The following is a 111,494-nucleotide window of genomic DNA, read 5'->3' as shown; positions in this document are numbered from 1 at the left end:
CAGGCGGCGGCGAACGCCCTCGCCGACGCTCCCGACGGGCAGCCCTACGTGTACGCGGACTTCGCGGCCGACTCGCCCTGGGTGGCGTACTCCGCCGAGCGCGGGCCCGGCGCGGAGCGGTTCCTGCGCTCGCTCGGCGTGGATTACCAGCGGGTGCCGACGGACCTGAAATCCTCGACACCGGTGTCCGGCGCCGCGGCCCCCGTCTCCGGGTCGCCGGCACCGGTGTCCGGGTCGCCGGCACCGGTGTCTGGGTCGCCGGCACCGGTGTCGGGTCTGCCGCACGTGCCGTGGGGGATGGCGGCCGGTTCAGCTCCAGAGCAGCGGACCTCGCCCGCATCGGACGGGCCCGCGTTCGACTCGCGGTCGAACGATGGGCAGACCGCCGGGCCGTCGTCGACGACACCGTACGACTCGTTTAGCTCGCCGGCCCGCCGGATCAAGCCCTCGGCGCGACCGAAGCGGCACCGGCGTCAGTGGATCGCTGTCGCGTTGGTGCTGCTCCTGGTTGTCACCGGCGGTGCCGTCGGCTTGGCGTACTGGTCGCGCGACGATGCCGGGAGCGGCGCCGCTGGCCCGCCGACCGCCTTCCCGGCCGGCGAACCGGTGGACCCGGGGATGCGGCCGTGGGAGGCGTTCCCGCCGTACAGCGTCCAGGCGCGTTCCCTCGCGGTGGCCGCGCCGTCGCTGGTCTTTCTCGAGGTGGTGGTGACCGGTTACCTCCGGGACGGCACGACCGGTACGCCGCTGCGTAGCGGCGCGGTCACCTTCAAGCGCCGGTGCAGCGGCTTCCTGGTGTCTCCGGACGGTCATGTGGTGACCAGCGGCGGTTGCGTCAGCCCGACGGAGGAGAGTGCCCGACAGGTGGCCCTCGAGTCGGTCGCCCAGTCCCTGGTTCGGGAGAAGAAGCTGCCCGCGAACCAGGCGGAGAGTTACGTCCGCAGCAACCTGCCCAAGACCCGCTTCACCGGGGCCGACCCGGCGACGGAGCCGACGACCCAGGTGACCGGTCAACTGCATGACGCTCGAACTGATGCCGGCGAGGGCCAGCTGATCCCGGGCCAGGTCGTCCGGTCGCAGCCGGTCGGGGCGGGTAATGCGGCATTGGTGAAACTCGCTCGGGACAACCTGCCGTCGGTCGAGCTCGACGGCTCGGCCGCGCTCCAGCCGGCCAGCCCGGTCCTCATCGTCGGTTACGACACCGGGGACACCGACACGCGTACCGCGACCTATGCCGCGCGCGCTCGGCTGGTGACCGTCGCCGACACCGCCAGCCGCGGCACGTCACCCATCCACCGGCTGAACAGCGACATCGGCCGGGCGTCGTACGGCGGCCTGGTGCTCGATCCGAGCGGACGGGCGGTCGGAATGCTGGACTACGACGAGTCCCGGCCGGATCGGGCCATCCGAGTGGTGCTGCCGGCGTCGGTGTTGCTCGGCCTGCTGAGTGAGGCCGGAGTCGGCAACCGGCTCGGCGACACCGACCGGCTCTACCGCGACGGACTGGACGCTTACTTCGCCGGCGACGAGGCAGCCGCAATCGAGCAACTCGACCGGGTCGCCGCGGCGGCACCGGCCAACCTGCTCGCCCGGGCCTATCAGCAGAACGCGCTGGAGCGTCAGCAACTGGAGGGGACCTCCCCGAGCGCTTCCACCGGGTTGAGCCCGCTTCTGCTCGGACTGGTGGGCGCGCTGGTCGTCGCGCTCATCCTCGTGGTCGTGGCCCTCCGGCGCCGGCGAATCGGGGGCTGAGCCGGGGCGCCGACGACGGCCGTGGTGGGTATCCCGGCGGGGTGGTGGCGTGCGTGGCGGAAGACCGGCTGGCTCCGGTCGTGATCGCTCTCCCCTACCCGTAGGGCACCGAGGAAACAGCCCGACAGCCAACTGTTGAAAATGGCAATCCGCTGTTCGTACACATCCAACTGGCCGTCGGTGAGCGCCTGATGGATGGTGGTGCTCGGGATCTCCGGTGTCCTATACTCCTGTCTGGCCTGCTTGGACGTCGATTTATGGCAATTCTCGTGTGTGGATCAGCACGCTTCGTGGCTGACTTTGTATGAGCTGTGGGATCAACGGGGGTAGGGATAATGACCAGCTTGGGCGCCTGCCCGGAGACGTCCGGAGCGGGGCGGCATTCCGTCCGGCGACGTGCGAGGCCCCGGGGGCAAGTAAGTCCGGAATCGCCCTTTCGTATGCTGGCAATTAGTCCGACCAGCCACGATTGCGGGCTGAATGGCGTTTTGGCTCGATGAACGGTCAGCCATTGTGGACGCCCTATTCGGTTCCGGGTGAGCAGCCCCGAAGCGCATATCGGGAGTCGACGTTCAACGTCGATGGACCGACGGTCCCGGCCATGCCGACGGTCCCCGCCACGCCGACGAGCCGGACCGACGCACCGACGATGCCGTCGGTGCCGGCCGTGGCACGGGTCAATCCGGCGATCTCGGTGTGCATAGCGGTCCGAGACCGCCCCGAACTGCTGGTGAAGTCGATCCGCAGCGTGGTGGCGGGCGCCTTCCACAACTTCGAGGTCGTCGTCGTGGACGACGGTTCGCACACGCCGGCCCGCGAGGCGCTGGCCGAGTCGGGCCTGCTCGCCGACGCCCGGATCCGGGTGGTCCGCCAGGAGCCGGCCGGAATCAGCGTGGCACGCAACACGGCGTTGCGGACCGCGCGCGGCAAGTACATCACCGTCCTCGACTCCGACGACGAGTTGGCCCGCGACGGACTGGAACGGATCAACGAGTTCCTCGTCCGCACCGGTGCCAGCTGGGTCTACACCGACTACGAGGAGTCGACCGGGGACACCAGCCGCGTCATCTCGCTGCCGGCGTACCCGGATCCCCGGCGGATGCTCTGGTCGGTGCTGATGCGACCGCGACTCCCGTTCAAGCACTCCGGCATGTCGATCGACCGGGACCTGCTGCTGGAACTCGGCGGGTACGACGAGCAGATGCCCATCAAGGTGGACGTGGAGTTGGTCCTGCGGGCCCTGAGCAGGGGCGTCCACCTGCAACGGCTTCCGCACCCGGTCGTGCGTTTCCACCGGCACGAAGGCAACATCAGCCGGCGGCGGCTGGCCGGTCTGTCCGCGTGGGCGAAGATGATCCGCACCTACACCCCGCCGCGCCGGCCCGGTCTGGCCCTCGGGCTGTTGACGGTCCGGGCCGCGAGCGAGATCGGCAAGTGGCTCGTCACGGCCGCCGGCCGCTGACCGTTCGTCCGGCTCCGCCGGACCGTCGGTGACCACCGGCGGCACCTGCGGCATCTACCGGACGGCCGAACTTTCGTACTCGACCCGGCCGCGACTGGGCAGGGCGCCACGTTGATGCTTATCGTGCTCGTCGCGATCTCCGCCGGGGGCACGTGAGAAAGGAAGGTCGTGTCCGCGCACACGCAGTTTCTCTCCGCGGTGGTGCCGCAGCAGTCACCGCGGTTCGACCCCGATCTCGGGGTCATCACCCCACCGTCCAACGGCATGGCCCGGACGGTGTTCGCCCGGCCGGTCACGCCCCGCGCCCGGTGGCGGCGACGCTACCTGGCCTGCCTGCTGGTCATCGACTTCATCACCGCCCTGGTCGCCTCGATCACCGTGGCCACCGTGGTGGACAAGGCCGACGCGGGCTTCTGGGACCAGCGGGTCCTCGGCGGCGCGGTCAGCGCCTTCGCCCTGGTGGTCAACGTCGTCGTGCCGCTGTTGTGGATGACGATGCTCGCCGCCGCGGGTGCGTACGACCGACGGGCCCTCGGCCGCGGCACCGAGGAACTCAAGCGGGTGGCGCGGGCGAACGTCGCGATGGCCGCGTCGGTGTCCTTCCTCGCCCTCGGGCTCAAGAAGGACCTGTCCCGTACGACGGTCGCCGCCATCATCATCACCCTGTTGGTCTACACGCTGGTCGTCCGGGCCGCGGCCCGGGTGGTGCTGCGGCGGATCCGGCGGGTCACGCACAAGGCGTCGCAGAAGGTGATGCTCGTCGGCCGGCTCTCCGACGCACTGGCCCTGCACGACGTGATGACCCGTAACCCGGGCGCCGGTCTGCACCCGATCGCGATCCACCTGCCCCAGAGTCCCCGGCCGGGCGAGCGGGTCGTCGCGCCGGTGCCGGTCTACGTCGGATGGGACCTGGTGCCCCTGGTGCGGCAGCTGGGGGCCGACACCATCGCGGTCTGCGGGCCGGCCAGCCTGGAGTCGTACGAGTTGCGCCGGCTGGCCTGGCAGATGGAGGGAACCGGCCTCGACCTGGTGGTCGTACCGCAGGTCACCGACGTCACCGGGCCCCGTATCCACGTCCGTCCGATCGAGGGGCTGCCGCTGCTCAACGTCGAGGAGCCGACCATCTCCGGCTTCTCGCTGCTGGCCAAGATGATCCTCGACAAGGCGGCCGCACTGTTCGGTCTGGTGCTGCTGAGCCCGCTGCTGGTGGGTATCGCGTTGGCGATCAAGCTGACCGACCGGGGGCCGGTGATGTTCCGGCAGGTCCGCGTCGGTCACCAGGGCCAGGCCTTCAAGGTCTGGAAGTTCCGCACCATGTACACCGACGCCGAGCAGCGTCTGGAGGCCCTGCGGGAGCGGAACGAAAGCGACGGTCTGCTCTTCAAGATCAAGGACGATCCCCGGGTGACGCCCATCGGCCGGCACCTGCGCGCGCTCTCCCTGGACGAGCTTCCGCAGCTGGTCAACGTGCTCATGGGCCAGATGTCGCTGGTCGGTCCGCGTCCACTGCCCACCGAGGACGACGACTACCGCGGTGACGTCCGGCGTCGGCTGCTGGTGCGACCCGGCATCACCGGCCTGTGGCAGATCTCCGGCCGTTCCGACCTGACCTGGGAGGACGCCGTCCGGCTGGACCTGCACTACGTGGACAACTGGTCCCTGGTCTACGACTTCGCCATCCTCTGGCGGACGGTCAGCGTGGTGCTCGCCCGGCGCGGCGCCTACTGACCGGCCGTGCCCCGGGCGCCCGACTCACGCCGGGTGCCCGGGGCACGGAGAGCGACGGGGTTCACGAGCCGGAGCGGGCCTCACGTGCCACCCGGACGATCTCGTCCACCGCGTCGCGGCGCACCGCGTCGTAGAAGGTCCGAGCCTTCTCGGTGTTCGCGAACACCACGCTCTCGTTGCCCACCCGCCCGGTGCCCTTCGTCGGGCTGGTCAGGAACGTCAGGTTGCTGCCCCGCAGGTTGCGCAGGTCCGACGCCAGGCCCAACAGCGACATCTTCTCGTCCACCGACACCGCGTTGGACGTGGCCTTGACGAAGGAGTTCAGGCGCGTCGGGCTCGTGACGATGCCACCCGAGACCGCCCTGTCGAGGATCGCCTTGATGACCTGCTGCTGGTGCCGGATGCGGGCGAAGTCGCCGTCGGCGAACTGCTTGCGCTGACGGGAGTAGTCCAGAGCCGCCTCACCGTCCATCCGCTGCGTCCCCTGCTGGAACGTGCGGAACGGCGGATGGATCGAGGTGAACGTCTTCTCTGACTTGATGTCGACCCCACCCAGGGCGTCGATGATCTCCTTGAAACCGGCGAAGTCGACGATCATCACGTGGTCGATCCGGACCTTGGTGAACGACTCGACCGTCTGCACCATCAGGGGAACGCCGCCCCAGGAGTACGCCGCGTTGATCTTCGCGTCCCGGCCGCCGTTCCGGCCGTCCTTCGACTTCGGCACGTTGACCCAGGTGTCGCGGGGGATCGAGACGAGCTGCGCGCTCGACCGGTCCTTCGGAATGTGCGCCAGGATGATCGTGTCCGTACGCGAACCGCCGGTGCCCTCCGGGTCACGGGAGTCGCTGCCCAGGATCAGCATGTTCATCGCGCCACCCGGCACCGCCTGCGGACGTCCCTCCTCCGGGACGTCGGCGAAGGCGTCCACCCGGTCGATGTCCGACTCCACGGACCGCAGGTAGAGGGCGCCGCCGATCATCGCACTGCCGCCGAGGATGGCCGCGGCCACCAGGCAGATGACGAGGATCCGACGCCACCGCGGACCACGTCGCCGCTTCCCGGCCGGGGGCGCGGTCGTGGCGTCGTCGTGTGGATCCACGACGACGGTGTCGGCATCGATGTACCGTTGAGCACCAGACATGCCGGGCATGCTACTGATCGCGCGTTACCGCTGTGTACCCTCGTCCTTTCGGCCACCGACGCCCCGACCGACCGGCGTGGCGGAACGTACCGGTGGGCCGGCCGGTCTACCGGTAGCGCCGGCCCGGCGCTCATCCCCAACCCCTATCCTGTCGCCTCCCCGCCGACGGACGGCCCGGACGACGCCGTGGTTTGTCGGTGACCTCTCGCTGTCCCCGGAAGCCTGGTACAACGCTTCCGTGGATCGAATCAAGCTCCGGCGGGCGATCGCGCGCACCCCGCTCGCTCCGGTCGCCGCCTTCCCCAAGAGGCTCCGCACGATCGCCCGGTACGACGCCAAGGTGCTGCGCAGCTCCGTGCGGTGGCTGGTGAAGTCCCGCGAGCATCACAACTACACGTACGACCTCACCCCGCTGAGCCGCAACCACCTCGCCTGGTTCGTCAGCGTCATCTGCGACATCCCGGTCAAGCAGGTGCGGGCCTACCTCGACGAGATCGAGTCCGACGACACCCTGCGCCAGCACCTGCTGGCGGCGATCGCCGAGTCCGACCGGCGACGCCTCGCCGACAAGGAGATCCGCTACGCCCGGCGGATCGGCTGGTACGCGATCGTCCGCGCGGCCCGCCCGAAGCACGTGGTCGAGACCGGCGTCGACAAGGGACTCGGCAGCGTCGTCCTGGCCGCCGCCCTGCTGCGCAACGCCGCCGAGGGACACCCCGGGCGGGTGACCTCGCTGGACATCAATCCGGAGGCCGGCTACCTGGCCCGGGTCGCGCCCTGGTCGGAGGTGGTCGACCTGGTGATCGGCGACTCGCTCGCCTCGATCGCCGCGCTGGACCGCCCGGTCGACCTCTTCCTGCACGACAGCGACCACCGCACCGCCCACGAACGGCGCGAGTTCGACGCCGTCGAGCCGAAGCTCGCGCCGGGCGCCATCCTGCTCACCGACAACGTCACCATCACCAACGTGCTCGCCCAGCACGCCGAGAGCACCGGCCGGCGGTTCCTCGCCTTCCGGGAGACCCCGGCCAACCACTGGTACCCCGGCGACGGCATCGGCGTGGCCTGGTAGACCGGCCCCGCCGAGCGGGGCGGCGGGAACGGCCCCCGGCATGGCATGGTGGGTCGGTGCGGCTGAGCGCGATCCACACGTACCCGGTCAAGGGTTGTCACCGGCTCGACCACGACGACGCGAGCGTCGAACCGTGGGGCCTGGCCGGCGACCGGCGCTGGATGGTGGTCGACGCCGACGGCGTCGGCGTCACCCAGCGGGAGGTCACCGACCTGGTCCGGCTGCGGGCGGTCCCGCGCGACGGCGGCCTGACCCTGCGCGCTGCCGGCCACACCGACCTGGACGTGGCCGCGCCGACCGGCGGTGAATCCCTGCCCGTGCGGACGTTCAGCAACCGCAAGCTGCCGGTGCCCGCGCTGCCGGCCGGGCCGGCCGCCGACGACTGGCTCGGTCGGCTCCTCGGACGCCCGGTGCGGCTGGTCCACCTCGCCCGCCCGACCCGACACATCCCCGCCGACGACCGCGAGCACGACACCGGCGACCAGGTCAGCTTCGCCGACGCCTACCCGCTGCTCCTGGCCAACACGGCCTCCCTCGACGCGCTGAACGGCTGGCTCGCCGACGCCGGGGAGCCGCCGGTGCCGATGACCCGGTTCCGCCCCAACCTGGTCGTGCGGGGCGCGCCGGCATGGGCCGAGGACGACTGGGTGGGCCGCACGCTGCGCGTCGGCGGCGTCCGCTTCCGCGCCGCCGGGCCGTGCGACCGCTGCGTGGTCACCACCACCGACCAGGAGACCGGCGTACGCGGGAAGGAACCACTGCGGACGCTCGCCCGCCACCGCAACGTGGCGCAGAAGCTCCTCTTCGGACTCCACCTGGTGCCCGTTGACACCGGTCAGGTGGCCGTCGGCGACGAGGTGAGCGTCCCGTCCTGAGGCCCGGTGAGCCCCTTGTGCCCACCGGCGGACGCGACCGATGATGGCCGCGGCGGCAGGGCCGGACGAAGGAGCCTGACATGCAGGTGATCCACCAACCCCGGGTGGCCTGGGACGCGGCCCGCACCCTGGTCGCGGCGATGCCCGACGACGACCTCTTCGGCTGGCTCGCCGGCGAGGTCGGCGATCTGCTCGGGCCCGACCACGAACGGGACCTGCGGGACAGCCGAGACCGGCTATGCGCCGTCGGGGACGCGCTGGTCCCGGTCGAGGTCGGGCGGTGGCGGGTACGCCTGGAGGACACGCTGCGCAGCCGGCCGGCCGCCGCCGAGCCGCTGCACGCACTGGTCGGGGTCGCCACCCGGCTCCTGCGCGCCCGGCAGGTCTCGCCTTAGCTTTCGCTTAGCGGGCTTGCCGGTCCACCGGTGGCTCAGGCAGCATCGGCGGACGTGACCGACGGCACCGCTCCCACGAACGGCTCCGGCCGCCGTACCGGCCGCTGGCTCGCCGCCGGGGGCCTGACCGCCCTCGCCGCCGTCGTCGGCCTGACCCTCGCCCTGCGCTCCGGTGCCGCCCCCGCCTGCGCCGCGCCGCCGCTCGCCGGCCCGCCCGCCGCCGTACCGGCCGCCGGGTTGGCCGCTCCGCCCCCCGCCGGGGTCACCAGGCAGGGGAAGGCCACCTTCTACGACTCGAAGGGCGCCGGCGGCAACTGTTCGCTACCGGCCGCGCCCGCCGACCGGCTCTACGTCGCGCTCGGCCCCAGCGAGTACGCGGCCGCCGCCGCCTGTGGCGGCCACCTGGACGTGACCGGCCCGAGGGGCACCGTCCGGGTACTGGTCATGGACCAGTGTCCCGAGTGCCCGCCCGGCCACCTCGACCTGTCCCGAGAGGCCTTCGCCCGGATCGCCGACCCGGTCAAGGGCGTCGTCCCGGTCAGCTACCGCGCGGTGCCGGACCCGAAACTGTCCGGCCCGCTCACCTTCCGGGTCAAGGAGGGCTCCTCCCGCTGGTGGCTCGCCGTCCAGGTGGCCCGGCACGGCAACCCGCTGCGCTCGGTCGAGGTGCGGCAGAGCGGATCCTCGACCTGGCGGTCCGCTGCCCGGCAGGACTACAACTACTGGCTGGTCGCCGACGGCGTCGGCACCGGCCCGTACGCCGTCCGGGTCACCGACACCCGCGGCCACCGGGTCACCGCCGGCGGGGTGCGACTGGCCCCGGGCGAGGTGCAGCGCAGCGACGTCCGGATGTACGGCGGTGGCACCAACGCCACTCGCCCACGGCCCACCGCCACCCGCCCGACGCCCGCCGCCTCGTCGGCGCGGCCGAGTCCCCGGCCGAGTGGGTCGCCGCGCGGGAGCGTCGCGGCGACACCGGCCGCTCCGTCCGCCGGTGACGTCCCGGTGGCGTTGGACGCGGCGCCGGAGCGACCGAGCTGCTGACCACGGCCCGTTCCGGTGCCCGTGACCGTCGTCGTCGTGTCCGTGCCGTCGTCGGTCTTGGTCGCCATGATCGTGCTCGATCCCCGAAGTAGTGGCGTCGCCCGCCGGTCGAGGCCACTACTTCCACGATGTCGCGCGGGTCTTCGGCCGGCCGCCGCGGGTCTTCGGCCGATCGCGGCCGGTCAGTTGGCCGGGGTCAGGTCCCGCCACATCAGGATCTCGTCGCGGTCGTCGCCGGGTGCCACCCGCAGCGCCCCGGGCAGCCGCCCGACCTCCCGGTAACCGAGGCGGCGATAGAAGCCGTCCAGGCCCAGGCCGTCCCGCACGGTCACGTGCAGCGCCCGGTGCCCCAGCGCGCGGCCGAGGTGTTCGGCCTCCCGCATGAGCGCCAGCCCGTACCCGTGTCCCTGCGTCTCCGGGTGGATCATCACCCGCTTCAGCACGCACCAGTGCGCCTTCAGGTCGAACCGGTTGTCGCAGAAGATCAGCGCGGCGACGAGGCGATCGCCCGCGTACCCGAGCAGGAGCCGGTCCGGCCCGTCGGTGACGCCGGCGAAGGTGGGATCGGCGAGCCGGCGGACGTCGTCGGTGCTCACCGGGGCGACGAAGCCGACCGCGCCGCCGGCGTTGGTGACGTCGACCCACAGCGCGACGACGCGTTCACGCAGGTCCGGGGTCAGCTCGGGGTCGAGGACGAAGCGCAGGCTCACACCGGCCATCCTGGCCGGCCGGAGGCCTTCGCGGCTTCCGATCGTGATCCGCATGACAGTTCCCCGATGCGCAACCGGTGCGGGAGGGGGGATTCGAACCCCCACGTCTTTTCAGACAATAGGACCTAAACCTACCGCGGCTGCCGTTACGCCACTCCCGCCGACCCGCTGAGTCTAGAGCGTCGATCGGCGATTGTGGCGAGCCCGGCTTCCCGAAGGATCAACTGGACGGTCCGGTGGCTGATCGGGGGCTCACCGTCAGGCGGTTCCGTCAGCATCTCGGCGATCCTGCGTGCTCCGAGATCGGGCTGCGCGAGCGCCAGCCGCAGAACGGCATCCCGGTAGCGCCGGCGAACCGGACGGTCGTGTCGCCGGGGCGCGGCGGCGATGGTGCCGGTGGCCTTCAGGCGACGGCTCAAGGTGCGGATGTGGTCCCGTGTGCACCCGAGCCGACGTGCCGCGGCGACCGCCGTCAACTCTCCCGCGTCGACCCGGCGGAGCAGGGCCACTGTCTCCTCCGGGGACGCCGGGAGGGTCGATCGCTGGTCCGCGGGGTCGGCCCCCGCCGGGCGGAGTGCGACGCCCCGATTCCGGCCGGCGAAGGTGCTCGTCTGGCTGTGGCAGTTGGGGCAGAGCAGCCGGAGGTTGGGCGGGCGGTTGTCCAGGAAGTCGCCGTTGACGTGATCGACGTGCAGTACGAGTGGCCTGCCCAGCCAGAGGGGACCGACGCCACAGCGCTCGCACGCCTCGGGAATGCCGATGAAGGCAAGCGCGCGTTGGAGCCGGGCTCCCGGAACCCGGCGTGCCTCTGGTGGCAGTTTGACCAGGACCTGGGACGAACTGCGGCGCCGTCCCGGGCGCCCCCGGTTGTGGGCTTGGCCGGTGAAGTGGGAGGTGTCGACGCCGAAGCGTTTGAGCTGTCGGCTGATGTGCGCGTGCGAACCCCCGCTGATGCGTACGCCCAGCAGGCGCATCACCTCGGTGACGCTGTGCGCGACCGAGGCGGCGTCGGCGAGCGCCTGCGGGGTGTACCGGTACCGGGCCACGCACGGAACGTAGCGGCCCGGTACGACGAGCTCAGTCCAGGCCGAGGTCGCGGCGGAGCTTGGCGACGTGCCCGGTGGCCTTGACGTTGTAGAGGGCCCGTTCGATCTTCCCGTCGGCGTCGATCACGAAGGTCGAGCGGATCACGCCGGTGACGGTCTTGCCGTACATCTGCTTCGCGCCGTACGCGCCGTACGCGGTGAGCACCGCCTTGTCGGTGTCGGACACCAGCGGGAAGGTGATCGCGTCGCGCTCGCGGAACCTGGCGAGCTTCTCCGGCTTGTCCGGCGAGATGCCGACGACCTCGTAGCCGGCGGCCTGGAGGGAGGCGAGCGAGTCGCGGAAGTCGCAGGCCTGCTTGGTGCAGCCGGGGGTCATCGCGGCCGGGTAGGCGTACAGCACGACCCGGCGGCCGCGCAGGTCGGCGAGGGAGAGCGGGTCGCCGGTGTCGGTGGGGAGGGTGAACTCCGGCGCGGGGTCACCGGGGGCGAGGCGGTCGGGCGCGGTCATGGCACGACCCTACCGTCGTCCCGACCGGCGTCGGCGTGGGCGACGCGCCGCCTCAGTGATCAACCACTCGCCTTGTTGCCAAATCTTGGCAACAGTGAACGATGCGAAATAGGCTGACCCGGCCGGCGTGGACGAGCCCCGCCGGCGCGTGGGAGGTCGTGTGGAAACCCTGGCGTTGCACATCTCGAACGGGATCCTCGACGGTCCCGTCGCCGCCCTCTTCGGGGCGATATCGCTCGCCGCGCTGACGTTCTGCGTGCTGCGTGGGCGCCGCGACCTCGACGACCGGCTGGCGCCGATGGCCGGCCTGGTGGCCGCGTTCATCTTCGCCGTCCAGATGATCAACTTTCCGATCTTCACGGCGGCGGTCAGCGGTCACCTGCTCGGCGGCGCGCTCGCCGCGATGCTGGTCGGCCCGTGGGTCGGCGCGCTCTGCGTGGCGGTCGTACTCATCGTGCAGGCGCTGGTCTTCGGTGACGGCGGTGTGGCGATGCTCGGGCCCAACATCTTCAACCTCGCCGTCCTCGGCACCGCCGCCGCGTACCTGCTGATCGCCCTGCTGCTGCGGGTGCTGCCGCGCACCCCGGCCGGGCTGACCGTGACCGCCTTCGTGTCGGCCCTGGTCAGCGTGCTGGTCGCCGCGATGGGCTTCGTCGCGCAGTACCAGCTCGGCGGCACCGCCGACCTGGGCGGCAACCTCGCCGGGCTGGCCGGCACCATGGCCGGCTCCCACCTGCTGATCGGCATCGGCGAAGGGCTGATCACCGCGACCACGGTGGCCGCCGTGGCCAAGGTCCGACCCGATCTCGTGTACGCGCTGCGCGCCCTCAAGCCGGCCGCTCCCGCGCCCGTCCCCGCCGTCGGAGGTGTCCGGTGAAGAAGCGTTCCTGGGGGTTCATCGTCGGCGGGCTGCTGGTCGCCCTGCTGCTCGCCGGGGTGGTGAGCAACTTCGCCTCCGCGCACCCGGACGGGCTGGACTCCTCCCTGCGGGAGGGCTGCACCTTCGACGCCGAGGACAACATCACCGGCGGTAGTTGCCCGGCCCAGCAGGAGAAGGAGCACGAGGTGGGCGGGCCGCTGGCCGACTACGGCATCGCCGGCGTCGACAACGAGTTCCTCTCCACCGGCCTGTCCGGCGTGCTCGGCGTACTCCTGACCTTCGCCGTGGCCGGCGGCGCGTTCTGGCTGGTGCGCCGCCGCCCGGCCGCCGCCGAGGACGCCGAGCCGGCCACCGCGGACCGCGCGGACGCGCCGGCCGGCCAGGCCGGCTGACGGGGTACGACGATGGGTGCCGGGCACGCGCACGTGCTGTACCGGGAGGCCGGCTCGCCCGTGCACCGGCTGCCGCCGGAGGTGAAGATCGCCGCGATGGTGGTCTTCACCCTGGCGGTGGTGGCCACCCCCCGGGAGGCGTTCTGGGCCTTCGGCGGCTACGCGCTGCTGGTCGCGGCGGTCGCCGCGCTGGCCCGGGTGGGGCCGGGCTGGCTGCTCGGCCGGTCGCTGATCGAGCTGCCGTTCGTGCTGTTCGCGTTCGCCCTGCCGTTCCTCGGCGCCGGCGAGCGGGTCGGGTTCCTCGGGCTGCACCTGTCCGTCGAGGGGCTGTACGGCGCGTGGAACATCATCGCCAAGGGCACCCTCGGCGTCCTGGCGTCGTTGCTGCTCGCCGCGACCACCACCACCCGGGACCTGATCGTCGGCCTGGACCGGCTGCACTGCCCGCAGATCCTCACCCAGATCGCCACGTTCATGCTGCGCTACCTGGACGTGCTGATCGGCGAGGCCCGCCGGATGCGGGTGGCCCGGATGTCCCGGGGCGACGATCCCCGCTTCCTGTGGCAGCTGCGTGGCCTGGCCGCCGGCATCGGCGCGCTGTTCCTGCGCGCCTTCGAACGCGGTGAGCGGGTCTACCTGGCGATGCTGTCGCGCGGCTACACCGGGCGGATGCCGGTGGTGTGGCAGGGCGAGGGCGCCGCCACCACCGGGCAGTGGCTCGTCGCGGCCACCGTGCCGGTCCTGGCGGCCACCATCGCCGCCGCCGCCGTCGTGCTGACATGATTCCAGGCGTGCAGCCTCCCTCGCTCGACGTACGTGGCGTCCGGTACGCGTACCCGGACGGGCACGTCGCCCTGCACGGGGTCGACCTGACCGTGCCGCGCGGCGACCGGGTGGCCCTGCTCGGGCCGAACGGCGCCGGGAAGACCACGCTGGTGCTGCACCTCAACGGCATCCTCACCCCCACCGAGGGCACGGTCACCGTCGGCGGTCTGGCGGTGGGCACCGACCGGGCCACCCTCGCCGAGGTACGCCGCCGGGTGGGCATCGTCTTCCAGGACCCGGACGACCAGCTCTTCCTGCCCACCGTCGCGGAGGACGTGGCGTTCGGCCCGGCCAACCTGGGGCTGCGCGGGGCGGAACTGACCGCCCGGGTCGACGAGGCCCTGGCCGCGGTCGGGATGTCCGAGCACCGGGACCGGGCGCCGCACCACCTGTCGTTCGGCCAGCGCCGCCGGGTGGCGGTGGCGACGGTCCTGGCCATGCACCCGGAGATCCTGGTCCTCGACGAACCCTCGTCGAACCTCGACCCGGCGGCCCGCCGGGAGCTGGCCGAGATCCTGCGCGGCCTGCCGGTGACCCTGCTGATGGTCACCCACGACCTGCCGTACGCCCTGGAGCTGTGTGACCGCTCGGTGATCCTCGACGGCGGCCGGATCGTCGCCGACGCCCCGACCAGCGACATCCTGACCGACGAGACTCTCCTGAAGACCCACCGCCTGGAACTCCCGTACGGCTTCACCCCCCGCTGACACCCGTCCCCTGCCGGGCGGCGGGGGCGCGGGAGGCGGTGTGCAGGCGGAGGAAGCCGGCGGACAGCGCGCCGGCGCCGGCGACCAGCACCAGCACCAGCAGGAGGCGGGCGGTGGTGGCCGGCCAGGGGGCGGGGGCCACCGCGCGGGCGAGGACGGCGGCGTTGGCCACCCCGGCGAACAACGCCAGGCAGGCGCCGGCGAGGGCGAGCGCGAAGTCGGCGGCGGGCCGGCGAGCCAGCGCGTAGGCGCCGGCGGCGATCGCGCCGAGCCCGGTCAGCAGCGCCCAGACCTGGCCACCGAGCAGTCCCACGAGCACCCCGCCGACGCCCTGCGCCCCGGCGTCGAGTTCCCGACCCAGGGTGGCCACCACGGCGGCGATACCGCCGGCCACCAGCAGCGCGGCGACGACCCGCAGGGCCCGCGCGCCGGGTACCGACCCGGCGGGCAGCAGCCCGAGCGCGCCGACGGCGAGCAGCCCGAGGGTGGCGGCCACCCACCAGGTGTACGCGTCCGGCGGCGGCACCCAGTCGAGGGTGCCGCGGATCTCCCGCGCCTCGGTGCCGTCGCGCAGCGGCACCACCCAGTCGCGGATCCGGTGCTCCCGGTCCGGTGCGGCCCGCACCCGCGGTGGTGGGGCCGCCTCCCGCCACAGTGCCCGCTGGTCGTGCCAGCGGACGGTCGACGAGCCGTCGACGCGGCGCCAGTCCGGCTCGGCGGCGGGGTTGGCCTCGGCGGGTATCCGGGTGTCCCCGGCGATGGTGCGGTTGAGGTACGTCGCGGGGGAGCGCAGGTTCTCGTACACCCCGTCCGGGCCGACCCGCAGGTACGGCTCGCCGGAGTAGCCGAGCACCTGGACCGTACGGTCGCCGGTGTTGGTCAGCTCCAGCCGGGCGCCCGCCTCCACGGCCCGTACGCTCAGGCCGGGCCGCGCCGGGGTGACCGCGGTGACCTCGGTCCGGTAGTCGGTGCCGTCGGGGGCGTCCGCGCCGTGCGCGGCGGCCGGCGTGGCGGTCCCGAGGGTGGCGGTGAGCACGCCGGCCAGCAGCAGCCCGGCGCGGGTGAGCGGGGAACGCATCAGCCGGCGGCCTCGACGGCCCGGCGGATGCCGTCCGGGGAGCGGTCGGCGACCGGCTCGCCGTTCACCTGGATGGTCGGGGTGCCGGAGATACCGGCCCGGCTGGCCTCGTCGGTGACGTGCGCGGTCCACGACTCGTATGTCCCGTCGCGCACGCAGGAGCCGAAGTCGTCGCGGTCCAGCCCGACGCCCGCCCCGATGTCGATCAGCTGGTCGTCACTGAGGCCGGCGCCGCCCTCGGGTGGCTGCCGCTCGAACAGCGCGTCGGAGAACTCGGCGAACTTCCCGCCCTCGGCGGCGCAGCCGGAGGCGGCCGACGAGCGGGTGGAGTACTCGGTGGTGGAGTAGCGGTTGAGGTAGGCGACCGGGTGGAAGACGACCCGGGCCTTGCCCTGGTCCACCAGCTGGTCGATCGTCTCGCCGCTGACCTGCTGGAACTGCTTGCAGGCCGGGCAGAGGTAGTCCTCGTACAGGTCGATGGTGACCGGCCCGGAGCCGCGCACGATGCCGGTGCCGGCGTCGTTCGCGCCGGGCGGGGCGGTGAACTCGTCGGAGCGCTGGCTGGAGAAGACGCTCCAGCCGATCAGTCCGGCGATCACCAGCACCGCGACGGCGGCCACCGAAACCCAGAGCGTGCGCTTGCGCCGCTGTTCCCGGGCCAGTTGTTCCCGGACCACCCGGGCCGCCTCGTTGCGTCCCTTGCGACTACTCATCCTCGTCCTCCACGGCGGGTTCACCCGTCAGCCAGCCGTCCACCGAGAACGGGGTGCGGGGCCAGATCAGCAGGAATCCGGCCAGCGCCAGGAATCCCAGGTCCCGGAGGATCTCCGGGAGGTAGCTCGGCGCCTGCCCCTCGGCGAGCTGCCCGCCGGTGCCGAAGCAGCCGCAGTCGATGGCCAGGCCGCGCGACCACGCCGAGGCGATGCCCGCGACGAACACCACCAGCAACGCCGCGGAGACCCCGGCGGTCAGTCGGGTGGCCAGCCCGAGGAGCAGGAGTACGCCCAGGGCCAGCTCGACGAAGGGCAGCGCCGCGCCGATCACGGTGGCCAGGTCGTACGGCATCACCTGGTACGCGTTGACGGCGCGACCGGAGGCGGCCAGGTCACCGACCTTGGTCGCGCCGGCGTACAGCCAGACGGCGGCCAGGCCGAGCCGGGCGGCGATGCCGAGCCAGGGGCGCAGGGCGGACCATCGGCTGGCCCGGGCGCTCGGTGTGGTCACGGTCATTTGTCGTCTCGGCCCCGGGGGAAGTTCCCGCTCAGCCGGCGAGCGCGTCGCCGACGGCGTCGACCAGGTCGTTGCGGGCCCGGGCCACCCGGGAGCGGATGGTGCCCACCGGCACCCCCTCCACGGTGGCGGCCTCGGCGTACGACAGGCCGAGCAGTTGGGTGAGCACGAACGCGCCGCGCCGTTCGGCGGGGAGCCGGCGGACCAGGTCGGCGGCGCCGAGCTGTCCGGCCGGGTCGGGGTGCGGCCGGTCGGTCCACGCGTCGGCGGCGAGCCGGGCGTCCAGGCGCCGCCGCCGGACCACCACCCGCAGATGGTCGGCGCAGGCCCGGCGGGCGATGCCGAGCAGCCAGGTGCGGGCCGAGGAGCGGCCCTCGAAGGCGGGCAGTGCCCGGAACGCCCGCAGGTACGTCTCCTGGGTGAGGTCGTCCGCGCTGTCCGGGTCGACCAGGGCGGCGGCGAAGCGCCACACCTCGGCCTGGGTGAGCCGGACGAACGTCGCCTGGGCGACCGGGTCGCCGTCGCGGGCGGCGAGAGCCCACCGGGTCGCCGACTCGCGCGCGCGGTCGGCCGCGACGTCGGCGGGGCCGGCGGCGGCGGTCTCGCGCGGGGCGGGGATCACGAGAGTCCAGGTTACGCGCGGCGCGGTGCGGCGGGAGGGTCCTTCGGCCCTTGGATGGCCTGCGCCACGTCGGGAACTTTTTCCGCACCGGCATCGACTATCCGCTCATGGACCGCCACCACCTCGGCCGCGACCGCGGGAGCCGGCCGCCCCGGGTGGGCGGCCACGGCTGTTCTGGGCGAGCATGGCCGGTATGACTGCCGTCTATCGCCGTTGGATCGCCCGGTGCGCCGCCACCGCCGGTCTGCTGGTCACCGTCGTCGCCCTGCTGCTCGCCCCGGCGGGCCCGGCCAGCGCCCACGCGGTGCTGGTGAGCAGCAGCCCGAACTCCTCCGCCGTGGTGCCGGCGGCGCCGTCCGAGGTGGTGCTGACGTTCAGCGAACCGGTCCGGCAGGTCACCGGCAAGATCCGGGTCATCGCCCCGGACTCCTCCCGCGCCGACCGGGGCGAACCCGTCTTCGACGGTGCGGTGGTGACGATCCCGGTCGACCCGGCCGGCGCGCGTGGCACCTACCTGGTGAGCTACCGGGTGATCTCGGCGGACAGCCATCCGGTGTCCGGGGCGTTCACCTACTCCGTCGGCGCGCCCTCCACGCCACCGGTCGACTCCGGCGACGACAGCCGGGCCGACCCGGTGGTCGGCAACGGCATCAAGGTCGCCAAGTACGTGGGCTACGCCGGCCTGGCGCTGCTGGTCGGGCCGGCACTGGTGCTCGCCGTGCTCTGGCCACGCCGGCTGTCCCGCGCCGGTCCCGCCCGGCTGGCGTGGGTGGGCCTGGGCCTGGTGGCGCTCTCCACCGTGGCGACCGTCTGGTTGCAGGTGCCGTACACCAACGGCGGTGGTCCGTTCGACGTCACCGGCACGGGCCTGTCCGGCACGCTGGGCAGCACCTTCGGTGCCGCGCACCTGGTCCGGCTCGGTCTGCTCGCCGCGGCGGTGTTCCTGCTCCGTCCGCTGTTCGCCGGGCCGGTGGGCCGTACCGACCTGGTGATCCTCGGTGTCCTCGGCACGGCGGCGCTGCTGACCTGGCCGCTGTCCGGGCATCCGGCGGCATCGCCCGCCCCGGCCGTCTCGGTGGTCGTCGACGCCGTGCACCTGGGCAGCATGGCCGTATGGCTGGGTGGCCTGGTGATGCTGGCCGGCTTCCTGCTGCGTCGCGCCGACGAGCGGGAGCTGGGCGCGATCCTGCCGATCTGGTCCCGTTGGGCGGCACTGGCCGTCTCGGCGCTGCTGCTCGCCGGCACCGTGCAGGCGTTGATCGAGGTGGCCACCCCGAGTGCCCTGGTCGACACCACGTACGGGCGGCTGCTGCTCGGCAAGATCGGCCTCTTCGTGCTGGTCCTCGGGGTGGCCGCGTACTCCCGGGCGCTGGTCCGGAGGCGCACCGCCGCCGGGCGGCCGGCACCGGTGCGCCGGGCGATCTGGGCGGAGCTGGCGATCACCGCGATCGTGCTCGGCCTGTCCGCGTCGCTGGTGCAGACCACCCCGGCCCGGACCGCGGTCAGTGACACCACCGGCGGTGGGGAGAGCGGCTACTTCTCCGCCACCCTCACCAGCTCGCTGTACTCGCTCCAGGTCGAGATGGACCCGGCCGAGCGGGGCAACAACACCGTGCACCTCTACGCGTACGACCCCGACAACCGGCCGCAGCCGGTGGTCGAGTGGCGGGCCACCGCGGCCCTGCCGTCGGCCGGCATCGAGCCGATCGAGGTCCCGCTGCTGCCGCTGACCGACAACCACGCCACCGGGGAGATCAGCCTCCCGGCGGCGGGGGAGTGGCAGCTTCGCGTCACCGTCCGTACGTCCGACATCGACCAGGCCACGGTGACCGCCACCGTGCCCGTCCGGTAACCAGAGAGGCTCCATCCGATGATCCGTTCCCGGCGCTCCGCAACCGCCGCCGCGCTCGCCCTCGGTGCCGTCGCCACCGCCGTCCTCGGCTTCGCGGCGCCCGCCTCGGCGCACGTCACGGTCAACCCGAAGGAGGCGACGCAGGGCAGCTACGGCCGGTTCGCGTTCCGGGTGCCCAACGAGAGCGACACCGCGTCCACCACCAAGGTGGAGGTGGTGCTGCCGGAGAACGCGCCGGTCGGGTCCGTGTCGACGATGCCGGTGCCGGGTTGGACGGTGGCGGTGGAGAGGCGCAAGCTCGACCAGCCGGTCGAGGTGCACGGCAGCCAGCTCACCGAGGTCGTGTCGAAGCTGACCTGGACGGCCGCCACGGACGCCGGGGTGAAGCCCGGCCAGTTCCAGGAGTTCCCGGTGTCACTCGGCCCGCTGCCCACGGTCGACACGATGGTCTTCAAGACCCTCCAGACCTATTCCGACGGCAACGTGCAGCGCTGGATCGAGGAGCCGGTGGCCGGCGCCGAGGAGCCGGAGAGCCCCGCGCCGGTGCTCACCCTGGCCGCCGCCGCCCCGTCCGGCGCGCCCACCCCCGCCGCCGCGAACGCCGGCAACGCCGCCTCCGCCGATGAGGACGATGACGACGCCGAGGGCTCTGGCCTGGCGGTCGGCCTGGGCGTCGCCGGTCTCGCCGCCGGCCTCGGCGGACTGGCGCTGGGTGGGCTGGCGTTCGCCCGTACCCGCCGGGAGCCGACGCGGAAGTCCTGAACCGAGGTCGACGAGCGGCCCGCCGGGGAGGTCCCCGGCGGGCCGCTCGTCGTCGTGCCCGTTGCCGTGGATATCCGCTGATCGGCGGCCTCGCGTCGGTAAGGTCGGCCGGGTATCCGCTACGGAGGGGGACGAGGCGAATGCGGTTCGTGCGGACGGTCGCGGGAATGGTGCTGTTGGTCATCGGCATCCCGGCGCTACTGGTGGGCACGGTGCTCTGGCAGCTCACCCGGCACGCCGACCCCGGCGGAGCCTTCACCGCACGGACCGAGACCGTACACACCGCCGGCCACGCGGTCGTGGTGACCGATGTGGACGCGTTGCTGCGTACCGAGGCGCCGTTCGCCCGTGCCGGTTCGTCCCGGCTGCGCCTCACCGCGCGCACCCCCGACGGCCCGGCGTTCGTCGGTCTGGCACCCGCCGAGGAGGTCCGCCGCTGGCTGGACCCGGTGCCGCACGCCGAGGTCCGCCGGGTGGCGCTGTCCCGGGGACCGCTGCCGGTCCGCGTCGCGCCGGCCGGCACGGCGGCCGGGCCGGTCGCGCCGGTGCCGCCGGTCGGGCAACCCTTCTGGGTACGCGACGGCACCGGCACCCTCGAGTGGTCCCCGGCCGACCTGGCCGACCGCCGGCTGAGCCTGGTCGTGATGCGTCCAAACGGGCGGGCCGACCTGCGCCTGGACCTGCGGGCGGAGTGGCGGCCCGGCTGGACCGGTCCGGCCACGGCGGGTCTGCTGACCGGCGGCGTGCTGCTCGTCGTGCTGGGCGTCCTGCTCCTGCTACGTCCGGTCCGGCCCCGGGAGGTGGTGTTCGTGGTCGAGCCGGACCAGGTGCCGGTGCTGGCCGGCCGGTTGGGCGTGACCTCCCTCAGCGGCCTCGGCGCGCAGCCCACCCGCGACGACGACCGGCCACGGGTGACCGCCCGGCAGTTGGTGTCGGTCGGCGCGGCCGAGCGGTCACGGCCCGCCCTGGACCCGGTGCCGGACGAGCGCCCGGCGACCCTCGCCGATCTCGGCACCCACCCGCCGCTCACCTGGCCCCCGAGCGCCCCCGCTCCCACCGCGCCGCCCACCACCGCCACGTCGCCGGGTGTCGCGCCGCCGGCCGCCGTGCCGCCCGTTGTCGGCCCGCCCGCCCCCTCGGCGGCCGCCGACACGCCGCCTGTCGTCGGGCCGTCTGTCGCGGCGCCCGCTGCCGTCACGCCGTCCGATGCCACGCCGTCTGCCCCTTCGCCGGCCGCCGTCATGCCGGCCGCCGTCATGCCGCCCGGCGGGGCCCGCCTGCGCCCCGCCGCCCCGGTGGCCGAACCTGACGTGCCGAGCTAGCTGTGGTGCCGGGGACGGCGGTCACCCCTGGTGACGGGTGGCCGGCGTGGGGAGTGTGGAGACGGCGGCGGCCCTCCGCGCTGCCGACGCGGAGGGCCGCCCTCACCGGGGGATCGGTGACGCTTGAACCTGCCGAGTCCAGATTAACCCCTTAGGGGGTTAGGCGGGAATAGTGTCCTTTTGCAGAGACTTCTTCACCCGCATCCGGGTGGGCAGGAGGACCAACAGCGCGAGGGTCAGCAGCACGTACGCGTTACGCAGCACGAACTCCACCGGAGTGTCGGTGGGCACCGGGGCGATGCCCCAGTCCTGGAACGACACCAAGCCGTACACGATGATCGCGGAGACGACGGCGGCGGCCACGGTGAGCCGGCGACGCCGCCGCGCGCCGGACGGCGTCGCCGGGTCGGCGTCGAGCGCGGCGTCGACCAGCAGCACCACCGCCGGGATCAACCAGTAGATGTGGTGGATCCAGGTGATCGGACTGACCAGCGCGCCCACCAGGCCGGTCAGGGTGAGCCCGGCGAGGGTGTCACCGGCCCGGGCCGCCCGGGCGGCCCGCCACAGCCCGTACCCGACGACGGCCGCGACCAGCACCAGCCACACCACCCGGTCCGCCCGCTCCGGCACGGTCAACCGGCTCAGCAGCCCGAACAGCGACTGGTTCCCGGTGTAGTCGGGGCGACCCACCCGCTGGGTGTTCCACAACTCGTGGGTCCAGAACCGCCACGAGTCGCCCGGCGCGACCGCCGCGGCGAGCAGCGTCGCGACGGCGGCCGTCGCGCTGGCCACCGCCGCCGCCCACCAGCGCCGGCAGGCCAGCAGGTAGACGATGAAGATGCCCGGAAAGAGCTTGAGCGCCGTCGCCAGCCCGATGCCCACCCCGGCCCACCGGCGGGCCTGGGGTACGGCGAAGAGCAGGTCGGCCAGGATCAGGACGACCAGCAGCATGTTGATCTGACCCAGGGTGATCGTCTCGCGGGTGCTCTCCACGGCGAGCACCAGCAGCACCGCCACGGTGAGTGTGAACAACCGGGGCAGGTGGTGCCGCGCGATCACCGGGTCGACCAGCCAGCGGGTGGTGACCACCACCCCCAGCACGGTGAGCGCGGTGAAGACGGTCACCGTGGTTCCCAGCTTGAGCAGCCCGAACGGCCACAGCAGCAGGGCGCTGAACGGGGGGTAGGTGAAGTACAGCTCACCCTGCACCCGGTCCGGCTGGACGTAGTCGTAGAGCGGGTTGTCCGCCCGCCACCAGTCCATCGCCGACATGTAGATCTTCAGGTCGAAGAACTCGTGGCTGAGATTGCGCAGGTACAGCGCCGGCAGCACGGCCGCGAGCGCCAGCACGGTGACGAGACGACGGACCGTACGGCTGCCGTGGTCGTCCTCGTCGACGGCGGGCGGTGTGACGGGTTCGGCTGACACGGGGAAACCCTAGCGGGCGCTCTCCATGTCGGTGCGCGGCGCGCGGTCGAAGGGCGGCGCGTAGGCTGTGCCGGTGGCTGATCTTCTCGTGTGGATCGACTGTGAGATGACCGGACTCGACCTCGGCCGGGACAAGCTGATCGAGGTGGCGGCGCTGGTCACCGACCCCGATCTCAACGTGCTGGGCGAGGGCGTGGACGTGGTGGTGCACGCCGACGAGGCCGCGCTGGACGCGATGCCGGAGATCGTCCGGACGATGCACGCCAAGTCCGGGCTGACCGACGAGGTCCGCCGGTCCACGGTCACCCTCGCCGAGGCGGAGGACCTGGTCCTGGACTATGTGAGCAGTCACGTCAAGGACCCGCGTTCGGCCCCGCTGTGCGGCAACTCGATCGCCACCGACCGGGGCTTCATCGCCCGGGACATGCCCCGCCTCGACAACCACCTGCACTACCGCATGATCGACGTGTCGTCGATCAAGGAGCTGTGCCGGCGCTGGTACCCGCGGGTGTACTTCGGGCAGCCGCAGAAGGGCCTCGCGCACCGGGCGCTGGCCGACATCCGGGAGAGCATCCGGGAACTGGAGTACTACCGGCGCACGATCTTCGTGCCGCTGCCCGGCCCGGACGTGGAGACGGCCAAGGGGATCGCCGCGGAGCTCTGAGGTCCACCGATCCCGCCGGTCCGCCGACGGCGGCAACCCGCTGGACGGCGGCCTCCGTGGTGGGGGTATGATTTCTCCGCACCCGCCCGGGGCGATCGACCGGCGCGGCGGGCATGGTGGCTGTAGCTCAGTTGGCAGAGCACCGGGTTGTGGTCCCGGTTGTCGTGGGTTCAATTCCCATCAGTCACCCTTTGCACCACGAAGGCCCCCTCCACTCGGAGGGGGCCTTCGTCGTCGCCGCCCATGTCACGGCGTCGGCGTGATCTCCGGGGAGACCGTGGGACCGGCGGTCGGCTCCGCCGCCGCCGGCTCGTACGGCAGGGCGCTGCCCTTGACGTACTCGTCCCAGCTCATGTTCCATTCGGTCCAGCCGTTGTCGTTCTCCAGCTTGCGTTCGGTGCCCTTGACGGTGATCGGGTCGCCGATGCGGGTGTTCGAGAAGAGCCACGCGCCGTTGGCCATCGACACGTTCACACAGCCGTGCGACACGTTGACGCGGCCCTGCTGCCCCTCCGACCACGGCGCGGCGTGGATGAACTCGCCACCCCAGGTCAACCGCTGCGCGTAGTCGATCTTCGTGCGATAACCGTCCTCCGGGCCCAGCTCATCGAACGTGTCGAAGACCGTCTTGCGCAGCTTCTCGATCACCACCATCGTGCCGCTGGACGACGGGGTGCTCTTCTTGCCGAGGCTGACCGGGATGGTCTTGATCACGGAACCGTCCTTCGTGACGGTCATCCGCTTGGTCTTGTTGTCCACCGTCATCACCACCGCCGGCCCGATCTTGATGTCCACGGTCAGGTCGGCGCGGCCGTACCAGCCGTCACCGATGGGCAGGCCCCCGGCCTGGACCCTGTACGACACGGTGCTGCCCGCCTTCCAGAACTCCTTCGGGCGGTAGCGGATCTCGGTGGGGCTGACCCAGCGCCAGATGCCCTCCTGGGCCGGCGTGGAGGTGACCGTCATCCGGCGCTGCACGTCGTCCCGGTAGTCCTCCGGCACGTTCCGGCTGAACTTCACGATCAGCGGCATGCCCACGCCCACCACCTGGCCGTCGCCGAGGAAGCTGCTCACCCGTACCTGGTTGGCCGGCTTCTTCATGGTGGTGAAGGTGCTGGTCGCCGTCGCGGACCTGCCGTCGTCGCCGGTCGCCGTCACCGTGGCGGTGTACGTCTGGCCGTACTCCAGCGCGCCGGCCGGCAGCCAGCTCGCGCCGTCGGGGGCCAGCGTGCCCTCGACGGACTTGCCGGCGGCGTCCTTCAGCTCGACGGTCGTCTCCTGGGCCTCCTTCGCGGTGAAGGTGATGCCGGTGGAGGCGGGTACGTCCTTCGCGTCGGCGGCCGGCTCGGCGATGGTGACGGCCGCCTTCGGGGCGTCCGGAGGGGCGTCGCCGCCCTGCCAGCCGGGCTCCTTCCCGCCGTCGGAGGTGCAGGCGGAGGTGAGCGCCAGGACCACGGCGAGCAGGCCCGCCGCTAGCACCCGGCGTCGGCCGCCGTGCCGGTTCCGCTGGTCGGAGACAGCTCGCATGATTCCCTCACAGTCGTGGTGCCAGGTTGCCCATCGTGCCTCACGGACGTGTCAGGACCAGTACCCGTTCCAGAAGGTGAACCGAAACACTCCGAGTGCAATGTCCGAATTCTGACATGGGCGGTCTCCGTCAGAACGGTGACCCGGCGCCCTCGGCGGGCACCGGCAGCGCGCTGCCCTTGCGGAACGCCGACCAGCTCAGGCTCCAGGCCGTCCAGCCGTTGCCGGCGTCGAGCTGGCGCTCGGTGCCCTTGATGGTGATCGGGTCACCGATCAGCGTCTTGCCGAACAGCCAGCGGGCGTGCGCGGTGGAGACGTTCACGCAGCCGTGCGAGACGTTCTGCCGACCCTGCACGTGCTCCGACCAGGGCGCGGCGTGGATGAACTCGCCACCCCAGGTCAACCGCTGGGCGAAGTCGATCTCGGTGACGTAGCGGTTCTCCGGGTCCGGGTCGTCCCTGGTGTCGAAGACGGTGGACTCCATCTTCTCCATCACGACCATGGTGCCGCTGGAGGAGGGGGTCTTCTTCTTGCCCAGGCTGACCGGCAGGGTGCGGACGACCTCGCCGTTCTCCCGTACCGTCATCTGCTTGGTGGCGTTGTCCACCGTCATCTCGAAGGCGCGGCCGATCTTCGCGGTCGCCGTCCGGTCGACGTTGCCGAAGCGACCGTTGCTCAGCGGGATGCCGGCCAGCGCGATCCGCACGTCGATCGTGGTGCCCGGCTTCCAGTACTCCTTGGCCCGGTAGTAGGCCTGAGAGCCGTTGTCGATCCAGTGCCAGGCTCCCGGCTGCGGCGGGTCGGTCTGGACGAACATCCGCCGCTGCACCGCTGCCCGGTCCTTCTGCGGAATGCCCGGGTGGAACTCGGCGACCACCGGCATGGCCACGCCGTAGGTCTTGTCGTCGAAGAGGTAGAGGCCCGAGCTGATCACCTGGCTGGGCTTCTTCATGGTGGTGAAGGTGCTGGTGCCCTCGCTGCTCGTGCCGTCGGCGCGCGTGGCGGTCACCGTGGCGGTGTAGCGGGTAGCCCACTTGAGCGGTGCCGACGGCACCCAGGAGGAGCCGTCCGCGCGCAGCCGGCCCTTCACCGTCCTGCCGTCGGCGGCGGTCAGGGTGACCTCGGACACCTTCGCGCCGTCCGGCAGCTCGGCGCCGATCTCCACGCTCGCCGGGCGGCTCTTCGCGCCGTTCGCCGGTGTCACCACCAGGGGCGGTCCGCCGGGCGACGCGGGCACGGGGGAGCCCGTCGCGCCGGCCGGGGCGCTCGCCGACGGCGCGGCGCCACCGACGAACTCCGCTTCCTGCTTCTCGGTGCCGCACCCGCTCAGTGCCACCGCCGCCACCAGCGCCAGGGCACCCACCATCGCCCCGGACCGCGTGAACGTGCCCATCCCCACCTCTGTTCTCGCGTCCTCTGGCGGACATCGTGCCGTATCGACGCCCGGAGTCGACGCCCCCGCCCGGGGTCGGTGGGCGTTTTGCTCCCTTCGACCGGTAAGCGGGGCCGAAGGGGGGAGGTGCAGAACGGATTGGAACCCGCCTCGGAGGGCGTGCTAGTGTTCTCCCCGTTGCCGACGAGCGCCGCTAGCTCAACTGGCAGAGCAGCGGACTCTTAATCCGCGGGTTCGGGGTTCGAGTCCCTGGCGGCGCACCACCTCTGATCAGGCCGTATAGCCATTGGGCTATACGGCCTTGATCATGAGTGGGGCTCGGATGGGACCTCCTCCAGGCCCACGTTTTGGAGGTCGCATCGCTGGGCTGACCTGGGCGAACAATGATCGAATCCTGCGGATTCGTGCTTGACCCTGGTCCGCGTGCCTGGGAATGCTTGTCCTCGTGTCGGTCTACGCATTCGATGACGTCCGTCGTGAGTTGTTGGTCGTGTGGCCTGCGGTGGTGGGCTGGGGTGCCCGGGTCGTGGGGCAGCTGCGTCCTGCTGTCTCGGCCGAGACGGCAGGACGACTCACGGGTGAGTTGACCCGGCTGTCCCAGGCGTTGTGGGGCAGCTATGTCCGACCGGCGTCCGGCGGTGATGACGAGCAGGAGCGGTGGAGTGTCGTGCACGACGCTGTGCAGGAGCCGAACCTGCCGGATGCCTCCGGCCAGTTGCTGGTCTCCTATGAGCCGGTTGAGGAGGCGGCGCATCGGCTTGGTCGGGTGCTGCACGGGGCTGGTGATGCGGCGCTGACGGGCGCGGTGGTGTCCGAGGTGCGGTGTGAGGTCGACGCGGTGCGTCGGGCCGGCTTGGGAGATCTGTCGGGTCGGGCGGTTCAGGCGGCCTTGGTGGATCGTGTGGATGCGTCTCCGCTCCAGGTCAGTGCGGCCGACGAGGTGCTGCGTGCGGATCCGCTCGGTGGTGGACTGCTGTCGGTGGCGGTGGACCCTGCTGCCGCGTGTGTGGCTGCGGCGCACTGGCTGGCCGCCGCGGCGGTGGTCGCCGGCGAGGAGTCCGGCAACAGTGCAGCTGGTGTGTTCGCGGATGCCGATGACATTCAGGCAGTGTCGGTGGAGGTGCCGACTCTGGTGGTGGGGCGGATCGTGGATGGCGGGGTGTCTCCGCGTCGGGTGGTGATGGATCTGCTTCGGGCTGCTGTGGCGGCCGGTGAGGGTGTGATCGTCGATCCGGATGGGGTGGCCGCCGACAACGCCCGGATCCAGTCGTTGGTCGCTGGACTGTCCGCTGCCGAGCGGGCAGAGGTGTTGGCATCGGAGCCGGTACGGGCGACGCTGTTGGATCCGCGGCGCCCGGCGCGGGATCTGCTGGAGCATCTGCTCGACGGGATCGCGTCGTGTCGTCTGCTGTTTGCCGAGTACGCCGACGACGAGTTCGACGACGAGCCCATACGGCCCTCCGATGAGGGCGGGGCCGCATGGGATGCAGCGGAGCCCGGAAAGTTGGAGTTCGTGGTGTTGGTTCGCCAGGAGGCCGAGCAGTCAGGTGGCCGGCTGAGCTGACCCTGACCCGTGCGCCGCTGCCGCAAACCACCGACTCTCATTGCCGTTGACCGCCACGCCGTCCGTGCACGCCCCTCGCTGGCGTTACTCGGAACTCAACGGACGAACCTCGCCGGAGCCCTGACGCGTGTCTCGACACCGTCTGGGGTGCTCGTTGCTGGGATTTCGTTGCGCCCCACGAAGTTGTGCCTCCTTGGGTATCAGCGGTCGATCGCGGCCATGTTGGCCTTGTTATGGCGGTCGCCGGTTGCGGGCTCCTGTCATGGAACGTGACGGTCCCGAGTTGGGCGTTTGTGCACGGACGGCGGCAGTAGAGTGACTTCATGAATGGTGAGGGTCACGCAGAATCCACGTCGACGTAAGCCTTGAGTTCAAAAAACTTCCTCGACTGGCGACGGCATTCATCGAGCGCATAGGGGTCATTGGGTTTCCAGCTAAGCCACTGCTTCATCCAATGCAGGATCTCTTCATTCCTGTGCATCGATTGCCCATTAACGACGAGCGCTTTATAGATGCGGGATTTATCGGCATCTGAAGCCCCTTGATTTTCGGCCGATTTTAGCTGCAGAGAACACGAAAGTCCGTGAATCTCGCCCACGACGCACAGGTTAAAGATCAAGTTGGGCGGATGGGGACGTGCGGAGTTGCTCAGCCGACGGCTCGGCGGATGCAACGTGGATGACGGTGGCCAGGTACAGCCAGCTCTCCCAGTTGGGTCAGTCGAGGACGATCGGTCACGGCTGCTGCTCTGTACGTGGCTGATCGATGTTCGTGACCGTGACTGCCGGGTCGGTTGTAGCCGAAGCAGTCTGTGCACGGCGCATCCTCCGGACGTCGACGATGATGATGACGACCAGTGCGATCAGTGGGATGGTGCAGCCGACGTTGGCAATCACGGCGGACGGTGTTTGGTTGGCCGTGGGCTTGCCGTCAGCGCCGGTCCAGCCGCCGTCGGCGGTGATCGCAATTGCGGCGATCTCCATGATGAGGAGAAGCGTGGCGCTGGCCCACATCAGGCCGCGTAGCGTCCAGCGGATCCTGGCGGCGCGTCGTGCACGACGGCGAGCATTCTCGAGATCGTGGAGCGTTGCCTCGTGGATCGGCATGGGTAGGTCGAGTTTGGCGGGTGGTTGAGCGAGCCAGGCGGCCATGGAAACGCGGTCGGCGGGTACGAGCTGTGCACTGACGGCGTCGACCCAGGTGCCGCGTAGGCCGGCGCAGAATCCGGCGAGGTAGGCCGGGGTGGGAATGAACGTCGAGTTGGTGGATCCTGCTGGTGCCGCGTGTCCGCCGAGGTGCTGGGCGAGATCCACCAGCCACGAAGGCACTGGGGTGCCGACTGGTCCTGGCGTTTCCGAGGCGCGGCCCCACTGGTGACGCCAGGGGACAAGCCACCGTACGACATCGAACTGATTGCTCACGAGCGTGTCGAGAGCATGCAGTGGTAGTCGGATGACCCAGCGTGAGGCGTCCCGCTTCCCGCGGTGGTACTCAATATCGGTGGTGGCCGCCTGCTCATGGTGCGATCCGCCTTGGCGGGTAAGCCGTCCTACAAAGCTGATTACCCCACCGTGGCTGTCGGGGAGGGGTTGGAACCCACGAGCAGCGACGGCCGGGGACACCGTTGGTGTCGTGCTGGTGTTGGTGCGGGCGTCCGTGGTGCGGGGCCCAGGCGCGGGAGGTGGGTGTGGTGCTGAAGCAGCTTCGGTGCACGCCGGAATCGTCGTGCCGCTGTGAACGTTGCTGACCGCGAGCTGTACTGCGTGACGGAGGCTTCGCATGGCGTCGTTGACGCGCCAGCTGAAGGAGACTGAGTTGTCGTCGGTCATGGGCGGTCGCCCGGCGTGCGGGCCGAAGCGGCTGACCGGGGCCGGCGTCACTCCGAGTGGAACAACCTGAAAGTAGCCGTGGTGAAAGCGGGTGGCGTCCTTGGCGGCTATTCCGGCGAGCTGGCTGACGTGGTAGCGGCGTTCGCCCTTGTAGATATTGCCGACGCCGTCCTTACCGATGACGATCCAGTCACCGTCGAACGATACCCACCCCAGAACGCCTCGGACGAGCACTGGATCCGCGATGCGCGGATGGGTACGCGCTGGCTTCGGGAGGGCCGCGATCACAGGTGTGGACGGTGATGCCGGCGTTTGGACGGCGTTCGAGACGACCAGGGTTCCTTCGCCCATGCCGAGCCGACGCGGACGCTGCGGTGACGGCCCGCTGACGACCTGTTCGTAGACGTATTCGTACAGTTCATCGACCGTGACCTGACCGTCGCGGTTCAGGTCGGCAGCGCCGGTTGCTAGTCCCGCGATGACGGCGTCGGTGAAGTACGACGGGCGGATTTCGGCCGACTCGGCGTCCTCGAAGCTGACTTCCGTCTCGCCTGAGGCAGTGAGGACGGCTACGCCGCTACCTCTGGGTAAGTCCTGCACCAGAGACTCCACGCTGACGGCGCCAGCCGATCGGGCCTGCATGCCCTTGATGAAGGCTCCGCTGAAGCAGCAGTCGACCAGGACGAGAGTGGCCTTGGACCGGCTGGCGTTGATGCGCTCCCGGACCCAGTCGGCTGACACTGCGGTCGAACTAAGATAGTCCCGCTCGGTGTCGGTGAACGCAAAGTATAACCGGCCCCGATTGTCCTGTACGCCGTGGCAAGACAGGTAGAGCAAGTTCATGCCGTCGGTGATGCGGGCAGAAGAAAAGAAGCCTTCGATAGCGCGCTGCGCCTGTCGGCTGTCGGCGTTCACCTCAGCGGTCACCGTATACCCGCAGGTGTCCCGGCTGCGCAGCACTCGGGTTAGCTCTTCGACGTCTCGGCAGGGCGACCGTAGCTGCGCGAGCGAAGGGTCGGTGAAGCTGTCGCAGCCCAGGAGCAATGCTCGACGTCGTTGCCTGGCCCCAGTCACGGCATCCGGTCGATGTTTCGGAGGAATGCGGCCAGCATCTGGTCCCGCTGTGCCTTGGTCACCGGCCCGCGGAACCGATGTCCGTTAATCTCCAGCTCCACGTCACGCGGCTGGCGGCTCAGCCAGGATGCCACGACCGCCATGACGCCTTCCATGACTGCCGGCGCTACCGCAACAACGAGCGCTCCGATGGCAAGGGCCTCGCCCGACTTGGCTCCTGCCGGTACCTCACCATCGTACGGAGCTCGCAAGCTCTCCACATCGGATGCCCACAGCGTCTCGACCAGGTCGTCTGCCAACTCCTTCAGTCGGCCGTCGTCGAGGTTAGGGCAGGCTACCCGGATGTCGACGTCCACCGTTTCCATTCACGCACACCGTTCGATGAGAGAGATCAGCCCTAGAGCGAGGTTGACACTAGCGGGGGCCTGGCAGGCACCCTCTCCTTCGCACGGTCGATTTCACAATCAGGTAACCGACAGAAAATCCACCTACTGCGGGGCGAGGTTTGCTGGCGTCCGCCCGGCACGCTGCACGAGTGCGTAGAAGCCCGCCACCGCCGCAGCGTGCCGGACGGGACTCGTCGGGCCCGCGGTCTACTCGCGGGTAGAGCTGAGCGACGTGCGGGTGGGGTCGAGGGGTACGACACCCGCTGGCCGATAGACACCGCGCTCGCACGGACGTTCTGGTCGGCCTGACTCCAGATCAGGCCGACCAGACGAGAGTGGGGCGCACTTAACTTAGCCGGTTCCAAATTCTGGTAGCTACGCCACAGCTGGCGTTTAAATTGTCGGCTTAGCCCGTTCGGCGACGCCAGTTGCTTGGGGGGGCCGTAGGGGGACCGGACGTCCCGGAGCGGTCCGGCATGAGCTGGTACTGCGCGACACGCTCTCGGGCTCATTGCCTGCTCAGGCGGCATTGGCTAGCACTAACCATCATCCTCTGACATCGACGAGCGTGGACTCTTAATCCGCGGGTTCGGGGTTCGAGTCCCTGGCGGCGCACCAACGATCAAGGCTCTGACCTGGTGGTTCACACTGGGTCGGGGCCTTCTTCGTTGTCTGGTCGGATGGCGGTCGCTCGGTGGGTGCTCGGGAGCCGGTGCACCGGGGCGGCGTTGCCGGACATGTGGTTGTTCCGTGGACGCCTGCGCTCAGTGGGCAGCACCGGCGACCCGCGGCGGGTGGTGGACATGACCGCCTGGCGAACCCGCGACGAGGCCGAGAAGGCGATCTTCGCCGGAGTTGACGGCTGGTACGACACGCGCCGCATTCAGGCTTGCCGGATCAGCCATACGCGGTCCGGGGTTCGGCACCGTGGGCGGCGCGCGCTGCGCGCGTGACAGTGGGTGTCATAGTCAGCCTCCTTTTGTTCGGCCCGCAGACCATGTGCTCTGCGGGCCGATCGGGTGGCCGTATTGGAATAAGACAGGGAAAGGCCCCTACCGAAGAACGGGGATCTCAGGTAGGGGTCTCGTTTGCGGCCCGGGATCGGTTAGCCGGCGACCACGGCTCGGAGCTCGACCAAGGTGACATTTCAAACTTCGTCGACGCCATCGCATGAAATCCGGCGACTCGGCCGGAATGGTGGTGAGCCCGCGGCGGCGTTATGGGTGTGCCGACAACGTCGAGGCATTGACATGGATCATGCTTTCCGGCACACTTTCCGCAGTCGCCTCGGCGCAGACGGCGGCCCTTTGTTGCAGGTTTGTTTCCGAGTAGTAAACGTAGCTGGGCCCGCGTCCCCACAACGGTGGTGGGGAATGCGTAGATCCCCGTATCAGTATTTGGACATCGATGGTTCCTTCGCCTGCCAGGCGTCCCGCGTGCCTGCCGGCGGTTTTCTTCCGCTCGTGCGTCCCGGTCTCGACTCGTCTCTGAAGGCCGGGTGTCGTAATCGTGGCCGAGCGGTTGATCCCGGCCCAGATCTTGGGTCGGCCCATTCGTTTTCCCATGGATCGGAGATCTAGTGCGCATCGCCTTCCTCACCACAACTCAGCATGGTCACCTCAACCCGTACATTCCGGTGGTCAATGCGCTCCAAGCCGCCGGCAATGAGGTGGTGCTGCTGTTGGTGTCTGCGGACGGTGGCGCGCTCGGCGAGCAGCGTCGCCAGACCCTGGGCGCGGCGGAGGTCCACATGGTCGGGCAGGTCCAGATGGCGCCGTGGAGCGACGATCCGGCAAAGATCGGTCCGATGCTCGCATCGTCACCGTTGGCGGACCAGGTGGCTGATGCGCTGCGGGCGACGGCGCCGGACTTCGCGCTGCTCGATTCGCTGCCGGTACTGGCGGCAGCGATGGCCGGGGCGCAGGCGTCCGGTGTGCCGTACGGGATGATCTGGGCAAACCTAGGCGGAGTATGCCCGAAGGAGCGTCGGCAAGGTCGCTGGCTGTACGACGAACAGGTTGGCGACTATCTGACCAGGCGCGGGGTGTTGTGGTCGACCCGGACTCATTCAGCGCGTTCGCCGATTCTCAATGTGATGCCGACGATTCCCTCGCTCGTCGGGGATGAAGCGGTCACCGACGACGGTGTGCAGCTGGTCGGGTTGCCGGGTGCGGCAGGCAAGCGCGGCGACGAGGTCGCCTTTCCCGGCCTGGCGGAGATCGACGTCGGACGTCCGCTGGTGTTCGTCTCCTTCGGCACGATTTTCTTCAGGCGGCCCGACCTCCTCCGCACGGTCATCATGGGGGCGGTGAAGACCGGTGCGCAGGTGATCGCCGCGGTGGGGGATCTCGCTGAGGAACTCGCGCTGCCCGCTGACGTGCTTACCGCCCCGTACGTGCCACAACGTGAGGTCCTTGAGCGCGCCGATGTGTTCATCACCCATGGCGGCTACAACTCGGTGGCGGAGTCGATCCGGGCGGCGACACCGATGCTGGTGATCCCGCTAGCTGTGGATCAGCCGATCCAGGCGTACTTCGTGGAAACCGCGGGCTTCGGGACGGCATTGGAGCCGGCCGACGTCTCGGAACAGGCGGTCGCTGACGCTGTCACCGATCTGCTCGATCCCGGCCGGGACTACCGGGCGCGGCTGCGCGCGGCGCAGCCCGAGTGCGGCGATTCCGCCGCGCGCACGGCAGAACTGGTCATCAGCGCGGGCGAGAAGCTACAGCGAAAGAGGGAGCAGTGACGATAGAACTGCAACGGCAGGTGGACGACCGGATCGTGTTCGATGATCTTGAGAGTCTCTCATTCCGGGTGGACCGCCGGGCCTACACCGACGACGACGTGGCCGCGCGGGAGATGACCAAAATCTTCGATCGCTGCTGGTTGTACGTCGGGCACGAATCGGAGGTGCCCGCGCCGGGCTCCTACGTGTCCCGTGACGTCGGAGGGCGCCCGGTGGTCATGGCGCGCGGCTCCGACGGGGTGATTCGAGTGTTCGCCAACAGCTGCCCGCACCGCGGGGCCCTGATCTGCTCGCAGTCAGCCGGGCAGGCCAGATCGTTCCGGTGCCCGTACCACGACTGGACATTCTCCAACCAGGGCGACCTGGTCGGAGTTCCGCTTCCGGACGGGTACGGGCCAGGCTTCCGCAGGTCCGACTTCGGCCTGGCGCGGCACCGTAGCGACAGTTACCGGGGTTTCGTGTTCGCGACCTTCGATCCTGAGCAGCCACGCACCTTGACCGAGTATTTGGCGGGCGCGACGGAGTACCTCGATCTGATTGCCGACCAGTCCGCAGTGGGAATGGAGGTGATCCAGGGTGCGCAATTGCACGGGGCTCGGGCCAACTGGAAGCTCATGATGGAGAACAGCGTTGACATCTACCACTTCCGCGCCCTGCACAAGCGTTACGTGAGCTACATCGAGTCGCTCGGGACAATGGCACCGCGACGACGAGGCGGATTCGCCCGCGCTCTCGGACGGGGGCATGGCGCCAATGAGTTGGTACCGGCGGCAGCCCGACCGCTCGCCTACTGGACGCCGATGTTTCCCCCCGAGGTCAGGTCACGGATGGAGGCGACGGCCGCACGGTTCGTCGAACGGTTCGGCGCCGAACGCGCCCAACGGATCACTGGCGCCAATCGGGCGTTGATGATCTTCCCCAATCTGATGATCATCGACGCGATCGGGATCACCATCCGCAAGATCGACCCGGTCGGTGCCGGCCAGATGTCCATCACCTCAGTCGCGCTGGCCCCCAAGGACGAGGATCCGGATATCCGGGAACTGCGTAAGAGTCACTACCTGACCTTCCTCGGTCCCGCCGGCTTCGCCACCCCCGACGACATCGAGATCATCGAGTCCTGCCAGCGGGGCTACCTCAATCGCACGCTCCGCTACTCGGACCTGTCACGCGGTATGGCCAAGGAGGTCCCCGAGACCACCGACGAACTCCCCGCCCGCGAGTTCTGGCGGCAGTGGGACCGGCTGATGCACGACGGCGACGACGATCACGAGGAAGCTCACCACGTCACTCAGCGGGCCGAGAGGCAAGGGGCGCAACGGCGATGACCACCGACACGATCAACACCGAGCCGGCGGTGGACGAGACGGCCCAGATGCGGTTGTGGCACCGGGTGAGCCAGTTTCTCTTCCGTGAGGCGCGGCTGCTCGACGAGTGGCGCCTGCGCGAGTGGTACGACGAGATGCTGACCGACGACGTCCGCTACACCGTGCCGGCCACCGACGTCCGGGGCGAGTCGGCCGATGCGCTCGGGCTCATCGACGACAACGCCGCCCGGCTGCGCCAGCGGATCGAGCAGATCCTCAACGGCGAGGTGTGGTGCGAGAATCCCCTGTCGCGGACGAATCGGATGATCAGCAACGTGGAGATTCTGGCTGATCGGGGCACGCACCTCGATGTGGCGGCGAATGTCGTCGTGTACCGGTTCGGGCACGGGCGCTCTGACTCCTACGTCGGAAAATGTCGGCTCGAACTCGCCGTCGAGGGAGAGTCGTTCCGGGTCCGGAGACGTGTCGTGGTGCTCGACCACGAGAGTCTCTACGAACACGGAAAGCTGAGCATCATCCTCTGAGGTCTGACAGAGACACGGCCCTCCGCACAGCTTTGGCGCAGGGGTGGGTCCGGTTCAGGCTGCGCCGCACCTGCCGCGCTGACCGGTGACGTCGGTGGCGGCGGGGTCGGCTGTGCCGTCGCGGCCCTCTTCGATGTGTACCGACATCTGCGCCGCGCCGCTGCTCGTCGCCTTCGTGGCGTCGTAGAAATTCACCACTGTCCGACCGGCCACCTGGCAACACGAAGGAGTGATCGATGAACCAGCCGCTTGCCCGACATGAGCGGGGTGAGGCCATGTTCAAGCACGTCTTCGGCCGCGAACCCCGCCCAGGCTCCTACCCCGATTTCCTGCAGCTCACCATCGACCACCTGTTCGGTGAGATCTGGACCCGCCCGCACCTGAGCGTCGAGGATCGCGAATTGATCGCGCTGACCGCGGTCACCCTGGCCCGGACCGACTGGGAGCTGCGCGGCCACATCGGTGCCGCCCTGAACCTCGGGATGCCACGAGAGAAGATCGTCGAGATCATCATCCAGCTCGCCTACTACGGGGGCTGGCCGGTGGCGAACAACGGGCTGCGCATCGCCCAGGAGGTATTCGCCGAGCTCGACACCGGCAAGGACACCGACCATGACCAGTGACCCTGCTCCCCTCGACCCCGCCGTCAAGGTCGACCTCTGGCGGCAGCGGTTCTTCGAGGCCCAGGCGGCCGCCGAAGAGTTCATTCTGGGTATGCACGGCGATGAGGGCGTGTCCGCGTGGATCCAGGCGAACTCGCGCATCACCGCAGACCTGCTGCAATCGCAGCGGCCCGCCGGAGAGTCGGCCACCGTTCACTTCATGACCCGGCTCCAGCGCCAACTGCTGCTTTACGACTCGGCAGTGACCAGCGAGCCACAGCCTTCTGGCACCGTCCTGCGCAACGCCGAGTGTGGGATCCTGCGGTACCGCAAACAGGCCGCCGGTGCCGGCGTCAAACTGACTTTCATATCACCGTGCCCGTACTGTCAGGAACTCAACACCGCCATTGCCGCCCGCTACGTCGAATCGGACGTCACCGTGTCGTGCGAACAGGCAGGCGACGGATGCACCTGGCGCGCGGAATCCCTCCACGCTTCAGAGAACGGCGCAGCCGGGTCACCTGACCGCGGTGGAACCGTGGATTAGACCGACAGCAGCGCCGTCGGTCGTCGGCTGTCGGCCGGCGGTTGGACATCGAGTTTTGAAGAATTTCATGCTCGGCTTCCCGCGTGGGGAATTCCGTTTTCCGCTCTGAGATGGAGCCCGTCGATGAAGGCATCAGTGGTTGTGCCGACATTCAACTCGTCCGTGTTGCTGGACAGGTGCCTTCGCACGTTCCGTGCACAGAGTCTGGCTGTCTCCGACTCCCTCGAAGTGCTCGTCGTCGATGATGGATCGACCGACTCGACAGCAGAGACGGTGCAGCGTCACGTGAGCGCGGACTCCCGGTTCCGCTACCTGTATCTGCCTCGTTCTGCAACATCGTCCAGAAGTGCCGCAAGAAATCGCGGTGCAGAAGAAGCGACCGGCGACATCCTGATTTTCGTCGACGGCGATCAACTGGTTCCGCCCACCTTTGTCGATCGGCATCTCCGCCACTACCGAGTTATTTCCGCGAAGAAGGCCGTCATCGGCTTCAGAAAATATCTGCGGATTCCGGAAGCGTTCAACGAACATTTTGTGAAAGACGGCAGCGAGGAATTTCTTGGCGGCATAATAAAGAGCGACATCAGACTGGACCTGCTGAGTCGCCTGAGCGGCGCCGGCGGCGGTCCGAAGACATCGTGGCATCTGTTCTTCACCTGCAACGTCTCTGTTCCACGCGTCGACTACAAGCGCGTCGGTGGATTCAACGAGGAATTTCGGGGATGGGGCCTGGAGGATTCCGAGTTGGGGTACAGGCTGGAGCGCTCCGGCACCCAGCTCGTCTTCGACGAAGAAAGCTTCGCCTACCATCAAGGGCCACCTCTGCGCCCCAACAAGCCTGTCTACGAGGGCTGGCTGAAGAACTTGAGCCTATTCATCGCTCTGCACAGGGACGCACCTGAGGTGATCTTGCAGGCCATGCTTGCGCCAATCTTCAACCCCGCTGTCGGCGCCAACTGGATCGATCTCTACGAGCAGTTCGAGATGTGCGCGAGGTCGACCCCCACGGCCTCTCCCGGGGCACGTGTGGAGGTTGCGGACGGCGAGTTCTCCGTTCCTGTCGCCTAGGCAGAGTGGGGCGGACGGTTCCGATACTCATCCATCAACGTGTTCGCCTACATCTCAGCACGTCGTGTGCAGGGCTCCGCCATGCGCCGACAGGGCTCACAGCCGCACGGAAGGCGCCTGGTGGTGACGATGCACGAAAGGTCTGTGTGGGCGGAACTTGTTCACGGCCACAGATCGCGCCTCGGCGGGCGAATGAGAATTCTGCACCTGGTGCCCAAGGCCGGCTGGTCGCTGGTCTCGTCCGCCGTGATGATCCAGATCGCCGCAGGGGTCCTGCCGGTCGCGTTCATCCTCGCCACCTCGGCCGTGGTCGCCCGGGTGCCGGACGCGGTAGCCGGCGGGCTCGGGTCGGCGGCCTGGAGCGACCTTCGGACCAACTTGATCCTCGCGGCGGCCGCGTTCTTCGGAGTGCAGCTGCTGCTGCCGGTACAGGAACTGCTCGGCAACCTGATCCGCCGTCGCCTCGACGATCTCGTCCGTGACCGGTTGATGGCGGCCTCCCAAGCGAGCGGCGGCGTGGCCGTCATGGAGGATCCGGAGCTGCTCGATCACGTCGCCGACGCCAAGGACCGGCTGCGGACCGAAATGTGGTCGCCGGGTGCCGCTGGTGCCGGTCAGATCGCGCTGATCTCGCGGTACCTGCAGACCGTGCTCGCCGCCGGGGTCACGTCGGTCGTCTTCGTGTGGTGGGCCGGGCCGGCTCTGCTCGTCGCGGCCCTGACGATCCGTTTCGGCTACCGGCTCGGCCTGTCGGTGTTCACCGAGGTCTTTCGGAGCACCGCCCGGCTGCGGCGCCGCAGCGAATACCTCCGCACCATGCTGCTCCAGCCCGCGGCGGCGAAGGAGTTGCGGGTCTTCGGCCTTCTGCCCTGGTTGAAACAGGAGTACACGACGGCCGCCATGGACGCCGTGCTCCCGGTCTGGCGGGCCCGGCGCCGGCTGTTCTACGGCCCCTACATACTCTATGTTCTTGTCGCCTTCGTGCTGCTGGGCGCGCTGCTGACGGGAGCGGCTCAGGCAACGGCGGCCGGACTGCTCGGCTTGGGCGGGATGATACTCGTATTCCAGGCGTCCCTGGCCGCCATGAGGATCGGCGGGTTCATCGCCGAGTCCGATGTGGCGACCGAGCAGGGCCTCAATGCCTACCGGTCGGTGGAGCGGATCGAGAGGATGAGCGAAGCCGACGCCCGCACCACCGAGAGCGGCCGGGGTGATCCGGCTGGACTGCCCAGGACGGTGCTGCGATTCGACAAGGTGTCCTTCGCCTACCCGGGCGGCCTACCGGTGCTGAGCGACCTCGACCTCACCATCGAGGCAGGCCGGTCGCTGGCGATCGTCGGCCTCAACGGCGCAGGCAAGACGACCCTCGTGAAACTGTTGGCCCGGCTCTACGAACCGACGGCCGGAGCGATCACCGCTGACGGCGTCGACATTCGGACCTTCCCCACCACGGCGTGGCAGCGCCGGATTGCCGCGATCTTCCAGGACTTCACCCACTTCGAGTTGCCAGTGCGCGACAACATCGCTTTCGGCGCGATCGAGATGCTCGCAGAGCCGGAGCGTGCCGACAAGGTGGTCCGGGCCGCCCTGGAAAAGGTCGGTGCGGCGGATTTCGTCGACCAGCTCCCCCGCGGCCTGGAGACTCCACTGTCGCGGCGATACGCCGGCGGCGCCGAACTGTCCGGCGGGCAGTGGCAGCGCATCGCGATCGCCCGTGCTCTCGTCGCCGTCGAGGGTGGCGCCAGCATTCTCGTCCTCGACGAGCCGACCGCCAACCTGGACGTGCGGTCGGAGGTGGCGTTCTTCGAGCGGTTCCTCGACCTTACCCGGGGAGTCACCAGCGTCGTCATCTCGCATCGGTTCTCCACGGTGCGCCGTGCCGACCGGATCGTCGTGCTGGAACACGGTCGCGTCGTCGAGGAGGGCACCCACCAAGAGCTGCTCGCCCTCGACGGTCGCTATGCGGAGCTGTTTCGGCTGCAGGCCGCACGGTTCACCGAGGAAGAGGGGTTCACCGAGGAAGAGGTAGGAAGCGGTGAATAAGGTACTGCGCAGTGTCGGCGCGACGCTGGCCTCGGCGTGGCGGCTCAGCCCGGGAAGGCTGATCACCGCCGCCCTGCTGATGATGCTCGGCGCCGTGAGTGGACCCCTGCTGGCGCTTTTTCTGGGTGTGGCGGTCGACGCGGCCCTCGACCGGCGGACCGATGTCGCGGTCTGGACGGCGGCGGCCGCCGCCGTGAGTGTCCTGCTCAGCTTGACGATGGAGCACTTCGCCCACATCTTCTTCTTCGAGCTCGGCGATCTGCACAAGCAGGACACCGAACGTCAGCTCGGCGACCTGGCGCACGGGCCGGTCGGGCTGGCGCTGCACGAACGGCGGGACGCCGCAGATCGCTTCGAGCTGCTCCGACAGCAGTCGTGGACGCTGGGCCAGAGCGTGCAGACCGTCCTGGCGATCGGGGTGCTACTCACCCAGATCACCCTGACCGCCGTGCTCCTTGCCCGCATCGAGCCGTGGCTGCTCCTGCTGCCGATCTTCGGCGTCCCCCCGCTGATCGCCGGGCGGCTGGCCGAGAAGCGGCTGGAACGTGCCGAACTCGCGACCGCCGAGTCGACCCGCATGAGCTGGCACCTCTTCGATCTGGCCCTCAGCTCGACCGCCGCCAAGGAGATTCGGCTCTTCGGGCTCGGCGGAGAGCTCCGCCGCCGCCATGCGGCGGTCCGCCGTGAGGTGGACAGCCGATTGCGCCGGGCTGAACTTGCCGGCGCCGCCCTGCGGTTCACCGGTCAGCTGATCTTCGCGCTCGGATACATCGGCTCCATCGTCCTGGTCGTCCGCGCCGCTGTCAGCGGCGAGCGCACCGTCGGCGACGTTGTCCTCGCCATCACGCTGGCCGTGCAGACCAACGCGCAGGCTGCCGGCGCCGTCGCGCTCGCCCAGGCGCTGCAACGCAACGCCCGCGCCTTCGGCTGGTTGAGCTGGATCCGCGATGCCACGCCGCCGGAATCCGGCCCGCCGGCTGACCAGACACCGCCCGCCGTCCTCACCGACGGCATCGAGCTGCGTGACGTCGCGTTCCGCTACCCGGGCACCGACACGGACGTGCTGCGAGGCCTCAGCATGCGCATCCCTTCCGGCACGATCGTCGCTATCGTCGGCGACAACGGTTCCGGCAAGTCCACCCTGGTCAAGCTGCTCTGCCAGTTCTACCGGCCGACCGCAGGCGAGATCACCATAGATGGCGTCGACCTGCGACGGCTCGATCCGCTGGGCTGGCGCCAGCGGATCTCCGCCAGCTTCCAGGACTACATCCGGCTGGAGTTGCGGGCCAGAAGCAGCATCGGCCTCGGTGACCTGCCTCGACTCGACGAACCGGGCGCGGTGGAGCGGGCGATCCGGCGAGCAGACGCGGAGGGGGTGATCGACCGGCTGCCGATCGGCCTGGAGACCTACCTTGGCAAGTCCTACGACAACGGCGCTGAACTGTCGGGCGGGCAGTGGCAGCGCATCGCGTTGAGCCGGGCGATGATGCGCGACGATCCGCTGCTGCTGTTGCTCGACGAGCCCGCCGCCGCCTTGGACCCACTGACCGAGCACGCCTTGTTCGACCGGTACTCCGACGCGGCGCGTGACGTGGGCATCCGTACCGGCGGCGTCACCGTCTTCGTGTCACACCGGTTCTCGACCGTTCGGATGGCTGACCTGATCCTGGTCGTGTCGGACGGACGGATCGCAGAGTCCGGCAGCCACGACGAGCTTCTGGCGCTCAACGGGATGTACGCCGAGTTCTTCAGCCAGCAGGCGGACGCGTATCGCTGATCATCAAGGCCTCGTCCGATCGGCGGCGGTGGTCGGTGGGCAGGCGGAGCAGCTCGTCGCCCGACGCCGCGGTCGGATCGGTCAGGCTTGCCGGGTCGTCCCCGCAAGCCTGACCCAGATCACCGGAGCCAGCGGATGTGTTCTTCCACTCCGCGCAGCGCTCGCCGCCATGCGGTGCTGGCCTGGGCTCCTGGCAGGGACGCCAGTTGGCGACGTGCGCCCCGCCCGGCGATCGGTCGGTCGGCGATCCGAAGCAGATCGTCCAGGTGATCCAGAGTCGCCGGGCCGGCTGGTGGGTGTGGCGGCGAGTTCGGGTCGAGTGGGGGTGGACCCGGCCGGCCGGGTCCACCCCGCGTGTCACGTCGCGGCGGGCTGGCAACCGGCCCGCCGCTCCGACTACTCGGACTTGCCGAACGCGTCCACGCCGGTCAACTCGGCCGACAACGCCCAGAGCCGCTCGGCCGCCTCGCGGTCGGCGGGGCCGTCGAAGGTCTTAGCTACCGTGCAGGCCTGGCAGTAACCGCCGCCCGCATCCGCCAGTCGCGGTGACGTCGCGGCCCAGACCTGGGTCGCGGCGCCCTGCTCGGGTGCCCGGAACTCGGGCAGCAGTGCGGTGCCGTTTTCGTCGATCCAGCCGGCGCCGACCATCTCCTCCTTGGAGAGGTGCCGCTGCAACGGGGTGAGAATGTAGCCGGGGTTCACCGAGAGGGCCCGCACCCCGGCTGCCCGGCCCAGCCGGTCGAGTTCGGCGGCGAAGAGGATGTTGGCCGACTTCGACTGGCTGTACGCCGCCCACTTGTCGTAGCCGTTCTGGAAGTGCACGTCGTCCCAGTTGATGCGCGGGGTCTCCCCGGCGCCCGAGGCGACGACGACGACGCGCGCGCCGCCGTCCGCGGTCAGCGCCGGCCAGAGCCGGTTGACCAGGGCGTAGTGCCCCAGGTGGTTGGTCGCGAACTGAGCCTCCCAGCCCTCGCCCACCCGGGTCAGCGGGGTGGCCATGATGCCCGCATTGTTGATCAGGATGTCGATGGGGCGACCCGCGTCGAGGACGCGGTCGGCGAAGTTCCGGACGCTGCCGAGGTCGGCGAGGTCGAGTTCGTCGACCTCCACGCCGGCGATCCCCGCGACCGCCTCCCGCGCGACGTCCGTGCGGCGGGCCGGAACGAGGACCCGGGCGCCGGCGGCGGCGAGGGCGCGGGTGGTCGCCAGGCCCAGGCCGGAGTATCCGCCGGTGACGATGGCGAACCTGCCGGAGAGATCGATGCCGGCGAGTACCTCGGTCGCTGTGCTGTCGATCCCGAAACCCAGGTCGTCAGGCTGATCAGAAAGAGTCATGTTCAACTTTCCGGTCGGGCACCGTTACTGCTGGCGCGTGGGGTCAGGCGGGGTTCTCGACGCGGTAGAGCCGCTGCGTCATGCGGGGGAACAGCAGCCCCTGCAGAATGCCGATGCCGGCTGCCACCGCCGAGGTGAGCGTCACCAATAGGTGAAGCACCGTGAATTGTAGTCCAAAAAGGATCCCGTGGTGACGATAGGCGTAGCCGTAGGTGCGCTTGTCGAGCCCGATGCTGATCCCGGTCAGCACCGCGGCGGCGAGGAGAACCCAGGGACCGAGGACCACCGACGAGACCAGCGCGATCACCGCCGCGAGAAGGAAGGCGCTGCCCAGTGCCCGATATCCGGTTCCGGCACCGCCCGGAAGCTTGTTCAGTCGCAGCCAGTTCGGCGCGCCGAGCCGGGTGCGGTTGAACACCTTGGTCAGCATCACCCGCAGCGTGCCGTCGTGGTCGTGCCGTCCCCGGATGGTGGGTACGGCCTTGACCTCGTACCGGGCGTTGAGCCGGAAGCCGTAGTCCTGCTCCTCGGTCCAGCGGAGTCGGTCGTTGAACTCGCCGATCTCCAGGAACGTCTCCTTCTTTATCGCGAAGAGAGCCGAGTGCAGACCCGGGATGGCGCCCTCGACCTCGCAGAACCAGACGTACTGCTGGATGGCGCGGTAGCGCTTGACCAGGCTGTCGGGAAACATCGGCTCGGCCCGGTACATGCCGCAGATCGCGCCGAGTCGCGGCTCTTCCCGCAGGTGGTCGACCGCCCGCTCGACCGCGTCGGGATCGAGCGCGACGTCGGAGTCCACAAAGAACAGGACCTCACCCTTGGCGTGCCGGGCGCCCAGGTTCCGCGCCGTGGAGACGCCGCTGTTGACCGGCACCTGCAGCACCGTGACGTCGAGCGCCCTGGCGATCGCCACCGAGTCGTCCGTGCTCGCGTCGTCGGCCACGATCACCTCGACGGCCGGGTACGTCTGGTTCTTCGCCGCTCTGATGCACTCGCCGATGGTGCTGGCGTAGTTGTAGTTCGGAATGATCACGGAGACGAGTGGCTGCTCATTCATCGGGCTCCAACCTTTCTTTGTTTCATCGGTGTTGCCGTGCCGCGGTGCGTCCGCGAAGGGTGGTGAAGAGAACCTCGTACGCGTCCAGCGACGCCGCCACGGAGAAACGCGCCCGTGCCGCCCGGGCCTTCTGCTCCTTCCAGTGCCGCGGTACCGCCGCCAGTTCGGAGATGGCCCGTTCCAGCGCTTGTGGATCCCGGGGCGGAACCACTCGGCCGAATCCGGTCGCGGCCACGGGGTAACGGTTGCCGGGAAGATCGGTCGTCACCGACGGGATGCCGCTCATCATCGCCTCGGCCAGTACGGTGCCGAACGAACTGGCGACCGCCGGCAGCGCGAACACGTCGACCGAGGCGTAGAAATCGTTGACCTCTCGGCCGCGCAGCTCGCCGAGGATCCGTACCCGACTGTCCCGGTCGATCTCGGACTGCACCGCCGTGAGATCGCCACCGGTCACCTCGTGGTAGTTGCCCGCGATCAACAGCCGGGCGTCGGGGTCGGCGATCCGCTGGAACGCCCGGACCAGGTAGCCGATGCCCTTGTCCGCCACGATCCGGCCCAGGAAACCGACGTGCAGGCCACCGGTCTCCCGGTATCGGGGTTCACCGCCCCGCCGGTCGAGGCACGGCGGCGCGATCGGGGTGAAGTTGCGGTTGCGGATGACCGGCCAGAACCGCGAGGCGTGTGCCTGGTCGTGGCTGCTCGCCACCACGGCGGCGGAGCGGCGGATGGCGGCTCGGGAGGCGACGTCCGAGGCGCGCGCGAAGGCCCGGCCCGACCAGCCCGCCGGCAGGTGCGGGTCGCTGTGCAGCATGCTCACCACCGGTACGCGGCGGGCCAGCGGCATCAGCAGGGCCGCCTCCGGCATCGGCAGGTTGAGGTGCAGCAGCGACGAGTTGCGCGCCAGCTGGCCGGCCAGGATCGGGTAGCGAGGGGCGACGATCGCCCGGCTCGCCCGCATCAGCACCGGGGAGCGGTAGATGTCCACCCCGCCGACGGTGTCCCGCAGCGGCAGCTCGGGATCGTGCTGGGCGGTGACGACGGCGACCCGCCAACCCCGATTGGCCATTCCCTCGGCGATGCTGCGCGCGGTCTGCGTGAATCCACTGACGTACGGCTCGTAGTGAGTGGCCGCTAGCGTCAGATCGTATTTCCTGTCCGGCATGGGTACCGCATTCTCTGAGGTATCGCTACGGCCGACTGCCTAATCCCTGAGGACATTAGTGGTTCGCCTGTGACCATTTTCTTGGCGATTTCTTGGGGGCCGGCGAACCGGCATTCGTACGCTCCGGACCCATCGCCACCGCCACCGTGGGCACGGCGGTGGGTGCCGCCGTCGCCCGCCGCCGGATGATCGCCGCGGTCACCAGCAGGCCGACCCCCGCGGTGGCGAGCTCGCTCAGCGTCACCACGACCCGGCTGACCAGCGCCACCACCCCGGCCACCGGAACCGGCAGGATGACACTGAGCGCGGCCGTCACCACCACCTCCCGGACGCCGATGCCGTCGGGGGCGAAGACGGCGATCACCCCGGCGACCGCGCCGAGGCCGAACGCGCCGAGGCAGAGCGGCAGCGCACGCAGCGGCGGCGCCCCCATCGCCACGGCGAGGACCCACAGGTGGGCGCCCCCGATCACCCACGCCAGCAGCTGGGCGACGACCGCCTGCCGGATGCCGGTGCCGCAGATCGCCGTCGACGGCTCCGGGCGGCGGCGCAGCCGGCCGAGCAGGGTCGCGGCCCCGCCCACCAGACCGGGGCGGACCAGGACCGCGGCCACCGGCAGGACGGCCAGCAGGAGCCAGCCGGACGACGCGCCGAAGACCTCCGGCCCGGCGGCCAGCCCCACGGTGGCGCCGGTCAGCAGGCTCACCACCAGGGCCAGCAGCCAGGCCGCGCTCATCCGGCCCGCCGGTACGCCGACGGCCCTACCCATCTCGACGCTGACCAGGAAACCCATCACCTTGCCGGGCACGTACTTGACCAACTGTCCGAAGTAGAAGATCCGGGCCGCGTCCACGGCGGCGACCCGCTCCCCGACGCCGGCGAGCATGGCCCGCCAGGAGACCATCGTGGCGACCAGGCCGGCGGCATTGGCCAGGACGGCCAACGCCGCCATCGTCACGACGAAGCCGGGCCGCTGCCCGCGTAGCGTGCCGGCGACCGTGGACCAGTCCTGACCGCGCAGGGCGAGCACGATGAAGACCACGGTCACCGCCAGCAGCAGGCCCATGAGTACCCGCCGGGCCACCGAGCGCCAACGCTTCCGGGGCACGGCGGTCACTGTTGCGGCGATTCCCGGGAAGGCCTGCGGTGCGTCCAGTTCCTTTGTTGACACGCGGCACCTTCTCCGATCGTGGAAAGGAATCGAGCTGGTGGCTCACGCTAACCGCGAACCGCTTGCTTCTTCCTTGTCCGACGGGTCGCCGGTCATTTCTCCCTCGGGCCCGGCGAAGCGTTCCCGGGCGTACAGCCGCAGCAGTTCACCCATTCGGTAACTGCCCGGCGTCGAGGTCTCCAACAGCTGTGCGTCGACCAGACGCTCCAGGATGCGTTCGGTGTGTGCCTCCGAGCGGGCGAGCACCCGGGCGGCGGTCGACCGGCTGAGTTCCGTCATCGGCGACGTGCCCAGCAACTTGAACGCCTCGGCGATAGCGCGCTCGGAGCGGTCCGGGCTGCCGGAGAGACGGTCGTAGGAGCCGGCCATGCTGGCCCGCAGGCCGACCCCGTCGAACTCGAGATTGTCCAGCCGGCGGCGCTCGTCGGCCAGTCGGTCGCGCAGCTCGGCGAGTGGCCAGCCGGGACGGGCCACGAGGCGGGCACCGACGATGCGCAGCGCCAGCGGCAGGCACTCGCACCACTCGGCGATCGCGGTCGCGGCCTCCGGCTCCGCCGCCACCCGTTCCGCCCCGACCCAGTGGCTCAGCAGCGCGATGGCGTCCGGGACGGTGAGCGGTCCGACGCGCAGCTGGCGCACGTCGCTGAGCCCCGCCAGCGGCTGACGGCTGGTCACCAGCGTCGCGCAGCCGGCGCCGCTGGGCAGCAGCGGGCGCACCTGGGCGGCGTCGACGGCGTTGTCGAGGACCAGTAGCAGCCGTCGCCCGGCGACGACCGAGCGGAACAGGGCCGCGGCCTCGTCGACCTGCTCCTGGTCGCAGCTCATGCTGACCCCGAGGGTGCGCAGCAGCCGGGCGAGTGCGTCGACCGGCGTCAGCGGCTCCGCGTCCACGCTGGTGCCGCGCAGGGCGATGTACAACTGGCCGTCCGGGTACCGGCTGGTGAGCTTGTGCGCGGCGTGGATGGCCAGGGTGGACTTCCCCACCCCGGCGGTCCCGTAGATCGACACCACCGGGGCCGAGTCCCCCGTGCTGGCGGGGTTCAGCCAGCTCAGGATCGGTGCGAGGTCGTCATGCCGGCCGGAGAATCGGGCGATGTCGGCGGGCAGCTGCCGCGGCACGTGCCGGATCGGGGTGGAGACCGGGCCGGCGTTGCCCGGGTACGGCTCGTCGAGTTCGCCGCGGAGTATGGCGACGTGCAGGTTACGCAACTCGGGGCCGGGTTCGGCGCCGAACTGCTCGACGACCTGCGCGCGGGTGTCGACGTAGTACTGCAACGCCTCGGGGGTACGTCCCATCGCGCAGAGCGCCCGCATCTGCAGCGACACGAGCGGCTCGGCGAGCGGGTACGAACCGAGGACCCGGGCCAACCGCTCGGCGACCGCCTCCGGGCTGCCGAGTCGCAGCTCCTCGGCGCCCCAGGCGCCGGCCAAACTGATCAACTGCGATGCCACGCTGCGCCTGACCCGGTTGGCCCAGTCACTGGCCAGGGTGGCGAGTGGATCCCCCCGCCACAGGTCCATCGCCTCGCGCAGCGCGGCGATCCGCGTCTCGTCGCTGATCCGCGTCGCCGCGCGGCCGGTGTCGATGAGACGGTTCAACCGGTGCAGGTCCACCTGTTGGCGCTCGACGTCCAGCACGTAGCCGTCCCCGTGGCGACTCAGGCCGACGGGTTTTCCGGAGCCGTCGTCGACCTGCGCCAGGGCCCGGCGCAGCCGGGCGACGTGGGCGTAGAGGGCGCTGCGGGGCGCCTCCGGAGCCGCCGGCCCCCACACCCGTTCGGTCAGGGTGTCGATCGACACCGGCGTACCGGCGTCCACGGCCAGGGCCGCCAGGACCGCGCGACGCTGCCGTGGCCCTACATCCAGCGGGCCACCCGCTGACTCCACCTCGATGGGTCCCAGTAGTCGGATCCTCACATGCTCTCCCCGTCATCACGTCTGACGACGGCCGGCGTACTAATGGACGCCGGCCGGTGTCCGGTACCTCTGTCGGAAGCGCGCGTCGAGCACGTAGCGCAGGCCACCACTCAACGCGCCCGCGGAAATCGCGAGACTGTACAGAAAACTGAGGAGCGCGCTCGGCGGGACCAGCCGCCAGCCCGCGGTGCGTCGGACGTAGTTCAACAGGGGGAGGTCGACGCCGATGAACCACGTCAGGAAGGCGACCGGAACGGCCGCCAGGTAGGGGGAGACCAGTACCAGGGGGAGGCTGGTGGTGGCCAGGAAGGCGGCCGCGACCTCGGCGGGCCGGTGGGTGGCCTCCCGCTCGGGCTTCAGCTCGCGTTGCTTGAGCACGAGGGGAACCAGTGAGCCGGCCCGCCGGTAGAGCTTCCGCAGGATCGAGGACAGCTGGTCGTCGTCGTCGTGGTACCCGACCACGGACAGGGTGCGGGTGACCGGGTGGTGTTCCGCGATCCGGAGGCTGAACTCGTGGTCCTCGTTGGCGTACTGGCCGCGCAGCCGCTCGTCGAAAGCCCCGATGTCGTCGATGACCCAGCGGGGCACGGCGCCGCTGGCGAAGTGGCCGGTCCGTGCCGGCCCGAGCTTGCGGGTGGCGCGGTAGTGGCCGTAGAGCACCTGCACCCACTCCACCACGCCGTCGTCGACCAGGGGGCGGTCGCCGTAGACGCCCCAGACGGCTCCGTAGGACGGGTTCTCCTCGAAGATCTTCACGGCGTTGGCGACCGCGTCGGGGGCGAGGGCGACATCGGAGTCGAGGAAGAAGAGGATGTCGCCGCTACTCGCGGCTATGCCGCGGTTGCGGGCGGGGCCGGCACCGACATTGTCGGTCAGTTCGATGAGCGTGCAACCGAGTTTTCTGACGATCTCCGGCGTCTCGTCGGTGCTGGCGTCGTCGACGACGATGACCTCGACCGACGGGTGGGTCTGGTGCAATGCCGAGAGCACGCTCAGGGCGATGGTCTTCCGGCTGTTGTGACAGGGGATTACCACTGACACCAGTGGCGTCTTGGCGGGCTTCATTGATGCTCCTCCGGCAGGAATTCGGCTGCGCTGGGAGGTGGACGACGCACCTACTCGTCGGTTTCTCGTCGTCGAGAAGACCCGTTGACCACCTTAGTGCCTGATCGACATCGGTAGACAGCCATCGATCGGTTTCATGCTCGTTAAATGCTCGGGATGGCCTGCCACCGCGTGTTTCGCGCCAATGTGACGCTCATCTCGGTCAGGGCGCCGAGATGACGAACTGCTGGGCCTTGTGGTCGGACAGGCCCTTGGGGAGGGTCAGGTCGTAACTGTGCACCTTGATGTCCGGAGTGGTGAAGAGCCAATCGATACGCCACATTCGCGGCTTGTCGCCAACCGGCCAGGTGACCGGGTAGAGCGAGGAGAGCGCCCTGCTCTGGTCGACGAGCCGGTCGGAGACCATGTCGAGGAGATTCATCGACGGTGAGGTGTTCAGGTCGCCGGCCATCACCGCCCGGTTCGGGTTCTTCTCCAGGTCGGCGGCGATGGCCCGGTAGCTGGCCTGCCGGATCTCGAAGTTGAACCGGTCGATCTCGAACATGTTCCGGTCGTCGTCGCTGCGCAGCAGCAGGATCCGGACCGGCGGCTGGAAGATGTGCGAGTTGTAGAACGACACGACCTGGCCGTTGACCCGGATGTCGGTACGCAGCGCCTGCGACGTGTAGAACAGTGGTCGGTCGACAAGGGCCGGCGGCACCGGCTTGAGATCGTCCGGCAGGTACGGCTGCGAGTCGAGCCACGCGTGCCCGACCACCGGCAGCCGGGTGAGCGTGACGTTGCGCCCCTCGCGGACGATCGTGTAGCCGGGGAACGCGGCCTTCAACTGCGCCGTCTGGTCGATCTCGTACGCCTGCGCGAAAATGTCGACCAGCGAGTCGTCGACGTTGGCGTACTCGTGCAGCATGTAGACGTCGGCGTCCATCTCCCGCAGGAAGTCGTAGAACTGCGCCGTGGTGGTGCGCTGCTCCCCGCCGTTGCGCCGGTCCTGGTCCCAGTACTCGGTGTTCCAGGTCACCACCTTGACGGCGTCGGCGGGCGCCGGTGGCGGGGTGTGGAACACCGTCGCGAAGTTGATCCCGCTGTAGCCGAGGCCGAGTACGAGGGCGAGCAGTGCCGCCCCGACCAGCCGCCCGCGCATCGGCCGCGCCAGCCAGGCGACGGGCAGCAGCACCACCGGGACCACCGCCCAGACGATCGGCGGCAGCAGGTCCACCGGTCCCCACACGTACGTCCGGGCGCTGAGCAGGTGGTGCAGCACGACGACGACCAGCCAGCCCACGCAGGCCACGGCCGCGAGGCGCACCCCCCAGCGGGCCCGCCGGGACCGGGCGGAAGGCTCCGGCGACAACTCCGGATCCTTTTCGTCCATTATTGCGGTCGTTCTTGCCGCCGCTTCCGTCATGGCAACTCCTTTACGTGGCTCCGGTTCCCGCCGAGGTCGGTACCGGCCGGGAAAAAGGTATCGATCGGCACCTTGCTCGAAGCTTGTTCCGGACACCAAGGAGGGGGCAATCGTCACTCACTAGCGTCACGAGTGCCAATACCGGATTCACCACCGAGGAAGGAGCCGCCGGATGGAGCAGGCGAAGCCTATCGACGCTCACACCGGAGCTGGCGTCGGCGGGCCGGGGCTGGTCGGTCCGGTATGCGACTTGCCCGGCATTTGGCGGGCCGGCCCGATTGGTCGGTAGCGGTGACCGGCGGATGGTCGGTCGGTGAATTTCCGATAACGGCGAATGCCGGAAATGTGGCCGCAGTGCAGTCGTGACACTGCCGTCGAGAGCGCGGCATTTCTTCGAAACGGGAGGTGGAAGTGCACGTTGTGGTGACCGGAGCCGCCGGCATGTTGGGCACCGCGCTGCTGGCGCGCCCCTGGCCGGGAGTGACATGGACCGGAGTGGACATCCGTCCACTCGCGCCCCGGGTGCGAGGGCGGGCGACCTTCGTCCGGGCCGACGTCCGGGACGTCGAGGCGATGACCCGCGCCTTCCGCTCCGCCGACGTGGTCATCCACTCCGCCGCCGCGTTGCCCAGCCACCGGGCGGCGGAGATCCGATCGGTCGACGTGGAGGGCACCGGCTCGGCGCTGGCCGCGGCGCGGCGGGCCGGTGTGGACCGGTTCGTGCACATCTCGTCCACCGCCGTCTACGGACTGCCCCGGGACTGCCCCACGCCGGAGGACTACCCGTGCGAACCGGTGGACCCCTACTCGGCTGCGAAGCTCGGCGCCGAGACCGTCGTGCTCCGGCAACGCGAACGGGGCCTCTGCGCCCCGATCCTGCGGCCCAAGACCTTCCTCGGCGAGGAGCGTCTCGGTCTCTTCGCCATGCTCTTCGAGTGGGCCGACGAGGGCCGGCACTTCCCGCTGATCGGCGGCGGCGACGTCGCCACCCAGATGCTCGACGTCGAGGACCTCTGCGCGGCGATCCAGCTGATCTGCGAGGCGCCCGACGACAAGGCCAACGACACGTTCAACATCGGCGCGCGCGAGTTCCGCACCCTGCGGGAGGACTTCCAGGCGGTCCTGGACGCCGCCGGCCACGGCAGGCGGGTCCTGGCCATGCCGGTCGGGCCCGCCGTCGCCGCGCTGCGCGTACTCGCCGCGACGCGGCTCTCCCCGGTCTACAAGCGACTCGTGCACAAGCTCACCCGGGACTCGTACGTCTCGATCGACCGGGCCACCCAGCGGCTCGGGTTCAGTCCGCGGTTCAGCAACGAACAGGCGTTGCTGAAGACGTACGAGTGGTGGCGGGCGAACGCCGCCGGGGCGCGGCGCAGCGCCGGACGTACCCACCGCGACCCCTGGAAGCAGGGCGCCCTGAGCCTGGCGAAGGCGCTGTTCTGACACTCCACGGAGCAAGGAGAGGTCCGCCATGAATCACGCCCTGGAAGTCCCGAACCCCACCTCGTCGGACCTGCCCGTGGTCTCCGTCGACCCGGCGGTCGCCGTACAGGCGCTGAAACCGCTGGCCCGCGTCACCGGACTGTTCGTCCTGCTGCGGCCCCGCCAGTGGGTCAAGGGCGGCCTGGTGCTGGCGGCGCCGCTCGTGGCCGCACCCGGCGCCGCGGTGACCCATATCGTGCCGCTGCTCGGCACGCTGCTGAGCTTTCTGGCCGCCGCCTCGGCCGTGTACGTCTTCAACGACCTGAGGGACCGGGAGCGCGACCGGGTACACCCGGTCAAACGAAACCGTCCACTGGCGAGCGGGCGGGTGAGCACGACCGCCGCGGTCATCCTCCTCGTCGCCCTGCTCGCCGGCACCGCCGCCCTGACCACCCTGCTACCCGCCCTGACCGGCGTCGTCGTCGCCGGCTATCTCGCCCTCAACCTCTGGTACTGCCTGGCGCTCAAGCATCAGCCCCTGGTCGACGTGTCGGTCGTCTCCATCGGATTCGTCCTGCGGGTGCTGGCCGGCACCATCGCCGTCGGCGCGGCCGTTCATCCGGCGCTGCTGATCGGGGTCTACTGCGCGTGCCTCGCGCTCTCCCTCGGCAAGCGACGCCACGAACTCGCCGCACTGTCGGCCGCGGGCGGTGAGGCCGGCGAGCACCGGCCGTCGCTGCGCGCCTACTCGGTCCACTTCCTTGACCAGGTCGTGGTGGTGAACCTGGTGGCGGCGCTGATCGGCTACGTCGCCTTCGTCTGGACCCAGACACCGCCGTACGGACCGATCACCGCGGGGCTGACCTTCCCGTTCGCCGCGTTCGCGGTACACCGCTACCTGCAGATGATCGCCATCGGCGGCTCCGGTGGCGATCCGGTCGAGGACCTCGTCCGGGACCGCGCGCTGCTGGTCAACCTCGGCCTGTGGGCCGCGGTGCTGGCGCAGGCGATGCTGGCCAGCGCCTGGCCCGTCCGGTAACCGTTCGACACCCCTTGGAGAAGCCCGTGAGCAGCAAAGACTCCCACGAATACGACCTCTGCGTCGCGGTCAACTACTACTCGCCCTACGTCAGCGGGCTGACCGAGGTGGCCCGGGTGCTCGCCGAGGGCCTCGCCGGGCGGGGCTGGCGGGTGGCGGTGGTCGCCGTCCGGCACGACGCGGCGCTTCCGCTACGGGAGAGCCGTAACGGCGTCGACGTCTACCGCAGCCCGGTGGTCGCCTCGGTCGGCCGTGGGCCGGTCAGTCCCGGCTTCCCGTCCCTGGTGCGCCGGATCGCCCGGCGTTCGCGGGTGGTGAACCTGCACCTGCCGATGCTGGAGGGAGCGCTGATCACCGCCCTGCCGCTGCGGGTGCCGGTGGTGACCACCTACCACATCGACCTCTGGCTGCCGCCCACCCTGGTGACCCGGGCGGCGATGGCCGCGGTACGGGTGTCGTCGCGGGTCACGCTGCGCCGCTCGGACGCCGTCGTCGTCAACAGCGACGACCAGGCGCAGTACTCGGAGCTCTGGTCGATCCTGCGGTCCAGCCAGCGGTCCGCGATCCCGGCGCCCTGTCTGGACCGGCGCGGCGGGGAGGCGACATACCGGGAGACCGGCGGCCCGCACATCGGCTTCCTCGGCCGGATCGTGCCGGACAAGGGCCTGGACTACCTGGTCGCCGCGTTCGCCGAGATCCCGGATCCCGAGGCGCGGCTGCTGGTCGGCGGCGACTATCTGACCGTCGCGGGCGGCAGTGTGATCGACCGGATCCGGACGGCCGCCGAACGGGATCCCCGGATCCGGATCCTCGGGCTGCTCCGCGGCCGACAGATCAACGACTTCTACGCGTCCATCGACGCGTTCGCCCTTCCCTCCATCGCCGAGTCCTTCGGTATCGCGCAGGCCGAGGCGATGATGTGCGGTATCCCGTCGGTCACCACCGACCTGCCCGGTGGCCGCTATCCGGTCCTGGCGACCGGGATGGGAAGGGTCGTCCAGCCGCGGGATCCGGCTGGACTGCGCGTGGCGCTGCTGGACGTGCTCGGCTGGGACGCCGACACCCGGCGCGAGGGCGCCAAGCGGGCCCTGGAGGAGTTCGGTGTGGACGGGTGTCTGGACCGGTACGCGGCGCTGTTCCGGCTCCACGGGGCGCGGGCCGGCGCATTGATGTGAGCGGTGTTCCGGTCAGTAGAATGGCGGCCACGTTCCGTCACGGAGGTGCAGATGCACAGCAGGGAATTCGGTCGTCTCGGCACGGTCAGCGCGCTCACCCTGGGCGGTGGCGGGATCGGCGGTGTCTGGGGGGCGACCGACCAGGCCGAGGCGGTGGCGACCGTGCGGGCGGCCGTCGACGGTGGCGTCACGATGCTCGACCTGGCCCCGACCTACGGTGACGGCTACGCGGCCGAGAACGTCGCCGGTGCCGCCCTGCGCGCCATTCCGGCCTCGGACGTCCTCGTCACCAGCAAGATCGAACTGCCCGAGCAGGACGGTGGTGATCTCCCGGAGAAGATGATCCGCAGCCTGCACGCCACCCTGAAGCGGCTCGGCCGCGAGCAGCTGGATCTCTTCCTGCTCCACTCCCAACTGCACCCGCACGGCTGGACCGGTCCCACTCCCCGGACCCTCGGCTGGGACCTGTACTGCGATCAGGTGGTGCCGACCTTCGAACGGCTGCGGGACGAGGGCAAGATCCGGGCCTGGGGGTTGACCGGTGTCGGCCACCCGCAGACCGTGATCGACGCCATGCACCAGCAACCGCGCCCGGATGCGGTCCAGGCGGTGGTGAACGCCCTTGACCTCAGTGGCGACATGTGGCTGCTCGGCGGGTCGGCCGAACCCCGGAACGACGAGATCCGCCGAGCCGCGGTTGACGACGGCGTCTCGGTGATCGCGATCCGTGCCGTGGCTGCGGGAGCGCTCACCGGGGAGATCGACCGGTCCGTGGCGGACGACGCCCCGGTCGCGGTCGACTTCGCCCGGGCGGAGCGGTTCCGTGCGCTCGCCGCCGAGTTCGGCGAGTCGCCCGCCTCGTTGGCCCACCGGTACGCCCTGAGCGTCCCCGGCGTGGCGACCGTGGTGCTCGGGGTGAAGAACCGCACCGAGTTGGCCGAGTGCCTCGCCGCCGAGGCCCGTGGCCCGCTGACCGAGGTCGAACGGAAGGCCCTGCTCGACCTGCGGAGCTGAGCGATCGGCAGCCCGGTCGTCGGAGGGCGGGGGCGAACCGGTACGGTGCTCCCGTTGCCGACGAGCGCCGCTAGCTCAACTGGCAGAGCAGCGGACTCTTAATCCGCGGGTTCGGGGTTCGAGTCCCTGGCGGCGCACCAACGATCAAGGCCTTGACCTGGTGGTTCACACCGGGCAGGGCCTTTTTCGCGTACGCCGGTGGTGGGTGGTCGCTCGGTGGATGCGCCGACGATCCGTGGAACTTCCTCTCGGGACGGCGTCGGATCCGGGCCGAGTCGTTCGTAGAACGGGTGAGAGGCGGAGATGTCAGCCCGACCCGCGATGCTCGGTCAGCTGACGGGCCAGGGTGTCATCCTCGCGGGTTCTACGTGCACCGGAAGGTAGAGGTATGGCAAAGCTGATCTACGTGAACAATGTGTCGCTCGACGGCTACATGGAGGACGAAAGCGGAGTTTTCGCTTGGTTCCCGCCCGACGACGAGGTGTTCGCGTTCACCACCGACCTCCTGCGGTCGGTGGGTACGTTTCTTTACGGGCGGCGCCTGTACGAGATGATGGCTGTCTGGGAAACCGACGCCGCGCTAGCCGCGCAGTCCGGCCTCATGGCTGACTTCGCGAGCGTCTGGCAAGCGGCGAACAAGGTCGTCTACTCCACGACGCTCACCGAGGTGTCGACGGCCGCCACCAGCGTGGAGCGCCGTTTCGACCCCGCCGCCGTACGCCAGCTCAAGGCCACGGCCGGCCGTGACATCACCATCGGAGGCGCCAACCTGGCGGCACAAGCCATGCGGGCTGGGCTGGTCGACGAGTGTCAGTTGTTCGTCTGGCCCACGGCCGTCGGAGGCGGCAAGCCGGGGCTGCCGACCGGGCCGCGCACCGACTTCGCGCTCCTCGGCGAACGCCGATTCCACAACGGCGTCGTTCACCTCCGATACCGCCCACTCGGCCAGTTTGGGCCGCGAGAAACTCGCCGGTAGTCGTGGGCCCCTGGCGACACAAGCCAGGGTGAGAGTCGCCCGTCGTCGCTTGGCGTCGTCGTAACGAGCAGACGGGTGAGCTGATCGCCCACGAACGCCGAACTTCGGGGCCGCTCCTTCCGGGAGCGGTCCATACACCACCGTGATCGAGGCCACCGCGGGCAACGCGGCGGTCTCCGGCGCCCACTTCGCCACCATGCTGGGGCTGCCCTTCGTCGCCGTACTGCCGGGCAAGACGTCGCCCGCGAAGCGGCGCGGATCGAGCGGTACGGCGGTCGCTGCCATCCGTTCGACCCGCCCCTGGCCATCTACGACGAGGCGCGGCGGCTCGCCGGAGAATTCGGTGGCTACTACCTCGACCACTTCCAGTCGGCCGCACACGCCGAGGACTGGCGTGCCGGGGGACTCGCGGGGGCGCTCGTGGCCCAGGTCGTCCAGGCGAGCGGAGGGCCGCCGGACTGGGTGGTGGTCGGGGCGGGTACCGGCGCCACCAGCGCCACGCTCGGCCGATACCTGCGCTACCACAATCATCCGACTCGGCTCGTCGTGATCGACCCGGAGAACTCGGCCTACCTGCCCGGTTGGGCGACCGGTTATCACGGCTACTCGACCGGCATGCCGTCGCGCATCGAGGGGATCGGCCGCCCGCGGACCGAGCCGGCCTTCCTGCCCAACGTCGTGGACCTGATGCTGCCGGTGCCGGACGGGGCGAGCGTGGCCGTCATGCGTCACCTGGCCACGACGACCGGCTGGCGGGCCGGCCCTTCCACCGGCACCAATCTGTGGGGGGCGCTACGCATGGCGGCGCGTCTGCGCCAGCGCGGTGAGCGGGGCACGCTCGCGGCACTGGTCTGCGACGGCGCTGACGCCTACGCCGGCAGCTACTACGACGACGCGTGGGTGCGCGAGCGCAAGCTCGACCCGGAGCCGTACCGGATGGTGCTCGAACGCTTCCTCACTCGGGGCGTGTGGGTCGAGCCGTGGGTGGGCGGCCCCGGTGAGTCCCTGGCGGCGCGCTGACGCGCGGGCCGCGAGACCACGGCGGGCGCGGCGGCCGAGGCCACCGCGCCCGCTCGTCGGGCTCAGGAGTTCGGGTCAGCCCGTCCGGCAGGTGACCGTCGGCCAGGTCCAGTTGCCGTTGGCCATGATCGTTATCCCGAAGTTGTTGCCGTTGCCGTTCGGCCGGGCGGTGATGGTCCCGCTGGTGCCGCTGACCGAGGCGTTCCAGCTGTTCTGCAGGGTCTGGCCGCCGTTCAGGTTGAGGCTGACGACCCAGTTGCTGGTGCCGCTGACCGCGACGTTCAGGTTGAACCGGTCACCCCACTGCTGGCCGGCCGAGAGCACCGCGGTGCAGTTCCCGCCGCCGGGCGGTGGGGTCGGGTTGGCGGTCGGACCGGGGTTGCCGCCGGTGCCCTCCCGGACGGTGATGTCGGAGCTGCCGCTGCTCTGGTAACCCTCGGTGGCCATGACCTGGTAGCTGTGGTTGGTGCCGAGGTTCAAGCCGGCGCGGGCCCAGGCGTCGAAGTGGTTGGCGGTGGTGATGGTGCCGCTCGAACGCTTCTGTTGGCGGACGCTCCAGTACTGGTAGAACGTCTGGTTGCCGTCGATCGACGGGGCGTTGACCCGCTGGCTGCGCAGGATGTCGTAGGTGCCGCCGTCCGTGGTGACCGTGCCCAGCCGCTGCGCGCCGCTGCTGGGGTTGTAGGTACCGAAGTTCTCCACCACGTAGTACTCGATGAGCGGGTTGCGCGTCCAGCCGTACAGGGCGAGGTAGGTGTTGTTGTTGCCCGGGTTGTAGCTGCCCGAGTAGGTGACCGTCCGCCGGGTGCCGGTGGCCCAGCCCTTGCCGCCGACCCAGTTGTTGGTGCTCCGGTCCCAGCTGCTGGTGTAGCGGCCGTTCTCGCGCAGCGTCATGCTGGCGTTGCCGCTGTCCTTCCAGAACGAGAAGTAGAAGCCGTTGTGCGTGCCGGTGAGGTTCGAGGTGAGCGTCCGGTCGGCCTCGGCGTGCGCGCTGGGCGCGGCGACGACTGTGCCGCCGACGGCGAGGACCGCGGCGCACGCGGCGCCCAGGAGCAGCCGCATACGGCTGCGCCTCTGCGGTCTGGTCGAGGTGTCGTTCATGTAGGTGTTCCTCCTCGTGACAGCTGACCCGAGCCAGCAGCGGTGCGACCCGGCGGGCCTTGCGGGGGCCAGGTACGGCAGCCGGACGTTCGGCGGGTCACCGCGCGGCGGCGGTGGGCTCGTCGTCCTGCACGAACGGGGACGGGTCGCGGTGGGGGTGGCATCGACAGCATTGAACGCCGTCGATGGCGACGGTAGGCGGCCGATCCTCCACCTGTCAATAACTTTTCTGAAATTTTCCGGAAACCTGATCCGTGCATACGTTACTTCGGCCGCGGGTTATAGCGGCTTTTACGCCGTTTGTCAGCAGAAGATTCCAAGGTGCTCAACCCACGAGCGCCAGGCAGGGCTGGAATTCCGGAACGTGGCGCTCCGAAACTTCCGGAATCCTTCCAGAGGGGATCACGCAGCCCGGGGTACGGAGACCATCGGCGCGTCGACCGCCTAGACCTCCGACACCCGGCGTCTCAACAGGCAGAACTCGTTGCCTTCCGGGTCGGCGAGCACATGCCAGGGCTCGTCGCCGGTCTGTCCGATGTCGACCCGACGTGCGCCGGCCGCCAGCAGCCGCTCCAACTCGTCGTCCTGCTCCCGATCGGTGGCATTCACGTCGATGTGCAGCCGCAGGTTGCCGACCTTCGGCTCGTCGGTCCGGTTGAGGATGATCGTGGGCTGCGGACCGCCGAAGCCGACGCCGGGCGGCCCGATCTCGATGTCCCCGTCCACGCGTTCCAGCTCGACATAGCCCAGCACCTCGCACCAGAACCGCGCCAGCGACTCGGGATCACGGGCGTCCAGGACCAGTTCGGTTATCCGACATGCCACGTGGTCACCATATCCTCGGGTGCGCCGACCGAGGGCGGGCCCGACCCGGGTCAGAACGGCTACAGAGGTCCCAGTACGACGTCGGGGTCGGCGTCCATCGCCAGCGTCCTCAGCACGGTCAGCAGTTGGCGTTCCTCGTACCCGAAGTGCGACTCCATGATCGCCGCCAGTCCCTCCAGGTGGCGATCCAACTCCTCGGGTGGGGCGGCCCGCGCCACGGCGGCCTGCAGCCCACCCAGCAGGTGGGCGATCATCGAGTGGTCCTGCCGTAGGTGGCGCAGCGTCTCGCGCAGCGCGGGGTACCGCTCGGCGATCGCCGGAAACAGGTCCCGGTCCTCGCCCTCGTGGTGCGCGGTCAGGGCGGCGCAGAACCCGTGGCAGAACAGCAACAGGTCACGGGTCGCCGGTTCCGCCGGCACGCCGTCCGCCACCGCCTGCCGGGTCACCGACAGCGCGTCACGGAGCCGGTCGTGGACGGCGCGTAGCTCTCGATCCCAGGCGATCAGCCTGCTCTTCTCGCCCTCACGCATGGGTGGAGGGCGAAAGGACAACGATCATCATCGTTTTCCCCTCGGTCCGGCGCCTCCATGCCTGACACGGCCTGCCATCGGCACGCGACGCTCCGGCGAAGCTACCACGCACGGTCCGCCGGCCCGGACCGGCTCCGTGCAGGGGTAGATCGGGAACCGTCGGCCATACGTGGCTGCTGGTTTGCCTACCCGCGTAGGGGTATCTGTGGATGTACGGCTCCGAAGGGTTCGAGTGCCACCCCCGCGACCCTGGTGGATCCCGTGCGTAGCGGACGTCGGCCGGCGTGTCCGCCCGGTGGCGAGAATGGGCCGATGCGAGCTGACCTGATCATCGAGTTCATGGGTGGCGACCCGGACATCGACCAGTCCTTCCAGGCGTGGCTGGCTGATGCCGGCCTCGGCGCTACCCGGGGCGACTCCGGCTGGGTCGTACGGGTCCGGGGCTGGACCGACTGTGAACGGTGGGGTGAGCAGCTCAGCCGCTTCGTCGCCGGGAGGAGTGAGTCGTTCAAGCTCCGCGTCGACGGGCCGGGCGGAGAGTCTCTCCTGCACGAGGTGCGGATGGTGGCGGACGCCGACTCGATGACGCGGTTCCTCGCCACCAGCGCCTACCTCCAGTGACGGGTGTTCCCGTTCGGGACGCTCCACGGCCGCACACAGGATGACCTTGGGTTTGCCTGCGTCCAGAACGAACCGATCGGCCGTATTTCCCGTATGACTGACAGGGTCGCCAATCAGAGTCACGGAGGCACGATGCCCACGGTGCGAACTGGTCCGGTCGTCGGACTGCTGGTGCAGACCGTCCTGCTCGCGGTGCTCGCCGGGACGGTCGGTCTCGGCCTGGTGGGGTGGTTGGCCGGGCTCGGGTACGGGATGGTGCTGTGCGCCCTGCTCGGCCGGGGCCTGCACCGGTCCGGCGCGGGTGGCCTCGGCCCGGCCGACCGGGTGACTCTGGGCCGGGCCGTCCTGGCCGGCGGCGTGACGGCACTGGTGGCGGACTCGTTCGGCCGGCCGGCGCCGGTCGCGCTGATGGTCGTCCTCACCGCCGTGGCGCTGGCGCTGGACGCGGTGGACGGTTTCACGGCTCGGCGCACCGGGACCACCAGCGAGCTGGGCGCCCGCTTCGACATGGAGATCGACTCCTTCCTCGTGCTGGTGCTCTGTGTCCATCTGGCGCCGTCGGTGGGTGGCTGGGTGCTGGTGATCGGCGGGATGCGGTACGCCTTCGTCGCCGCGAGCTGGGTGCTGCCGTGGATGCGGGGATCATTGCCGCCGCGCTACTGGCGTAAGGTCGTCGCGGCGACCCAGGGTGTCGTGTTGACGGTGGCGCTGGCCGGCGTGCTTCCCGGTCCGCTGACGGTCGTCATGCTGGTGCTGTCGCTGGGTCTGCTCGTCGAGTCGTTCGGCCGCGACGTGCGGTGGCTGTGGACGACCGCCACCGGCGTCGAGACGGGCGGACCGGTGGCGGCGAGCACGGGCGGGCCGGTGGCGGCGAGCACGGGCGGGCTGCCGTGGCACGAGCCGCCGCGGATCCCGGTGGCCCGGGACGAGATCGTCCGGGTCTGAGCCGTCCCGCATGCCGCACCAGGACCAGACGGAAGGACGCCCAGGTTGTCGCTCATGACACACCTTCGCCGGCTACCGGGCCGGGGCAGCGGGGAGGACGCGACGGCGGGCGGGCAGCCCGACCGTACGCCCGGCGACACCGCCGACGACGCCCCCGGCGCCCCGGAACGGACCGGACGCCCCGTCCTGGCCGGGCTGGGGACCGCCCTGGCGGCGGCGCTGGTGCTGCTCGCCCTGAACGCGCCGTACGACTTCGGTCGTCTCACGCCGGGCGCGTTCGTGAAAATCCCGCTGGAGGCGCTGCTGGTCGTCGCCCTGCTGCTCGCCCTGCCGGCGCGGGGGAGGCGGTGGGTGGCGGTGCTCGCCGGAGTGGCCCTCGGCCTGCTGGCCGTGCTGAAGCTGCTCGACCTGGGGTTCTCCGCGTCGCTCAGCCGCGCGTTCGACCTGGTGCTCGACTGGGCGCTGCTCGACGAGGCGTTCGAGTTCGTCGCCGAGTCGTACGGCCGGCCGGCGGCGACCGGTGCGGCGGTCGCGCTGGCGCTGCTCGCCGTGGCACTGCCCGTCCTGGTCACGCTGTCGGTGCTGCGGCTGAGCCGGCTGGTGGTCCGGCACCACACCGGCACCACCCGGATCGTCGCGGCGCTGGTGGTGGTGTGGGTGGCCTGCGCCGCGTTCGGCGTTCAGGTGACACCCGGCGTGCCGGTGGCCGACACGTCCGCGACCACCCTGGCCAACGGCCACGGGTTCCAGGTGCGCCTGCGGCTCAACGACCGCAAGACGTTCTCCGGGGTGATCGACGCGGATCCGTTCCGGGACGTGCCGGGTGACCGGTTGCTGACCGCGCTGCGCGGCAAGAACGTGGTCTTCGCCTTCGTGGAGAGCTACGGCCGGGACGCGGTCGAGGACCCGGCGTTCGCGCCGCAGGTCGGCGCGGTCCTCGACGACGGAAACCGGCGGCTGGGTACGGCCGGTTTCGCCGCGCGCAGCGGCTTCCTCACCTCGCCGACGTTCGGCGGTGGTAGTTGGCTGGCCCATGCCACGCTGCTCTCCGGATTGTGGATCGACAACGACCAGCGGCACCGCATCCTGCTGGCCAGCGACCGGATGACCCTCGGCGGCGCGTTCCAGCGGGCGGAGTGGGAGACCGTAGGGGTGATGCCCGCGGTCACCCGGGCCTGGCCGGAGGGTTCCTTCTACGGGTACGACCGGTTCTACGACGCGAACACGCTCGCCTACCAGGGCCCCAAGTACAGCTTCGGCACCATGCCCGACCAGTACACCCTGTCCCGGTGGCGGCGCCTGGAGCAGGCGCGGGGGGACGGGCCGGCGGTGATGGCGGAGCTGGCGCTGGTGTCCAGCCATTCGCCCTGGACGCCGGTCCCGAAGCTGGTCGACTGGGCCGACGTCGGGGACGGCACGGTCTTCCGCGACGACGACGCCGCGGCGCGGGACGCCCGGAACGAGAAGCGGCGGACCGCGACCCGGATCAAGGCGGACTACCGGCGGTCCATCGAGTACACGCTGCGCACGCTCATCTCCTACGTGGAGACCTACGGTGACGACGACCTGGTGATGGTGGTCCTCGGCGACCACCAGCCCGCGCCGGTCATCACCGGCGACAACGCCAGCCACGACGTACCGATCTCGATCATCAGTCGGGACCGGCGGGTGCTGGACCGGATCTCCGGGTGGGGCTGGCAGGACGGGCTGAAGCCCGGCCCGCAGGCCCCGGTCTGGCGGATGGACGCCTTCCGGGATCGTTTCCTGACCGCCTTCGGACCGCAGTCGTGACCCATCCAGGCCACCGCACCGACGGAACCGCGCTCATCAGTCGGCTCGCGGCGCTGCGGAACGATCCGGTCATGGCGCCGCTGCGTCGGTCGTTGGACGTCTACTACGGCGATCCGGAACGCGACGCGCGGATGGACGCCTTCTACGGCCGCTTCGTCACGCCCGGCGACCTCGTCTTCGACATCGGCTCCCACGTGGGTGACCACATCGGCAGCTTCCGCCGGCTCGGGGCCCGGGTTGTCGCCGTGGAACCGCAGCCGCTCTGCCTGCGCGCCCTGCGGGCGATCTACGCCGGGGACGACCAGGTGACGCTGGTCGAGGCGGCGTGCGGCGCGGCCCCCGGGAGCGTGCGGTTCCATGTCAACTCCGCCAATCCCACCGTGTCGACCGCCGCCACCGGATTCGTGCGGGCCGCGAACGGGGCCGGCGGATGGGAGGGCCAGGTGTGGGACGCGGAGATCGAGGTCCCGGTCGTGACCGTCGACGCGCTGGTGTCGCGGTACGGCGTGCCGACCTTCGCCAAGATCGACGTGGAGGGTTTCGAGGATGCCGTGCTGGCCGGGCTGAGCCGGCCGCTGCCCGCCCTGTCCTTCGAGTTCACCACGATCGCGCGCGCGGTCGCCCAGCGGTGCCTGGACCGGCTGGGCGTGCTCGGCTTCGACGGGTTCGACGTCGCGCTCGGCGACGAGAAGTCGATGACCTTCCGGCGCTGGGTGCCCGCCGCGGAGATGGCGGCGCACCTGCTCGCGCTGCCGCACCACGTCAACTCCGGCGACGTGTACTGCGTGTCCCCGGTCTCCGTGGACGGCGCGGCAGGCTGACGGCCGGGTCCGGTGTGCCGGGGCGCAACCCCGGGGTTCGGCCGGCGGTGGGCGATCAGAAAAGGGTCGCCGGCTCGGCCGGCAGCGGCTCGGGCAGCGCCGCCACCTCGGGCACCCGGAGGCGGACCTGGTCGTGGAAGCGGCGGGCGAGCACGGGCGCGTCGGCGTTGTCCGGGGTGTGCACGAACACGGTCGGCGAGCGCCCCTCGCGCAGCCAACCGGCGACGACGTCGACCCAGTGCCGCCAGCCCTCGACGGTCCGCGCGGTGTCGTCGCGGCCGAGGTAGCGGACGATCGGCCGATCGGTCAGCGCGACCGACCGCAGCGGCATGCGCGGCTTGCGGGTCCAGGCTTCCCGTTCCGCGTCGCTGGTCGGCGGGCCGGCGAAGAACGCGGTGGTGTCGAAGGGAACCCACTCGGCGGACACGGTGGCGAGGGCCGCTTCGAGCAGCCGGACGGCCGGCGCCTGCGTGAAGAAGGCGGCGTGGCGGACCTCGACGGCGTACCGGTGGGACCGGGGGAGCCGACCCAGGAAGCGGGCGAGCGCGCTCACGTCGTCCGGACCGAACGAGCCGGGCAACTGGATCCAGAGTGCGTGCGCGCGGGGGCCCAGGGGCTCGATCGCGTCCAGGAACGCGCGCAGCGCCTCGTCGTCGGCGAGCCGGTGCTCGTGGGTGATGAGCTTCGGCAGCTTGAGGACGAACCGGAAGTCGGGGTCGGTCTGCGCCGCCCACGAGGCCACCGTGTCCCGGGCCGGCGTGGCATAGAAGGTGGTGTTGCCCTCCACCGCGTTGCACCAGCCGGCGTAGTGCCGCAGGCGCTCGTGCGCGGCGAGCGGATGGGCCAGCAGCCGCCCCTGCCACGACCGGTGGGTCCACATGGCACAGCCCACGTGCAATCGCATGCCCCGATCCTCCCGCCTGCCGACGTCCACCGTCAACCGACGGTTGACGGCCTCGTAGCGTCAACCTATGGTTGACGCATGACGGATCCCGTGCAGATGAACAACCCGGTACGCCTCGACGACCTGATCCACGGCATCAAGAAGGCCCGCCCCGACGTCCTCGACCAACTCGCCGACGCGGTCGTCGTGGGCGAACACCTCGGCGACGTCGCCGACCACCTGATCGGCCACTTTGTGGACCAGGCCCGGCGCTCCGGCGCCTCCTGGACCGACATCGGCCGGAGCATGGGCGTGACCAAACAGGCCGCCCAGAAACGCTTCGTCCCCCGGTCCACCGACACGCCCCTGGACCCGCAGCAGGGCTTCGCCCGGTTCACCGTGCCCGCCCGCAACGTGGTGCTGGCCGCACAGGAGGCCGCGCGCGCGACCGGGCACGCCGAGACCCGCCCCGAGCACATCCTGCTCGGCCTGCTGGCCGAGCCGCAGGCGATCGCCGCCCGGGTGATCGTGGCGGCGGGCGTGCCGCTGGAGCGGGTACGCGAGGCCGCCACGGCCGCGCTGCCACCGGCCTCCGGCGCCGAGGTACCGGCCCTGATCCCGTACGACGCGGCGGCGAAGAAGGTCCTGGAGCTGACCTTCCGGGAGGCGCTGCGGCTGGGCCACAACTACGTCGGCACCGAGCATGTCCTGCTGGCCCTGCTGGAGCACGAGGACGGCGACGGCGTGCTCACCGGCCTCGGCGTCGGCAAGGCCGCCGCCGAGGAGCGCATCGACGCGGCGATCAAGGCCGCGGTGCGGGCGGCGGCGGAGAAGGACTGAGGACGAGGAGGGGTGGCGCGTCAGGAGGCGGTGGGGAAGCCGTACCGGGCGGCGTGCTCGGGATCGGTCGGGTCGACCTGGCGGATCCCGGCGTCGGCGAGGTGCTTGTTGACCTCGTCGAGCCGTTCCCGCACCAGCCGGGCCTCCTCCTCGGTGACCCGGCCCCGGTGCGGCCGGCCGGCGTGCTCGACGGTGCCGTAGTCGACCTTCTCCGCGGTCCTGCGGGCCTTCGGCGGGCGGACCCGTTCGGCGGTCCGCAGCAGCTGCGCCATCGGCACGTCGGTGGCCATCGCGTCGAACTCGCTCGCGGTCAGCACCACCCGGCGCGGCTCACCCCCGCCGTGCCGGTCGTGGATCTCGACGACCGCCACGTCCAGCGCGGCGTCGTCGATGCCCTCCACCTCGACCGGAGAGGCGTCCAGCCGTACCGGTCCGGCCACCAGGTCCGGATGTTCCAGGACGACGACACGGACCACCTCGTCGTCGGTCGCCAGGACCGTGCCGCTGAAGTCGGAGACGTGGATGGTCTTCTTGCCCATGCGCGCAGCTGCTCCTGTCGTGGCCCGGGTTGCCTGAGGACCACAAGACGTTACCCGACAGGTGTGCGAACGCCCCGGTGGGTCGGCCACCGGTGTGTCGGGCGTCCCGGCGTCAACGCGGGTTGAGGTGCCGGCGCGAGGACACGCCGGCGGGCAGCTTGTTCAGGTCGCCCCAGCAGAGCGCGGAAGTCCGGTGGCCCCGGTAGGGCGGCTGCGCCGGGAACCGTTCCGGGGACCCGGAGGCGTGCGACCAGAGCTGCGCGGGGTCCTGCTGGTAACGGTCATTCGGCTGATTCGGCATGACCCTACCGTCCCAAAGGAAGTTGTACATGTATGGAAATCGATATGACGGCCGATCGGTGTCTCAGGTTCCCGGCACCGGCAACCGGACCTCGAATCGGCATCCGTCACTGACGTTGCGTACCGATACCCGCCCGCCGTGCGCCTCAACCAACCCGCGCACGATCGCCAGCCCCAATCCGCCGGAGCCGGCGACACCGCCGTTGCCGGGGCGCGGGGTGCGGGCCGGTTCGCCCCGGAACGCCACGTCGAAGACGCGGGGAAGGTCCACGTCGGGGATCCCGCCGCAGGTGTCCGCCACCGCCAGCCAGGCGTTGTCGCCGTCGCGGCCGGCCTCGACCCGGACCGTGCCGTCGTACGGGGTGTAGCGCACCGCGTTGAGCAACAGGTTGGCCACCACCCGGGCCAGTTCCGGCTCGCTGGCCAGCACGGTCGGCCACCCCGCGTCGGCGGCCTCCAGCCGGATGCGCCGGGCGGCGGCCAGCGGCGCCGTGCTGGCCAGCGCGTCGGAGACCACGTCACCCAGCGGCACCGCCGACAGGGTCAGCCGCAACGCGCCGGCGTTGATCCGGGACAGCTCGAACAGGTCGTCCACCAGCCGGGTCATCCGATCGGTCTCGACCCGGATCCGCCGGTGGTACTCGTCGACCGTCTCCCGGTCGCGCACCACCCGGTCCTCCAGCGCCTCGGCCATCGCCCGCAGACCGGCGAGCGGGGTCCGCAGGTCGTGCGACACCCAGGCGACCAGGTCCCGGCGGCCCTGCTCGATGTGCCGCTCCCGGGCCCGGGCCTGGTCGGCCCAGACCGCGGCGGCGGCGAGCCGGCGGGCGAACAGCCAGCCGACGGTCACACTGACCACCGCCGCCGCCGCGACGGTGATCAGCACGACGTCGCGGTCGTGCACGGAGAGGAACATCGCCTCGGCGACCGCGGCCACCCCGGCGGCCACCGCGGTCACCGTCAGGGCCAGCAGGGCACCGACGTGCGCGGTGATCGACCGCCCGCGCAGCAACCGCAGACCGGCCGCGCCGACACCGCCGACGCAGAGCGCCGCACCAAGGGCGTACGCGAAGATCAGCGCCAGGTCACGCACGGGCCGGCTCGTAGCGGTAGCCGACACCCCACACGGTGACGATCCGCCGGGGCTGCGCCGGGTCCACCTCGACCTTCTCGCGCAACCGTCGTACGTGCACGGTCACCGTGGACTGGTCGCCGAAACTCCAGCCCCACACGCGTTCCAGCAGCTCGGCGCGGCGGAAGGCCCGCGCCGGGTGGCGCATCAGGTGCACCAGCAGGTCGAACTCCCGCAGGGTCAGCACCAGCTCACGCCCGTGCAGCCGGGCGATCCGGGGCCCGGTCTCGACCTCCAGGCCGTCGTCGACGAGCACGTCCGGTGCCGCGTCCACCGGCTCGCCGCCGGTCCGCCGCAGCACCGAGCGGACCCGCAGCACCAGCTCGCGCGGGGAGAACGGCTTGCCCAGGTAGTCGTCCGCGCCCAGTTGCAGGCCGAGGATCCGGTCGGCCTCGTCGCCACGCGCGGTGAGCATGATGATGGGTACGCCGTCCGGCCGCGTCCGCAGCCGCCGGCAGACCTCCAGCCCGTCCACCACCGGCAGCATCAGGTCCAGCACCACCAGGTGCGGTGGGTCGGCCGCGACGGCGGCCAGGGCGGACCCGCCGTCGGAGACGTGCGCCACCCGGTAGCCGGCGTGCTCCAGGTAACGGCACACCACGTCGCTGACCGTCCGGTCGTCGTCGACGACCAGCACCCGCTGGGCCACCGGGCACCTCCCTCGTGCCGGCCAGCCTAGCCAGGCCACGCCCGGTGAGGTGTTGCGTGTTCCTTACGGTTGCCGGGGCGACGGATCGGTACGCCGGCACGAGCCGCCCGGCGTACGGTGATCACCGGCGCGACGTGACCGTGGCGGGAGAGGTGAGTCCATGCTCGACCGGCGGCTCCACCTGCACCTGGCGATGTGGCTGGGCCAGTGGCCGGCCGGTCCCGGCCTGCACGTGGTCGGGTCGCACCGGCGTGCCCGGCCCGCCTGGGACGGCCGGCTCCGGCCGGCGATCGCCGTCAGCGCCGGGGCCGGCACCGTGCTCTCCGTACCGCCGGACCGGGTTTCCGTGGTCCGTGACCTGGCCCGGGGTCCGGCGAGACTGCTGCTGCCCGGCCTGCCCGCGGCGGTCGGGCAGCCCGGCTGGGTGGTGCACGACGACGTGTTCCGGTGGAGCAGCGCACCGGCGCCGCTGCCCGAGGTCGGCGAGTGGATCCCGCCGACCGCGCCGGGCCTGCCCGCGTGGCTGCGGCTGTTCGACCGGCCGGTGCTGGTGGTCCGGGACGACCGGGGGCGGTTCCTCGCCGGGGTGGGGGTGAAGCGGCACGACGCGTACGGTCGGGAACTGGCGGTGGGGACGGCCCCGGCGGCGCGGAACCGCGGCCTCGCCCGACGCCTGGTCGCGCAGGCCGCCCGCCGCGTCCTCGACGAGGGTGGGATACCGACCTACCTGCACGACCGCCGGAACGCCGCGTCCGCGCGGGTGGCCGACGCCGCCGGTTTCCCGGACCGGGGGTGGCGGTCGTACGGGGTCTACCCGAGTTGACCCCGGTGTGCCGCCGGACTCGACGGCGCCGGGCCGACGGCCGGGCGGCCGACCCGGGGGTGCCCGCCGGCAGGGCGCGGACCGTGGATCCCGGGCCGGATCCACGGTCCGCTTCCTTCCCCCAGGTCCCCCTGCGGCGCGGGTGCCGGGCGCCGCGTAGTGGTCACGCTACGTATCGGCAGGTCGGTCGGCAAGAGGCAACGGCCATGCTGAAGATGTCCAATAGCGGACTTGACCTGCGCCGAAGCGATAGGAGCGGCGCGGGACGAAAGTGACGCAGCGTGTGAGGCGCGCATTCGTCCGGCGGGGCCGCCGCTGGCCCGTGTCGGTGCCGAGGGCTATGGTCGAGGCACGCCGGTGGCACGACCGCCCAGGGCGCACATCTCGAGTGGTGAGGCGGGCAGGCACGTGGGCAACGTGGATCCCGGTCGGGTGACAGTCCGTCCGGCCGGCGAGGTGGATCTGTCCACGGTGGACGACTTCGAGGCCGCGCTCGACGAGGCACTGGCCCGGCCCGGGCTGACCGAGGTCGTGGTGAGCCTCGCCGACGTCCGCTTCCTCGACTCCAGCGGCGTACGCGTGCTCGTCCAGGGCGTCGCGCGGGCCCGGGAGCACGGTGCCACCCTGCGGGTCACCGATCCGCAGCCGATGGTCGCGCGGGTGCTGCGGATCACCGCCGTCGGGCCACTGCTGGGGCTGGACGAGGACGCCGGTCGGCCGGGCGGCCAGGGCTGGCGCGGGCTGGACTGAGCCGAGCGGCACCTGCCGCCCCGGTCAGGGCTCGCTGCTTCGCGCCGCCTCCGGCGACCACTCCAACAGCATCAGGGTGGCGTCGTCACCCCGGGCCCGGGGTGCGCGGTGCGCGGCGACCGCATGGCTCAGCCGGCGCAGGATCTCCGCACCGGGCAACCCGGAACCGATGTGCCGCTCGGCCAGGTCGGCGAGGCGCGACAGGCCGAACAACTCCCCGGCGGCGTCCCGGGCCTCGGTCACCCCGTCGGTGTGCAGCAGCAGCCGGTCGCCCGGCTCCAACCGGGCCTGTGCCACCCCCGCCCGGTCGTGGCCGAGCCCGAGGGGGAGCTGGCGGGCGCCGGACAGCGTCCGTACCGCCCGCCCACGGCGCAGCAGGACCGGCGGCGGGTGCCCCGCCTCGACGTAGCGCAGGACGCCGGTGCGGGTGTCGAACTCGGCGAGGATCCCGGTGACGAACCGGGCGTCGGACCAGGTGGCCGTGATCGCCTCGTCGATCGTGCGAGCGATGCCGGGCAGGTCCGCGCCGGTCCGCCGGGCGGCCCGCAGCGCGCCCAGCGCCACCGAGGTGGTGAGCACCGCCGGCAGGCCGTGCCCCACGCCGTCGAGGATCGCCATCGAGACCGTTCCGCCGGCCAGCGAGTAGTCGAAGGCGTCACCGCCGACCTCGTAGGCCGGTTCGAGCAGGGCGTTGATCGCCGTGTCGGCACTGGCGAAGGTCAACGGGGGGAGCTGCTCCCAGAGCACCTCCGCGGAGACGTCCATCGGCCGGCTGCGGCGGGCGTGGTGCAGGTTGTCGCCGTACCCGCTCTTGGTCGTCACCAGGTGACCGACCAGTCCGGCGATGAGCAGGCAGCCGTCGCGCAGCGTCTCGTCGGCGGGGTCGGTGCCCGCCGGTGGGAACACCTCCAGCAGGCCCAGCCGGTCGGTCCCGTTGACGATCGGCAGCCAGAGCCGGGGCGGCGGCCCCTGCCCGACGTGCGCCTCGACGTGGGTGAAGGCCCGCCCGGCGAGGCTGGCGTCGATGGACAGCAGCTCACCGGCCGGGCCGTTCCGCTCCGGCAGCGGGCGCAGGTGGTGCTGCTCCACGTCGACCAGGTAGACGGTGGCGCGGACGCCCAACGGGCGCAGCACGTCGTTGACCGCCGTCGGCAGCTCGTCCGGCGGCAGCCGGTGCGACCGGGTGACGAGATCGGCCAGCGCCCGGTGCCAGGGATCGCTCGCGCTCATCCCGCCGGGTTACCCGCCCCGGGGCCGGGGCACGCCCCGCGCGGCGGCCGAGGTGTGAGGAAGGGACCCTTTTACTACACGAGGCGTTAATAAGGGGCCCTTCCTTTCACCGCAGGCCGAGGGCTTCGGCGGCGGCGCGGCCGTTGGCGTGGCTGGCCCCGTACGTGGTGACGAAGGCGCGCACGCCAGCCGGCCGCCAAGCCGCCGGCCAGCCCATCTCCACCACGGTCACCGGGTGCGCGGCGGCCAGCGCGGTGACCAGGTCGTCCGCGCCGGGCAGCCGGTGCAGGTGCCGGCCGACCAGCACGATCGGCCGGTCCCCGGCGAGCCGGCGCAGCGCCAGCGAGTCGGTCTCGGCGGCGACCACCCGCACCTCCTCGGTGTCGCCGAGGTGCGGCCCGAGGCCCCACGGCACCCGTCCCTCGGCGATCGTGGAGGCGGCGTGCAACTGCACCACCAGGGGCCGGTCCAGACCGGTCAGCACACCCTCCACCCGGACCGCGCGGCGCGCCGCCGCGTACCCGAGGTCGGTGGGAGCGGGGGGCACCGAGCCGGCGGACCGGATCCAGGCGGCGAGCGCGGCGGCCCGGCCGGCGGCGTCCTCGACGCGTTCCCGCGCCAGCCGCCCGTCGGCGAGGGCGGCGAGGATCTCGGCGACCACCCGCTCGACCAGTTCCGCGTCGACCTTCGCGCCGATGCAGAGCAGGTCCGCGCCGGCGGCCAGCGCCCGCACGGCGGCCGGGCCGGTGCCGCCGGCGGCGACCGCGGCGCCCTTCATCTCCAGGGCGTCGGTGACGACCGCGCCGGTGAAGCCGTACTCGCCGCGCAGCAGGTCGACCAGGACCGCCCGGCTGAAGGTGGCCGGACCGGCGCCGGTCAGCGCGGGCACCCGGATGTGCGCGGTCATGATCGCCCGCACGTCCGCCGCGACGACCGCCGCGAAGGGCGGCAGGTCGCGCCGGCGCAGCACCTCGACGGGTACGTCCACCAGCGGCAGTTCGTGGTGCGAGTCGGCGACGGTGGCGCCGTGACCGGGGAAGTGCTTGGCGCAGGCGGCGACCCCGGCGGCCTGGAGCCCGGCGACCGCCGCGGCGGCGTGGGCGGCCACCCGGACCGGGTCGGCGCCGAACGACCGGGTGCCGATGACCGGGTTGTCGTCGGCGCTGTTCACGTCGACGGTCGGGGCCAGGTTGAGGGTGATCCCGAGCGCGGCCAGTTCGGCGCCGATCGCCTCGTGCACCCGCCGGGTCAGGGCGGTGTCGCCGATCGCCCCCAGCGCGGCGTTGCCCGGGTACGGGCTGCCGGTGGCGTGCGCCAGCCGGGTGACGTCACCGCCCTCCTCGTCGATGGCGATCAGGACGTCCGACCGGCCGGCCCGCAGCGCGGCGGTGGTCGCGGCCACCTGCGCCGGGTCGTGCACGTTGGTGCCGAACAGGGTGTGCCCGGCGAGGCCCTCGGCCACCAGGTCGACCGCCCAGTCCGGCGGCACCGGCCCCGGGTACGCGGCCAGCAACGTGCCCAGCACCAACCGGCGCAGTCCTGGATCCTGCCCCACGTGATCCTCCCCTTTCGGTGCCCGAGGGCACGAATGTCGTACCGGAGGTGGTGATCGAGGTACCGGGTCGGCCGACCACCGCCGTCCCGGGCGGCCGATACGCTACGGCTACCCGTTCCCCGCTCCGTTTACAGTTAGCAAACTTTATAGAATTTCGAGGACCTGGCATGAGTGCGACCCGGCTGCCCGGCACCCCCCGCCTTCTGCGGGCGCTCAACGACCGCGCGGCGTTGGAGCTCCTCCTGGAGCAGGGGCCGCTCACCCGGGCCCGGCTCGGTGAACTGACCGGGCTGTCGAAGGTCACCGCCTCGCAGTTGGTCGAGCGGCTGGAGGAACGCGGCCTGGTCGCCCGGGTGGGTGAACAGGCCGGCGGGCGGGGGCCGAACGCCCAGCTCTACGCCGTCCGGCCGGGCAGCGCCCACGTGGTCGGCGTGGACGTGGGACCGGACCGGGTGGTCGCCGCCTGCGCCGACATCACCGGCGCGGTGATCGGCCGGGTCGAGCAGTCGACCCGGGACAACGACGATCCGGTCGGCGTGGTCCACAATGCGGTAGTCCAGGCGGCCAGCAGTGCCCAGGCGCAGCTGTCGAGCGTACGGCGGATCGTGCTGGGCACCCCCGGCCTGGTGGACCCGGGCAGTGGCGACATCACGTTCGCGTTCAACCTGCCGCGCTGGCACAGCGGCCTGCTCGCGGCGCTGCGGGACGACCTGCACACCCCGGTGGTCTTCGAGAACGACGTCAACCTGGCCGCGATGGCCGAGGCGCGATCCGGCGCCGCCCGGGGCGTACCCGACTTCGTGCTGGTCTGGGTGGGCGCCGGTGTCGGTCTGGCGATCGTGCTGGGGGGCCGGCTGCACCACGGCAGCAGCGGCGCGGCCGGCGAGATCGGCTATCTGCCGGTGCCCGGCGCACCCATCCCGCGCGACGTCTCCCGCCGGGCGAAGCCGGCATTCCAGCAGGTGGCCGGCGCGGACGCGGTCCGTGCGCTGGCCCGCGAGCACGGCTACCCGGACGCCTCGGCGGCCGGTGCGGTGCGCGCGGCGATCGCCGACGGCACCGCGGGCGGCCCGATGCTCGACGAGGTGGCCCGCCGGCTCGCCCTCGGCGTGGCCAGCACCTGCGTGGTGCTGGACCCGCCGCTGGTGGTGCTCGCCGGTGAGGTGGGTCAGGCCGGCGGGGCGGCGCTGGCCGAGCGGGTGCAGCACGAGGTGGCGGCGATCACCCTGGTGCGCCCCCGGGTGGTGCCCACCGGACTGGCCGAGGAGCCGATCCTCAGCGGTGCGCTGCACACCGCGCTGGACGCGGTGCGGGACGAGGTGTTCGGGTCCACGGTCGGCTGACCGGGTGCCGCCGCCGTCCGCCATGTGAAGGAATATTTCATCTGCCGCCCGGATGCTGCAAGGTGTTGCCGCACCCGGCCGGCACCGGACCGGTCAGATGAGGTCGCGGCGGCGGAAGACCACGAACGCCGCGCCGACCGCCGCCCCGGTCAGCCCCAGCAGCACGACCAGCGCCGGCCCCTGGGTGATGTACCAGGAGCCGTCGCAGGTGGTGCCGAAACCGACCCCGCGACAGGCGTTCTCGTCCCAGTTGGTCATCCGCCCGGACAGCCAGGCGAACAGGTAGCTGGAGAGCAGGAACCGCTCGTGCCGGGGCACGTCGAGGATCAGCATCACCAGCCGCGCCCCCAGCTCCCACACCACCGCGTACGCGGCGATCACGCCGAGCGCCGCGGCGGTGTGCCGGCCCAGCGCGGCGGCGGCGAAGCCGAGCGCGGAAGCGAGCAGCACCAGCACCATGCCGCGACCCCAGACCGCGGCCAGCGATCGCCAGAACTCGCCGTCCACCGCGCCCGGCTGCCCGGCCGCCTGCCCGATCAACCAGAACGTCCCCAGGTACGCCGCCGAGGCGAGCAGCGACACCACGCCCACCACCCCGAGCAGGGTGCCCAGCTTGGTGCCCAGCACGGTCGTCCGGTTCGGCCGCCACAGCAGCAGGTTGACCACCCCGCCGGAGTTCAGGTCCGCCCCGATGTACGAGGCGCCGACCAGGAAGCCGAACAGCACCAGGAAGGCGATCAGGAAGTACAGCAGGGGCAACGCCGCCTGGGCGAAGGTGAAGACGCCGCGGAGGAAGTCCGCGGCCACCGGCAGCCGCTCCATCCGCCCCGGGTCGATGTCGGCGCAGTTCTGCGTGTAGTACGGGTCGAGCCCGAGTTCCTCGTTCGAGAGCCTCCCCTGCTCCCGGGCCACGCACTGCTCGTACGCCAGCTCCAGGCCCCGCCGCGCGTCCGCCGCCTCCCGCTGCGCCGAGGCCAACTCGGTGGCGGTCGGGCGGTGCGAATTCGCCAGCGTGGTGGCCGCCGTGACACCGAAGGCGAGCACCAGCAGGATCAGCATGAGCTGGACGAAGCGCCGGGCCCGCAGGCGCTCCCACTCGGCACGGACCAGGTTCACGCGTCCACTCCTGAGACGTCGAGGTCGATCATCGCTTCGGTGGGGCCGCCCGCCTGGCGGGGCAGCGCCGGATGGGAGTCGGTGCCGGTCAGCTCCAGGAAGACGCTCTCCAGGTCCGGCCGCAGCGGGGTCAGTTCCCGCAGCCAGACGCCCTGCTCGCCGAGGAGCCGGCTGACCGTGGTGTCGTCGTCGACCCCGCCGACCACCAGGTGATCCGGGTGATCGACCACGGTCAGCCCGGCCGCCCGCAGCAGCTCCGCGGCGCGCGCCGGATCGTCCGCCCGGACCCGCACCTCGTGCCGGTCGAAGTTGGCCAGCACCTCGGTGACCCGGCCCGCCGCCACCAGCCGGCCCCGCGCGATGATCGTCACGTGGTCGCAGATCAGCTGGATCTCGGCCAGGATGTGACTGGACACCAGCACCGTCACGCCCGCGTCGGCCAGCGACCGCATCAGGTCGCGCATCTCCCGGATGCCCGCCGGGTCCAGCCCGTTCGCCGGCTCGTCCAGGATCAGCAGCTCCGGACTCTTCAACAGCGCCGAGGCCACCGCGAGCCGCTGCTTCATGCCCAGCGAGTAGCCCCTGACCCGGTCGTGCTCCCGACCGCGCAGGCCCACCTGCGCCAGCACCTCGTCCACCCGGGCGACCGGTACCCCACCGGCCCGGGCCAGCAGGCCCAACGTCCGGTGGGCGGTGAAGTTGCCGAAGAACTGCGGGCTCTCCACGATCGCGCCGACCCGCCCGGCCACCCGGGTCAGCCGCTCCGGCGAGCGTTCCCCGAGCACCGCCATCCGGCCCTCGTCGGCCCGGACCAGCCCGAGCAGGGCGCGCAGCGTGGTGGTCTTGCCGGACCCGTTGGGCCCGAGGAAGCCGTGCACCTGGCCGGCCTCGACGACCATGTCGAAGCCGTCGACCGCCACCTGACGACCTCGCCGCAGGGTGTGGAAGGTCTTGCGCAGACCCTCGATCTCGACGACCGCGCTCATCCGCGCGACTCCGCTCTCCGACCGGGCATCCGGCGTCCTCCGGGTGTGGTGACCAATGACACGGCGCCCCACCCTATGACCGGCACGCCGCCCGTGGGGGGCACCACCGCGTTGCGTGGTTGGATGGGCGGGTGACTGGTGACCTGATCCCCGGCGCCCGCGGCGCCGCACCCGCACCCCTCCCCGTGGACGCGGATCTGGTGGTCAGCCTCGACGGTGTCGGCGTACGCCGGTCCGGCACGGCGCTGCTGCACGACGTGGACTGGCGGGTCGAGCTGGACGAGCGCTGGGTGGTGCTGGGCCCCAACGGAGCCGGGAAGACGACCCTGCTCAACCTCGCCGCCGGGCGGCTGCACCCGACCGTCGGCGCCGCGCACGTGCTCGGCGAGCGGGTCGGCCGCACCGACCTCACCGAACTGCGGACCCGGATCGGCCTGTCCACCGCCGCCCTCGCCGAGCGGCTGCCCGCCGACGAGCGGGTCATCGACGTGGTGGTCACCGCCGCCTGGTCGGTGGTCGGCCGCTGGCGGGAGAGCTACGACCCCGCTGACGAGGCCCGCGCCCGCGCACTGCTCGGCCAGCTCGGCGTCGCCGCCCTCGGCTACCGCACCTACGGCACCCTGTCCGAGGGCGAGCGCAAGCGCGTCCAGATCGCCCGGGCGCTGATGACCGACCCCGAGCTGCTGCTGCTCGACGAGCCGGCCGCCGGGCTCGACCTGGGCGGTCGGGAGGACCTGGTCGGCCGGCTGGCCGAGCTGGCGTACGACCCGGACGCCCCGGCCCTGGTGCTGGTCACCCACCACGTGGAGGAGATCCCGCCGGGCTTCACCCACGCGCTGCTGCTGCGCGAGGGCGGGGTGGTGGCGCAGGGCCTGCTGGCCGACACGCTCACCGGGGACAACCTCACCAAGACGTTCGGTCTGCCACTGCTGGTCGAACGGCACGGCGACCGGTACACCGCCCGCGCCGCCTGACATGGGGCAGACCCGGGTCGTCGTCGTGGGCAGCGCCAACATGGACCTGGTGGCCACCGCCCCGGCCCTGCCCCGACCGGGGGAGACCCTGCTCGGCACCGACTTCGTGATGGTGCCCGGCGGCAAGGGCGCCAACCAGGCGGTCGCCGCCGTACGGGCCGGCGCGTCCTGCGCGTTCCTCGGCGCGATCGGCTCCGACGCCTTCGGGGTCACCCTGCGCGCCCGGATCACCGCCGCCGGCGTCGACACCGGCCAGCTCCGGGTCACCTACGGCAGCTCGGGGGTGGCCCTGGTCATGGTGAGCGCCGACGGGGAGAACGCCATCGTGGTCAGCCCCGGCGCGAACGCCTCGATGACCGGTCTCACCGACGCGGAGCGGGACCTCGTACGCGCGGCCGACGTCCTGGTCGCGCAGCTGGAGATCCCGGTCGAGACGGTCACCGAGGCGGCACTGGCCGCCCGCGACGCCGGCACCCGGGTGGTGCTGAACGCCGCGCCGGCCCGCCCGCTGCCGGGGGAGCTGCTGGCCGCCGTCGACCTGCTGGTGGTCAACGAGGGTGAGGCGCGCGCGCTGACCGGGCGGGGTCGGGACGAGCCACGGGCGCTGCTCGACCTGGTGCCCCGGGCGGTGCTGACGCTCGGCCCGGGCGGCGCCTGGTATGTGGACCGGGACGGCACGACGGTGCACGTGCCCGCGTTCGCCGTCGACACGGTCGACTCGACCGCCGCCGGGGACGCGTTCACCGCCGCGCTCGCGGTGGGGTGGGGTGAGGGACGGGCCCTGCCCGACGCGGTGCGCTGGGCGGCGGCGGCCGGCGCGGCCTGCGTACGCCGGCTCGGCGCCTCGGTGGCGCTGCCCCGCCGGGCCGAGATCGACGAGATCTACGCGCGGCCCTGACCGGGTGCGGCCGGCGCCCGCGCACTCCCGCGGCCGTCCCGGGTCCGGGTCCGGAAGGCCCGGCGGTACGCCGACGGCGAGGTCCGCATGGCCCGGCCGAAGTGGTGCCGGTAGGTGACCGGGCTGTCGAAACCGACCGCGCCGGCGACCTCCTCCACCGGCGCGTCGGTCTCCTCCAAGAGGGCCAGACTGGCCCGGACCCGCTGGTCGACCAGCCACCGGATCGGACTCGTCCCGGTGGCGCGGGCGAAGTGCCGCAGGTACGTCCGCGGTGACATGTGCGCCTGTCGGGCCAGCCCGGCCACGGTGAGGGGTGCGCTCAGGTGCGCCAGCGCCCACGCGATGCTCCCGGCGATCCGGTCGTCGTCCGGGTCGGCGGCGACCGGCGCCTCGACGAACTGCGCCTGCCCGCCGTCGCGGTGCGGGGGGATGACCAGCCGCCGGGCGACCGCGTTGGCGATCGCCGCGCCGTGGTCCCGGCGTACCACGTGCACGCAGAGATCCAGGCCGGCGGCGCTGCCGGCGCTGGTCAGGATGTCGCCGTCGTCCAGGTAGAGCACGTCCGCGTCGACCCGCACCCGTGGATGACGGCGGGCCAGCAGGTCGGCGTACCGCCAGTGGGTGGTGGCCCGTCGACCGTCGAGCAGTCCCGCACCGGCCAACGCGAACGCCCCGGAGCAGATGGACAGGACCCGGGCACCGCCGTGGTGGGCCCGGCGCAGCGCGGCGACCAGGGCGGGGGAGGGGTCCACCGTCACGTCCGGCACCCCCGGCACGATCACCGTCGCGGCGGCGGCCAGGTCGTCCAGCCCGTACGGGGTGTGCAGGGCCGCGCCGCCGACCAGCGGCACCGGTCCGGGCCGTTCGGCACAGACCCGCAGCGTGTACCAGTCGACGTCGAACTCCGGCCGGGGCAACCCGAACACCTCGGTGACGATCCCGGTCTCGAAGACCGACATGCCCGGGTACGCCAGTACGGCGACGCTGCGGTCGCCCCGATCCCGGTGGGCCATGGCGGGATGTTAGCGGTAGGCGGCGTTCCGGCCACTCGTCCGGCCGGGTGGTGCCGGCGCAGGATCGGTTCATGACGCACACCTTCGCCGTGCCGGCCGCGCCGCCGGACGTCGCCGCCCGACACTTCCTCGCCCGGCTCGGCGTCGAGACCGATGTCAGCGACGTGCACCTCGACCTCACCGCGGGAGTGCCCGGCCTGGTGGTGGTCGACTCGCGGGGCGACCTGGCCTGGCGGCAGGGCCACCTGCCCGGTGCGGTGCACCTGCCCACGGCTCAGATCGCCGACCGGGCCGGCGACCTGGTGCCGGCGGGCTCCCGGGTGGTGACCTACTGCTGGGGGCCCGGTTGCAACGGCGCGACCCGAGCGGCGCTGGGGTTCGCCCGGCTCGGCTTCGCGGTCAAGGAGATGCTCGGTGGTTACGAGTACTGGGTGCGTGAGGGACTGCCGGTGGTCACACCCGGCGGTCTGGTCCGGCGCCCCGCCGACGACCTCACCGCACCCCGGTCCGCGCTCACCTGCGACTGCTGATCGCCCGGTGGGACCGGGTGAGTGGCCGGTCCCCGGTCACTCGACCGGGTCGTCGGCGAGCCGCTCGCCGCGCCGGCGCAGCATGCCGAGACCGGGGATGCCGGCGACGGCGAGCTTGAGGTCACGGGTGACGTCGAGCAGGTCGTGCAGGTCCGGGCCGACCCGGTCCAGGGTGGCCAGGATCGGCAGGATGTCCGCGGTCAGGTGCTCCTTGAGCTTGGGCAGCTCGTCGACGAGCCGAATGGCCGCGTTGACCTCCTCGTGGCTGAGCTGCTCGACGAACCGGTTCGCCATCGGCGCGCCCCGGCGCAGCGCCGGCTCGTACGCCGCCATCAGCTCGGCCGCCGTGGCCGCCGCCTCCGCGGCGGTGCCCACCGTGCCGGCGGCCCGGTGCGCCACCGAGCTCGCCTCGGCGACCACCGCGCCGGCGGCCCGGGACACCCGCTCCGCCTCGGCGACGACCACCGCCGCGGCGGCCGACACCCGGTCGGCCTCGCCCACCACCCGAGCCGCCGCCGTGGCGACCGCGGTGGCGGTGTCGATCGCGGTGGTCGCGGCGGCACTGATCACCGCCACCTCCTTGACCGCCTCCTCGGCGTCGGTGAGCACCCGGTCGGTGCGGTCGAGGGTCGCCTCGATCCGGTCCACCACCCCGTTGATCCGCCCCAGCAGTTCCTCCACCCCGTCGAGCAGCGCGAACGCGCGGGCCGGGACGGCGGCGAACGAGCCGGCCGAGCCGAGAGCCTGGTCGAGGGCGGAGCGGGTGCGGCCGACGAGTGCGGTCGGCCGGGGGAGTGGGATCGCCATGCCCACCAGTGTGCGTCGCCGACGCGAGGCCCGCCGGTCGAGGGTGTCCTGGCGTCGACGGCCGGCGTAGGGTGCCGGCATGTCGGCCCCCTCGCCGCCGCCGTCACCGTCGCGTCCGTCCCGGACCGTCGCCGTGCCCGCCGCCCTCGCCGTGCTGGCCGTGCTCCTGGTTGCCGTCGGGGCGTACGGACTGGGGCGCGCCTCGGACGGGTTCACCGTGCGGGAGATCACGGTGGGCGGGGTGCCGCTGACCGAGGTACGCGCCGCTCCGGCCGGCACGCAGCGGCGGCCCGCCGTGGTGGTCGCGCACGGGTTCGCCGGCTCCGCCCGACTGATGCGGCCGATCGCCGACACCGTGGCGCGCACCGGGGCGGTGGCCCTGCTGCTGGACTTCGCCGGGCACGGGGCGAGTCCGGGGCGGCTCGGTGGCACCGGGCGGGACGGTTCGGAAGGCACCCTCGCGGCCGACCTCGACGTGGCCGTCGCGCACCTGCGTGGCCTGCCGGACGTGGACCCGGAGCGGATCTCCCTGGTCGGGCACTCCATGGGAGCGGGTGCGGTCACCCGCTGGGCCGCCGAGCACCCGGAGATCGCGCGTACGGTGGCGATCTCGCTGCCGGACGCGGATGACGCGCCGGCCGGCCGCCCGACCGGGTTGCTGCTGGTCGTGGGCGGGGCGGAGTTCCCGGACTTCCGCCGGGCGGCCGAGGAGGCGGCCGGTCGGGACGGGGGCGCCGGGCGCCGGCTGGTGCGGGTGCCCGGGGTGGAGCACATCTCGGTGCTGTTCGCCCCGCGTACGCACGCCGAGCTGGTCGGGTGGCTCGCACCCGGCGCACCGGGCGACGCGCGCCCGGCGGCCCGGCTGGTGCCGGCGGGGCTGCTGCTCCTGGGCCTGGGCCTGGGCTTCGTTCCGCTGGCCACGGTCCTGCTGGGCCGCCGCCGGCCGGATCCACCGGCCAGGCCGGCGCGGTCTGCGCCGCCGGGCCGTTCGGCGGCACGCGGGGTGGTCGTCGCGACGGCCGCCGCCGGGCTCGGAGCACTGGCCGCCCCGGTCCTGCCCACCACCCGGCTACCCCTCGCGGTGGGTGGGTACCTCACCGGGTTCCTCCTGGTCACCGGCCTGTTGCTCGGCCTGGCCGGCCGTCGGTGGCGGTCGGCGATGCCGCCGCCGGCCGGCCACCCCGGCACCACCCGGTCGGTGGTCGCCGCCGGGTTGCTGACCGGGTACGCGGTGCTGGCCGTCGCCCTGCCCATCCACCTCGGGCTGACCTCGGCGCTGCCGGTCGGCGCCCGCTGGTGGCTGCTGCCGGTGGTTGCCGCCGGATCCCTGGTCTTCCTGGCCGGGGCGGAACGGGCCTCCGGTGGGCACGTCGGGCGGCACGCCCTGGTGGGACTGGTCGCCGTGGTGGCCCTGACCGGGTCGGCGGCGGTCGGTTTGGCACCCGGTTTCGTGTTGCTGGTGGTCCCACTCTTCGCGCTGCTCGTCGCGGGGCAGGTCGCCTGGGCCGCGGTGCTGCGCCGGGCCGGCGCGCCGCACTGGGTGCCGCCGGTGGTCGGTGCGGCGCTGTTGGCGTGGCCGGTCGCCACCACCCTGCCGCTGACCTGAGCGCCGCTCAGGCGCGGGTCACCGGGGGTCCTCCCGTTGTTCGACGGCGCGCTGCACCGCGCGGTAGATCTGCCCGAACCGCAGCGCGTCCGGCGTCCGCAGCAGCAGCACCTCCTGCCCTCGGTGCTGCACCCACAACTCGTGCACCTTGTTTCCGCGCTCGTAGGAGCGGTCCAGCCACCCCAGCGGGATCTCCAGGAAGGGGATCGCCGCCAACGCCAGGACCGCGCAGGTGGCGAGGATGATCAGGGCGAGTTTCCACTGTCCACGGTCCTGCGCCGACCAGGCCAGCGAGAGGACGCACACCACCGCCACCAGCGGCGGCAGGGACAGCAGCAGGACGAGGACCCCACGGCTCAGCACGCGACCGCGCACGGCCAGCGTGGTGCGCCCCCGCTGGTGCCAGACGAAGGCCACCTCGGCGAGCGCCACCGCGTGGCCGCCCACCCGGATCGACTCCGACGTCACCTGCACCGCGTCGTCCCGGTAATAGAGGGTCATCACTAAGCCTAAACACTGCGAGGCACTGTGCGTCGCGTGGAAAGTCGTCCGCTGCCGCTGCCGCTGCCGCTGCCGCTGCCGCTGCCGCCGCTGCCGCTGCCGCTGCCGCTGCCGCTGCCGCCGCTGCCGCTGCCGCTGCCGCTGCCGCTGCCGCCGCTGCCGCTGCCGCTGCCGCTGCCGCTGCCGCCGCTGCCGCTGCCGCCGCTGCCGCTGCCGCTGCCGCTGCCGCTGCCGCCGCTGCCGCTGCCGCTGCCGCCGCTGCCGCTGCCGCTGCCGCCGCTGCCGCTGCCGCTGCCGCTGCCGCCGCTGCCGCTGCCGCTGCCGCTGCCGCCGCTGCCGCTGCCGCTGCCGCTGCCGCTGCCGCCGCTGCCGCTGCCGCTGCCGCTGCCGCTGCCGCTGCCGCCGCTGCCGCTGCCGCTGCCGCTGCCGCCGCTGCCGCTGCCGCTGCCGCCGCTGCCGCTGCCGCTGCCGCTGCCGCCGCTGTTGCCGTGGCTGGCGCTGGCGCTGGCGCGGTGGGTGGAGTGGGGCGGAGGCGGGGGTGGGCGGCGGTGGGGATGGGGCGGCGGCGTGACGCTTTCGAGCTGAGTGGTGCACGCCATCACACACGCCAGCACGCCTGATCCATCGACGCCATCAGCTCGAAAGCGTGCCGCGGAGGTGTCCGCCGGAGCGTTCCGGGACGGTCGGGCCTCCTCCTGACCAGGCCCGACACGGTCGCCCTCTGCCTGATCGGCCTGGCCGGACCTCGGGCTGATCGGCCTGGCCGGGACCTCGTGCTGATCAGCTCGGCTGGGACCTCGGGCAGACTGGCGGCCGGGACCTCGGGAACGGCAGCGGCGGCGGTGGTGGTGTCGGCGGTGGCGGTGTCAGCGGGGGCGAGGTGGCGTCGGTTGGCCGGCTTCCACGGCGCGCTGCACCGCGCGGTAGATCTGCCCGAACCGCAGCGCGTCGCCGGTGTGCAGCAGCCGGACCGGCCGGCCGCGCCAGCGGGCCCACATCTCCAGCTCGCGGCTTCCCCGCGCGTACGACCGGTCGAGGTGCTCGAAGAGGAAGTCGGCGATCGGGCCGACGGCGAGCCCGACCAGAACCGAGGCGCCGACGATCGCGATCGTGACGGTCACCGAGCGGTCCAGCCACAGCGCCAGGGTGATGCCGAGAGCGGCGGCGACCAGGGGGCCGGCGAGTGCCGCACCGATCGCGCCCCGGCCGGCGAGCACCCGCCAGGAGCGGCTGCCCCGGCGGTGCCACACCGTGCTGATCTCGGCCAGCGGAAAGGTCCGGCCGTCCACCCGGACGGCGGTGGAGGTGACCTTGACGGTCCGGTCGTCGTAGTACGTGATCATGGCGGTACTCCCGGTAGCGGGCCTGACACCAGCCTACGTACCCCAACGAGGAGGACCGTAAGGTTGGCACGCTGGAACGACGACGAAGTGAGGGACGGCATGGGCGAGTTCGTGCGGCTGGAGACCAGGGACGGGATCGGCACCATCCGGCTGGAGCGGCCGCCGATGAACGCGCTGAACACCCAGGTGCAGGAGGAGCTGCGGGCCGCGGCCACGGCGGCCACCGCCGACGCCGACGTCCGCGCCGTCATCGTGTACGGCGGGGAGAAGGTGTTCGCCGCCGGAGCGGACATCAAGGAGATGGCCGACATGTCCTACGTGGACATGGCGCAGCGGGCCGCGGACCTCTCCAGCGCGCTCGGCGCGATCGCCCGGATCCCCAAGCCGGTCGTCGCCGCGATCACCGGATACGCCCTCGGCGGCGGCTGCGAGCTGGCCCTCGCGTGCGACTGGCGGGTGGTGGCCGCCGACGCCAAACTCGGCCAGCCGGAGATCAAGCTGGGCATCATCCCCGGCGCCGGCGGCACCCAGCGGCTGGCCCGCCTCGTCGGCCCGGCCCGCGCCAAGGACCTGATCATGTCCGGTCGGATGGTCGACGCCGAGGAGGCCCTGCGGATCGGCCTGGCCGACCGAGTGGTTCCCGCCGCCGAGGTGTACGACGCCGCCGTCGCGCTGGTGAAGCCCTACCTGACCGGTCCGGTGCAGGCGCTGCGCGCGGCGAAGCTCGCGGTCGACGGCGGCCTGGACATGGATCTCACCTCCGGTCTGGCCTGGGAGAGCCAGTTGTTCGCGGCGCTCTTCGCCACCGACGACCGGCGGGAGGGCATGGACGCCTTCGTCGCGAAGCGCAAGCCGGACTTCACCGGGCGCTGACCCGAAGACAGTTCACATTCTCCGTACCGGCCAGTAGCGTGTGACTCCGGTCATGGACGAAGGGAAACGGTTGATGACGGAGCGGATCGAAGGCCACGGCGGGGAACTCGCGCTGGCGGCGCTGCGCGCGTACGGGGTGCGGGAGATGTTCACCCTCTCCGGCGGGCACGTCTTCCCGCTCTACGACGCCGCGCACAAGACCGGCTTCCCGCTCTACGACGTCCGGCACGAGCAGTCGGCGGTGTTCGCCGCCGAGGCGGTGGCGAAGCTCCAGCGTCGCCCCGGCCTCGCCGTACTCACCGCCGGTCCCGGTGTCACCAACGGCATCTCCGGACTGACCAGCGCGTACTTCAACGCCTCGCCGGTGCTGGTGCTCGGCGGGCGGGCCCCGCAGTTCCGCTGGGGCTCGGGCAGCCTGCAGGAGATGGACCACCTGCCGCTGGTCGCCCCGGTCACCAAGCACGCCGAGACGGTGTTCAGCACCGACGACATCCCGCGCGCGGTGACCGCGGCGCTGACCGCCGCGCTCACCCCGCACCGGGGCCCGGCGTTCCTCGACCTGCCCCTGGAGGCGGTCTTCTCGGTCGCCGACGCCGAGCTTCCCGCGCTGCCCGGCATCGCGCCGCTGGAGGCCGACCCGGACGAGGTGGCCCGGGCCGCCGCGCTGATCGCCGGTGCCGCCCGCCCGGTGATCATCGCCGGTTCCGACGTGTACGCCGGTGACGCGGTCGACGCCCTGCGGGCCGCGGCCGAGGCGTTGCGGGTGCCGGTCTTCACCAACGGCATGGGCCGGGGCGCGCTGCCGCCGGAGCACCCGCTGGCGTTCGCCAAGGCCCGCCGGGTGGCGTTCAAGGGCGCCGACGTGGTGGTCGTCATCGGTACCCCGCTGGATTTCCGGCTGAGCTTCGGCGACTTCGGCGACGCGCAGGTGGTGCACATCGTCGACGCGCCGAGCCAGCGGGCCGGTCACGTACAGCCGGCCGCGTCCCCCGCCGGTGACCTGCGACTGATCCTCACCGCGCTGGCCGAGCACCCGGGCGACCGGGCCGACCACACCGACTGGATCGCCGACCTGCGGGTCGCCGAGGACGCGGCGAAGGCCCGGGACGCCGAGGAGATGGCCGCCGAGACCGACCCGATCCGGCCCGCCCGGGTCTACGGCGAACTGCGCAAGGTCCTGGCCCGGGACGCCATCACCATCGGCGACGGCGGTGACTTCGTCTCGTACGCCGGGAAGTACCTGGAGCCGGCACAGCCCGGCACCTGGCTCGACCCGGGCCCGTACGGGTGCCTCGGCACCGGCATGGGCTACGCGATGGGGGCCCGGGTCAGCCACCCGGACCGGCAGATCTGCGTGCTGATGGGCGACGGCGCCGCCGGCTTCTCGCTGATGGACGTGGAGTCCCTGGTCCGGCAGAAGCTGCCGGTGGTGATCGTGGTCGGCAACAACGGCATCTGGGGCCTGGAGAAGCACCCGATGCGGGCCATGTACGGCTACGACGTCGCCGCCGACCTCCAGCCCGAACTGCGGTACGACCACGTGGTGACCGCCCTGGGCGGTGCCGGCGAGACGGTGGCCAAGGCCGGCGACCTCGGTCCGGCGCTGCGTCGGGCGTTCGACTCCGGCGTCCCGTACCTGGTCAACGTGCTCACCGACCCGACCGACGCGTACCCCCGCTCGTCGAACCTGGCCTGAGGGCCGCGCCGCCGCCGTCGCCGGAAGCCCGGCGGCGGCGGCGCGCTGTTCACCGCCGGGTCACCGGGAGCGCGGCGGGTCCTCCTCGCGCGGCGGGTCACCCTCGCGGCGGCGCAGGTCGTCCTCGCGGCGGCGCAGGTCGTCCTCCCAGCGGCGGAACAGCTCGTCGTCCTGCGGGGACCGCTCGTCGATGCTGCGCAGGAACTCGGGGTCGTCGTCCGGGGCGAGCGGCCGGGACTTCTTCCGCCCGGTCGGTGCGCCTGCGCTCGGTGCCTGCCACGGTGTGCGTGGACGTCCGTCGCTGGTCTGCCGGCCGGCGACGAACCAGGCGATCGACCCGACCAACGGGAAGAACAGGATGATCAGCACCCAGGCGACCCGGGGCAGGGCGCGGATCTCGCCCTCCTCGGCGGAGAGGCAGCTGATCAGTGCGCAGACGGCGAGGACGATCTGCACCACGAACAGGAGGACGTACAAGCGGGCCATGCACCCATCATGGCGCAGTCGGTCACGTCATCCCAGCCCGCGTACCACCAGTAGCGCTCCGAACCCGGCGAAACCGGCGGTGGCCAGGGCGACCAGGGGCAGGGCCCGGCCGTAGGCGCGGGCCGGCCCGGTGCCGGTGGCCCGCCGCCAGCAGAGCCGCAACGCCGCGCCCCAGCCGAGCACGGCCGCCCCACCGAGCAGCGCGCCGACGGTGTCCCCGGTCCTGGCGGTGTCCCCGGTCCCGGCGGTGTCACCGGTCAGCGCCAGGCGCACGGTCAGCACCATGACCACGGTCAGTGCCAGCGCGGTCCGCCGCCAGGCGAGCCGGGTCCGCTCGGGCTGCAGGCCCGGATCGGGTGGCCCGGTCACCGGTCACCGACCGCCCGCACCAGCACCGCCACCACCAGCAGCAACGCGCCCAGGCCGACGGCGAGGGCGAGCACCGCCGGGAAGCGGGAGGCGGGCAGTTCCTCACCGAGCCGGATCGCCCGCTCGGTACGCGCCCAGTGGTCGACCGCCCGGACCGCGACCGTGCCGCCGAGCAGCAGCAGCGCGACGGCGATCACCTCGCGCAGGTGCGCCAGCGGCAGCGGCGGCAGGAACTGGGCGGCGGCGAGCCCACCGGCGACCAGCGCCAAGCCGGTGCGCAGCCAGGCCAGAAAGGTCCGTTCGTTGGCCAGCGAGAAGCGGTAGTCCGGGGTGCTGCCGACCGACCGGAGCTCACGCGGGTCGAACCACCGCCGGATCACCTGCCACATCTCGACCATTATCCGCTTCCGGGCGGTCGTAGCCTGGAGTGATGACCGATCTTGACGCCGGCACGTTGCGGGACGCCTACGACAGCCAGCTCCGGGCCCGGGTGCCGGATCCCCTGCCGGCCGGGGTGACCGTCGAGCGGGACGGTCCGTTGGTCCGGACCATGGGTCTGTACCACGGCGGGTTCCTCAGCTACCGGGACCTCGGTGGCCTGTCCGGGGCGGAGCTGGACGCGTTGATCGCGCGGCAGGTGGAGGTCTTCCGGGCGCGTGGCGAGGCGGTGGAGTGGAAGCTGCACGGCCACGACGAGCCCGCCGACCTGCCGGACCGGTTGCGCGCCGCCGGGTTCGTGCCGGAGCCGGAGGAGACCGTGGTGATCGGCCCGGTCGCGCCGCTCGCGGCCGCGCTCCCGGTGCTCCCCGAGGGCGTACGCCTGCGGGAGGTCACCGCCCGCGCGGACCTGGAGCGGATCGCGGCGATGGAGGCGGCGGTCTGGAACGCCGACCGTAGTCAGTGGGCGGCCGGTCTGGAGCGCGAGATCGCGGCCGACCCGCAGTCGCTCACCGTGGTGGTGGCCGAGGCGGGGGACGAGGTGGTCAGCGCGGGCTGGGTACGGTACGTGCCCGGTACGGCGTTCGCCACTCTGTGGGGAGGGTCGACGCTGGCCACCTGGCGGCGGCGGGGCATCTACCGGGCACTGGTCGCCCACCGGGCGCGGCTGGCCGCCCAGCGGGACCGCACGCTGCTCCAGGTGGACGCCTCGGCGGAGAGCCGGCCCATCCTCCAGCGGCTCGGTCTCGTCCCGGTCACCACCACCACGCCCTACGTCTACACTCCGTGATCATGGCGGAGCGGTTGACGGCCGAGGAGCGGCTGACTCTCAAGACGGGCGCCTTCGGCGCGGTCTTCCTGGTGTCCAACGCCGACCCGGGGGTGGTGGCCGTGTTCCGGGAGAGCTTCGCCGCGTCCGGCGCGTTGACCGACGCGAGCGGGGTGGTGAAGGAGGCGCTGACCACCGGCCCGTTGCCGAGGCTGCCCCGCGACTCGACGCTGGAGATCGAGTCGGTGGTGCTGCCGGCGCTCGGTCGGGCGCTGGAGATTCTGCGCGAGAAGTCTCCGGCCGACGTGGCGGCCTACCGGGACGTGGTGCTGGCCGCCGCCGACCGGGTGGCCCGGGCGCACCGGGGGGTGGCCCCGGAGGAGGCGGCGGTGATCGGGCGGATCCGGGACGCGCTGGCGGAAGCGACCTGACGCTCCGGGTGAGCTGTGTCACTCGGGCGTCCCCGGAGCCGCAACCTACTGGCAGGTAACATTGCCTCGTGGGCAACTGCACAGCAGCCCGTGGTTGACCGGGCGTCAACGGACGCGCGAGGCTGCGCCCCAGACCGGGCGAGCGATCGCAACACCAACAGGAGGGTCGTCGAAGCGCGATGAACATCGTCGTACTCGTCAAGCAGGTGCCCGATTCGGGCGCGGACCGCAACCTGCGTACTGACGACAACACCGTCGACCGCGGTTCGGCGAACAACGTCATCAACGAGATGGACGAGTACGCCATCGAAGAGGCGTTGAAGATCAAGGAGGCGCACGGCGGCGAGGTCACCATCCTGACCATGGGTCCGGACCGGGCGACCGAGTCGATCCGCAAGGCGCTCTCCATGGGTCCCGACAAGGCCGTCCACGTGGTGGACGACGCCCTGCACGGCTCCTGCGCCGTGGCCACCTCCAAGGTGCTCGCCGCCGCGCTCGGTCAGCTCAACGCCGACCTGGTGATCTGCGGTGCCGAGTCGACCGACGGCCGGGTCCAGGTCCTGCCGCACATGATCGCCGAGCGGCTGGGCGTCGCCGCCCTCACCGGCGCGCGCAAGCTCACCGTCGACGGCGCCACGCTGACCGTCGAGCGGCAGACCGAGGAGGGCTACGAGGTGGTCACCGCCTCGACGCCGGCCGTGGTCTCCGTGTGGGACACCATCAACGAGCCGCGCTACCCGTCCTTCAAGGGCATCATGGCCGCCAAGAAGAAGCCGGTGCAGACGTTCTCCCTGGGTGACCTCGGCGTCGCCCCGACCGAGGTGGGCTTCGACGGCGCCACCAGCGCCGTGCTGGAGCACACCAAGCGGCCGCCGCGCTCCGGCGGCGCGAAGATCACCGACGAGGGCGAGGGCGGCGTCAAGCTGGTCGAGTTCCTCGCCACCGAGAAGTTCGTGTGAGGGGTCCGGACATGTCTGAGGTTCTCGTCGTCGTCGAAGCCACCAGGGAATTCGGCGTCAAGAAGGTCACCCTGGAGATGCTCACCCTCGCCCGCGAGCTGGGCACGCCGAGCGCGGTGGTGCTCGGCGGCACCGGCGCCGCCGAGGCGTTGAGCGCCAAGTTGGGCGAGTACGGCGCGGAGAAGATCTACGCCGCCGAGGGTGACGAGATCGACGGTTACCTGGTCGCCCCCAAGGCGACGGTGATCGCCGACCTGGTCAAGCGGGTGCAGCCGGCCGCCGTGCTGCTGGCCTCCGCGCAGGAGGGCAAGGAGATCGCCGCCCGCCTCGCGGTCAAGCTGGACAACGGCATCCTCACCGACGTGGTCGGACTGGACGCCGACGGCACCGCCACCCAGGTCGCCTTCGCCGGGTCCACCATCGTCAAGTCCAAGGTCACCAAGGGTCTGCCGCTGGTCACCGTGCGGCCGAACTCGGTCAACCCGACCCCGGCGCCGGCCACCCCGGCCGTCGAGCAGCTCACCGTGTCGGTCACCGACACCGACAAGCTCGCCAAGGTCGTCGACCGGGTCGCCGAGCAGAAGGGCTCCCGCCCCGAGCTGACCGAGGCCGGTGTCGTCGTCTCCGGTGGCCGCGGTGTCGGCAACGCCGACAACTTCAAGCTGGTGGAGGAGCTGGCCGACCTGCTCGGCGGTGCCGTCGGCGCGTCCCGCGCGGCCGTCGACTCCGGCTTCTACCCGCACCAGTTCCAGGTGGGCCAGACCGGCAAGACGGTCTCCCCGCAGCTCTACGTGGCGCTCGGCATCTCCGGTGCCATCCAGCACCGGGCCGGCATGCAGACCTCGAAGACCATCGTCGCGGTCAACAAGGACGGCGAGGCGCCGATCTTCGAGCTGGCCGACTTCGGCGTGGTGGGCGACCTCTTCAAGATCGTCCCCCAGGCCGCGGAAGAGATCCGCAAGCGCAAGTAGTCCCCCACCCCCGTCGACGGGGGTGGAATTAGCGCGAAAGAGTGGCTATTCCGGGCGGAATAGCCACTCTTTCGCTGTTCATGCGTCGCGCGGCCCTCCCGGGCCTCGCGCGGATGGTGCGGAAGGGAGCTGATCGGCGGGCCGGGGAGCTGAGCCGGCCCGCCGATCAGCCCGTCAGGGTGCCCCTCAACAGGCTGTTGCCGGAGTGGGCGGTCTCGTTGTCGAACGCCTCGGCGGAGACGTCGACAACCGAGTATGCCTCAAGGTCGACGTTCGGTGGCAACGGCAGCAGCTCGTCGGAGCCGCCGCCGAGCACGCCCACCGAGAACATCTCCATGTTGGTCGGGTTGATGAGCCAGACCTCGTAGTACCCCGGAACGTCCGGGAGATTCGCCACGTGCAGGTGCAATCGGCCGTTGTCGAAGACCCGTGCCTCGCCGTTGGCGTCCGGCGGCGTCGCCCCGTACGCCGCCAGCGGCGCGCTGGCCACCACCACCTGCGGTGCCGGCTCGGAGTCGTCCGGGTCAAGCACGGCGAGGGTGCCGACCACACCGATGGCCGCGGCGGCGACCGCCGTCACCGCGGTGGAGGCCCAGCGCGACCACCGGCCACGCCGACGCGACGACGGTGCGAGAACCACGCCACCGCCCGGGCCGCCGGGCCGGTCGCCGTCACCGTTCCGGTCCGACTCGCCGGACCGCTGCTCGGTGCCGGCCTGCTGCTGGCTCCGGACCTCGGCGAGTGACGGCAGGGACTCCGCCGCGCGGATCTCGGTCATGATGCCCTGCCAGACGTGCTCCGGCGGGTCGGGCAGGTCCCGCAGGCCCTGCGTGCCGGCGCCGAGGCCGGCCACGTGCTGGAGGGTCTCCACCTCGACCCGGCAGTGCTCGCAGGTGTCGAGGTGGGTGCTCTCGCCGGAGTCCGCCTCGCTCTCACCGAGCGCCAGAAATACCAGCCGGTCGTGGTCCAGGTGCTGCACCGTCCACCTCCCATCTGCGTTTCAGGTTCGCCATGCCGCGCCGGATGTGACTCTTCACCGTGCCGAGGGGCACGCCGGTCACCGCCGCTATCTGTTGATGTGTCAGGTCGTCGAAGAACGCCAGTTCCAGCATGCGTCGCTGATCGTCCGGCAGCCGGGCCAGCTCGTCCGCGACGACCAGCCGGTCGACCACCGTGTCCGGGTCCGGACCGGTCGGCGCCGGATCCGGCAACTGCCGGACCGTCTCGACCACCCGGGTCTCCCGGGCCGACGCCCGCAGCCGGTCGATCACCTTGCGCCGCCCGATGCCGAGCAGCCAGCCGATCAGCGACCCCCGGGTCGGGTCGAAGGTGTCCCGGCCCAGCCAGGCGGCGACGAATGTCGCCTGGGTCACGTCCTCGGCGTCGCTGCGGTTGGCCAGCGTGCTGGTGGCCAGGTGGAGCACCGCGCGGCCGTACCGGTCGTACGCCTCCCGCAGTGCCAGTTCGTCGCCGGCGCGGAAACGCGCGGCCAGGTCGTCCTCGGGTGGTGCCGGCTCGTGCCGTACCGCCGTCACCGGGCGGTTCGCCTTCCTTGGGGCATGCCCGACTGTAACTCCCACAGTCATCGCCCCACTTCCCCGGTCGTGGTGTCCCACACGTCTTCACCTGCTCTTCGCTGCCGGAGGGCAGTGCGGATGCGGCCGGAGCAAAGAAAAAGAAATGTCCCGCCGGCGCATCCGTCCCGCGTCGAGGCGGCGTAACCCGTTCTGCAAGCCAGGCCTGACGAATCAGCACCAATCACCAGGAGGCAGTCATCATGCAGCTTTCCATCTTCCGTCGGGTCGCCGCGGGCAGCGCGGTCGCCGCGCTGACGTTCGTCGGCGTCGGCGCCCTCACCGCCACCCCCGCGTACGCCGCCACCTCCAAGGTCTCGGTCGTGCACGGGATCCCGGACACCCCGGTCGACGTGTACGTCAACGGCGAGAAGACCCTCAGTGACTTCAAGCCCGGCGACGTGGCGGGCCCGCTGGACCTGGAGGAGGGCGAGTACGACATCGCGCTGACCAAGCCGGGCGAGCCGGTCGGCAGCGCGATCCTCGAGGTCGAGAACGCCGAGGTGCCCGGTGGCGCGAACATCAGCATCGCCGCCCACCTGGACGCCGCCGGACAGCCGAAGATCACGCCGTTCGTGAACGACACCGCCAAGGTCGACGCCGGCAAGGCCCGGCTGATCGTCCGGCACACCGCCGCCGCCCCGGCGGTGGACGTCCGGGCCGGCGGCACCCCGGTCTTCGAGGGCCTGACCAACCCGAACGAGGCCAAGGGCGACGTCGACGCCGGCACCGTCAAGGCCGACGTGGTCCTCGCCGGCACCGACACCGTGGCGATCGGCCCGGCGGACCTCAACCTCAAGGAGGGCACCGCGACGATCGTCTACGCGATCGGTTCGGCCGAGGCGAACAACCTGGACATCGTGGCGCAGACCATCAGCGGTCTGCACTCCGCCCCGGCCGGTGTGCCGAGCGGTGACGGTGGCCAGGCCGGCACCGGCGTGGGCACCTGGTGGTACGTGCTGGCCGGCGCCGGCGCGCTGCTGCTGGTCGGCGGCGGGGCGCGGGTCGCCACCGCCCGTACCGGCCGCAAGTGACGGTGCGGAACCGCGGCGCGCTGGCGGCCATGGCCGTCGGCGCTGCCGCGCTCACCGTCGCGGTCCTGGTGGCCTGCGGTTCGCAGCCGGCCGAGGACGTCGGCGCGGAGCAGGCGGCCGATCTGGCCAGCGCCACGCCGAGCCCGACCGCCGGCGGTCCGTCGGTCCCGGTCACCAGGGGTGAACTGCCCAGCGGTGCCGAGACCGTACCGCCCACCCGGCTGGTCATCCCGGCCATCGACGTGACCGCGACGGTCAACGCGGTCGGGATCAACCAGAAGACCGACGAGTTCGAGGTACCGCCCAGCGTCGACCAGATCGGCTGGTACCGGTACGGCCCGGGGCTGGAGGCGGACACCGGATCGGTGGTGATCGCCGGTCACGTGGACAGCGCCACGCAGGGCAAGGGCGCGTTCTGGCGGCTCCGGGACCTGGACCAGGGGGACACCCTCACGGCCACCGGCAGCGACGGCAAGGAGCGTCGGTACCGGGTGGTGGCCCGGGAGGAGTACCAGAAGACGAAGATCCCGCTGGAGCGGTACTTCGCCCGGGACGGCAAGCCCCGGCTCACCCTCATCACCTGCGGTGGGCCGTTCGACGCCGAGGCCCGCAGGTACCGGGACAACATCGTGGTCACCGCGGTGCCGGCGTGATCGCGCCGGCCCGCCCGCCGGTCGCCCGAGCCACCGGCTGACCGTGCCGCCGGAGCGATCGCGCCGGGTCGGGGTGGGAGGAGACGCTCCCGCCCCGGCCCGGCGTCCGTACTCCGGCCTCCGGGTGGCGGGGGACCGGCCGTTAGGCTGAACCGTGATGGCATACCTGGATCACGCGGCGACCACTCCGATGCTCGACGAGGCACTGGAGGCGTACGTCGCCACCGCCCGCGAGGTCGGCAACGCGTCCTCCCTGCACGCGTCGGGCCGCCGCGCCCGCCGGCGGGTGGAGGAGTCGCGGGAGCGGGTGGCCGCCGCGCTGGGCGCCCGGCCCTCCGAGGTGATCTTCACCGGGGGTGGCACGGAGAGCGACAACCTCGCCGTGAAGGGGATCTTCTGGGCCCGCCGCGCGGCCGACTCCCGGCGTACCCGGGTGGTTTCCAGTGCCGTCGAGCACCACGCGGTGCTGGACGCGGTGGACTGGCTGGCCGGCCACGAGGGGGCCGAGGTCGGCTGGCTGCCGGTCGACGCCGACGGCCGGGTCGACCCGGAGGAACTGCGCGCCGACCTCGCCGCCCACGCCGACCGGGTGGCCGTGGTGACCACCATGTGGGCCAACAACGAGGTCGGCACCCTGCAACCGGTGGCCGAGCTGGCAGCCGTCGCCGCCGAGTTCGGCGTGCCGTTGCACACCGACGCGATCCAGGCCGTCGGGCAGGTGCCGGTCGACTTCGCCGGCAGCGGCGTCTCGGCGCTGACCGTGACCGGGCACAAGCTCGGTGGTCCGATGGGCGTCGGCGCGTTGCTGCTCGCCCGGGACGTGGCCGCCACCCCGCTGCTGCACGGCGGCGGCCAGGAACGCGACGTACGCTCCGGCACCCTCGACACCGCCGGCATCGTGGCCTTCGCGGTCGCGGTGGAGGCGGCCGTGAAGGGCCAGCAGGAGTACGCGGCCCGGGTCGCCGCCCTCCGCGACGAGCTGGTCGAGCGGGTCCGGGCGGCGGTGCCCGAGGTGATCTTCAACGGGGACCCGGTCCACCGGCTGCCGGGCAACGCGCACTTCTCCTTCACCGGCTGCGAGGGTGACGCCCTGCTGCTCCTGCTCGACGCGCAGGGCATCGCCTGCTCGACCGGCTCGGCCTGCTCCGCCGGGGTGGCCCAACCCTCGCACGTGCTCCTGGCGATGGGCGCGGACGACGACCGCGCCCGGTCCTCGCTGCGCTTCTCCCTCGGCCACACCAGCACCGGGGCCGAGACCGACGCGCTGATCGCGGCGCTGCCCGCCGCCGTCGACCGGGCCCGCCGAGCCGCCAGCCTCCGCACCTCCCGCTAACCCCCCCACCCCCGGGGGCTGCCGCGATCTTGCACTTTCGGTCGTCGTTATGCCCCTTCCGCACGCTTTTGTGACCACAGAAAGTGCAAGATCGCGGCGGCTGGGGCTGGGGCTGGGGCTGGGGCTGGGGGTGGGGGTTGGGGTTTGGGGGGTGGGGTGGGGGCGGGGATAGGCTCGGCGTGGTGTTCGGGGGGACTTCGAGGAGGGGTGCGGTGCGGGTTCTGGCGGCTATGTCGGGCGGGGTGGACTCCGCCGTGGCGGCGGCGCGGGCGGTGGCGGCGGGACACGACGTGACCGGCGTGCACCTGGCGTTGGCGCGCAACCCGCAGACGTACCGCTCCGGTGCGCGCGGCTGCTGCACGCTGGAGGACTCGCGGGACGCCCGGCGGGCCGCCGACGTGATCGGCATCCCGTTCTACGTCTGGGACATGGCCGACCGGTTCCATTCCGACGTGGTGGACGACTTCGTCGCCGAGTACGCCGCCGGACGTACGCCCAATCCCTGCCTGCGCTGCAACGAGAAGATCAAGTTCGCCGCGGTGCTGGACCGGGCCGTGGCCCTGGGCTTCGACGCGGTGGTCACCGGCCACCACGCCCGGCTGGGTTCCGACGGCCTGCTGCGGCGCAGCGTCGACCTGCCGAAGGACCAGTCGTACGTGCTGGCGGTGCTCACCCGCGCGCAGCTGGACCGGTCGATGTTCCCGCTGGGCGACTCGACCAAGGCCGAGGTGCGCGAGGAGGCGGCGCGGCGCGGCCTCGCCGTCGCCGACAAGCCCGACTCGCACGACATCTGCTTCATCGCCGACGGCGACACCCGTGGTTTCCTCGCCGGGCGTCTCGGCGAGGCGCCCGGCGACGTGGTCGACGCGGACACCGGGGCCGTGGTGGGCAGCCATCGCGGGGCGTACGGGTACACGGTCGGTCAGCGGCGCGGCCTGCACCTGGACCGGCCGGCGCCGGACGGTCGCCCGCGTTACGTGCTCTCCATCACCCCGAAGACGAACACCGTGACGGTCGGCCCGGCGGAGGCACTGGAGGTGTCCCACGTCCGGGCGGAGCGTCCGGTGTGGACCGGCGGCGCGCGTCCGGAGGCGCCGGTGGAGTGCCAGGTGCAGCTGCGGGCGCACGGCGACGTGGTGCCGGCGACGGTCGAGCTGACCGCCGACGGCCTGACCGCCGAACTTCGTCGCCCGGTCCGCGGTGTGGCGGCCGGGCAGGCCGTGGTGGCGTACCGGCCCGACCCGGCCGGTGACGTCGTGCTCGGCTCGGCCACCATCACCGCCTGACCGGACGCCGTACCGGCTAGTCTTCGGCCGTGACAGATCAGGCGTGGCCGTGGCCGGCCGGCGCGGCGACCGGCATCGGTTCGCTTCCCGGCACCGACATCGCGGAGGCCCAGCGCGTCGTCCTGGGTGAGTTGCCGGCGCTTCCCCACCTACCGGAGCTGCCCGCCCGCGGGCCGGGCGCCGACCTGATCGGCCGGACCGCCGGCCTGCTCGCGGAATTGCCCGTCGAGCTGTACGCCGGGCGGTGGCGGGTCGCTCCGCGTCCCGGCCGGGACCTGCGCCGGGCCCGGGACCTGATGGAGCGTGACCTGGACCAGCTCGCCGAGCAGGCCGAGGAGTACGCCGGGCCGGTCAAGGTGCAGGTGGGCGGCCCGCTCACGCTGGCCGCGTCGTTGGAACTGCCGATCGGCGGCCGGCTGCTGCGCGACCCGGGCGCGGTGCGGGACCTGACCGGCTCGCTGGCCGAGGGGGTGCGCGGGCACGTCGCGGCCGTCCGACGCCGGCTGCCCCGCGCCTCGGTGCTGCTCCAGGTCGACGAGCCGTCGCTGCCCACCGTGCTCGCCGGCCGGGTACCCACCGAGAGCGGCCTGGGCGTCTACCGCCCGATGGGATCGGACGTCGCCCGCTCACTGCTGCGGACCGTCGTCGACGCGGCCGGCGTACCGGTGGTCGTGCACTGCTGCGCGCCGGACCTGCCGCTGGAGCTGATCCGCTCGGCCGGCGCCGTCGGCGTCGCCCTGGACCTGGAGACGCTCACCGACCTGGATCCCCTCGGCGAGGCGATCGACGCCGGCCTGGGGCTGCTGGCCGGCGCCGCGCCGACCCGGGCGCCGTCGGCCGGTCGCGCGCCGACCTCGGCCGAGGTCGCCGACCGGGTACGCCGGGTCTGGGACCGCCTCGGCTTCCCGCCCCGGCGGCTCGCCGAGCAGGTCGTGGTCACGCCGGCGTGCGGCCTCGCCGGCGCCACCGAGGCGTACGCCCGCGCGGTGCTCGCCGCGTGCCGGGACGCCGGCCGGCGGCTGGCCGAGGTGTGACGGCTTCCTGTCGTACCGGTGGGGCAGCATCACCGGCATGATTGGACGACTCCGTTCCGTGGTGATCGACTGTCCGGACCCCCGGGCGTTGGCGGCGTTCTACTCCGCACTGCTCGGCCTTCCGCTCGACGAGGAGGGCACCGACGGCGACCGGTGGGTGGTGATCTCCGGCTCCGGCCACCGGCTCGCCTTCCAGCAGGCGTTCACGCTGCGCCCGCCGACCTGGCCGGATCCGGCGGTGCCCCAGCAGATCCACCTCGACGTCGACGTCGACGACGTCGAGGCCGCCGAGAAGCAGGTGCTGGCGCTGGGCGCCCGCCGGCTGCCGGGTGAGGGGGACGACTTCCGGGTCTACGCCGACCCGGCCGGCCATCCGTTCTGCCTGATCTTCGGGGCCTGAGCGGCTGATCTTCGAGGCCGCAGCGGCGCGCCGACCCGGCCGGCTGGACCACGGCCGGGTCGGCGGCGTCCGCCCGCGCGCGAGCCGGCCGACTTTCGCCGGTTGCGCGTGGGCGGCATGATCCGGGGATGATCGACACCTCGTTGCGCCGGGCCGCCGGCTCGCTGTTCGGCCTCGCCTACGGCGACGCCCTCGGCAAGGACACCGAGTTCCTGACCGTCGCCGAGATCGTCCGGCGATACGGGCCGGCCGGCCCCCGTGACCTGGCCGGGGAGCCGGCACTGGTCACCGACGACACGCAGATGGCGCTGGCCGTCGGCTGGGCGCTGCACGACGCGCCGACGTTCACCCCGGAGGTGGTCGAGCCGCTGCTGCGGCGACGCTTCCTGGACTGGGCGGTCAGCCCGGACAACAACCGGGCACCGGGCATGACCTGCCTGCGGGCCTGCGCCGAGCTGTCCCGGGGCTTGCGCTGGCAGGAGGCGACCGTGGTCGGTTCCAAGGGCTGCGGTGCGAACATGCGGGTCACTCCGGTGGGGCTGGTCGACGTCGACCTGGACACCCTCGCCGGGCTCGCCCAGCTCCAGGCCGGGCTGACCCACGGCCACCCGACCGGCCTGGCGGCCAGTGAGCTGACCGCGTACGCGGTGCGGCTGCTCCGCGACGGCGCGGCCCTGGCGGAGCTGCCCCGGCTGCTGGTCGACCGGGCGCGCGAACAGCGCCTGGTCTACCGCGCCGACTGGCTCGGCGACCTGTGGCAGCGGCCCGGTGCCACCACACCGGAGGAGTTCGTCGCCCGGGGTTGGGACGAGTGTCTCGACGTGCTCGCCCGGCTCGACGCCGCCCTGTCCCGCCCGGACGACGGCGGCGACCCGTGCCGGCACACCGGTGAGGGGTGGATCGCCGAGGAGGCGCTCGCCACCGCGCTCTACTGCGCCGTCCGGCACGCCGACGAGCCGGTGACCGCCCTGGCCCGCGGCGCCACGACCGCCGGGGACTCCGACTCGATCGCCGCCCTGGCCGGCGCGTTCGTCGGCACCGCGCGCGGCATGCCCGCCTGGCCGGCGCAGTGGGCCGCCCGGATCGAGTACGCCGACCAGCTCGCGACCCTCGCCCGAACCTGGGACGGTCCGCGCTGATCCGGCCCCGGACGCGTCACCGGGCGGTGGGCAGGTGGGGCAGGCGGCGGATCTGTCGCCACAGCGCCGGGTCGCAGGCGCCGGCGTGGTTGGCGAAGTCGGCGATCGGGACGCGTACCGGCTCGGTCAGGTTGACGAAGCTGTCGTGCTCGGCGTCCGGGTCCCAGTCGCGGGTGGGGATCCGCACGTGGTCGTCGCGGTCGCTCTTGTCCTGACTGGTGATCTTCAGGACGTCGGCGCCCCGCCCGTCGACCCGCAGCACCAGGCAGGGACGGACCTTCGAGCCGGACCCGTCGGCGTACGGGACGTCGGCCCACCAGATCTCACCGGCGGCGGGCGGGTCGGCCGGCTCCGGCGCACCGGAGCGGGGCCGGGGCGGGGTGGTGGACCGGGTACGGCCCCGGGGCGGCGCGGTCTTCCCCGGGCGGGTGCCGGCACGCTCCGGTCCCTTGGCACGTCCGGCCGGTCGGCGGGTGGCCGACCGGTGCCGCCATTCGGTCCAGGCCCAGCCCGCCGCCACCGCCAGCACCACCGCCAACGCCCAGAGCAGCCATTCCGGCATCGGTACCTCCGTCACGTCGGGCGGCGACCGCTCGCCGTCGGGCGATCCTCGCACGTCGGCGGCCGGTTCGCCGCTCGGGCGAGCCGGGTGGCCCACGGATTGTCCGACCGGACCGATACGGTGCCGGTAGCGGAGAAACGGGAGGTCCCAAGCGGTGTCCGAGGAAGTGATCGGCCAGCAGGTCAGCGCGGCCCAGGAGGCGGCGGCGGGCACCGAGCCGACCCCGGAGGCCCGGGATCGGCACGCCACGCTCAGCCAGGAGCTGACCGAGCACCAGTACCGGTACTACGTGCTCGACGCGCCCACCATCGCCGACGCCGACTTCGACCGGCAACTGCGGGAGCTGGAGGCGTTGGAGGCGGAGTTCCCGGCCCTGCGCACCCCCGACTCGCCGACCCAGCGGGTGGGCGGGAGCTTCTCCACCGACTTCACGCCGGTCGCCCACGCCGAACGCATGCTCTCGCTGGACAACGCCTTCGCCGACGAGGAGCTGTCCGCCTGGGCGGAGCGGGTCGAGCGGGACGCCGGCGGGCCGGTGCCCTATCTGTGCGAGCTGAAGGTCGACGGCCTGGCCATCAACCTCACCTACGAGCACGGGCGTCTGGTGCGCGCGGCCACCCGGGGCGACGGGCGCACCGGTGAGGACGTCACCGCCAACGTCCGGAGCATCCGGGACGTGCCGGGCCAGCTCACGCCGTCGGCCGAGTTCGGCGACGCACCGGAGCTGATCGAGGTGCGCGGCGAGATCTTCTTTCCGGTCGCCGCGTTCGCCGACCTCAATGCCGGCCTCGTCGAGCAGGGCAAGGCGCCGTTCGCCAACCCGCGCAACGCCGCCGCCGGCAGCCTGCGGCAGAAGGACCCGCGGATCACCGCGTCCCGCCCGCTACGTCTGGTGGTGCACGGCATCGGGGCCCGGCGCGGCTTCCGGCCGGCCACCCAGTCCGAGTCGTACGCGGCGCTGCGGGCGTGGGGGCTGCCCACCAGCGACCGGTGGCGGGTGGTGCCCGACCTGGCCGGCGTCGCCGACTACATCGCCCACTACGCCGCGCACCGGCACGACGTGGAGCACGAGATCGACGGCGTGGTGGTGAAGGTCGACCCGGTCTCCATCCAGGGCCGGCTCGGCTCGACCAGCCGGGCGCCGCGCTGGGCCATCGCCTTCAAATACCCGCCGGAGGAGGTCAACACCAAGCTGCTCGACATCGACGTCAACGTCGGGCGCACCGGTCGGGTCACCCCGTTCGCGGTCCTGGAACCGGTCCGGGTGGCCGGCTCGACGGTTGCCCTGGCCACCCTGCACAACGCCCGCGAGGTGGAGCGCAAGGGCGTGCTGATCGGCGACACCGTGGTGATCCGTAAGGCCGGCGACGTGATTCCCGAGGTGCTCGGGCCGGTGGTCGAGCTGCGCCCGGCCGATGCGCGTCCGTTCGTCATGCCCGCCACCTGCCCGGCCTGCGGAACGCCGCTGGCGCCGGCCAAGGAGGGCGACATCGACATTCGCTGCCCCAACTCCCGCAGCTGTCCGGCGCAGCTGCGGGAGCGGGTCTTCCACCTCGCCGGGCGGGGTGCGTTCGACATCGAGGTGCTCGGCTACAAGGGCGCCGCCGCGCTGCTCGAAGCGGAGATCATCCAGGACGAGGGAGACCTGTTCGCGCTGGACGCCGAGCAGTTGTCCCGGTCGCCGTTCTTCGTCAACAAGGACGGCAGCCTCGGCAGCAACGCGGTCAAGCTGCTGGACAACCTGGCCGTGGCCCGGGAGCGGGATCTGTGGCGGGTGCTGGTGGCGCTCTCCATCCGGCACGTCGGGCCGACCGCCGCGCAGGCGCTGGCCCGGCACTTCCGCTCCGTCGAGGCCATCGACCGGGCCGGCGAGGAAGAGCTGTCCTCGGTGGACGGGGTCGGTCCGACGATCGCGGCGAGCATCCGGGAGTGGTTCGCCGTCGACTGGCACCGCGAGGTGGTCCGCAAGTGGGCCGAGGCGGGCGTACGGATGACCGAGGACGCGGTCGACGAGGGCCCGCGCCCCCTGGAGGGGTTGACCGTCGTGGTGACCGGCACGCTCGCCGGCTTCTCCCGCGACCAGGCCGCCGAGGCGATCCAGAGCCGGGGCGGGAAGGTCAGCGGGTCGGTCTCCAAGAAGACGGGATTCGTGGTGGTCGGCGACAACCCGGGCTCCAAGGCCGACAAGGCGGCCGGCCTCAAGGTGCCGATGCTCGACGAGGACGGGTTCCGGGTGCTGCTCGACGCCGGTCCGGACGCGGCCCGGGAGGTCGCCCGCGTCGAGGGTTGACCGACCGCGCCGGCCGGCGTCGCCAGCACCCTCGCGGATCTTGATCGCGTATACCAACTTAATTACGACTACGACCGATTCGTGACTGTCATACCGGGAAACCCGGCGGCGAGGGCGTTTCATAGGGGCACGGCGGGTACGGGACGCGCCGGTCGCCGTCTGTGGAGGTGTGAATGGAGACCGCTGACCCGCGTAACTCCATTCCACCCGAGGTGACGGCGCGGTTCTCCGCGTTCGTGGCGGTGGTCCTGGGCGCGGCGGTCCTGGTGTCGGCCGGGCCCCTGCTGGCGCTACCCGGCCGGTTCGACGAGTTGCCCGCCGCCTTCTGGACGATGGCGGCGCTCGCGGTCGCCTGCGACGCCCGCCCCTTCGTGCCGCCCGGGCGGCGCGAGTCCTCGGCGGTGTTCCCGTCCACCTGCTTCACCTTCGCGATCCTGCTCGGCTGGGGGCTCGGCCCGGCGGTCGCCGTGCAGGCGGTCGCGGTCGTGGTGTCCGGCTGGCGGTTGGGCTACGCCCCCTGGCGGACCGCCTTCAACGCCGGCCAGTACGCCTGCGCGCTCGGTGCCGCGTACGCCCTGACGCTTCTCGGGCCGGGCAGCGTCTTCGACGGCGGTCGGCTGCGCTGGACCGACGTGGCGGCGGTCGGCGCGGCCACCCTGGCCTGGTTCGTGGTCAACTACGGGCTGGTGAGCGCGGCCGTCCGGTTGCGCTTCGGCGACCGCTGGTGGCCGGGGCTTCGCCAGGGGCTCGGCTTCGAGCTGCTCGCCACCGGCTCGCTGCTGCTGCTCGCCCCGGTGCTGGTCGCCGCCGCTCGGGCCAGCGCGGCGCTGATCCCCCTGGTGCTGGTGCCGCTGTTCGCCGTCTACCGGATGGCCCGACTCAGCGTCGAGCAGCAGCAGCTCGCCTCCCTCGACCCGCTCACCGGTCTGCCCAACCGCAAGGCACTGCTGGCGGACGTCGGCGAGCAGGTGCACCTGCACGCCGAGCGGGCCGCTCGGGGTGAGCGGGACACCCGGTTGGCGCTGCTCCTGCTCGACCTGGACCGCTTCAAACACGTCAACGACGCGCTCGGACACGCCGTGGGGGACCGGCTGCTGGTCGAGGTGAGCGCCCGGCTGACCGAGACGGTCGGCGGCGCGATGGTGGCCCGGCTGGGCGGTGACGAGTTCGCCATCGTGGTGACCGGTCTCGCCGACGTGAGCGAGGCCCGCGACCTCGCCGACCAGGTGGTCACCGTGCTGGCCGAGCCGGTGGCGTTGGACGGCCTGCCGCTGGACGTGGGCGGCTCGATCGGCATCGCGATCTACCCCGATCACGGCGAGGACTTCGCCACCCTGATGCGCCACGCCGACGTGGCGATGTACGACGCGAAGCACCGCAACGACACGGTGGCCGTGTACACGGCCGAGTCCGACCACAACTCCGCCGAGCGGCTCGGCCTCCTGGCCGACCTGCGTCGGGTCCTGGACTCCGGCCCGGCCGACGCCGAGCGCGCCGTGGCGACCGGGCCGCCGGACGCCGAGCGCGCCGTGGCGACCGGGCCGCCGGACGCCGAGCGCGCCGTGGCGACCGGGCCGCCGGACGCCGAGGCACCTCCCGGGGCCCGGCCGCCGGTGGCCGCGCGGGCCGGGGAGCAGCCGGAGCCGGCGGTGGACCTCAGCGGGATCGCCCCCGGCCGGGTGCTTCCCGCCGGTGGTCCGGCCGGCGTGCGCGGCTCGGACGGCGCGGAGCTGCCGGCCGCCGGGGTGCGGACCCGGACCGACGGGTCCGGCCGCTGGCGCCTGCGCCGCCGCCGGCAACCGTCCGAGCCGGTGGCGTACACCGACGAGCTGATCAACCACATCGCCACCGCCGCCGACCCGATCCGCCGCCGGGCGGCGCGGGCGGCGGAGAGCGGCCCGGACGAACGCGCCGCAGGCGGTACGACGCGATCCGCGTCGGCCCGTGCGCACCACGCCCCCGCGGGTCCGGACACCGCCGGCGCGGGCGTCGACACCGCCGGTGCCGGCCTCGACACCGCCGGCATGGGAGTCGACACCGCCGGCACGGGCCTCGACGACGCCGGAACCGGCCCGGACACCGTCGGCGCCGGCACCGGGAACGGCAGCGGTCCCGGAGCGGGGAACGGCGGTGCGGCGACGGGGGTCGTGGACGGCTCGACCGGCGACGGACGCTCCCCCGGACAGCGGCGGGAGGCGTCGCCCGTACACCCGAACGGGGTGGCGACCCACGACGGCCCGAACGGCGGGCGGAGCGCGAGCGGCGACGGTGGCCGCCGGCGGGCGACCGACGCCGACCCGGCCGCCGACGCCGGCGAGATCACCATGTACTACCAGCCGCAGATCGCCATCGCCACCGGCGAGGTGGTCGGTGTCGAGGCGCTGCTGCGCTGGCGGCATCCGCGCCGGGGGATGGTCGACCCGGAGGAGCTGATCCGGGTGGCCGAGCAGAGCGCGGTGATGCGGCTGCTGACTCGGCGCGTCGTGGACGACGTGGTGGCACAGCTGGCGGCGTGGGCGAGCGCCGGGATAGCCCTGCGGGCGGCGCTCAACGTCAGCGTGCGCGACCTGCACACCGGCGAGATCGCCGACCAGATCGCCGACCGGCTGGACCGGCACGGGGTGCCGCCGCACCAGCTGCAACTGGAGATCACCGAGGGCGCGCTGATGGCGGATCCCCGGCGGGTCCTGGCCACGATCTCCCGCCTGCACCGGATCGGGGTGGGCATCGCGCTGGACGACTTCGGCACCGGGTACTCGTCGTTGCAGCACCTGCGCCGGCTGCCGCTGTCCGAGGTGAAGGTCGACCGCTCGTTCGTGCTGGGGATGGTCGAGGACGCCGACGACGCGGCGATCGTCACGTCCACGATCGGCCTCGCCGGGGCGCTGGGGCTGCGCGTGGTCGCCGAGGGCGTGGAGGACGAGCGGACCTGGCGGATGCTGTACGCGGCCGGATGCGACGCCGCGCAGGGATGGTTCTACGCCCGGCCGATGCCGGCGGACGAACTCGTCGGCTGGCTGGCCCGGTACCGGCCGGTGCGTCCTACCGCCGACCCGGACGCCGAGATACCCCGCCGGCACGCCCGCTGACCCCGTACCGACGGAGGCGGGGCGGGACAATAGACTCGCTGCGGTCACCGCGCGTCACGCACCACCCGCCGCGCGGTCGGCGTACGCAGACGTCTCAGGACAGCCACGAAGGGGGCACCGATGGCCGCCATCTCCCGCGAGGAGGTCGCGCACCTGGCGCGACTGTCGCGGCTCGCCGTGACCGAGGAGGAGCTGGACACCTTCGCCGGCCAGCTCGACGTGATCCTTCAGGCGGTCGCCCAGGTCGGCGAGGTCGCCGCGGCGGACATCCCGCCGACGTCGCACTCGGTGCCGCTGACCAACGTGCTCCGCGAGGACGTCGTGACGCCGTGCCTGACCCCCGAGGAGGCGCTGTCGGGTGCGCCCGACGCCGAGGAGCAGCGGTTCCGCGTCCCGCGGATCCTGGACGAGGATGTGGCATCGTGAGCACCGATCTGACCAAGCTCAGCGCCGTCGAGATCGCGGGCCTGGTGGCGAAGGGCGAGACCAGCGCCGTCGAGGTCACCCAGGCCCACCTGGACCGCATCGCCGCGGTCGACGACCGGGTGCACGCCTTCCTGCACGTGGACACCGACGGCGCGCTGGCCGCCGCGCGGGACGTGGACGCCCGCCGCGCCGCCGGTGAGGAACTGGGCCCGCTCGCGGGCGTGCCGGTGGCCGTCAAGGACGTGCTCGCCACCCGGGGCGTGCCGACCACCGTCGGGTCGAAGATCCTCGAAGGTTGGCGCCCGCCGTACGACGCGACGATCGTCCAGCGGCTGCGCGAGGCCGGCACGGTGATGCTCGGCAAGACCAACATGGACGAGTTCGCGATGGGCTCCTCCACGGAATACTCCGCGTACGGCGCGACGCACAACCCGTGGGACCTGGAGCGCATCCCGGGTGGCTCCGGCGGCGGCAGCGCGGCGGCCCTGGCCGCGTACGAGGCACCGCTGGCCATCGGGTCGGACACCGGCGGCTCGATCCGGCAGCCGGGCGCGGTCACCGGCACCGTCGGCGCGAAGCCCACCTACGGCGGCACCTCCCGGTACGGCCTGGTGGCGTTCTCGTCCTCGCTGGACACCCCCGGCCCGTGCGCGCGTACGGTGCTGGACGCCGCCCTGCTGCACCAGGTGATCGGCGGGCACGACCCGCGCGACTCCACCTCCATCCCGGCCCCGTTGCCGGACGTGGTGGCCGCGGCTAGGCGCGGTGCCGGCGGCGACCTGACCGGGGTGAAGCTCGGCATCGTCAGCGAGTTCACCGGTGAGGGCGCCGAGCCGGGCGTGCTGGCCGCGTTCCGCGAGTCGGTCGACGCGCTGGCGAAGCTGGGCGCCGAGATCGTCGAGGTCTCCTGCCCGAACTTCACGTACGCGCTGCCCGCGTACTACCTGATCGCGCCGAGCGAGTGCTCGTCCAACCTGGCCCGGTTCGACGGCGTACGGTTCGGCCTGCGGGTCGGCGACGACGGCAACCGGTCGCTGGAGGAGGTCATGTCGCTGACCCGGGAGGCCGGCTTCGGCCCCGAGGTGAAGCGGCGCATCATGATCGGGACGTACGCGCTGTCCTCCGGGTACTACGACGCCTACTACGGGCAGGCGCAGAAGGTCCGCACCCTGATCACGCGGGACTTCACCGCGGCGTTCGAGCGGGTCGACGCGCTGATCTCGCCGACCACGCCGTTCGTGGCCTTCCCGATCGGGGCGCGCACCTCGGACCCCTACCAGATGTACCTGGCTGACCTGTACACCATCCCGACCAACCTGTACGGCGGGCCCGGCATCTCGGTGCCGTGCGGTCTCTCCGACGGGCTGCCGGTGGGCCTCCAGGTGATGGCCCCGACGATGGCCGACGACCGGATGTACCGGGTGGCCGCCGCGCTGGAGAGCGCCGTCGGCACCCTCACCCCGCCCACCCTGTAACTCGTTTCGGTGTAAGGAACGGCCCCCGGTTAACGCATAGCGCGGTACCGGGGGCCCTTCCTGGCGCCATAGGCCCTACGTCGCCAGGTAGCGCCGGGCCAGCCGGTGGGCGCGCTGGCGTAACACGATCACCAGCGCCCACAGGACCACGCCCAGAGCGTTGCCGGCGCGGAGGAACAGGTCGTCGTCGAGGAGCACCTGGGCGAGGTGGGCGAGCAACGGGAGCGCGGCAGCCCACCGGACCCAACCGCGGGCCAGCGTACGGGTGGCCTCGTCGCGGGCCAGCGCGTCGATTCGCGGGTCGTTCGTGGACCCGTCCCGCAGCGCCCGCTTCGTCGCCGGATCCGCGCCGGCCAGCGGCGGCATCCGCTTGATCAGTCGGCGGCCGAAGACGAGCGCGACGACCGCGCCGACGAGCGGCGGGATCAGCATCAGCGCGAACACCACGACCATCTCGCCCCGGTCCGCGGTGCCGTCGCCGACCATCGCGGCGGTGCCCAGCGCGGCGAAGGCGACCGCTATCAGCGCGGCTCCCACGTACACCTCGGGGCGGTGACCGTGCCGCCGCCCCCCGGTCGCCGCCGTCCGCTCCTGCCCGGCGACGCCCCACACGCCGGTCACGACGGCCGCCGGTCCGCCCGCCGCCGCTCCAGGAAGCGGGTCAGGGCGTACGCGATCGCCACCGCCAGCAGGCCGGGCAGCACCGTGCCGGCGACCAGGCCGCCAGCGGTTTCCGGCTGACGGTCCTCCCCGGCGGCCAACCAGGTGGCCACGCCGATCCCGGCGGCCAGCGCCCACACCGCCACCACCGCGAGAACCACGAGTCGTACGCGAGACCGCGTCCCCGGACTGGTCACGACCGCTTCCCGTCGGCGAGGCGACGGGCCCGCCGCGTGGTCCTCCGGTGGCTGAGGGCCGCCACGAACATGGCTACCGCGATCACCGCACCGGTCACCTGGGTCGCGACGCGCTCTCCGAAGAACAGCAGGGCGAGACCAGCCACCATTGCCGCCAGCAGCGGCCACGCCAACCAGTCTCGGCGTGCCTGGTCCTCGACTCCCGCGCGTACCGATCGATCGTGCCCCGTATTCGTCATGGTCGCTCGGTACCCCGCCGGCGATCACGCCACGCTCGCAGGTGCAAACCCGGGGACGGAGCGGCCGGGCAACCCCATTAGGCTGGACCGGTTCTGTCCGGATCGCGCCTGGAGCTCAGATGACGACGACACTGCCCGCGTACGACGAGGTCGTCGCGCGCTACGAACCGGTGATCGGCCTGGAGACCCACGTCGAGCTGGGCACGAACACCAAGATGTTCTGCGGTTGCCCGACCGACTTCGGTGGTGAGCCGAACACCCGGGTCTGCCCGGTCTGCCTGGGCCTGCCCGGCTCGCTGCCGGTGGCCAACAAGGCGGCCATCGAGGCGACCATCCGGATCGGCCTGGCGCTCAACTGCTCGATCGCGCCGTGGTGCCGGTTCGCCCGGAAGAACTACTTCTACCCGGACATGCCGAAGAACTTCCAGATCAGTCAGTACGACGAGCCGCTGTGCGTCGACGGCTACCTGGACGTCGAGGTGAACGGCGAGCTGGTCCGGATCGGCATCGAGCGGGTGCACCTGGAGGAGGACACCGGCAAGACGCTGCACGTCGGCGGGGCCACCGGTCGGATCCACGGCGCCACCGAGTCGCTGGTCGACTACAACCGGGCCGGCATCCCGCTGGTCGAGATCGTCACCAAGCCGGTGCCGGGGATCGGCGCGCTCGCGCCCGAGGTGGCCCGCGCGTACGTGGCCGAGCTGCGGGACGTGATCCGCTCGCTGGGCGTCTCCGACGTGCGGATGGAGGAGGGGTCGCTGCGCTGCGACGTCAACACCTCCCTCAACCTGCCGGGCGAGGAGTGGGGCACCCGCACCGAGACCAAGAACGTCAACTCCCTGCGGTCGGTGGAGCGGGCCGTCCGGTCGGAGATGCTGCGCCAGGCGTCGGTGCTGGACGCCGGTGGCCGGATCACCCAGGAGACCCGGCACTTCCAGGAGGACACCGGAGACACCCGGCCCGGCCGGTCCAAGGAGACCGCCACCGACTACCGGTACTTCCCGGAGCCGGACCTGGTGCCCCTCGCGCCGGACGCCGCGTGGGTGGCCGAGCTGAAGGCGGCCCTGCCGGAGCTGCCCCGGCTGCACCGCCGCCGCCTCCAGGAGCAGTGGGGCCTGTCGGATCTCGACATGCAGTCGGTGCTCAACGCCGGCGCGGTCGAGCTGATCGAGGCGACCGTCGCCGCCGGGGCCACCCCGGCCGCGGCCCGCAAGTGGTGGCTCGGTGAGCTGTCCCGCCGGGCCAACGAGACCGGTGCGGAACTGGTCGACGTGGGGGCGACCCCCGGCCAGGTCGCCGAGCTGCAGAGCCTGGTCGACGCCGGCAAGCTCAACGACAAGATGGCCCGGACCGTCCTGGAGGGCGTGGTCGCCGGCGAGGGCTCGCCGACCGAGATCATGACCAACCGGGGCCTGGAGGTCGTCTCCGACACCGGCGCGCTGACCGCGGCCGTCGACGAGGCGATCGCCGCCAACCCGGCCATCGCGGAGAAGATCCGCAGCGGCAAGGTCGCCGCGGCCGGCGCGCTGGTCGGCGCGGTCATGAAGACCACCCGTGGTCAGGCCGACGCGAAGACCGTCCGCGAGCTGATCCTGGAGCGCCTCGGCGTTCAGGGCTGAGTGTTAGGAAGGGCCCCTTCCTATACACCAGGCGTTAATAGGGGGCCCTTCCTTACACCGCAGCACCGCAGCACCGCAGCGCGACCACCCCTTGTGCGAAGGGCGTCAACGGCGACGCCCGGATGGAGCCACCGTGAACCAGAACGACCTCGACGTGCTCGACGAGATCCAGCGGCGGGTGCTCTGGCTCGCCACCCGGATCGTGGACGCCGCGAACCACGACCGGGACACCGGTGACGGGGTGAAGGTCGGCGGCCACCAGGCGTCCAGCGCCTCACTGGTGACCGCGATGACCGCGCTGTGGTTCGCCCACCTGGACGCCGAGGACCGGGTCGCGGTGAAGCCGCACGCCTCACCGGTGTTCCACGCCATCCAGTACCTGCTCGGCAGGCTGGACCGGTCGTACCTCACGACGCTGCGGGCCCGTGGCGGACTCCAGTCGTACCCGTCGCGGACCAAGGACCCCGACGAGGTGGACTTCTCCACCGGCTCGGTGGGTCTGGGCGCGGCGGCGCCGCTGTTCGCCGCGGCCACCCGCCGCTACGTCGACGCGCACTTCGGCGCGCGCCCGCACTCCCGGTTCGTCGCGCTGATCGGCGACGCCGAGCTGGACGAGGGCAACATCTGGGAGGCGGTCGCCGACCCGGCCACCACCGGCCTGGGCAACGTCATGTGGCTCGTCGACTTCAACCGCCAGTCGCTGGACCGGGTCGTGCCGGGCATCCGGATCAACCAGTGGCGCGGCCAGTTCGAGGCCGCCGGCTGGCACGTGGTCGAGGTCAAGTACGGCCGCAAGCTCGCGCAGGCGTACGCCCGCCCGGGCGGGGAGGCGCTGCGCGACTGGATCGACGCGATGCCCAACGAGCAGTACCAGTCGCTGTTCGGACTGGCCGGCCCGGCGTTGCGTAAGCAGTTCCTGGACGGCGCGCCGGCCGGGATCGCCGAGCTGATCGCCGACATCGCCGACGACGAGTTGGGTCCGCTCGTCACCGACCTGGGCGGGCACGACCTTCAGGCGATGCTCGACGCGTACGCCCAGTGCGACGCGGTCACCGACCGGCCCAGCGTCGTGTTCGCGTACACGGTCAAGGGTTGGGGTCTGCCCATCGCCGGCAATCCCCGCAACCACTCGGCGCTGCTGTCGACCGAGCAGGTCGACGCCCTGCGTACCGCGCACGGTCTCACGGCCGAGACCGAGTGGGACCGCCTCGACCCGGCGTCGGAGGCGGGCATCCGGGCCGGCGAGCGCCGGGAGGCGCTGTCCCGCGCGCCGCGCGAGCGCGCGCTGGGGGTCACCGTCCCGGAGACCACGAGGGTACGCGTCAACAAGCCGGTCTCCACCCAGGAGGTGTTCGGCCGGGTACTGGTCGACC

At 71.9% G+C, this 111,494-nt stretch carries 109 protein-coding genes, 4 tRNA genes and 1 pseudogene (2 of these 114 cut by a window edge); 66 read left to right on the top strand and 48 right to left on the bottom strand.

The genetic code is table 11. The annotated features are described in order from the left end of the window. The 3 genes from D7223_RS08520 to D7223_RS08510 form a co-directional block, all read left to right on the top strand. Positions 1-1,752, top strand: partial view of a trypsin-like peptidase domain-containing protein gene (locus tag D7223_RS08520; protein WP_158610844.1) — the 3' portion only. 153 nt of this gene lie to the left of the window's left edge; the window shows 1,752 of its 1,905 coding nt (coding positions 154-1,905); its start codon lies beyond the left edge, outside the window; the stop codon is at positions 1,750-1,752. Between the two features lie 601 nt (positions 1,753-2,353). Further along, positions 2,354-3,214, top strand: a complete 861-nt coding sequence (locus tag D7223_RS08515) for a glycosyltransferase family 2 protein (RefSeq protein ID WP_158610843.1) — start codon at positions 2,354-2,356, stop codon at positions 3,212-3,214. A 264-nt stretch (positions 3,215-3,478) separates the two neighbouring features. After that, a complete protein-coding gene (locus D7223_RS08510; protein WP_120727122.1) occupies positions 3,479-4,942 on the top strand; it encodes a sugar transferase in 1,464 nt (487 codons plus the stop codon). A 61-nt stretch (positions 4,943-5,003) separates the two neighbouring features. Here the strand turns inward: D7223_RS08510 and D7223_RS08505 are convergent, their stop codons facing one another. Continuing rightward, entirely contained in the window at positions 5,004-6,086 is a 1,083-nt protein-coding gene (locus D7223_RS08505; RefSeq protein WP_120727119.1) for an LCP family protein, read from the bottom strand. A gap of 238 nt (positions 6,087-6,324) precedes the next feature. Here D7223_RS08505 and D7223_RS08500 point away from each other — a divergent pair, with 238 nt between their 5' ends. The 4 genes from D7223_RS08500 (at position 6,325) to D7223_RS08490 (ending at position 9,472) form a co-directional block, all read left to right on the top strand. After that, positions 6,325-7,158, top strand: coding sequence for an O-methyltransferase (locus tag D7223_RS08500; RefSeq protein WP_120726772.1), 834 nt, complete (start codon positions 6,325-6,327; stop codon positions 7,156-7,158). A 56-nt stretch (positions 7,159-7,214) separates the two neighbouring features. Continuing rightward, positions 7,215-8,033: an MOSC domain-containing protein gene (locus tag D7223_RS08495; RefSeq protein WP_120726770.1), complete on the top strand. Its 819-nt coding sequence runs from the start codon at positions 7,215-7,217 to the stop codon at positions 8,031-8,033. 80 nt (positions 8,034-8,113) lie between these two features. Further along, positions 8,114-8,428, top strand: a complete 315-nt coding sequence (locus D7223_RS32445) for a hypothetical protein (protein WP_147252596.1) — start codon at positions 8,114-8,116, stop codon at positions 8,426-8,428. A gap of 54 nt (positions 8,429-8,482) precedes the next feature. Beyond that, positions 8,483-9,472 (top strand): expansin EXLX1 family cellulose-binding protein, encoded by a 990-nt coding sequence (locus tag D7223_RS08490; protein ID WP_238161715.1) that lies wholly within the window; start codon positions 8,483-8,485, stop codon positions 9,470-9,472. Between the two features lie 182 nt (positions 9,473-9,654). Here D7223_RS08490 and D7223_RS08485 read toward each other — a convergent pair whose 3' ends face one another. The 4 genes from D7223_RS08485 to bcp all read right to left on the bottom strand — a co-directional run bounded on the left by D7223_RS08485 (position 9,655) and on the right by bcp (position 11,736). Next, positions 9,655-10,182 (bottom strand): GNAT family N-acetyltransferase, encoded by a 528-nt coding sequence (locus D7223_RS08485; protein WP_120727115.1) that lies wholly within the window; start codon positions 10,180-10,182, stop codon positions 9,655-9,657. Positions 10,183-10,260: 78 nt separating this feature from the next. Next, positions 10,261-10,343: transfer RNA gene (locus D7223_RS08480), tRNA-Leu, on the bottom strand. Continuing rightward, positions 10,329-11,228 (bottom strand): HNH endonuclease, encoded by a 900-nt coding sequence (locus D7223_RS08475; RefSeq protein WP_202864604.1) that lies wholly within the window; start codon positions 11,226-11,228, stop codon positions 10,329-10,331. Before D7223_RS08475 ends, D7223_RS08480 begins: the two co-directional genes overlap by 15 nt. A gap of 31 nt (positions 11,229-11,259) precedes the next feature. Further along, entirely contained in the window at positions 11,260-11,736 is a 477-nt protein-coding gene (bcp, locus tag D7223_RS08470) for a thioredoxin-dependent thiol peroxidase (RefSeq protein ID WP_120726768.1), read from the bottom strand. Positions 11,737-11,896: 160 nt separating this feature from the next. On the opposite strand from bcp, the gene D7223_RS08465 reads away from it, so the two are divergent. The 4 genes from D7223_RS08465 to D7223_RS08450 are packed head-to-tail and all read left to right on the top strand — an operon-like array spanning position 11,897 to position 14,540. Next, on the top strand, positions 11,897-12,613 hold the full coding sequence (locus D7223_RS08465) for an energy-coupling factor ABC transporter permease (RefSeq protein ID WP_120726766.1): 717 nt from the start codon (positions 11,897-11,899) through the stop codon (positions 12,611-12,613). Further along, positions 12,610-13,008: a PDGLE domain-containing protein gene (locus D7223_RS08460; RefSeq protein WP_120726764.1), complete on the top strand. Its 399-nt coding sequence runs from the start codon at positions 12,610-12,612 to the stop codon at positions 13,006-13,008. Before D7223_RS08465 ends, D7223_RS08460 begins: the two co-directional genes overlap by 4 nt. Before the next feature lie 12 nt (positions 13,009-13,020). Next, the gene (gene cbiQ / locus D7223_RS08455) at positions 13,021-13,791 is read left to right on the top strand and encodes a cobalt ECF transporter T component CbiQ (RefSeq protein WP_120726762.1); all 771 of its coding nucleotides are present in this window, start codon (positions 13,021-13,023) and stop codon (positions 13,789-13,791) included. Continuing rightward, positions 13,788-14,540 carry an energy-coupling factor ABC transporter ATP-binding protein gene (locus D7223_RS08450; protein ID WP_120726760.1) on the top strand — a complete coding sequence of 251 codons (753 nt, stop codon included), beginning with the start codon at positions 13,788-13,790 and terminating at the stop codon, positions 14,538-14,540. Before cbiQ ends, D7223_RS08450 begins: the two co-directional genes overlap by 4 nt. Here the strand turns inward: D7223_RS08450 and D7223_RS08445 are convergent. Genes D7223_RS08445 through D7223_RS08430 form a run of 4 tightly spaced genes read right to left on the bottom strand, consistent with a single transcriptional unit; the run spans position 14,527 to position 17,470 of the window. After that, on the bottom strand, positions 14,527-15,618 hold the full coding sequence (locus D7223_RS08445; protein WP_120726758.1) for a hypothetical protein: 1,092 nt from the start codon (positions 15,616-15,618) through the stop codon (positions 14,527-14,529). The two genes, D7223_RS08450 and D7223_RS08445, sit on opposite strands and share 14 nt — an antisense overlap. Then, entirely contained in the window at positions 15,618-16,331 is a 714-nt protein-coding gene (locus tag D7223_RS08440) for a DsbA family protein (RefSeq protein WP_120726756.1), read from the bottom strand. The genes D7223_RS08445 and D7223_RS08440 overlap by 1 nt, the downstream gene beginning before the upstream one ends. Beyond that, positions 16,324-16,848 carry a MauE/DoxX family redox-associated membrane protein gene (locus D7223_RS08435; RefSeq protein WP_120726754.1) on the bottom strand — a complete coding sequence of 175 codons (525 nt, stop codon included), beginning with the start codon at positions 16,846-16,848 and terminating at the stop codon, positions 16,324-16,326. Before D7223_RS08435 ends, D7223_RS08440 begins: the two co-directional genes overlap by 8 nt. A gap of 31 nt (positions 16,849-16,879) precedes the next feature. Next, the gene (locus tag D7223_RS08430; protein ID WP_120726752.1) at positions 16,880-17,470 is read right to left on the bottom strand and encodes a sigma-70 family RNA polymerase sigma factor; all 591 of its coding nucleotides are present in this window, start codon (positions 17,468-17,470) and stop codon (positions 16,880-16,882) included. A gap of 184 nt (positions 17,471-17,654) precedes the next feature. Here D7223_RS08430 and D7223_RS08425 point away from each other — a divergent pair, with 184 nt between their 5' ends. The 3 genes from D7223_RS08425 (at position 17,655) to D7223_RS34240 (ending at position 21,406) form a co-directional block, all read left to right on the top strand. After that, a complete protein-coding gene (locus tag D7223_RS08425) occupies positions 17,655-19,322 on the top strand; it encodes a copper resistance CopC/CopD family protein (RefSeq protein ID WP_120726751.1) in 1,668 nt (555 codons plus the stop codon). Positions 19,323-19,340: 18 nt separating this feature from the next. Next, positions 19,341-20,084: a YcnI family copper-binding membrane protein gene (locus D7223_RS08420; RefSeq protein ID WP_120726748.1), complete on the top strand. Its 744-nt coding sequence runs from the start codon at positions 19,341-19,343 to the stop codon at positions 20,082-20,084. A gap of 140 nt (positions 20,085-20,224) precedes the next feature. Beyond that, complete coding sequence (locus D7223_RS34240) at positions 20,225-21,406, top strand: hypothetical protein (RefSeq protein ID WP_420330300.1); 1,182 nt, start codon at positions 20,225-20,227, stop codon at positions 21,404-21,406. Between the two features lie 159 nt (positions 21,407-21,565). On the opposite strand, the gene D7223_RS08410 is transcribed toward D7223_RS34240, so the two are convergent. After that, complete coding sequence (locus D7223_RS08410; RefSeq protein ID WP_120726746.1) at positions 21,566-22,834, bottom strand: glycosyltransferase family 87 protein; 1,269 nt, start codon at positions 22,832-22,834, stop codon at positions 21,566-21,568. 67 nt (positions 22,835-22,901) lie between these two features. On the opposite strand from D7223_RS08410, the gene orn reads away from it, so the two are divergent. Together orn and D7223_RS08400 are read left to right on the top strand one after the other, a co-directional pair. Then, complete coding sequence (gene orn / locus D7223_RS08405; protein WP_120726744.1) at positions 22,902-23,498, top strand: oligoribonuclease; 597 nt, start codon at positions 22,902-22,904, stop codon at positions 23,496-23,498. Between the two features lie 116 nt (positions 23,499-23,614). Further along, positions 23,615-23,687, top strand: a tRNA-His gene (locus D7223_RS08400). Between the two features lie 57 nt (positions 23,688-23,744). Here D7223_RS08400 and D7223_RS08395 read toward each other — a convergent pair. Together D7223_RS08395 and D7223_RS08390 are read right to left on the bottom strand one after the other, a co-directional pair. Continuing rightward, positions 23,745-25,025, bottom strand: coding sequence for a L,D-transpeptidase (locus D7223_RS08395; protein WP_120726742.1), 1,281 nt, complete (start codon positions 25,023-25,025; stop codon positions 23,745-23,747). A gap of 130 nt (positions 25,026-25,155) precedes the next feature. Further along, positions 25,156-26,418, bottom strand: a complete 1,263-nt coding sequence (locus D7223_RS08390) for a L,D-transpeptidase (RefSeq protein ID WP_120726740.1) — start codon at positions 26,416-26,418, stop codon at positions 25,156-25,158. Positions 26,419-26,605: 187 nt separating this feature from the next. Between D7223_RS08390 and D7223_RS08385 the strand changes: the two genes are divergently transcribed. Continuing rightward, a tRNA-Lys gene (locus tag D7223_RS08385) sits at positions 26,606-26,681 on the top strand. A gap of 182 nt (positions 26,682-26,863) precedes the next feature. After that, positions 26,864-27,982 carry a hypothetical protein gene (locus D7223_RS08380; RefSeq protein ID WP_147252595.1) on the top strand — a complete coding sequence of 373 codons (1,119 nt, stop codon included), beginning with the start codon at positions 26,864-26,866 and terminating at the stop codon, positions 27,980-27,982. A gap of 337 nt (positions 27,983-28,319) precedes the next feature. Here the strand turns inward: D7223_RS08380 and D7223_RS32440 are convergent, their stop codons facing one another. The 3 genes from D7223_RS32440 to D7223_RS08370 all read right to left on the bottom strand — a co-directional run bounded on the left by D7223_RS32440 (position 28,320) and on the right by D7223_RS08370 (position 31,250). Beyond that, entirely contained in the window at positions 28,320-28,580 is a 261-nt protein-coding gene (locus tag D7223_RS32440; protein WP_147252594.1) for a hypothetical protein, read from the bottom strand. A gap of 136 nt (positions 28,581-28,716) precedes the next feature. Beyond that, the gene (locus tag D7223_RS08375; protein ID WP_238161714.1) at positions 28,717-30,885 is read right to left on the bottom strand and encodes a caspase family protein; all 2,169 of its coding nucleotides are present in this window, start codon (positions 30,883-30,885) and stop codon (positions 28,717-28,719) included. Continuing rightward, positions 30,882-31,250 carry a hypothetical protein gene (locus tag D7223_RS08370; protein WP_120726734.1) on the bottom strand — a complete coding sequence of 123 codons (369 nt, stop codon included), beginning with the start codon at positions 31,248-31,250 and terminating at the stop codon, positions 30,882-30,884. Before D7223_RS08370 ends, D7223_RS08375 begins: the two co-directional genes overlap by 4 nt. An 824-nt stretch (positions 31,251-32,074) precedes the next feature. Here D7223_RS08370 and D7223_RS08365 point away from each other — a divergent pair. From D7223_RS08365 to D7223_RS08350, 4 genes are all read left to right on the top strand, one after another. Then, positions 32,075-32,224, top strand: coding sequence for a hypothetical protein (locus tag D7223_RS08365; protein WP_158610841.1), 150 nt, complete (start codon positions 32,075-32,077; stop codon positions 32,222-32,224). A gap of 626 nt (positions 32,225-32,850) precedes the next feature. Continuing rightward, positions 32,851-34,017, top strand: coding sequence for a glycosyltransferase (locus D7223_RS08360; RefSeq protein ID WP_120726730.1), 1,167 nt, complete (start codon positions 32,851-32,853; stop codon positions 34,015-34,017). Next, complete coding sequence (locus D7223_RS08355; RefSeq protein WP_238161711.1) at positions 34,014-35,345, top strand: aromatic ring-hydroxylating oxygenase subunit alpha; 1,332 nt, start codon at positions 34,014-34,016, stop codon at positions 35,343-35,345. Before D7223_RS08360 ends, D7223_RS08355 begins: the two co-directional genes overlap by 4 nt. Beyond that, positions 35,342-35,869, top strand: coding sequence for an aromatic-ring-hydroxylating dioxygenase subunit beta (locus tag D7223_RS08350; protein WP_120726728.1), 528 nt, complete (start codon positions 35,342-35,344; stop codon positions 35,867-35,869). Before D7223_RS08355 ends, D7223_RS08350 begins: the two co-directional genes overlap by 4 nt. A gap of 54 nt (positions 35,870-35,923) precedes the next feature. On the opposite strand, the gene D7223_RS32725 is transcribed toward D7223_RS08350, so the two are convergent. Then, positions 35,924-36,064, bottom strand: a complete 141-nt coding sequence (locus D7223_RS32725; RefSeq protein WP_158610840.1) for a hypothetical protein — start codon at positions 36,062-36,064, stop codon at positions 35,924-35,926. A gap of 41 nt (positions 36,065-36,105) precedes the next feature. Between D7223_RS32725 and D7223_RS08345 the strand changes: the two genes are divergently transcribed. The 5 genes from D7223_RS08345 (at position 36,106) to D7223_RS08325 (ending at position 41,906) form a co-directional block, all read left to right on the top strand. Then, positions 36,106-36,492: a carboxymuconolactone decarboxylase family protein gene (locus D7223_RS08345; RefSeq protein WP_120726726.1), complete on the top strand. Its 387-nt coding sequence runs from the start codon at positions 36,106-36,108 to the stop codon at positions 36,490-36,492. Then, positions 36,482-37,018 (top strand): hypothetical protein, encoded by a 537-nt coding sequence (locus D7223_RS08340; protein WP_120726724.1) that lies wholly within the window; start codon positions 36,482-36,484, stop codon positions 37,016-37,018. Before D7223_RS08345 ends, D7223_RS08340 begins: the two co-directional genes overlap by 11 nt. A gap of 123 nt (positions 37,019-37,141) precedes the next feature. Beyond that, positions 37,142-38,086, top strand: coding sequence for a glycosyltransferase (locus D7223_RS08335; RefSeq protein WP_120726722.1), 945 nt, complete (start codon positions 37,142-37,144; stop codon positions 38,084-38,086). Between the two features lie 210 nt (positions 38,087-38,296). Continuing rightward, positions 38,297-40,129, top strand: coding sequence for an ABC transporter ATP-binding protein (locus D7223_RS08330; protein WP_158610839.1), 1,833 nt, complete (start codon positions 38,297-38,299; stop codon positions 40,127-40,129). Next, positions 40,122-41,906 (top strand): ABC transporter ATP-binding protein, encoded by a 1,785-nt coding sequence (locus tag D7223_RS08325; protein ID WP_120726718.1) that lies wholly within the window; start codon positions 40,122-40,124, stop codon positions 41,904-41,906. The genes D7223_RS08330 and D7223_RS08325 overlap by 8 nt, the downstream gene beginning before the upstream one ends. A 396-nt stretch (positions 41,907-42,302) precedes the next feature. Here D7223_RS08325 and D7223_RS08320 read toward each other — a convergent pair whose 3' ends face one another. From D7223_RS08320 to D7223_RS08290, 7 genes are all read right to left on the bottom strand, one after another. After that, positions 42,303-43,241, bottom strand: a complete 939-nt coding sequence (locus D7223_RS08320; protein WP_120726716.1) for an oxidoreductase — start codon at positions 43,239-43,241, stop codon at positions 42,303-42,305. Positions 43,242-43,284: 43 nt separating this feature from the next. Continuing rightward, positions 43,285-44,298, bottom strand: coding sequence for a glycosyltransferase family 2 protein (locus D7223_RS08315; protein WP_120726714.1), 1,014 nt, complete (start codon positions 44,296-44,298; stop codon positions 43,285-43,287). Positions 44,299-44,320: 22 nt separating this feature from the next. Next, positions 44,321-45,463, bottom strand: coding sequence for a glycosyltransferase family 4 protein (locus D7223_RS08310; RefSeq protein ID WP_120726712.1), 1,143 nt, complete (start codon positions 45,461-45,463; stop codon positions 44,321-44,323). Between the two features lie 55 nt (positions 45,464-45,518). Next, a complete protein-coding gene (locus tag D7223_RS08305; protein WP_147252591.1) occupies positions 45,519-46,571 on the bottom strand; it encodes a lysylphosphatidylglycerol synthase domain-containing protein in 1,053 nt (350 codons plus the stop codon). 105 nt (positions 46,572-46,676) lie between these two features. Then, positions 46,677-48,551, bottom strand: coding sequence for an AfsR/SARP family transcriptional regulator (locus tag D7223_RS08300; RefSeq protein ID WP_120726708.1), 1,875 nt, complete (start codon positions 48,549-48,551; stop codon positions 46,677-46,679). Positions 48,552-48,590: 39 nt separating this feature from the next. Further along, positions 48,591-49,616, bottom strand: coding sequence for a glycosyltransferase family 2 protein (locus D7223_RS08295; RefSeq protein ID WP_120726706.1), 1,026 nt, complete (start codon positions 49,614-49,616; stop codon positions 48,591-48,593). A 202-nt stretch (positions 49,617-49,818) separates the two neighbouring features. Then, on the bottom strand, positions 49,819-50,988 hold the full coding sequence (locus D7223_RS08290; RefSeq protein ID WP_120726704.1) for an endonuclease/exonuclease/phosphatase family protein: 1,170 nt from the start codon (positions 50,986-50,988) through the stop codon (positions 49,819-49,821). 444 nt (positions 50,989-51,432) lie between these two features. Between D7223_RS08290 and D7223_RS08285 the strand changes: the two genes are divergently transcribed. From D7223_RS08285 to D7223_RS08255, 7 genes are all read left to right on the top strand, one after another. Continuing rightward, a complete protein-coding gene (locus D7223_RS08285) occupies positions 51,433-52,464 on the top strand; it encodes an NAD-dependent epimerase/dehydratase family protein (protein ID WP_202864603.1) in 1,032 nt (343 codons plus the stop codon). A gap of 28 nt (positions 52,465-52,492) precedes the next feature. Beyond that, complete coding sequence (locus D7223_RS08280) at positions 52,493-53,482, top strand: UbiA prenyltransferase family protein (RefSeq protein WP_120726700.1); 990 nt, start codon at positions 52,493-52,495, stop codon at positions 53,480-53,482. A 26-nt stretch (positions 53,483-53,508) separates the two neighbouring features. Next, complete coding sequence (locus D7223_RS08275) at positions 53,509-54,657, top strand: glycosyltransferase family 4 protein (RefSeq protein WP_120726698.1); 1,149 nt, start codon at positions 53,509-53,511, stop codon at positions 54,655-54,657. Between the two features lie 51 nt (positions 54,658-54,708). Continuing rightward, the gene (locus D7223_RS08270; protein WP_120726696.1) at positions 54,709-55,671 is read left to right on the top strand and encodes an aldo/keto reductase; all 963 of its coding nucleotides are present in this window, start codon (positions 54,709-54,711) and stop codon (positions 55,669-55,671) included. Positions 55,672-55,735: 64 nt separating this feature from the next. After that, positions 55,736-55,811: transfer RNA gene (locus D7223_RS08265), tRNA-Lys, on the top strand. 248 nt (positions 55,812-56,059) lie between these two features. After that, complete coding sequence (locus D7223_RS08260; RefSeq protein ID WP_120726694.1) at positions 56,060-56,647, top strand: dihydrofolate reductase family protein; 588 nt, start codon at positions 56,060-56,062, stop codon at positions 56,645-56,647. Between the two features lie 132 nt (positions 56,648-56,779). Next, positions 56,780-57,667, top strand: coding sequence for a pyridoxal-phosphate dependent enzyme (locus D7223_RS08255; RefSeq protein WP_120726692.1), 888 nt, complete (start codon positions 56,780-56,782; stop codon positions 57,665-57,667). A 75-nt stretch (positions 57,668-57,742) separates the two neighbouring features. Here the strand turns inward: D7223_RS08255 and D7223_RS08250 are convergent, their stop codons facing one another. From D7223_RS08250 to D7223_RS08240, 3 genes are all read right to left on the bottom strand, one after another. After that, positions 57,743-58,768 carry a glycoside hydrolase family 11 protein gene (locus tag D7223_RS08250; RefSeq protein ID WP_120726690.1) on the bottom strand — a complete coding sequence of 342 codons (1,026 nt, stop codon included), beginning with the start codon at positions 58,766-58,768 and terminating at the stop codon, positions 57,743-57,745. Between the two features lie 444 nt (positions 58,769-59,212). After that, positions 59,213-59,593 (bottom strand): VOC family protein, encoded by a 381-nt coding sequence (locus tag D7223_RS08245; protein WP_120726688.1) that lies wholly within the window; start codon positions 59,591-59,593, stop codon positions 59,213-59,215. Between the two features lie 59 nt (positions 59,594-59,652). Beyond that, positions 59,653-60,123 carry a hemerythrin domain-containing protein gene (locus D7223_RS08240; RefSeq protein ID WP_120726686.1) on the bottom strand — a complete coding sequence of 157 codons (471 nt, stop codon included), beginning with the start codon at positions 60,121-60,123 and terminating at the stop codon, positions 59,653-59,655. 312 nt (positions 60,124-60,435) lie between these two features. Between D7223_RS08240 and D7223_RS08235 the strand changes: the two genes are divergently transcribed. The 4 genes and pseudogenes from D7223_RS08235 (at position 60,436) to D7223_RS08220 (ending at position 64,301) form a co-directional block, all read left to right on the top strand. Then, the gene (locus D7223_RS08235) at positions 60,436-60,744 is read left to right on the top strand and encodes a hypothetical protein (protein WP_120726684.1); all 309 of its coding nucleotides are present in this window, start codon (positions 60,436-60,438) and stop codon (positions 60,742-60,744) included. Between the two features lie 132 nt (positions 60,745-60,876). After that, positions 60,877-61,584, top strand: a pseudogene (locus D7223_RS08230) (CDP-alcohol phosphatidyltransferase family protein); the annotation flags it as partial. Between the two features lie 159 nt (positions 61,585-61,743). Continuing rightward, positions 61,744-63,480, top strand: coding sequence for an alkaline phosphatase family protein (locus D7223_RS08225; RefSeq protein ID WP_186832264.1), 1,737 nt, complete (start codon positions 61,744-61,746; stop codon positions 63,478-63,480). A 71-nt stretch (positions 63,481-63,551) separates the two neighbouring features. Then, positions 63,552-64,301, top strand: a complete 750-nt coding sequence (locus D7223_RS08220) for an FkbM family methyltransferase (RefSeq protein WP_120727107.1) — start codon at positions 63,552-63,554, stop codon at positions 64,299-64,301. Positions 64,302-64,356: 55 nt separating this feature from the next. Here the strand turns inward: D7223_RS08220 and D7223_RS08215 are convergent, their stop codons facing one another. Beyond that, entirely contained in the window at positions 64,357-65,181 is an 825-nt protein-coding gene (locus D7223_RS08215) for a DUF72 domain-containing protein (RefSeq protein WP_202864608.1), read from the bottom strand. Between the two features lie 102 nt (positions 65,182-65,283). Here D7223_RS08215 and D7223_RS08210 point away from each other — a divergent pair, with 102 nt between their 5' ends. Beyond that, entirely contained in the window at positions 65,284-66,024 is a 741-nt protein-coding gene (locus D7223_RS08210; RefSeq protein ID WP_120726680.1) for a Clp protease N-terminal domain-containing protein, read from the top strand. 20 nt (positions 66,025-66,044) lie between these two features. Here D7223_RS08210 and D7223_RS08205 read toward each other — a convergent pair whose 3' ends face one another. From D7223_RS08205 to D7223_RS08190, 4 genes are all read right to left on the bottom strand, one after another. Then, positions 66,045-66,563, bottom strand: a complete 519-nt coding sequence (locus D7223_RS08205; protein ID WP_120726678.1) for a hypothetical protein — start codon at positions 66,561-66,563, stop codon at positions 66,045-66,047. Positions 66,564-66,675: 112 nt separating this feature from the next. Then, on the bottom strand, positions 66,676-66,864 hold the full coding sequence (locus tag D7223_RS08200; protein WP_120726676.1) for a hypothetical protein: 189 nt from the start codon (positions 66,862-66,864) through the stop codon (positions 66,676-66,678). Between the two features lie 63 nt (positions 66,865-66,927). Beyond that, positions 66,928-67,956 (bottom strand): sensor histidine kinase, encoded by a 1,029-nt coding sequence (locus tag D7223_RS08195; RefSeq protein WP_120726674.1) that lies wholly within the window; start codon positions 67,954-67,956, stop codon positions 66,928-66,930. Then, a complete protein-coding gene (locus D7223_RS08190; protein WP_120726671.1) occupies positions 67,949-68,644 on the bottom strand; it encodes a response regulator transcription factor in 696 nt (231 codons plus the stop codon). The genes D7223_RS08195 and D7223_RS08190 overlap by 8 nt, the downstream gene beginning before the upstream one ends. A 160-nt stretch (positions 68,645-68,804) precedes the next feature. On the opposite strand from D7223_RS08190, the gene D7223_RS08185 reads away from it, so the two are divergent. Then, positions 68,805-69,467, top strand: coding sequence for a GNAT family N-acetyltransferase (locus D7223_RS08185; protein WP_120726669.1), 663 nt, complete (start codon positions 68,805-68,807; stop codon positions 69,465-69,467). Between the two features lie 432 nt (positions 69,468-69,899). After that, entirely contained in the window at positions 69,900-70,217 is a 318-nt protein-coding gene (locus D7223_RS32720; protein ID WP_158610838.1) for an STAS domain-containing protein, read from the top strand. Between the two features lie 24 nt (positions 70,218-70,241). On the opposite strand, the gene D7223_RS08175 is transcribed toward D7223_RS32720, so the two are convergent. Then, positions 70,242-71,447 (bottom strand): PP2C family protein-serine/threonine phosphatase, encoded by a 1,206-nt coding sequence (locus D7223_RS08175; RefSeq protein ID WP_120726665.1) that lies wholly within the window; start codon positions 71,445-71,447, stop codon positions 70,242-70,244. A gap of 106 nt (positions 71,448-71,553) precedes the next feature. Further along, a complete protein-coding gene (locus D7223_RS08170) occupies positions 71,554-73,002 on the bottom strand; it encodes a glycoside hydrolase family 3 N-terminal domain-containing protein (protein WP_120726663.1) in 1,449 nt (482 codons plus the stop codon). 167 nt (positions 73,003-73,169) lie between these two features. Here D7223_RS08170 and D7223_RS08165 point away from each other — a divergent pair, with 167 nt between their 5' ends. Next, positions 73,170-74,345, top strand: coding sequence for an ROK family transcriptional regulator (locus D7223_RS08165; RefSeq protein ID WP_120726661.1), 1,176 nt, complete (start codon positions 73,170-73,172; stop codon positions 74,343-74,345). Between the two features lie 93 nt (positions 74,346-74,438). On the opposite strand, the gene D7223_RS08160 is transcribed toward D7223_RS08165, so the two are convergent. Beyond that, a complete protein-coding gene (locus D7223_RS08160; protein ID WP_120726659.1) occupies positions 74,439-75,461 on the bottom strand; it encodes an ABC transporter permease subunit in 1,023 nt (340 codons plus the stop codon). Then, positions 75,458-76,447 (bottom strand): ATP-binding cassette domain-containing protein, encoded by a 990-nt coding sequence (locus tag D7223_RS08155; protein ID WP_120726657.1) that lies wholly within the window; start codon positions 76,445-76,447, stop codon positions 75,458-75,460. The genes D7223_RS08160 and D7223_RS08155 overlap by 4 nt, the downstream gene beginning before the upstream one ends. A gap of 131 nt (positions 76,448-76,578) precedes the next feature. On the opposite strand from D7223_RS08155, the gene D7223_RS08150 reads away from it, so the two are divergent. Further along, on the top strand, positions 76,579-77,421 hold the full coding sequence (locus D7223_RS08150) for an ABC transporter ATP-binding protein (protein ID WP_120726655.1): 843 nt from the start codon (positions 76,579-76,581) through the stop codon (positions 77,419-77,421). A gap of 1 nt (position 77,422) precedes the next feature. After that, positions 77,423-78,319, top strand: a complete 897-nt coding sequence (locus tag D7223_RS08145) for a ribokinase (RefSeq protein WP_120726653.1) — start codon at positions 77,423-77,425, stop codon at positions 78,317-78,319. Here D7223_RS08145 and D7223_RS08140 read toward each other — a convergent pair. Next, the gene (locus D7223_RS08140) at positions 78,304-79,332 is read right to left on the bottom strand and encodes a helix-turn-helix domain-containing protein (protein WP_120726651.1); all 1,029 of its coding nucleotides are present in this window, start codon (positions 79,330-79,332) and stop codon (positions 78,304-78,306) included. The genes D7223_RS08145 and D7223_RS08140 overlap by 16 nt on opposite strands. Positions 79,333-79,403: 71 nt before the next feature. Between D7223_RS08140 and D7223_RS08135 the strand changes: the two genes are divergently transcribed. Beyond that, positions 79,404-79,862 carry a rhodanese-like domain-containing protein gene (locus D7223_RS08135; RefSeq protein WP_120726649.1) on the top strand — a complete coding sequence of 153 codons (459 nt, stop codon included), beginning with the start codon at positions 79,404-79,406 and terminating at the stop codon, positions 79,860-79,862. A 36-nt stretch (positions 79,863-79,898) separates the two neighbouring features. Here D7223_RS08135 and D7223_RS08130 read toward each other — a convergent pair whose 3' ends face one another. Next, positions 79,899-80,669, bottom strand: a complete 771-nt coding sequence (locus D7223_RS08130) for a hypothetical protein (protein WP_120727105.1) — start codon at positions 80,667-80,669, stop codon at positions 79,899-79,901. A 79-nt stretch (positions 80,670-80,748) separates the two neighbouring features. Between D7223_RS08130 and D7223_RS08125 the strand changes: the two genes are divergently transcribed. Beyond that, positions 80,749-82,275, top strand: coding sequence for a dienelactone hydrolase family protein (locus D7223_RS08125; protein WP_120726647.1), 1,527 nt, complete (start codon positions 80,749-80,751; stop codon positions 82,273-82,275). A gap of 18 nt (positions 82,276-82,293) precedes the next feature. Here D7223_RS08125 and D7223_RS08120 read toward each other — a convergent pair whose 3' ends face one another. Further along, positions 82,294-82,776: a DUF6232 family protein gene (locus D7223_RS08120; RefSeq protein WP_120726645.1), complete on the bottom strand. Its 483-nt coding sequence runs from the start codon at positions 82,774-82,776 to the stop codon at positions 82,294-82,296. Between the two features lie 36 nt (positions 82,777-82,812). Here D7223_RS08120 and D7223_RS32715 point away from each other — a divergent pair, with 36 nt between their 5' ends. Next, positions 82,813-83,361: a hypothetical protein gene (locus D7223_RS32715; protein ID WP_158610837.1), complete on the top strand. Its 549-nt coding sequence runs from the start codon at positions 82,813-82,815 to the stop codon at positions 83,359-83,361. Between the two features lie 281 nt (positions 83,362-83,642). On the opposite strand, the gene D7223_RS08110 is transcribed toward D7223_RS32715, so the two are convergent. Then, the gene (locus tag D7223_RS08110) at positions 83,643-84,119 is read right to left on the bottom strand and encodes a DUF6232 family protein (protein ID WP_120726643.1); all 477 of its coding nucleotides are present in this window, start codon (positions 84,117-84,119) and stop codon (positions 83,643-83,645) included. 99 nt (positions 84,120-84,218) lie between these two features. Here D7223_RS08110 and D7223_RS08105 point away from each other — a divergent pair, with 99 nt between their 5' ends. Both D7223_RS08105 and D7223_RS08100 read left to right on the top strand, forming a co-directional pair. After that, entirely contained in the window at positions 84,219-84,992 is a 774-nt protein-coding gene (locus D7223_RS08105) for an enoyl-CoA hydratase-related protein (protein WP_120726640.1), read from the top strand. A 73-nt stretch (positions 84,993-85,065) separates the two neighbouring features. After that, positions 85,066-86,688 carry an acetolactate synthase gene (locus D7223_RS08100; RefSeq protein ID WP_120726638.1) on the top strand — a complete coding sequence of 541 codons (1,623 nt, stop codon included), beginning with the start codon at positions 85,066-85,068 and terminating at the stop codon, positions 86,686-86,688. Positions 86,689-86,748: 60 nt separating this feature from the next. Here the strand turns inward: D7223_RS08100 and D7223_RS08095 are convergent, their stop codons facing one another. The 3 genes from D7223_RS08095 to D7223_RS08085 are packed head-to-tail and all read right to left on the bottom strand — an operon-like array spanning position 86,749 to position 87,932. After that, positions 86,749-87,174, bottom strand: a complete 426-nt coding sequence (locus D7223_RS08095; protein ID WP_120726636.1) for a PLD nuclease N-terminal domain-containing protein — start codon at positions 87,172-87,174, stop codon at positions 86,749-86,751. 27 nt (positions 87,175-87,201) lie between these two features. Then, a complete protein-coding gene (locus D7223_RS08090; protein WP_120726634.1) occupies positions 87,202-87,543 on the bottom strand; it encodes a DUF202 domain-containing protein in 342 nt (113 codons plus the stop codon). After that, the gene (locus D7223_RS08085; protein ID WP_120727102.1) at positions 87,540-87,932 is read right to left on the bottom strand and encodes a YidH family protein; all 393 of its coding nucleotides are present in this window, start codon (positions 87,930-87,932) and stop codon (positions 87,540-87,542) included. The genes D7223_RS08090 and D7223_RS08085 overlap by 4 nt, the downstream gene beginning before the upstream one ends. A 41-nt stretch (positions 87,933-87,973) precedes the next feature. On the opposite strand from D7223_RS08085, the gene D7223_RS08080 reads away from it, so the two are divergent. From D7223_RS08080 to D7223_RS08065, 4 genes are all read left to right on the top strand, one after another. Beyond that, the gene (locus D7223_RS08080) at positions 87,974-88,771 is read left to right on the top strand and encodes a GNAT family N-acetyltransferase (RefSeq protein WP_120726632.1); all 798 of its coding nucleotides are present in this window, start codon (positions 87,974-87,976) and stop codon (positions 88,769-88,771) included. A 2-nt stretch (positions 88,772-88,773) separates the two neighbouring features. Further along, positions 88,774-89,181 carry a hypothetical protein gene (locus D7223_RS08075; protein WP_120727100.1) on the top strand — a complete coding sequence of 136 codons (408 nt, stop codon included), beginning with the start codon at positions 88,774-88,776 and terminating at the stop codon, positions 89,179-89,181. Between the two features lie 179 nt (positions 89,182-89,360). Next, on the top strand, positions 89,361-90,140 hold the full coding sequence (locus tag D7223_RS08070; RefSeq protein ID WP_120726630.1) for an electron transfer flavoprotein subunit beta/FixA family protein: 780 nt from the start codon (positions 89,361-89,363) through the stop codon (positions 90,138-90,140). 11 nt (positions 90,141-90,151) lie between these two features. Then, on the top strand, positions 90,152-91,111 hold the full coding sequence (locus D7223_RS08065; RefSeq protein ID WP_120726628.1) for an electron transfer flavoprotein subunit alpha/FixB family protein: 960 nt from the start codon (positions 90,152-90,154) through the stop codon (positions 91,109-91,111). A gap of 166 nt (positions 91,112-91,277) precedes the next feature. Here D7223_RS08065 and D7223_RS08060 read toward each other — a convergent pair whose 3' ends face one another. Together D7223_RS08060 and D7223_RS08055 are read right to left on the bottom strand one after the other, a co-directional pair. Beyond that, entirely contained in the window at positions 91,278-92,090 is an 813-nt protein-coding gene (locus D7223_RS08060) for an anti-sigma factor (RefSeq protein ID WP_120726626.1), read from the bottom strand. Continuing rightward, positions 92,044-92,646 carry an RNA polymerase sigma factor gene (locus D7223_RS08055; protein WP_120726624.1) on the bottom strand — a complete coding sequence of 201 codons (603 nt, stop codon included), beginning with the start codon at positions 92,644-92,646 and terminating at the stop codon, positions 92,044-92,046. The genes D7223_RS08060 and D7223_RS08055 overlap by 47 nt, the downstream gene beginning before the upstream one ends. Before the next feature lie 242 nt (positions 92,647-92,888). Between D7223_RS08055 and D7223_RS08050 the strand changes: the two genes are divergently transcribed. The 7 genes from D7223_RS08050 (at position 92,889) to D7223_RS08020 (ending at position 99,564) form a co-directional block, all read left to right on the top strand. Continuing rightward, the gene (locus D7223_RS08050) at positions 92,889-93,719 is read left to right on the top strand and encodes a DUF4397 domain-containing protein (protein WP_120726622.1); all 831 of its coding nucleotides are present in this window, start codon (positions 92,889-92,891) and stop codon (positions 93,717-93,719) included. Next, complete coding sequence (locus tag D7223_RS08045) at positions 93,716-94,372, top strand: class F sortase (protein ID WP_120726620.1); 657 nt, start codon at positions 93,716-93,718, stop codon at positions 94,370-94,372. The genes D7223_RS08050 and D7223_RS08045 overlap by 4 nt, the downstream gene beginning before the upstream one ends. A gap of 157 nt (positions 94,373-94,529) precedes the next feature. Further along, positions 94,530-95,705: a cysteine desulfurase family protein gene (locus tag D7223_RS08040; protein ID WP_120726617.1), complete on the top strand. Its 1,176-nt coding sequence runs from the start codon at positions 94,530-94,532 to the stop codon at positions 95,703-95,705. Positions 95,706-95,917: 212 nt separating this feature from the next. Next, entirely contained in the window at positions 95,918-96,991 is a 1,074-nt protein-coding gene (gene mnmA, locus D7223_RS08035) for a tRNA 2-thiouridine(34) synthase MnmA (RefSeq protein ID WP_120726615.1), read from the top strand. A gap of 29 nt (positions 96,992-97,020) precedes the next feature. Beyond that, the gene (locus D7223_RS08030) at positions 97,021-98,025 is read left to right on the top strand and encodes a methionine synthase (protein ID WP_120726613.1); all 1,005 of its coding nucleotides are present in this window, start codon (positions 97,021-97,023) and stop codon (positions 98,023-98,025) included. A gap of 37 nt (positions 98,026-98,062) precedes the next feature. Then, on the top strand, positions 98,063-98,425 hold the full coding sequence (locus D7223_RS08025) for a VOC family protein (protein WP_186832261.1): 363 nt from the start codon (positions 98,063-98,065) through the stop codon (positions 98,423-98,425). A 128-nt stretch (positions 98,426-98,553) separates the two neighbouring features. Further along, positions 98,554-99,564: an ADP-ribosylglycohydrolase family protein gene (locus D7223_RS08020; RefSeq protein WP_120726609.1), complete on the top strand. Its 1,011-nt coding sequence runs from the start codon at positions 98,554-98,556 to the stop codon at positions 99,562-99,564. Between the two features lie 16 nt (positions 99,565-99,580). Here D7223_RS08020 and D7223_RS08015 read toward each other — a convergent pair whose 3' ends face one another. Next, a complete protein-coding gene (locus D7223_RS08015; RefSeq protein ID WP_120727096.1) occupies positions 99,581-100,126 on the bottom strand; it encodes a type II toxin-antitoxin system PemK/MazF family toxin in 546 nt (181 codons plus the stop codon). A 154-nt stretch (positions 100,127-100,280) separates the two neighbouring features. Here D7223_RS08015 and ligA point away from each other — a divergent pair, with 154 nt between their 5' ends. The 4 genes from ligA (at position 100,281) to gatA (ending at position 107,406) form a co-directional block, all read left to right on the top strand. Further along, positions 100,281-102,416, top strand: coding sequence for an NAD-dependent DNA ligase LigA (gene ligA / locus D7223_RS08010; RefSeq protein WP_120726607.1), 2,136 nt, complete (start codon positions 100,281-100,283; stop codon positions 102,414-102,416). 173 nt (positions 102,417-102,589) lie between these two features. Continuing rightward, a complete protein-coding gene (locus tag D7223_RS08005) occupies positions 102,590-105,505 on the top strand; it encodes an EAL domain-containing protein (protein ID WP_120726604.1) in 2,916 nt (971 codons plus the stop codon). 120 nt (positions 105,506-105,625) lie between these two features. Continuing rightward, complete coding sequence (gene gatC / locus D7223_RS08000) at positions 105,626-105,931, top strand: Asp-tRNA(Asn)/Glu-tRNA(Gln) amidotransferase subunit GatC (protein WP_088995614.1); 306 nt, start codon at positions 105,626-105,628, stop codon at positions 105,929-105,931. Continuing rightward, positions 105,928-107,406: an Asp-tRNA(Asn)/Glu-tRNA(Gln) amidotransferase subunit GatA gene (gene gatA, locus D7223_RS07995; RefSeq protein WP_120726600.1), complete on the top strand. Its 1,479-nt coding sequence runs from the start codon at positions 105,928-105,930 to the stop codon at positions 107,404-107,406. Before gatC ends, gatA begins: the two co-directional genes overlap by 4 nt. Before the next feature lie 75 nt (positions 107,407-107,481). Here gatA and D7223_RS07990 read toward each other — a convergent pair whose 3' ends face one another. The 3 genes from D7223_RS07990 to D7223_RS32435 are packed head-to-tail and all read right to left on the bottom strand — an operon-like array spanning position 107,482 to position 108,502. After that, on the bottom strand, positions 107,482-108,027 hold the full coding sequence (locus D7223_RS07990; protein WP_120726598.1) for a hypothetical protein: 546 nt from the start codon (positions 108,025-108,027) through the stop codon (positions 107,482-107,484). Then, positions 108,024-108,227 carry a hypothetical protein gene (locus D7223_RS07985; RefSeq protein WP_120726596.1) on the bottom strand — a complete coding sequence of 68 codons (204 nt, stop codon included), beginning with the start codon at positions 108,225-108,227 and terminating at the stop codon, positions 108,024-108,026. The genes D7223_RS07990 and D7223_RS07985 overlap by 4 nt, the downstream gene beginning before the upstream one ends. Positions 108,228-108,259: 32 nt before the next feature. Further along, entirely contained in the window at positions 108,260-108,502 is a 243-nt protein-coding gene (locus D7223_RS32435; protein WP_147252588.1) for a hypothetical protein, read from the bottom strand. A gap of 119 nt (positions 108,503-108,621) precedes the next feature. Between D7223_RS32435 and gatB the strand changes: the two genes are divergently transcribed. Both gatB and D7223_RS07975 read left to right on the top strand, forming a co-directional pair. Continuing rightward, positions 108,622-110,121, top strand: coding sequence for an Asp-tRNA(Asn)/Glu-tRNA(Gln) amidotransferase subunit GatB (gene gatB, locus D7223_RS07980; protein WP_120726594.1), 1,500 nt, complete (start codon positions 108,622-108,624; stop codon positions 110,119-110,121). Between the two features lie 133 nt (positions 110,122-110,254). Then, a protein-coding gene (locus D7223_RS07975) for a transketolase-like TK C-terminal-containing protein (RefSeq protein WP_120726592.1) crosses the window boundary here: on the top strand, positions 110,255-111,494 show its 5' portion. It continues 1,118 nt past the right edge of the window; 1,240 of the gene's 2,358 nt are visible here — the first part of the coding sequence; its start codon is at positions 110,255-110,257; its stop codon lies beyond the right edge, outside the window.

Source organism: Micromonospora endolithica, from assembly GCF_003626595.1.
Lineage (GTDB): Bacteria > Actinomycetota > Actinomycetes > Mycobacteriales > Micromonosporaceae > Micromonospora > Micromonospora endolithica.
This window is presented reverse-complemented; position numbering and strand designations above follow the sequence as displayed.

What these genes read in the sequence shown, in the direction of transcription:
- D7223_RS08095 (WP_120726636.1), bottom strand. Translation starts at nt 87,174, where the DNA reads ATGGCCCGCTTGTACGTCCTCCTGTTCGTGGTGCAGATCGTCCTCGCC.
- D7223_RS08080 (WP_120726632.1), top strand. Translation starts at nt 87,974, where the DNA reads ATGACCGATCTTGACGCCGGCACGTTGCGGGACGCCTACGACAGCCAG.
- D7223_RS08040 (WP_120726617.1), top strand. Translation starts at nt 94,530, where the DNA reads ATGGCATACCTGGATCACGCGGCGACCACTCCGATGCTCGACGAGGCA.
- D7223_RS08120 (WP_120726645.1), bottom strand. Translation starts at nt 82,776, where the DNA reads ATGACCCTCTATTACCGGGACGACGCGGTGCAGGTGACGTCGGAGTCG.
- D7223_RS08425 (WP_120726751.1), top strand. Translation starts at nt 17,655, where the DNA reads ATGGCCGGTATGACTGCCGTCTATCGCCGTTGGATCGCCCGGTGCGCC.
- D7223_RS08200 (WP_120726676.1), bottom strand. Translation starts at nt 66,864, where the DNA reads ATGCCGAATCAGCCGAATGACCGTTACCAGCAGGACCCCGCGCAGCTC.
- D7223_RS08225 (WP_186832264.1), top strand. Translation starts at nt 61,744, where the DNA reads ATGACACACCTTCGCCGGCTACCGGGCCGGGGCAGCGGGGAGGACGCG.
- D7223_RS08295 (WP_120726706.1), bottom strand. Translation starts at nt 49,616, where the DNA reads ATGAAGCCCGCCAAGACGCCACTGGTGTCAGTGGTAATCCCCTGTCAC.
- D7223_RS08025 (WP_186832261.1), top strand. Translation starts at nt 98,063, where the DNA reads ATGATTGGACGACTCCGTTCCGTGGTGATCGACTGTCCGGACCCCCGG.
- D7223_RS08130 (WP_120727105.1), bottom strand. Translation starts at nt 80,669, where the DNA reads ATGGCGATCCCACTCCCCCGGCCGACCGCACTCGTCGGCCGCACCCGC.
- D7223_RS08210 (WP_120726680.1), top strand. Translation starts at nt 65,284, where the DNA reads ATGACGGATCCCGTGCAGATGAACAACCCGGTACGCCTCGACGACCTG.
- D7223_RS08310 (WP_120726712.1), bottom strand. Translation starts at nt 45,463, where the DNA reads ATGCCGGACAGGAAATACGATCTGACGCTAGCGGCCACTCACTACGAG.
- D7223_RS08270 (WP_120726696.1), top strand. Translation starts at nt 54,709, where the DNA reads ATGCACAGCAGGGAATTCGGTCGTCTCGGCACGGTCAGCGCGCTCACC.
- D7223_RS08260 (WP_120726694.1), top strand. Translation starts at nt 56,060, where the DNA reads ATGGCAAAGCTGATCTACGTGAACAATGTGTCGCTCGACGGCTACATG.
- D7223_RS08100 (WP_120726638.1), top strand. Translation starts at nt 85,066, where the DNA reads ATGACGGAGCGGATCGAAGGCCACGGCGGGGAACTCGCGCTGGCGGCG.
- D7223_RS08290 (WP_120726704.1), bottom strand. Translation starts at nt 50,988, where the DNA reads ATGGACGAAAAGGATCCGGAGTTGTCGCCGGAGCCTTCCGCCCGGTCC.
- D7223_RS08205 (WP_120726678.1), bottom strand. Translation starts at nt 66,563, where the DNA reads ATGGGCAAGAAGACCATCCACGTCTCCGACTTCAGCGGCACGGTCCTG.
- D7223_RS08145 (WP_120726653.1), top strand. Translation starts at nt 77,423, where the DNA reads ATGGGGCAGACCCGGGTCGTCGTCGTGGGCAGCGCCAACATGGACCTG.
- D7223_RS08435 (WP_120726754.1), bottom strand. Translation starts at nt 16,848, where the DNA reads ATGACCGTGACCACACCGAGCGCCCGGGCCAGCCGATGGTCCGCCCTG.
- D7223_RS08070 (WP_120726630.1), top strand. Translation starts at nt 89,361, where the DNA reads ATGAACATCGTCGTACTCGTCAAGCAGGTGCCCGATTCGGGCGCGGAC.
- D7223_RS08105 (WP_120726640.1), top strand. Translation starts at nt 84,219, where the DNA reads ATGGGCGAGTTCGTGCGGCTGGAGACCAGGGACGGGATCGGCACCATC.
- D7223_RS08020 (WP_120726609.1), top strand. Translation starts at nt 98,554, where the DNA reads ATGATCGACACCTCGTTGCGCCGGGCCGCCGGCTCGCTGTTCGGCCTC.
- bcp (WP_120726768.1), bottom strand. Translation starts at nt 11,736, where the DNA reads ATGACCGCGCCCGACCGCCTCGCCCCCGGTGACCCCGCGCCGGAGTTC.
- D7223_RS08390 (WP_120726740.1), bottom strand. Translation starts at nt 26,418, where the DNA reads ATGGGCACGTTCACGCGGTCCGGGGCGATGGTGGGTGCCCTGGCGCTG.
- D7223_RS08240 (WP_120726686.1), bottom strand. Translation starts at nt 60,123, where the DNA reads ATGCGTGAGGGCGAGAAGAGCAGGCTGATCGCCTGGGATCGAGAGCTA.
- D7223_RS08065 (WP_120726628.1), top strand. Translation starts at nt 90,152, where the DNA reads ATGTCTGAGGTTCTCGTCGTCGTCGAAGCCACCAGGGAATTCGGCGTC.
- gatC (WP_088995614.1), top strand. Translation starts at nt 105,626, where the DNA reads ATGGCCGCCATCTCCCGCGAGGAGGTCGCGCACCTGGCGCGACTGTCG.
- D7223_RS08515 (WP_158610843.1), top strand. Translation starts at nt 2,354, where the DNA reads ATGCCGACGGTCCCCGCCACGCCGACGAGCCGGACCGACGCACCGACG.
- D7223_RS08315 (WP_120726714.1), bottom strand. Translation starts at nt 44,298, where the DNA reads ATGAATGAGCAGCCACTCGTCTCCGTGATCATTCCGAACTACAACTAC.
- D7223_RS08350 (WP_120726728.1), top strand. Translation starts at nt 35,342, where the DNA reads ATGACCACCGACACGATCAACACCGAGCCGGCGGTGGACGAGACGGCC.
- D7223_RS08370 (WP_120726734.1), bottom strand. Translation starts at nt 31,250, where the DNA reads ATGGAAACGGTGGACGTCGACATCCGGGTAGCCTGCCCTAACCTCGAC.
- D7223_RS08235 (WP_120726684.1), top strand. Translation starts at nt 60,436, where the DNA reads ATGCGAGCTGACCTGATCATCGAGTTCATGGGTGGCGACCCGGACATC.
- D7223_RS08185 (WP_120726669.1), top strand. Translation starts at nt 68,805, where the DNA reads ATGCTCGACCGGCGGCTCCACCTGCACCTGGCGATGTGGCTGGGCCAG.
- D7223_RS08420 (WP_120726748.1), top strand. Translation starts at nt 19,341, where the DNA reads ATGATCCGTTCCCGGCGCTCCGCAACCGCCGCCGCGCTCGCCCTCGGT.
- D7223_RS08505 (WP_120727119.1), bottom strand. Translation starts at nt 6,086, where the DNA reads ATGTCTGGTGCTCAACGGTACATCGATGCCGACACCGTCGTCGTGGAT.
- cbiQ (WP_120726762.1), top strand. Translation starts at nt 13,021, where the DNA reads ATGGGTGCCGGGCACGCGCACGTGCTGTACCGGGAGGCCGGCTCGCCC.
- D7223_RS32445 (WP_147252596.1), top strand. Translation starts at nt 8,114, where the DNA reads ATGCAGGTGATCCACCAACCCCGGGTGGCCTGGGACGCGGCCCGCACC.
- D7223_RS08345 (WP_120726726.1), top strand. Translation starts at nt 36,106, where the DNA reads ATGAACCAGCCGCTTGCCCGACATGAGCGGGGTGAGGCCATGTTCAAG.
- D7223_RS08075 (WP_120727100.1), top strand. Translation starts at nt 88,774, where the DNA reads ATGGCGGAGCGGTTGACGGCCGAGGAGCGGCTGACTCTCAAGACGGGC.
- D7223_RS08110 (WP_120726643.1), bottom strand. Translation starts at nt 84,119, where the DNA reads ATGATCACGTACTACGACGACCGGACCGTCAAGGTCACCTCCACCGCC.
- D7223_RS32435 (WP_147252588.1), bottom strand. Translation starts at nt 108,502, where the DNA reads ATGACGAATACGGGGCACGATCGATCGGTACGCGCGGGAGTCGAGGAC.
- D7223_RS08135 (WP_120726649.1), top strand. Translation starts at nt 79,404, where the DNA reads ATGACGCACACCTTCGCCGTGCCGGCCGCGCCGCCGGACGTCGCCGCC.
- D7223_RS08015 (WP_120727096.1), bottom strand. Translation starts at nt 100,126, where the DNA reads ATGCCGGAATGGCTGCTCTGGGCGTTGGCGGTGGTGCTGGCGGTGGCG.
- D7223_RS08050 (WP_120726622.1), top strand. Translation starts at nt 92,889, where the DNA reads ATGCAGCTTTCCATCTTCCGTCGGGTCGCCGCGGGCAGCGCGGTCGCC.
- D7223_RS08215 (WP_202864608.1), bottom strand. Translation starts at nt 65,181, where the DNA reads ATGTGGACCCACCGGTCGTGGCAGGGGCGGCTGCTGGCCCATCCGCTC.
- D7223_RS08125 (WP_120726647.1), top strand. Translation starts at nt 80,749, where the DNA reads ATGTCGGCCCCCTCGCCGCCGCCGTCACCGTCGCGTCCGTCCCGGACC.
- D7223_RS34240 (WP_420330300.1), top strand. Translation starts at nt 20,225, where the DNA reads ATGCGGTTCGTGCGGACGGTCGCGGGAATGGTGCTGTTGGTCATCGGC.
- D7223_RS08250 (WP_120726690.1), bottom strand. Translation starts at nt 58,768, where the DNA reads ATGAACGACACCTCGACCAGACCGCAGAGGCGCAGCCGTATGCGGCTG.
- D7223_RS08220 (WP_120727107.1), top strand. Translation starts at nt 63,552, where the DNA reads ATGGCGCCGCTGCGTCGGTCGTTGGACGTCTACTACGGCGATCCGGAA.
- D7223_RS08395 (WP_120726742.1), bottom strand. Translation starts at nt 25,025, where the DNA reads ATGCGAGCTGTCTCCGACCAGCGGAACCGGCACGGCGGCCGACGCCGG.
- D7223_RS08175 (WP_120726665.1), bottom strand. Translation starts at nt 71,447, where the DNA reads ATGAGCGCGAGCGATCCCTGGCACCGGGCGCTGGCCGATCTCGTCACC.
- D7223_RS08085 (WP_120727102.1), bottom strand. Translation starts at nt 87,932, where the DNA reads ATGTGGCAGGTGATCCGGCGGTGGTTCGACCCGCGTGAGCTCCGGTCG.
- gatB (WP_120726594.1), top strand. Translation starts at nt 108,622, where the DNA reads ATGACGACGACACTGCCCGCGTACGACGAGGTCGTCGCGCGCTACGAA.
- D7223_RS08445 (WP_120726758.1), bottom strand. Translation starts at nt 15,618, where the DNA reads ATGCGTTCCCCGCTCACCCGCGCCGGGCTGCTGCTGGCCGGCGTGCTC.
- D7223_RS08365 (WP_158610841.1), top strand. Translation starts at nt 32,075, where the DNA reads ATGACCGCCTGGCGAACCCGCGACGAGGCCGAGAAGGCGATCTTCGCC.
- D7223_RS08340 (WP_120726724.1), top strand. Translation starts at nt 36,482, where the DNA reads ATGACCAGTGACCCTGCTCCCCTCGACCCCGCCGTCAAGGTCGACCTC.
- D7223_RS08140 (WP_120726651.1), bottom strand. Translation starts at nt 79,332, where the DNA reads ATGGCCCACCGGGATCGGGGCGACCGCAGCGTCGCCGTACTGGCGTAC.
- D7223_RS08005 (WP_120726604.1), top strand. Translation starts at nt 102,590, where the DNA reads ATGGAGACCGCTGACCCGCGTAACTCCATTCCACCCGAGGTGACGGCG.
- D7223_RS08440 (WP_120726756.1), bottom strand. Translation starts at nt 16,331, where the DNA reads ATGAGTAGTCGCAAGGGACGCAACGAGGCGGCCCGGGTGGTCCGGGAA.
- D7223_RS08320 (WP_120726716.1), bottom strand. Translation starts at nt 43,241, where the DNA reads ATGACTCTTTCTGATCAGCCTGACGACCTGGGTTTCGGGATCGACAGC.
- D7223_RS08510 (WP_120727122.1), top strand. Translation starts at nt 3,479, where the DNA reads ATGGCCCGGACGGTGTTCGCCCGGCCGGTCACGCCCCGCGCCCGGTGG.
- D7223_RS08450 (WP_120726760.1), top strand. Translation starts at nt 13,788, where the DNA reads ATGATTCCAGGCGTGCAGCCTCCCTCGCTCGACGTACGTGGCGTCCGG.
- D7223_RS08155 (WP_120726657.1), bottom strand. Translation starts at nt 76,447, where the DNA reads ATGAGCGCGGTCGTCGAGATCGAGGGTCTGCGCAAGACCTTCCACACC.
- D7223_RS08165 (WP_120726661.1), top strand. Translation starts at nt 73,170, where the DNA reads ATGAGTGCGACCCGGCTGCCCGGCACCCCCCGCCTTCTGCGGGCGCTC.
- D7223_RS08335 (WP_120726722.1), top strand. Translation starts at nt 37,142, where the DNA reads ATGAAGGCATCAGTGGTTGTGCCGACATTCAACTCGTCCGTGTTGCTG.
- D7223_RS08280 (WP_120726700.1), top strand. Translation starts at nt 52,493, where the DNA reads ATGAATCACGCCCTGGAAGTCCCGAACCCCACCTCGTCGGACCTGCCC.